General features: G+C 71.0%; 82 protein-coding genes and 2 tRNA genes. 31 read left to right on the forward strand and 53 right to left on the reverse strand.

The window, feature by feature from the left end; translation table 11 throughout:
- Window positions 1-174: 174 nt before the first annotated feature.
- Window positions 175-249 (reverse strand) — tRNA-Glu (locus tag EIM48_RS13775).
- 59 nt (window positions 250-308) lie between these two features.
- Between EIM48_RS13775 and pcnB the strand changes: the two genes are divergently transcribed.
- The 6 genes from pcnB to pgi all read left to right on the forward strand — a co-directional run bounded on the left by pcnB (window position 309) and on the right by pgi (window position 5,991).
- Window positions 309-1,688: a polynucleotide adenylyltransferase PcnB gene (gene pcnB, locus EIM48_RS13780; protein ID WP_125111908.1), complete on the forward strand. Its 1,380-nt coding sequence runs from the start codon at window positions 309-311 to the stop codon at window positions 1,686-1,688.
- Window positions 1,685-2,188 carry a 2-amino-4-hydroxy-6-hydroxymethyldihydropteridine diphosphokinase gene (gene folK, locus EIM48_RS13785; RefSeq protein WP_019397454.1) on the forward strand — a complete coding sequence of 168 codons (504 nt, stop codon included), beginning with the start codon at window positions 1,685-1,687 and terminating at the stop codon, window positions 2,186-2,188. The genes pcnB and folK overlap by 4 nt, the downstream gene beginning before the upstream one ends.
- Before the next feature lie 93 nt (window positions 2,189-2,281).
- A complete protein-coding gene (gene panB, locus EIM48_RS13790; protein ID WP_019397455.1) occupies window positions 2,282-3,097 on the forward strand; it encodes a 3-methyl-2-oxobutanoate hydroxymethyltransferase in 816 nt (271 codons plus the stop codon).
- A gap of 28 nt (window positions 3,098-3,125) precedes the next feature.
- The gene (panC, locus tag EIM48_RS13795; protein ID WP_019397456.1) at window positions 3,126-3,968 is read left to right on the forward strand and encodes a pantoate--beta-alanine ligase; all 843 of its coding nucleotides are present in this window, start codon (window positions 3,126-3,128) and stop codon (window positions 3,966-3,968) included.
- 128 nt (window positions 3,969-4,096) lie between these two features.
- Window positions 4,097-4,477 (forward strand): aspartate 1-decarboxylase, encoded by a 381-nt coding sequence (gene panD / locus EIM48_RS13800; RefSeq protein ID WP_019397457.1) that lies wholly within the window; start codon window positions 4,097-4,099, stop codon window positions 4,475-4,477.
- Entirely contained in the window at window positions 4,477-5,991 is a 1,515-nt protein-coding gene (pgi, locus tag EIM48_RS13805) for a glucose-6-phosphate isomerase (protein ID WP_125108303.1), read from the forward strand. Before panD ends, pgi begins: the two co-directional genes overlap by 1 nt.
- A gap of 108 nt (window positions 5,992-6,099) precedes the next feature.
- Here the strand turns inward: pgi and EIM48_RS13810 are convergent, their stop codons facing one another.
- The 18 genes from EIM48_RS13810 to EIM48_RS13895 form a co-directional block, all read right to left on the reverse strand.
- A complete protein-coding gene (locus EIM48_RS13810) occupies window positions 6,100-6,372 on the reverse strand; it encodes a hypothetical protein (protein ID WP_028915348.1) in 273 nt (90 codons plus the stop codon).
- Window positions 6,369-7,187: a prolyl oligopeptidase family serine peptidase gene (locus tag EIM48_RS13815; RefSeq protein ID WP_125076935.1), complete on the reverse strand. Its 819-nt coding sequence runs from the start codon at window positions 7,185-7,187 to the stop codon at window positions 6,369-6,371. The genes EIM48_RS13810 and EIM48_RS13815 overlap by 4 nt, the downstream gene beginning before the upstream one ends.
- 134 nt (window positions 7,188-7,321) lie before the next feature.
- On the reverse strand, window positions 7,322-8,269 hold the full coding sequence (locus tag EIM48_RS15380; protein WP_158675220.1) for an autotransporter outer membrane beta-barrel domain-containing protein: 948 nt from the start codon (window positions 8,267-8,269) through the stop codon (window positions 7,322-7,324).
- Window positions 8,270-8,295: 26 nt separating this feature from the next.
- Window positions 8,296-10,053: a S8 family serine peptidase gene (locus tag EIM48_RS15725; RefSeq protein ID WP_305000371.1), complete on the reverse strand. Its 1,758-nt coding sequence runs from the start codon at window positions 10,051-10,053 to the stop codon at window positions 8,296-8,298.
- Between the two features lie 543 nt (window positions 10,054-10,596).
- Entirely contained in the window at window positions 10,597-11,472 is an 876-nt protein-coding gene (locus EIM48_RS13830) for a DNA ligase (RefSeq protein ID WP_125111910.1), read from the reverse strand.
- A gap of 312 nt (window positions 11,473-11,784) precedes the next feature.
- Window positions 11,785-13,146, reverse strand: coding sequence for a magnesium transporter (mgtE, locus tag EIM48_RS13835; protein WP_019397463.1), 1,362 nt, complete (start codon window positions 13,144-13,146; stop codon window positions 11,785-11,787).
- A gap of 101 nt (window positions 13,147-13,247) precedes the next feature.
- Window positions 13,248-14,957 (reverse strand): phosphoenolpyruvate--protein phosphotransferase, encoded by a 1,710-nt coding sequence (gene ptsP / locus EIM48_RS13840; protein ID WP_125108301.1) that lies wholly within the window; start codon window positions 14,955-14,957, stop codon window positions 13,248-13,250.
- 59 nt (window positions 14,958-15,016) lie between these two features.
- On the reverse strand, window positions 15,017-15,286 hold the full coding sequence (locus EIM48_RS13845) for an HPr family phosphocarrier protein (RefSeq protein ID WP_028915345.1): 270 nt from the start codon (window positions 15,284-15,286) through the stop codon (window positions 15,017-15,019).
- Window positions 15,279-15,671, reverse strand: a complete 393-nt coding sequence (locus tag EIM48_RS13850; RefSeq protein ID WP_019397466.1) for a PTS sugar transporter subunit IIA — start codon at window positions 15,669-15,671, stop codon at window positions 15,279-15,281. The genes EIM48_RS13845 and EIM48_RS13850 overlap by 8 nt, the downstream gene beginning before the upstream one ends.
- Window positions 15,672-15,749: 78 nt before the next feature.
- Window positions 15,750-16,625, reverse strand: a complete 876-nt coding sequence (rapZ, locus tag EIM48_RS13855; protein ID WP_164514589.1) for an RNase adapter RapZ — start codon at window positions 16,623-16,625, stop codon at window positions 15,750-15,752.
- Window positions 16,622-17,575 carry an HPr(Ser) kinase/phosphatase gene (hprK, locus tag EIM48_RS13860; RefSeq protein WP_019397468.1) on the reverse strand — a complete coding sequence of 318 codons (954 nt, stop codon included), beginning with the start codon at window positions 17,573-17,575 and terminating at the stop codon, window positions 16,622-16,624. The genes rapZ and hprK overlap by 4 nt, the downstream gene beginning before the upstream one ends.
- A 96-nt stretch (window positions 17,576-17,671) precedes the next feature.
- Window positions 17,672-17,989: a ribosome-associated translation inhibitor RaiA gene (raiA, locus tag EIM48_RS13865; protein WP_019397469.1), complete on the reverse strand. Its 318-nt coding sequence runs from the start codon at window positions 17,987-17,989 to the stop codon at window positions 17,672-17,674.
- A 58-nt stretch (window positions 17,990-18,047) separates the two neighbouring features.
- Window positions 18,048-19,460 (reverse strand): RNA polymerase factor sigma-54, encoded by a 1,413-nt coding sequence (locus EIM48_RS13870; RefSeq protein WP_125111911.1) that lies wholly within the window; start codon window positions 19,458-19,460, stop codon window positions 18,048-18,050.
- A gap of 42 nt (window positions 19,461-19,502) precedes the next feature.
- Window positions 19,503-20,225 (reverse strand): LPS export ABC transporter ATP-binding protein, encoded by a 723-nt coding sequence (lptB, locus tag EIM48_RS13875; RefSeq protein WP_125111912.1) that lies wholly within the window; start codon window positions 20,223-20,225, stop codon window positions 19,503-19,505.
- On the reverse strand, window positions 20,225-20,752 hold the full coding sequence (lptA, locus tag EIM48_RS13880; protein WP_026010262.1) for a lipopolysaccharide transport periplasmic protein LptA: 528 nt from the start codon (window positions 20,750-20,752) through the stop codon (window positions 20,225-20,227). Before lptA ends, lptB begins: the two co-directional genes overlap by 1 nt.
- On the reverse strand, window positions 20,730-21,287 hold the full coding sequence (lptC, locus tag EIM48_RS13885; RefSeq protein ID WP_125111913.1) for an LPS export ABC transporter periplasmic protein LptC: 558 nt from the start codon (window positions 21,285-21,287) through the stop codon (window positions 20,730-20,732). Before lptC ends, lptA begins: the two co-directional genes overlap by 23 nt.
- Entirely contained in the window at window positions 21,284-21,850 is a 567-nt protein-coding gene (locus EIM48_RS13890) for a 3-deoxy-D-manno-octulosonate 8-phosphate phosphatase (RefSeq protein ID WP_026010263.1), read from the reverse strand. Before EIM48_RS13890 ends, lptC begins: the two co-directional genes overlap by 4 nt.
- Before the next feature lie 25 nt (window positions 21,851-21,875).
- A complete protein-coding gene (locus EIM48_RS13895; RefSeq protein WP_019397475.1) occupies window positions 21,876-22,871 on the reverse strand; it encodes a KpsF/GutQ family sugar-phosphate isomerase in 996 nt (331 codons plus the stop codon).
- A gap of 64 nt (window positions 22,872-22,935) precedes the next feature.
- Between EIM48_RS13895 and EIM48_RS13900 the strand changes: the two genes are divergently transcribed.
- From EIM48_RS13900 to EIM48_RS13910, 3 genes are read left to right on the forward strand one after another with little or no spacing between them, the layout of a single operon-like run.
- On the forward strand, window positions 22,936-23,166 hold the full coding sequence (locus EIM48_RS13900; protein WP_019397476.1) for a BolA/IbaG family iron-sulfur metabolism protein: 231 nt from the start codon (window positions 22,936-22,938) through the stop codon (window positions 23,164-23,166).
- A 51-nt stretch (window positions 23,167-23,217) separates the two neighbouring features.
- Window positions 23,218-24,501, forward strand: coding sequence for a UDP-N-acetylglucosamine 1-carboxyvinyltransferase (gene murA / locus EIM48_RS13905; RefSeq protein WP_125076928.1), 1,284 nt, complete (start codon window positions 23,218-23,220; stop codon window positions 24,499-24,501).
- Window positions 24,502-24,804 (forward strand): hypothetical protein, encoded by a 303-nt coding sequence (locus tag EIM48_RS13910; RefSeq protein ID WP_125108298.1) that lies wholly within the window; start codon window positions 24,502-24,504, stop codon window positions 24,802-24,804. It begins immediately after the preceding gene.
- 19 nt (window positions 24,805-24,823) lie between these two features.
- Here EIM48_RS13910 and EIM48_RS13915 read toward each other — a convergent pair whose 3' ends face one another.
- The 4 genes from EIM48_RS13915 to purM are packed head-to-tail and all read right to left on the reverse strand — an operon-like array spanning window position 24,824 to window position 28,039.
- Window positions 24,824-25,507, reverse strand: coding sequence for a DUF3108 domain-containing protein (locus EIM48_RS13915; RefSeq protein WP_125076927.1), 684 nt, complete (start codon window positions 25,505-25,507; stop codon window positions 24,824-24,826).
- Window position 25,508: 1 nt separating this feature from the next.
- Window positions 25,509-26,273, reverse strand: coding sequence for a DUF3108 domain-containing protein (locus EIM48_RS13920; protein ID WP_028915341.1), 765 nt, complete (start codon window positions 26,271-26,273; stop codon window positions 25,509-25,511).
- Between the two features lie 46 nt (window positions 26,274-26,319).
- Entirely contained in the window at window positions 26,320-27,003 is a 684-nt protein-coding gene (gene purN, locus EIM48_RS13925) for a phosphoribosylglycinamide formyltransferase (RefSeq protein ID WP_019397481.1), read from the reverse strand.
- A 7-nt stretch (window positions 27,004-27,010) separates the two neighbouring features.
- Entirely contained in the window at window positions 27,011-28,039 is a 1,029-nt protein-coding gene (purM, locus tag EIM48_RS13930; protein ID WP_125111940.1) for a phosphoribosylformylglycinamidine cyclo-ligase, read from the reverse strand.
- 177 nt (window positions 28,040-28,216) lie between these two features.
- Here purM and EIM48_RS13935 point away from each other — a divergent pair, with 177 nt between their 5' ends.
- Genes EIM48_RS13935 through hda form a run of 3 tightly spaced genes read left to right on the forward strand, consistent with a single transcriptional unit; the run spans window position 28,217 to window position 31,196 of the window.
- Window positions 28,217-29,299 (forward strand): DUF2066 domain-containing protein, encoded by a 1,083-nt coding sequence (locus tag EIM48_RS13935; RefSeq protein WP_233581703.1) that lies wholly within the window; start codon window positions 28,217-28,219, stop codon window positions 29,297-29,299.
- 8 nt (window positions 29,300-29,307) lie between these two features.
- On the forward strand, window positions 29,308-30,486 hold the full coding sequence (locus EIM48_RS13940; protein WP_019398142.1) for an AI-2E family transporter: 1,179 nt from the start codon (window positions 29,308-29,310) through the stop codon (window positions 30,484-30,486).
- Window positions 30,483-31,196: a DnaA regulatory inactivator Hda gene (gene hda / locus EIM48_RS13945; RefSeq protein WP_125111915.1), complete on the forward strand. Its 714-nt coding sequence runs from the start codon at window positions 30,483-30,485 to the stop codon at window positions 31,194-31,196. The genes EIM48_RS13940 and hda overlap by 4 nt, the downstream gene beginning before the upstream one ends.
- Before the next feature lie 47 nt (window positions 31,197-31,243).
- Here the strand turns inward: hda and murU are convergent, their stop codons facing one another.
- From murU to EIM48_RS13960, 3 genes are all read right to left on the reverse strand, one after another.
- Window positions 31,244-31,939 (reverse strand): N-acetylmuramate alpha-1-phosphate uridylyltransferase MurU, encoded by a 696-nt coding sequence (gene murU / locus EIM48_RS13950; protein ID WP_019398140.1) that lies wholly within the window; start codon window positions 31,937-31,939, stop codon window positions 31,244-31,246.
- Window positions 31,936-32,940: a phosphotransferase gene (locus EIM48_RS13955; RefSeq protein ID WP_125111916.1), complete on the reverse strand. Its 1,005-nt coding sequence runs from the start codon at window positions 32,938-32,940 to the stop codon at window positions 31,936-31,938. The genes murU and EIM48_RS13955 overlap by 4 nt, the downstream gene beginning before the upstream one ends.
- Window positions 32,941-33,065: 125 nt before the next feature.
- Window positions 33,066-34,571, reverse strand: coding sequence for a M20 family metallopeptidase (locus EIM48_RS13960; protein WP_019398138.1), 1,506 nt, complete (start codon window positions 34,569-34,571; stop codon window positions 33,066-33,068).
- 210 nt (window positions 34,572-34,781) lie between these two features.
- Between EIM48_RS13960 and EIM48_RS13965 the strand changes: the two genes are divergently transcribed.
- Window positions 34,782-35,162: a helix-hairpin-helix domain-containing protein gene (locus EIM48_RS13965; protein WP_125111917.1), complete on the forward strand. Its 381-nt coding sequence runs from the start codon at window positions 34,782-34,784 to the stop codon at window positions 35,160-35,162.
- 225 nt (window positions 35,163-35,387) lie between these two features.
- Window positions 35,388-35,999, forward strand: coding sequence for a HutD family protein (locus EIM48_RS13970; RefSeq protein ID WP_028915335.1), 612 nt, complete (start codon window positions 35,388-35,390; stop codon window positions 35,997-35,999).
- Here EIM48_RS13970 and EIM48_RS13975 read toward each other — a convergent pair.
- The 17 genes from EIM48_RS13975 to EIM48_RS14055 all read right to left on the reverse strand — a co-directional run bounded on the left by EIM48_RS13975 (window position 35,993) and on the right by EIM48_RS14055 (window position 54,615).
- A complete protein-coding gene (locus EIM48_RS13975; protein WP_125111918.1) occupies window positions 35,993-37,612 on the reverse strand; it encodes a sulfite reductase flavoprotein subunit alpha in 1,620 nt (539 codons plus the stop codon). The genes EIM48_RS13970 and EIM48_RS13975 overlap by 7 nt on opposite strands.
- A complete protein-coding gene (locus EIM48_RS13980; RefSeq protein WP_125111919.1) occupies window positions 37,609-38,592 on the reverse strand; it encodes an FAD:protein FMN transferase in 984 nt (327 codons plus the stop codon). Before EIM48_RS13980 ends, EIM48_RS13975 begins: the two co-directional genes overlap by 4 nt.
- Before the next feature lie 10 nt (window positions 38,593-38,602).
- Entirely contained in the window at window positions 38,603-39,466 is an 864-nt protein-coding gene (locus tag EIM48_RS13985) for a DUF4198 domain-containing protein (RefSeq protein WP_019398133.1), read from the reverse strand.
- 17 nt (window positions 39,467-39,483) lie between these two features.
- The gene (locus EIM48_RS13990) at window positions 39,484-39,996 is read right to left on the reverse strand and encodes a DUF2271 domain-containing protein (RefSeq protein WP_019398132.1); all 513 of its coding nucleotides are present in this window, start codon (window positions 39,994-39,996) and stop codon (window positions 39,484-39,486) included.
- A 13-nt stretch (window positions 39,997-40,009) separates the two neighbouring features.
- The gene (locus EIM48_RS13995; protein ID WP_232211010.1) at window positions 40,010-40,627 is read right to left on the reverse strand and encodes a PepSY-associated TM helix domain-containing protein; all 618 of its coding nucleotides are present in this window, start codon (window positions 40,625-40,627) and stop codon (window positions 40,010-40,012) included.
- A 131-nt stretch (window positions 40,628-40,758) separates the two neighbouring features.
- Window positions 40,759-43,227, reverse strand: a complete 2,469-nt coding sequence (locus EIM48_RS14000) for a TonB-dependent receptor (RefSeq protein ID WP_125111920.1) — start codon at window positions 43,225-43,227, stop codon at window positions 40,759-40,761.
- Between the two features lie 121 nt (window positions 43,228-43,348).
- Window positions 43,349-43,702 (reverse strand): hypothetical protein, encoded by a 354-nt coding sequence (locus EIM48_RS14005; RefSeq protein ID WP_028915331.1) that lies wholly within the window; start codon window positions 43,700-43,702, stop codon window positions 43,349-43,351.
- A gap of 167 nt (window positions 43,703-43,869) precedes the next feature.
- Window positions 43,870-44,547: a Fe2+-dependent dioxygenase gene (locus tag EIM48_RS14010; protein WP_019397574.1), complete on the reverse strand. Its 678-nt coding sequence runs from the start codon at window positions 44,545-44,547 to the stop codon at window positions 43,870-43,872.
- A 3-nt stretch (window positions 44,548-44,550) separates the two neighbouring features.
- The gene (locus EIM48_RS14015; RefSeq protein ID WP_125111921.1) at window positions 44,551-45,291 is read right to left on the reverse strand and encodes a tetratricopeptide repeat protein; all 741 of its coding nucleotides are present in this window, start codon (window positions 45,289-45,291) and stop codon (window positions 44,551-44,553) included.
- Between the two features lie 39 nt (window positions 45,292-45,330).
- Window positions 45,331-47,553: a TonB-dependent receptor gene (locus EIM48_RS14020; protein ID WP_233581704.1), complete on the reverse strand. Its 2,223-nt coding sequence runs from the start codon at window positions 47,551-47,553 to the stop codon at window positions 45,331-45,333.
- A gap of 688 nt (window positions 47,554-48,241) precedes the next feature.
- Window positions 48,242-48,571: a non-heme iron oxygenase ferredoxin subunit gene (locus EIM48_RS14025; protein WP_125111922.1), complete on the reverse strand. Its 330-nt coding sequence runs from the start codon at window positions 48,569-48,571 to the stop codon at window positions 48,242-48,244.
- Complete coding sequence (locus EIM48_RS14030; protein ID WP_019397569.1) at window positions 48,568-49,110, reverse strand: GNAT family N-acetyltransferase; 543 nt, start codon at window positions 49,108-49,110, stop codon at window positions 48,568-48,570. Before EIM48_RS14030 ends, EIM48_RS14025 begins: the two co-directional genes overlap by 4 nt.
- A gap of 94 nt (window positions 49,111-49,204) precedes the next feature.
- Window positions 49,205-50,470 (reverse strand): cysteine desulfurase, encoded by a 1,266-nt coding sequence (locus EIM48_RS14035; RefSeq protein ID WP_125111923.1) that lies wholly within the window; start codon window positions 50,468-50,470, stop codon window positions 49,205-49,207.
- On the reverse strand, window positions 50,467-51,774 hold the full coding sequence (sufD, locus tag EIM48_RS14040; RefSeq protein ID WP_125111924.1) for a Fe-S cluster assembly protein SufD: 1,308 nt from the start codon (window positions 51,772-51,774) through the stop codon (window positions 50,467-50,469). Before sufD ends, EIM48_RS14035 begins: the two co-directional genes overlap by 4 nt.
- A complete protein-coding gene (gene sufC, locus EIM48_RS14045) occupies window positions 51,774-52,538 on the reverse strand; it encodes a Fe-S cluster assembly ATPase SufC (RefSeq protein ID WP_019397566.1) in 765 nt (254 codons plus the stop codon). The genes sufD and sufC overlap by 1 nt, the downstream gene beginning before the upstream one ends.
- Window positions 52,539-52,663: 125 nt before the next feature.
- The gene (gene sufB / locus EIM48_RS14050; protein WP_019397565.1) at window positions 52,664-54,139 is read right to left on the reverse strand and encodes a Fe-S cluster assembly protein SufB; all 1,476 of its coding nucleotides are present in this window, start codon (window positions 54,137-54,139) and stop codon (window positions 52,664-52,666) included.
- Between the two features lie 17 nt (window positions 54,140-54,156).
- Window positions 54,157-54,615, reverse strand: a complete 459-nt coding sequence (locus EIM48_RS14055; RefSeq protein WP_028915325.1) for an SUF system Fe-S cluster assembly regulator — start codon at window positions 54,613-54,615, stop codon at window positions 54,157-54,159.
- A gap of 341 nt (window positions 54,616-54,956) precedes the next feature.
- Here EIM48_RS14055 and EIM48_RS14060 point away from each other — a divergent pair, with 341 nt between their 5' ends.
- A complete protein-coding gene (locus EIM48_RS14060; RefSeq protein ID WP_125111925.1) occupies window positions 54,957-55,424 on the forward strand; it encodes an SET domain-containing protein-lysine N-methyltransferase in 468 nt (155 codons plus the stop codon).
- 7 nt (window positions 55,425-55,431) lie between these two features.
- On the opposite strand, the gene EIM48_RS14065 is transcribed toward EIM48_RS14060, so the two are convergent.
- The 9 genes from EIM48_RS14065 to pulA all read right to left on the reverse strand — a co-directional run bounded on the left by EIM48_RS14065 (window position 55,432) and on the right by pulA (window position 66,511).
- Window positions 55,432-56,004, reverse strand: coding sequence for a DUF1439 domain-containing protein (locus tag EIM48_RS14065; RefSeq protein ID WP_164544141.1), 573 nt, complete (start codon window positions 56,002-56,004; stop codon window positions 55,432-55,434).
- 82 nt (window positions 56,005-56,086) lie between these two features.
- The gene (locus tag EIM48_RS14070) at window positions 56,087-56,392 is read right to left on the reverse strand and encodes a DUF3861 family protein (protein ID WP_028915323.1); all 306 of its coding nucleotides are present in this window, start codon (window positions 56,390-56,392) and stop codon (window positions 56,087-56,089) included.
- Window positions 56,393-56,482: 90 nt separating this feature from the next.
- On the reverse strand, window positions 56,483-57,055 hold the full coding sequence (locus EIM48_RS14075; RefSeq protein ID WP_028915322.1) for a M23 family metallopeptidase: 573 nt from the start codon (window positions 57,053-57,055) through the stop codon (window positions 56,483-56,485).
- 112 nt (window positions 57,056-57,167) lie between these two features.
- Complete coding sequence (locus EIM48_RS14080) at window positions 57,168-57,599, reverse strand: HU family DNA-binding protein (RefSeq protein ID WP_019397559.1); 432 nt, start codon at window positions 57,597-57,599, stop codon at window positions 57,168-57,170.
- Window positions 57,600-57,747: 148 nt separating this feature from the next.
- Window positions 57,748-58,554, reverse strand: coding sequence for an alpha/beta fold hydrolase (locus tag EIM48_RS14085; protein ID WP_019397558.1), 807 nt, complete (start codon window positions 58,552-58,554; stop codon window positions 57,748-57,750).
- A complete protein-coding gene (locus tag EIM48_RS14090) occupies window positions 58,538-59,662 on the reverse strand; it encodes a DUF3182 family protein (protein WP_233581701.1) in 1,125 nt (374 codons plus the stop codon). The genes EIM48_RS14085 and EIM48_RS14090 overlap by 17 nt, the downstream gene beginning before the upstream one ends.
- Window positions 59,663-59,860: 198 nt before the next feature.
- The gene (locus EIM48_RS14095; RefSeq protein ID WP_125111926.1) at window positions 59,861-61,474 is read right to left on the reverse strand and encodes an alpha-glucosidase family protein; all 1,614 of its coding nucleotides are present in this window, start codon (window positions 61,472-61,474) and stop codon (window positions 59,861-59,863) included.
- A gap of 198 nt (window positions 61,475-61,672) precedes the next feature.
- Complete coding sequence (locus EIM48_RS14100) at window positions 61,673-63,739, reverse strand: glycoside hydrolase family 97 protein (protein ID WP_125111927.1); 2,067 nt, start codon at window positions 63,737-63,739, stop codon at window positions 61,673-61,675.
- A 6-nt stretch (window positions 63,740-63,745) separates the two neighbouring features.
- Window positions 63,746-66,511: a pullulanase-type alpha-1,6-glucosidase gene (pulA, locus tag EIM48_RS14105; RefSeq protein ID WP_233581702.1), complete on the reverse strand. Its 2,766-nt coding sequence runs from the start codon at window positions 66,509-66,511 to the stop codon at window positions 63,746-63,748.
- Window positions 66,512-66,719: 208 nt separating this feature from the next.
- Between pulA and EIM48_RS14110 the strand changes: the two genes are divergently transcribed.
- Complete coding sequence (locus EIM48_RS14110) at window positions 66,720-68,198, forward strand: MFS transporter (RefSeq protein ID WP_125111944.1); 1,479 nt, start codon at window positions 66,720-66,722, stop codon at window positions 68,196-68,198.
- Window positions 68,195-69,850: an alpha-amylase family glycosyl hydrolase gene (locus tag EIM48_RS14115; protein WP_125111928.1), complete on the forward strand. Its 1,656-nt coding sequence runs from the start codon at window positions 68,195-68,197 to the stop codon at window positions 69,848-69,850. The genes EIM48_RS14110 and EIM48_RS14115 overlap by 4 nt, the downstream gene beginning before the upstream one ends.
- A 40-nt stretch (window positions 69,851-69,890) precedes the next feature.
- Here EIM48_RS14115 and EIM48_RS14120 read toward each other — a convergent pair whose 3' ends face one another.
- Complete coding sequence (locus tag EIM48_RS14120; RefSeq protein ID WP_125111929.1) at window positions 69,891-70,925, reverse strand: LacI family DNA-binding transcriptional regulator; 1,035 nt, start codon at window positions 70,923-70,925, stop codon at window positions 69,891-69,893.
- 364 nt (window positions 70,926-71,289) lie between these two features.
- On the opposite strand from EIM48_RS14120, the gene thrS reads away from it, so the two are divergent.
- The 14 genes from thrS to EIM48_RS14195 all read left to right on the forward strand — a co-directional run bounded on the left by thrS (window position 71,290) and on the right by EIM48_RS14195 (window position 85,999).
- Window positions 71,290-73,194: a threonine--tRNA ligase gene (gene thrS, locus EIM48_RS14125; RefSeq protein ID WP_028915316.1), complete on the forward strand. Its 1,905-nt coding sequence runs from the start codon at window positions 71,290-71,292 to the stop codon at window positions 73,192-73,194.
- A 61-nt stretch (window positions 73,195-73,255) separates the two neighbouring features.
- On the forward strand, window positions 73,256-73,777 hold the full coding sequence (gene infC / locus EIM48_RS14130; protein WP_125111930.1) for a translation initiation factor IF-3: 522 nt from the start codon (window positions 73,256-73,258) through the stop codon (window positions 73,775-73,777).
- A 417-nt stretch (window positions 73,778-74,194) separates the two neighbouring features.
- The gene (gene rpmI / locus EIM48_RS14135) at window positions 74,195-74,392 is read left to right on the forward strand and encodes a 50S ribosomal protein L35 (RefSeq protein ID WP_010342861.1); all 198 of its coding nucleotides are present in this window, start codon (window positions 74,195-74,197) and stop codon (window positions 74,390-74,392) included.
- A 13-nt stretch (window positions 74,393-74,405) separates the two neighbouring features.
- Window positions 74,406-74,765, forward strand: coding sequence for a 50S ribosomal protein L20 (gene rplT, locus EIM48_RS14140; RefSeq protein WP_019397548.1), 360 nt, complete (start codon window positions 74,406-74,408; stop codon window positions 74,763-74,765).
- A 109-nt stretch (window positions 74,766-74,874) separates the two neighbouring features.
- Entirely contained in the window at window positions 74,875-75,870 is a 996-nt protein-coding gene (gene pheS, locus EIM48_RS14145) for a phenylalanine--tRNA ligase subunit alpha (protein WP_125111931.1), read from the forward strand.
- 136 nt (window positions 75,871-76,006) lie between these two features.
- Window positions 76,007-78,436, forward strand: coding sequence for a phenylalanine--tRNA ligase subunit beta (gene pheT, locus EIM48_RS14150; RefSeq protein WP_125111932.1), 2,430 nt, complete (start codon window positions 76,007-76,009; stop codon window positions 78,434-78,436).
- A gap of 16 nt (window positions 78,437-78,452) precedes the next feature.
- Window positions 78,453-78,758, forward strand: a complete 306-nt coding sequence (locus EIM48_RS14155; RefSeq protein WP_019398504.1) for an integration host factor subunit alpha — start codon at window positions 78,453-78,455, stop codon at window positions 78,756-78,758.
- Window positions 78,751-79,107: a MerR family transcriptional regulator gene (locus EIM48_RS14160; RefSeq protein ID WP_013534801.1), complete on the forward strand. Its 357-nt coding sequence runs from the start codon at window positions 78,751-78,753 to the stop codon at window positions 79,105-79,107. The genes EIM48_RS14155 and EIM48_RS14160 overlap by 8 nt, the downstream gene beginning before the upstream one ends.
- A gap of 66 nt (window positions 79,108-79,173) precedes the next feature.
- Window positions 79,174-79,250: transfer RNA gene (locus EIM48_RS14165), tRNA-Pro, on the forward strand.
- Between the two features lie 142 nt (window positions 79,251-79,392).
- Window positions 79,393-81,258 carry a site-specific integrase gene (locus tag EIM48_RS14170; protein WP_125111933.1) on the forward strand — a complete coding sequence of 622 codons (1,866 nt, stop codon included), beginning with the start codon at window positions 79,393-79,395 and terminating at the stop codon, window positions 81,256-81,258.
- 781 nt (window positions 81,259-82,039) lie between these two features.
- Entirely contained in the window at window positions 82,040-82,462 is a 423-nt protein-coding gene (locus EIM48_RS14175) for a hypothetical protein (RefSeq protein WP_125111934.1), read from the forward strand.
- A 349-nt stretch (window positions 82,463-82,811) separates the two neighbouring features.
- On the forward strand, window positions 82,812-83,453 hold the full coding sequence (locus EIM48_RS14180) for a hypothetical protein (RefSeq protein WP_125111935.1): 642 nt from the start codon (window positions 82,812-82,814) through the stop codon (window positions 83,451-83,453).
- 809 nt (window positions 83,454-84,262) lie between these two features.
- Window positions 84,263-85,198: a reverse transcriptase family protein gene (locus EIM48_RS14190; RefSeq protein ID WP_125111937.1), complete on the forward strand. Its 936-nt coding sequence runs from the start codon at window positions 84,263-84,265 to the stop codon at window positions 85,196-85,198.
- Window positions 85,199-85,600: 402 nt separating this feature from the next.
- Window positions 85,601-85,999 carry a hypothetical protein gene (locus tag EIM48_RS14195; protein WP_125111938.1) on the forward strand — a complete coding sequence of 133 codons (399 nt, stop codon included), beginning with the start codon at window positions 85,601-85,603 and terminating at the stop codon, window positions 85,997-85,999.
- Window positions 86,000-86,087: the final 88 nt, after the last annotated feature.

Consider the following 86,087-nt stretch of genomic DNA (forward strand, 5'->3'; position numbering starts at 1 on the left):
CGTTGCTTGCCCGGATGGAGTGGCACCATCCGGGCATCCCGGCCCAGCCACGGGCCCCGGCCGGAAACGACGAAGCCCCGCAACGCGGGGCTTCCTCTTGCGCCGGCCACGGTGCGCGGGCAACAAAAAACCCCGCCGGGGCGGGGTCTTTCGTCTGCTTCGCTGTGGCACCGCTGGCGCTCCCTAGGGGACTCGAACCCCTGTTTTAGCCTTGAGAGGGCCACGTCCTAACCGCTAGACGAAGGGAGCGTTGTGCGGGTGTTCCCAGCGAAGGCGCGCTAGTATATTCACCCGCCAGCCGGACGGCAATGCCCCCGGCGAAAAATTTTTCCAGCCAAGTCCACGGAAGCACTCCCATCGATCCGCAAGCCATCCCGCAACCTGTCCTGCGCAGCGTTCCGCGCGACCAGCACCCGATCTCACGCAAGGACATAAGCCCCAACGCCCTGCGCGTGCTCTACCGGCTGCGCGAGGCCGGCTTTGGCGCGTTCCTGGTCGGCGGCGCGGTCCGCGACCTGCTGCTGGGCATGCACCCCAAGGACTTCGACGTGGCCACCGACGCCACGCCCGAGCAGGTCAAGCAGCTGTTCCGCAACTGCCGCCTGATCGGCCGCCGCTTCCGCCTGGCCCACGTGGTGTACGGGCGCGAGATCATCGAGGTGGCCACCTTCCGCGCCAACAGCGACGACGGCAGCGGCGACCGCGAGATCGAGGACGGGCGCCTGGTCCGCGACAACGTCTACGGCACCATCGAGGAGGACGCGGTCCGCCGCGACTTCACCTGCAACGCCCTGTACTACGCGATCGAGGATTTCTCGGTGCGCGACTACACCGGCGGCTTCGAGGACGTGCTGGCGCGGCGCATGCGCCTGATCGGCGATCCGGAAACCCGCTACCGCGAGGACCCGGTGCGCATGCTGCGCGCGGTGCGCCTGGCGGCCAAGCTGGGCTTCAGCATCGACCCGCCCACCGCCGAGCCGATCCCGCGCCTGGCCGGGCTGCTGGCCGAGGCCGCCCCGGCGCGCTTGTTCGAGGAGATGCTCAAGTTGTTCCTGTCCGGGCATGCGGTGGCCAGCTTCGAGGGCCTGGAGCGCCACGGCCTGTTGCCGGCGCTGATGCCGGAGACCGCGGCCGCGCTGCGTTCCAACCGCAGCGGCGCATTGCGGCGGATGGTCCTGCAGGGGCTGGCCGGTACCGACGCCCGCGTGGCCGCGGACGAGCCGGTCTCGCCGGCGTTCCTGTTCGCGCTGCTGCTGTGGCCGGCGTACTGCCGCGCCCTGGCCGGGCTGCAGGCGCAGGGCATGCCGGCCGAGGAGGCGCAGCGCCGCGCCGCCGACCGGGTGACCCTGCACCAGGTGCAGACCATCGCCCTGCCCAAGCGCTTCTCCCTGCCGATGCAGGAAATCTGGCTGCTGCAGTCGCGCTTCTCCACCCGCCAGCGCAAGCGCGTGTTCCGGCTGCTGGCGCACCCGCGCTTCCGCGCTGCCTACGACTTCCTGGTGCTGCGCCTGGCCGCCTCGGAGAACCACGCCGCCGACGTGGAGTTCTGGCGCGAGGCCCAGTGCAGCTCCGGCGACGCCCTGGCCGCCAGCCTCGAGGCCGGCGGCGGCGAGGAGGGCGACCTGGAAGGCGCGCCGCGCCGGCGCCGCCGCCGGCGTCGCCGCGGGACTGCCGCCGCCTCCGAATGAACACGCCGGTCCGCGCCTGCATCGGCCTGGGCGCGAACCTGGGCGAGGCCGCCGCCAGCGTGCGCGCGGCCTTCCCGGCGCTGGACGCCTTGCCCGGTACCCGCCTGCTGGCGGCCTCGCGGCTGTACCGCACCCCCGCCTGGGGGCGCACCGACCAGCCGGACTTCATCAACGCCGCGGCCGTGCTCGAGACCACGCTGCCGGCGCCGGAGCTGCTGGCCGGGTTGCTGGACATCGAGCGCCGCGCCGGCCGCGTGCGCGGCGGCGAAGCCACCCGCTGGGGCCCGCGCATGCTCGACCTGGACCTGCTGCTGTATGGCGACCAGGTATTGGACCTGCCCGGCCTGCAGGTGCCGCACCCGTACCTGCACCAGCGTGCCTTCGTGCTGGTGCCGCTGGCGGAGATCGCCCCGGAGGCGCCGATTCCCGGGCACGGCACGGTCGCCGCGGCCCTGCGTACGGTCGATGCTGGCGGGGTGGAACCGCTGGCGCCGGGCTGAAGCCACGCCCGCGGGACGCTGCGTGACCGATGGCAGCCGGGGCAGGGCGGGGTTTTGCGCGATAATGCGCGGCTTGCCGAACCGGATACCGAAATGAGCGTACATGCCGAGCAAAAGCCCTGGACCGTCCCCGCGCTGGCCGAGGCCAAGCGCCAGGGGCGTCGCCTGGCGATGCTGACCGCGTACGACGCCGGCTTCGCCCGGGTCATGGACCAGAACGGGATCGACCTGGTGCTGGTCGGCGATTCGCTGGGCATGGTGGTGCAGGGCCACGACTCGACCCTGCCGGTGACGGTGGCCGACATGGCCTACCACACCGCGGCCGTGGCCCGCGCGCTGAAGCAGGCGCTGCTGCTGAGCGACCTGCCGTTCCAGTCCGATGCGACCCCGGAGCGGGCGCTGGACGCCGCGGTGGCGCTGCTGCAGGCCGGCGCGCAGATGGTCAAGCTGGAAGGCGCCGGGCCCAAGCTGGAGGTGATCCGCTTCCTCGCCGGGCGCGACATCCCGGTGTGCGCGCACCTGGGCCTGACCCCGCAGTCGGTGCTCAAGCTCGGCGGCTTCAAGGTGCAGGGTCGCGAGGAGCAGGCCGCGGCGCGGCTGCGCGCCGACGCCCTGGCGGTGCAGGAGGCCGGCGCCTCGCTGCTGGTGCTCGAATGCGTGCCGACCCCGCTGGCGCAGCAGATCACCGCTTCGCTCGACATCCCCACCATCGGCATCGGCGCCGGCCCGCACTGCGACGGCCAGGTGCTGGTGCTGCACGACTTCCTCGGGCTGGACAGCGGCCACCGCCGCCCGCGCTTCGTCAAGGATTTCCTGGCCGAAGGCGGCTCGGTGGCCGGCGCCGTGCGCGCCTACGCCGAGGCCGTGCGCGACGGCAGCTTCCCCGACGCCGCGCACGCCTACGCCTGAGCCTTTCCCCCTCTTCCTGGCAGTACCGATGATCGAAACCATTACCGAACTGGACGCGCTGCGCGAACGCGTGCGCGGCTGGAAGCGCGAGGGCCTGCGCGTGGGCTTCGTGCCCACCATGGGCAACCTGCACGCCGGCCACTTCTCGCTGGTGCGGCTGGTCCGCCAGTACGTGGACCGCGTGGTCTCCAGCGTGTTCGTCAATCCGACCCAGTTCGGGCCCAACGAGGACTTCACCCGCTACCCGCGCACGCCCGACGCCGACACCGAAGGCCTGGAGGCCGCCGGCTGCGACGTGCTGTGGCTGCCGACGGTCGAGTCGATGTATCCGTTCGGCGTGGAGCTGGCCTCGAAGGTGCACGTGCCGGGCGTGAGCCAGGTGCTGGAGGGCGAGTGCCGCCCCGGGCACTTCGACGGCGTGTGCACCGTGGTCAGCCGCCTGTTCAACCAGGTGCAGCCGGACGTGGCCGCGTTCGGGCGCAAGGACTACCAGCAGCTGGCGGTGATCCGGCAGCTGGTGGCCGACCTGCAGTTCCCGATCGAGATCGTCGGCGGCCCGATCGTGCGCGAGGCCGACGGCCTGGCGATGAGCTCGCGCAACCAGTACCTGGGGCCGGAGGAGCGGCCGCGCGCGGCCACCATCCACCGCGTGCTGTGCGCGATGCGCGACGCCCACCTGGCCGGCACCCCGCGTGCCCGGGTGGAGGCCGATGGCCGCGCCGCCCTGGTGCAGGCCGGGTTCGAGGTCGACTACGCCGTGCTGCGCCGGCCGGACCTGTCCGAACCGGCCGAGGGCGAGGCAGGCCCACGGGTGGCGCTGGTCGCCGCGCGCCTGGGCAGCACCCGCCTGATCGACAACCTCGAGTTCTGAGCCGGCGGGCCGCCCGGCCCGCGGCCAACCTACGTTTCGCATGCAACGGCCTGTCCCGCATGCGCCGCTTGCCCGTGGTCGCACCGCCGCCGCGGGCATTGCTACCATCCAAGACCCGGAGTCCCCCCATGCACCTGACCCTGCTCAAAGCCAAGATCCACCGCGCGACCGTCACCCACTCCGAGCTCAACTACGAGGGCTCGGTGGCGATCGACGGCCTGCTGCTGGACGCCACCGGCATCCGCGAGTTCGAGCAGGTGCACGTGTGGGACGTGACCAACGGCGCGCGCTTCACCACCTACGCCATCCGCGCCGACGAGGGCAGCGGCATCATCTCGCTCAACGGCGGCGCCGCGCGCCACGTGCAGGTGGGCGACCTGGTGATCATCGCCGCGTTCGCGTCGATGGACGCCGCCGAGGCCGACGCGTTCCAGCCGAAGCTGGTGTACGTGGACGGCCAGAACCGCATCACCCATACCAACCACTCCATCCCCAAGCAGGCTGCCTGATGACGACATCCGCCCCCGGTCTCGACACCCTCCAGTCCCACGCCGCGCGTCTTTCCGGCGCCAGCATCGCCGGGCTGCTGAAAGACGAACCGGGGCGGGTGGAGGCCCACGCGCTGCAGGTCGGGCCGCTGTACGCGACCTTCGCCCGCCAGCGCTACGACGCCGCGGCCTGGGACGCGCTGCTGCAGCTGGGTCGCCAGCTCGAGCTGCCGGTCGCGTTCCGGCGCCTGTTCGACGGCGAGAAGATCAACCTGACCGAGGGCCGCTCGGTGCTGCACACCGCGCTGCGCGGCGACCTGTCGCAGGCGCCGGTGGCGCGCGAGGCGTACGAGACGGCGGCCGCGGTGCGCCAGCGCATGTACGCGCTGGTGCGCGAGCTGGAGGCCAGCGAGGTCACCGACATCGTCAGCGTCGGCATCGGCGGCTCGGACCTGGGGCCGCGCCTGGTGGCCGACGCCCTGCGCGGCGCGCTGCCGGGCCGCTTCCGCGTGCACTTCATCTCCAACGTCGACGGCGCCGCCGCGCAGCGCGTGCTGGCACCGCTGGACCCGAAGCGCACCGCGGCGGTGTTCATCTCCAAGACCTTCGGCACCCAGGAAACCCTGCTCAACGGCGCCATCGTGCGCGACTGGCTGGACGGCAGCGGGCGCATCTACGCGGTCAGCGCCAACCCCGAGCGCGCCGCCAAGGCGTTCGACATCGCCGCCGAGCGGGTGCTGCCGATGTGGGACTGGGTCGGTGGCCGCTACTCGCTGTGGTCGGCGGTCGGCTTCCCGATCGCGCTGGCGATCGGCACCGAAGCCTTCGACCAGCTGCTGGCCGGCGCGGCCGAGTTCGACCGCCACGTGCTGGAAGCGCCGCTGGAAGCCAACCTCGCCGTGCGCCACGGCCTGACCGCGGTGTGGAACCGCAATGCGCTGGGCCTGGCCTCGCACGCGGTGCTGACCTACGACCAGCGCCTGGCCCTGCTGCCGGCCTACCTGCAGCAGCTGGTGATGGAATCGCTGGGCAAGCGGGTCAAGGTCGACGGCAGCCCGGTCGATGGCGACACCGTTCCGGTGTGGTGGGGCGGCGCCGGCACCGACGTGCAGCACAGCTTCTTCCAGGCCCTGCACCAGGGCACCGGCATCGTCCCGGCCGATTTCATCGGCACCGTGCGCAACGACGACCCGTACGCGCAGAACCACGAGGCGCTGCTGTCCAACCTGCTGGCGCAGACCGAGGCCCTGGCCAACGGCCAGTCCAGCGAGGATCCGCACCGCGCCTACCCGGGCAACCGCCCCAGCACCACCATCCTGCTGGAGTCGCTGACCCCGCGTTCGCTGGGCGCGCTGCTGGCCATGTACGAGCACAGCGTGTACGTGCAGTCGGTGGCCTGGGGCATCAACGCCTTCGACCAGTTCGGCGTGGAGCTGGGCAAGCAGGTGGCCAATACCCTGCTGCCGGCGCTGCGCGGCGAGAGCCAGGCCTCCGACCCGGTGACCGCGGCGCTGATCGCGCGCCTGCGCGGCTGAGCCGGCGCGGCAGCCAGGGCTGCCGGTACGCGAGGGGCGTCCGCCGCGAGGCGGGCGCCCTTCGTCCATGTAGCCCCGGGCGTGGCCGGCACCGGGAGGCGGCCGGCTTCAGTCCCGCTGCTGCGCCAGGTATTCCTGCAGCAGCGCCAGCTGCTCCAGCGCCTCCGGGTGCCCGGCGGCGGCCGCCGCCCGCACCTGCTCCAGGTCCGGATGCCGCACCACCAGCACGATGTCCTCGCAGCGCGGGCACAGGTACTCACTGAGGTCCTCGTGCGGCTCCAGCACCATGGCGCGGCTGTCGCCCTCCCATTCGCAGGCGGCGCAGACGACCGCGCGCTCGCGCCAGCCGGGCTGGAAGTAGTCGTCGATCAGCAGGGTCACGGTGGAGTCCGGTCGGGGGGCAGGCGCTGGGCGAACAGCCAGTCCCACATCGCGGGATCGGCATAGGTCGCGTCCCAGGCATTGTGGTTGCCTTCGGGGTATTCGGTATAGCGGAAATCCGCGCCGGCCTGGCGCGCGAGCTGGTACACGCGACGGGTGTCGTGCGGCAGCACCACGTCGTCGCGCGCGCCATGGAACATCCATACCGGCAGGTGGCGCAGGCGCTGCACCAGTGCCGCATGCGGGTCGGGCTCGCCGGCCACGGGCGTGACGTAAAGGGTAGGGCGCACTGCGCGCGGCGCGAGCACGCCGGCGCACACCGGCACCAGCGCGGCGAAGCGGTCAGGTGCCAGCAGGGCGACTTCCCAGGTGCCATAGCCGCCCATCGACATGCCGGTGGCGTAGGTGCGCGCCGGGTCGCCGCCGAACTCGGCGCTGGCCGCGTCCAGCGCCGCCAGCGCCATGCGCGCGTTGGCCCCGGTCCATTCCTCGCCCCGGCGCACCTGCGGCATCACCACCAGGGCCGGGAAGGCGCCGGCATGGCGGCGCAGGTACGGGCCCAGGCCGGCCGTGGTCTGGGCCTGGCCGTCCTCGCCGCGCTCGCCGGAACCGTGCAGGAACAGCACCACCGGCAGCGGTCCGCCGCGGCGTGCCGCGGCCGGCACGAACACCGCGTAGCGGTGGACGCGTCCCTCGAACTCCAGCTCGCGCTGGACGAAGCCGCCGGTGTCCGGCAGCGATGGCGGGGTCTGGCAGGCACTCACGGGCAGGCAGGCAAGCAGGACAAGCAGCCAGAGTAAACGGTACGGATGCATCGGTGCTCCTCCGCGGCGGGCATCCATTGTGGACGCCGGCGGAGCAAGCCGCAGTGAGCGCTGCGACGCCTGCACTCCCGGAAACGGCACGGCCCCACCGGAGCGGGGCCGTGCCGGCGGCGTCGGGACCGGGCTCAGAAGGCGCGGCGGTAGCCGGCGCTGATGTACACGTCGTCGGCGTGGCCGGCACCGTGGTCGGCGCCCACGTCCAGGCTCCAGTGCGAGCGCGCCGAGCGGGCGTAGTCCAGTCCGGCGGCCGCGCGCGCGCCGTGTTCCGGCACCTGCTGCCCGCTGACCGGGACCAGCACCCCGGGGGCTTCGGCGAACCAGGCCGGGAAGCCGGCATCGGTGTCGCCGGACAGCCAGCGCCCGGCGGCCAGCCCGTGCAGCGACAGGCGGTCGCGGACCAGGCGCAGGCGCAGGCCCAGCTCGCCGTAGCGGACTTCGCTGGCATCCGCGTCGGCGCGCAGTTCCAGGCCCTGTCCGCCGGCCTCGTGCAGCGCGCCCTGGCGGTGGCGGATCCAGCCAGCAGCGACGAACGGGGTCACGCCGGCATAGACCTCGCGCCCGGCCTCCAGGCGCGCGCTGAGGGTGGTATCGGTGTGGCCGCCGGACACGGCCATGGCCTGGTCGCCGACGAGTACCGTGCGGTGGGTATCCACCGAGGCGCGCTCGTAGCCCAGGCTGGCGGACAGGTAGCCGCTTTCGGTGGCCAGGCGCGCGTACAGGTCCAGGCCGGCGGAATCGGCATCGAAGCCGCCGCCGATCGCGTCCAGGTCGGCACGGCTGCGCCCGCTGTTGAGCGCGGCGCCGGCCAGCAGCGGGCCGAAGGCGTGGTCCACGCCGGCGGTGAAGCCGGTGGCGTGCCAGTCGGCATCGGCAAAGCCGGGCCGCTCGAATGCGCCCGCCTGGGCAGTGGCGCTGCCCCAGAAGCCGGCGGCTTCCGGTTCCAGCAGGGCCACGCGGTCGGCCAGGCGCTGGGTGGCGGCCACGGCCTGCTGCACCGCCACCGCGCGCGCGGTGCCGTGCACCTCGGCGGCCAGGCTGGCCAGCGAGGCCTCGGCCTCGGCGGGCGTGGGCACGCTGGCCAGCTTGCCGACCAGGTCGATCAGGGCGTCGTTGCCGCCACCCGGCTGCAGGCCGGCGGGTGGTCGAGCAGGCCGTCGGCCATGCGCGCGCCGTCCACCACTGCCTGCGGCGCGCCCAGCGCGCTGGCGGTGCTGGCGGCGCTGGTGCGCTCCAGCCTCGCGTCCAGGCTGTTGCTGCCGTAGTCCAGCTGGGCGGTGTAGAAGAAGCCGCTGCCGTAGGTGACTGCGGAGAACGCGCCGGTATGCGAGCGGTAACCCATCAGGCGCTCGCTGCTGCCCACCGGGTAGCCCGGGGCCGGCGCCAGCAGGTGCAGGGTGCCGGCGAGGTTGGCCTGGCCCTGCACTTGCAGCGGCTCGCCGATGGCGATGGCGGTGGTGGCCTGGGGGCTGGCGGTGAAGTCGCCGCCGATCCGTCCGGCGCCCTGGAACACCGCGCCGTTGCCGACGCGCACGCTGCCGGCGGTGCCGCGGGGCATGCCCAGATGGCCGCCCTGGACGTGGGTCAGGCCGGTGTAGCTGTTCTGGCCGGTCAGCCACAGGCTGCCGGCGCCGGTCTTGGTCAGGCCGCCGCTGCCGCCGATGTCGTTGGCGAAGGCGTAGCTGCCGGAGGGGACGTGGGCGGTGAAGGTGTCGGTGAACGCGCCGGGGCCGCGCACGGCCTTGTTGGCGTTGAGCAGGCCCCAGCCGTACACCGCGTCGACGCCCGGCTGGCCCAGGTCGGTGGCCGTGGTCAGGATGGTCTGCTGCACGTTGCTGGCGCTCATCCACGGGAACGCCTGCCACACCATCGCCGCCGTGCCGGTGACCGCCGGGGCGGCCAGCGAGGTGCCCGAGGCGCGGCCCTTGAACTGGGTGCCGTCCACGCCCGGCACCGCGACCAGGCCCGGGGCCACCAGGCACCAGGAGGCGGCGCTGCCGCAGGCGTTGCTGTAGTCGGCCAGGCCGGTGGCCTTGCCGCTCTTGTCGAGGTCCACCGCTGCCACCACCAGCAGGTGCCTGTTCCATTCCTGCATGAAGCGCGGCATCAGCGAAGTGGTGGACGGCTCGGGGCTGGAGTCGTTGCCGGCCGCCGCGACCAGCAGGCCGTCCACGTCGATCACGCCGCGCAGCCACTGCGCGTAGCCCTCGGCCTGGCGGCGCAGGTTGTCCTCGTCGGTGGCGGTGGTGCCCACCGACCAGTTGTACAGGCGCACGCCGCGGCTGCCCATGTCGGCGATGGCGTCGCGCGCCATGTCCGCGGTGCACCAGTTGTTGTAGCAGGTGACGCCCCAGTACAGCTCCGCTTCCGGGGCGACGCCGCCGCCGAAGCCGCTGACCGCGCGGCCGGCGAGGGCCGCGGCCACGACCGCGCCGTGGCCGTAGCTGTCGTATTCGCTCTTGCCGGTGTAGTCGCGGTACCAGGCCACGCGGCCGTCGAGGGGGGCGTAGGCCACTTCGTGCTGGCCGTCGAGCAGGCCGACCTTGACGCCCTTGCCGGTCAGGCCGGCCTCGTGCGCGGCGAGCGCGCCGGTGGGCACCAGCAGGTTGTCCTGCACGCCCTTGTAGCGGTAGTGGCAGGACTGGGCCGAGCCCGCGCTGCTGCAGTCGGTGCCCGGCAGCGGGTCCGGCTGCGCCGGCGTGGCCGGCTGGCTGGGCTGGGACGGCTGCGACGGGGCGGGTCGTGCCGGCTCGGGGGCAGCCGGCGGGTTGGACTTGGTTCCACCGCCGCCACCGCAGGCCGACAGGGCCAGGGCCAGGGCCAGGGCCACGGTGAGCGGGGCACGCTGCAGCTTGGACACTTGCTACCTCACGCTTGCGGTTCCGGCCTGTCGCCGCCGCCGCCCGGGGGAGGAGCTGCTGCTTGCGCGAGCGGGCGGCGGCGACAGTGCAGCCGCGCGGACCGGGGGGATTGCGGGCTGCACCGCTTGGGTCGGCGCGGACCGGCGGCTCTGGAGGACGCAGTGCACAATTCCGTATTCAGGTTTCTGTCGATTGCGTGAAATGGGACAACGGCCACATTGGTGCGGGGCGCTCCGGGCGCCTCGCCGTGGGCGTCTGCGGGGCGCCACCGCCCGTGACAGCGACCGGATGCGGTGCGGCAGGTGCAGGGGCTGCCGGGGTTGGCACGCAAGGCGGAGGGGAGCCCGGCAGAAGGGAGCCCGGGGGAGGGAGCGCAGGCGGCGCCAGCAGCAAGGGGGCGGCCCGAGGGCGCGGCGGGGAAGAGCCAGGAGCGCCAACGCGCCTGGCCAGGTGCCAAGGGGGGACTGCCAGGGCACGACCGGACGGCCGGGGCGCAGGGGGGCGCCGCCGCTCCGGGTGGCGCGGCCAGCGGGCAAGGATGATCAGCGCGTGGCGGCGGCTGGCCGGCCCGGCTCCGGCGGCGGCAGTTCGTGGCGGATGCGCAGGAAGCGGGGGAAGCGAGGCAGGCCGTTGCCGGTCAGGCCGCTGTAGCGGTAGGTGACCCAGCTGCCCACCGGAGGCGGGGCCTCGCGCTGGGCGTCGCTGAAGCCACTGCCGATGCGGAACTGGCGGCCGTCGGCGGTGCGCACCAGCAGCGCGCCCATGCGGCCGTGGTGGCGGCCCTTGCCGGGGAGGTGGGCGAGGACCTGGGCCTCGGCGTCTTCGTGTGGCTTGTACTTGAACAGGGTGTCGCTGCGTCCGGATCGGTACAGGCCGTCGGCCCGATGCAGGACCAGGCCTTCGCCGCCGGCGGCGACCACCCGCGCCAGTTCCGCGTCCAGCGCCGCGGCCGAATCGAACCGGCGCTGTTCAACCAGGGCCAGGGTCGGGCTGCGCGCGGCGGCCACCAGCTCGCGCATGCGCTGCAGCCGTTGCGCGAACGGCCCGGGGTGCGCGGGCAGGTCGAACAGCATGAAGCGCACGCCCTGCCAGTCCGCGGCGGTGCCGCCGACGCGGCGGACCAGGGCGCCGAGCTCGTCGAAGCGGCCGCGGCCCAGCCACAGTTCGCCATCCATGGGCTCGGCCGGCCAGCCGCGGGTGAACCCCGCGGGCGCGGGGACTGGCGCGCCACCGCGGGTCCATAGCCGGCGCCCGTCCCAGCGCGCACGCACGCCGTCCAGCTTCTCGCTGACCAGGAAGGCGTGCACCGGCTGGTCGCCGCGCCAGGTCGAGGCCAGCATCGGCGCGGGCGTGGCCGGGGCCGCCGGCAACGTGGCGGCAGGCAGCAGGCAGAGCAGGGCGAGCAGCAGCAGGCGCATGGGCAGGGCGGTGGTCCGCGGGGACCGCAGCTTCCCGCGTTGCGCGGGCGCGCGTAATCGGGCGCTGCCGGCGCCGGCTGTAGGAAAGCCTTGTGGCGTGCTGTCGGCACGCACCGCGCGGCTGGGCGGGCGGCAAACGGTCCGCGCGGCGTGCCGTGGGGTGGCGCAGGCGGTGTTGGCCGGGCGGGAACGCGGCTGCGGCCGGGGCGCGCTGCCGCAGGCGGCACGAAGCGGGGAAGGAATGCAGAGCCGGGCCCGACCGGTACCCGGGCAACCGTGGCTTCGTGGCTGGCGCCGGCCTGGCCGGGGCGTTCAGTGCAGCAGGATCGCCGTGGCCAGGCCGAGGAAGCAGAAGAAGCCCATCACGTCGGTGACCGCGGTGACCACCACGGTGCCGGCTACCGCCGGGTCGATGTTCATCCGCCGCAGCAGCAGAGGCAGCAGCACGCCGGCACTGGCGGCGGCGCAGAAGTTGATCACCAGGGCCAGGGCGATCACCAGCGACAGCACCGGGTCGCCGAACCACAGCAGCGCGATCAGGCCGACGATGCCGCCGATCAGCACGCCGTTGATCAGGGCGACGCGGATCTCCTTCCACATCAGGATGCCGGCGTTGCTCGAGCCCACCTGGCCCAGGGCCAGGCCGCGCACCATCAGGGTCAGCACCTGCACCGCGGCGTTGCCGCCGATGCCGGCCACGATCGGCATCAGCACCGCCAGTGCCACCACCTTCTCCAGGGTGGCCTCGAACTGGCCGATCACGCCGGCGGCCATGAAGGCGGTGAACAGGTTGATGCCCAGCCACACCACGCGGCCGCGCACGGCGCGCTTGACCGGCGAGAACAGGTCCTCGTCCTCGTCCAGGCCGGCGGCGCCCAGTGCCTGGTGCTCGGCCTGCTCGCGGATGATGTCGACCACGTCGTCGATGGTGATGCGGCCGAGCAGGATGTTGTTCTCGTCCACCACCGGGGCCGAAACCCAGTCGTGGTCGGAGAAGCGGCGCGCCACTTCCTGGGCGCTCTCGCCCACGTCGATCGCCGGCTGCTCGTCGTCGATCAGGCGGTTGATCGGGGTGGAGTCCTCGTGGGTCACCAGCGCGGCCAGCGAAACCCGGCCCAGGTACTGGTGGCGGCGGCTGACCACGTACAGGTGGTCGGTGTGGTCGGGCAGCTCGCCGCGCAGGCGCAGGTAGCGCAGGACCACGTCGACGTTGACGTCGGCGCGCACGGTGACCACATCCGGGTTCATCAGGCGGCCGGCGGTGTCCTCCGGGTAGGACAGCACCTGCTCCAGCCGTTCCCGGTTCTCGCGGTCCATCGACTTGAGGACCTCGTCAATCACCGTGTCCGGCAGGTCCTCGACCAGGTCGGCCAGGTCGTCGATGTCCAGGTCCTCGACCGCCGCGACCAGCTCGTCCGGGTCCATGTCGGCGATCAGGCTCTCGCGCACCTCGTCGCCGACGTGCAGCAGCACCTCGCCGTCGTCCTCGGCGTCGACCAGGCCCCACACCACCTCGCGCTTGCCCGGCGGCAGCGATTCCAGCAGGTTGCCGATCTCGGCGGGGGAGAGGGTGTTGACCAGCCGCCGCACCGGGCCGAGCCGGCCGCTGTCCAGCGCGTCGGACAGCAGGCGCAGCTGGCGCGCGGTCTTGTCGTGGCGGACGGCTTCGGCCATGCGCGGCTCCGGGTTGGGGGCGATGCCGCAACGGGAGGCGCGCGGCAGGTCAGGCGTTCATGGCAGGCATTATCCCCCGCGCCCGTCGCGTTTGGATAGGGTCAGGCCGATTCCAGCCAGCGCTCGATGCCGCGCCGGTCGCGCGCCTGCAGCAGGCGAGGGGCGCGTTCCTGCAGCCGTGCCAGGTCGCATTCGCGGATGGTGCGGCGCAGTTCCAGCAGGCCGGCCGGATGCAGGCTGAACTCGCGCAGGCCCAGGGCCAGCAGCAGCGGTGCCAGGCGCGGGTCGCCGGCCATCTCGCCGCACACGGCCACCGGCACGCGGTGCTCGGCGCCGGCGCGCAGCACGTGCGCAAGCAGGCGCAGCACGCCCGGGTGCAGCGGCGAGTACAGGTCGCCGAGGGCGTCGTTGTTGCGGTCCACCGCCAGCAGGTACTGCACCAGGTCGTTGGTGCCCACCGAGAGGAAGTCGACCGCGTCGGCCAGGCCGTGCACGCCGATCGCCGCGGCCGGCACCTCGATCATCGCCCCCAGCGGCGGCACCTCCGCGGCGATGCCGCGGCGGCGCACCGCGGCCACCGCGCGGCGCAGGCGGCGGCGCACGATCAGCATTTCCTCGCGGCAGGAGACCATCGGCACCAGCACCCGCACCGGGCCGTAGGCCGAGGCGCGGACGATGGCGCGCAGCTGGGTGTCGAACACCGCGTCGTACAGCAGCGACAGGCGCACGCCGCGCACGCCCAGCGCCGGGTTGGCCTCGTTGGCCAGGGCCAGGCCGGCGCGGTCGGCCTTGTCCGCGCCCAGGTCCAGCGTGCGGAAGGTGACCGGGCGCCCCCCCATGGCCAGGACCGCGTCGCGGTAGGCCAGGTACTGCTCTTCCTCGCCCGGCGACTCGCGGTCCTGCAGGAACAGGAACTCGGTGCGGTACAGGCCCACGCCGGCCGCGCCGAGCGCGTGGGCGCGGGCCACGTCCTCGCGCGACTCGGCATTGGCGTACAGGGCGATGTCGACCCCGTCGCGGGTGCGGGTGGGCTTGCTGCGCAGCCGCTCCAGGTCGCGCCGCTCGCGCTGTTCGCGCTGCTGCAGCTCGCGGTAGCGGCGCAGGTCGGCGGCGTCCGGGTCCAGCACCAGCTGGCCGCTCTCGCCGTCGACCATCAGCACGTCGCCATCGTTGATCCGCGACAGCGCCTCGGCCGCGCCGACCACCAGCGGCATGTGCAGGCTGCGGGCGAGGATGGCGGTGTGCGACAGCGGGCTGCCGCCGGCGGAGACGATCGCCACCACGCCCTGGGCCTGCAGCTGGGCCAGCTCGGACGGGGCCACGTTCTCGCACACCAGGACCTCGCCGGCGGTGCCGCGCGGCAGCGGGTCGTGCTTGTGCAGGTGGGCGTTGACCCGGCCGATGATGTGGTCCAGGTCGTCCAGGCGGGCCCGCAGGTAGGGGTCGTCCATGGACTGGAACACCGCGGCCAGGCGGTCGCGCTGCACGCGCAGGGCGTAGCCGGCCGAATAGCGTTCCTGCTGGATCAGGGCCTCCAGCGCCTGCACCAGCTCCGGGTCGTCCAGCAGCAGCGCGTGCAGGTCGATGAATTCGATGGCTTCCTTCGACAGCGCGCCCTGCAGCTTCTCGCGCAGGGTGCGCATCTCGGCACGGGTGGCCTCCAGGGCCCCGTGCAGGCGCGCGGCCTCCTCCTTGACCCGCGAGGCCGGCAGCCGCTGCTCGGTCACCTCCAGCGCGTGCGGGAGGCGGACCCGGGCCCGGCCCAGGGCCAGGCCGCGGGAAGCGCCATGCCCGGCGAAGGCCAGCCTCATCCGGGCGTCCCCCTGGACGGGCGCGGCGACGCGTGCTGGCGGCCCGGCCCGCGCATGGCTCAGGCGTCCTCGTCGAACCGGTTCTCGAACAGATCGACCACGGCCTGCATCGCCTCGGCCTCGTCGACCCCGTCGGTGCGCACGGTGACCGGGGTGCCCTGGCCGGCGGCCAGCAGCATCACCCCCATGATGCTCTTGGCGTTGACCTCGCGTCCCTTCGCCTGCAGGGTCACGGCGCAGCGGAAGGGTGCCAGCGCCTGGACCAGCTTGGCGGTGGCCCGGGCATGCAGGCCCAGGCGGTTGGACACGGTGAGTTCACGTTCAAGCATCGTCGATGATCGCTCCATTGCGCGCGCCCGCCGCCGCGGTGGCGGGCAGTTCGTCCAGTCCCTGTTCCGGATAGTTCATGACCCGCAGCAGCATTGGCAGGCTCAGCGCCGAGACCCGACGGACCGGCGTGCCGAGCCTTGCCACCTGGGCGGCGAGGTTGCTGGGGCTGGCGCCGTACAGGTCGGTCAGGACCAGCACGCCGTCGCCCCCGTCGACCCGCCGCAGCGCCGCGGAGGCGGCCGGCAGGAGCTGGTCGGGGTCGGCGTCGAACGGGACCTCGAAGGCTTCCGCCTTCAACGGCAGCTTGCGCAGCAGGGCCGTGGCCACGGCCAGGAGGGCGCTACCGACGCCGGGATGGGTGATCAGGAGGATGCCACATGCCATGGCGGGAAGTTAACAGAGCACCCCGACCGCCGTCGCGCCTTTCCGCGCGGCGGTGCCGCCGGCGGCAGCGGCGGGGGCTCAGTCCTGCTCGCGGTGGTAGGTGGCGACCTCGTTCCAGCCCTGTTCGCGGGCGTGGGCGGCCAGGCGCTCGGCCAGGTACACCGAGCGGTGCTTGCCGCCGGTGCAGCCGAAGGCCACGGTCACGTAGGCGCGGGTGTCGTTGCGCAGGCGCGGCAGCCAGGTGTCCAGGAACTCCGCCACCTGGCGGGCGTAGGCGTCCACCTCCGGCTGGGCATCCAGGTAGTCGCGCACGCGCTGGTCGCGGCCGGTCAGCGGGCGCAGCTCCGGCTCCCAGTGCGGGTTGGGCAGGACCCGGGCATCGAACACGAAGTCCGCCTCCTCCGGCACCCCGCGCTTGTAGGCGAAGGACTCGAACAGCAGGGACAGGCCCGGGCTGTGCTCCAGGGCGAAGCCGGTGATGACCTGGCGCCGCAGCTGGTGCACGTTGAGGTGGCTGGTGTCGATCACCGCGTCGGCCTCGCGCCGCAGCGGGGCGATGATCTGGCGCTCGCGCGCGATCGCCTCCGGCAGCGACAGGCCCAGGCGGCTGAGCGGGTGGCGGCGGCGGGTGTCGGCGTAGCGCCGCAGCAGGATGTGGTCCTCGGCCTCGAAGAACAGCAGGCGCGCGTCCACGCCCAGCGACCCGGCCGCGGCGCGCCACTCGGCCAGGCGGCCGAGGTCGTCCTTGCGGCTGCGCACGTCGATGCCCACGGCCATGCGCTCGGGCAGGCCGTCCTCGCGCACCAGCGAGCCGACGAAGGCCGGCAGCAGCTCCAGCGGCAGGTTGTCGACGCAGTAGTAGTCCAGGTCCTCGAAGGTCTTCAGCGCCACCGACTTGCCCGAGCCGGACAGGCCGCTGACGATCACCAGGGTGGGGCGGGTGGTGGTGGTCATGAGCCGCGGCGCTCCAGCAGGTTGCTGTGCCGGGCGATGAACATCGCCGCCGGGTCGATGCCCTTGGTGCGCAGGATGTGCAGGCGGGTCGCCGCCTCGGTGAGCACGGCCAGGTTGCGGCCGGGCATCACCGGCAGGGTGATCAGCGGCACGTCCAGGTCCAGCACGTGGCGGGTGCCGGAGTCGCCGGTCAGGCGCTCGTAGCCGTGCGGCGAGGGCTCGGTCATCGGCCGGGTCAGGTGCACGATCAGGCGCAGGTACTTGTTCTTCTTGACCGCGGTGTCGCCGAACATCTCGCGCACGTTGAGCACGCCCAGGCCGCGCACCTCCAGCAGGTCCTGCAACAGCTCCGGGCAGGTGCCGTCGAGCACGTCCGGGGCGATCTGGGTGAATTCGGGGGCGTCGTCGGCGACCAGGCGGTGGCCGCGGCTGAGCAGTTCCAGCGCCAGCTCGCTCTTGCCCGAGCCGGCCTCGCCGGTGATCAGCACGCCGATGGAATAGATCTCCATGAACACCCCGTGCAGGGTCACGCGCGGGGCGAGGGTACGGGCCAGGTGGTAGGAGAGGTGGTTGAGCAGCTCGTGGCCGCGCCGCGGCGAGACCCACAGCGGGGTATCGGTCTCCTCGGCGGCCGCGCGCAGGTCCTCGGGGCAGGACTGGTTCTTGCTGATCACCAGCGCCAGCGGCCGGGCCTGGATGATCTTCTCGATGGTTTCCCAGCGCTGGCGCGAGTCCAGCGAGTCGAGCCAGGCCAGTTCCTCGCTGCCGAGGATCTGCACCTTGTTGGGGTAGATGGCATTGAGGTAGCCGGCCAGCGAGGGGCGGCGGGAATTGGTGTCGCCGGAGTCGATCTCGCGGGACCCGCCCTTCTGGCCGGCCAGCCAGCGCAGCGACAACTTGTCCTGCTGCTGCTCGAACAGTTCGCGTGCGGTGATGCTGGCATTCCTCATGCGGCCCGGGTCCTTCTGGCAGGGGTCGCGTGATTGTCGCCCAAACGGGCTCGCGCGTCCCGGCCGGGCGGGTGCCGGCCGGGCGGCGGGGGCGGGTCAGCCGACGTCCGGGAGGACGCGGGGCGCCTGGTAGTCCTGGTTCTTTTCCTTGTGCTTGAGGATCTGGCGGTCCAGCTTGTCCGCCAGCAGGTCGATGGCCGCGTACATGGTCTGGGCCTCGGCCTCGGCGTGCAGGGTACGGCCCGGGACGGAGAGGTCCGCGGCCGCGCGGTGGGAGGGCTTGCGCAGGCCGAGCTGCACGCGGGCGGCGATCGGCTGGTCGAAATGCCGGTCGAGCCGACGCAGCTTCTCCTCCACGTAATCGCGCAGGGCCGGGGTGATCTCCAGCTGCTGGCCGTACGTTTCGATGCGCATCGTGAACCTCCTTTGTGGTTGCCGCTGTGGGCGGCCCCGCACGATGCCGGTCACGCGCCTAGCCGATGCGGACCCGCTCGTGCGACGCCGGAATGTTCATGAGCTCACGATACTTCGCCACCGTGCGCCGCGCCACCGGCACGCCCGACTGCTTGAGCAGGTCGGCCAGCTTGGCGTCGGAAAGCGGCTTGCGCGGGTTCTCGTCGTCGATCAGGCGGCGGATCATGGCCTGGATCGCGGTGCTGGAGGCCTCGCCGCCGCTGTCGGTGTCGATGCCGGAGGCGAAGAACGCCTTCAGCGGCAGGGTGCCGCGCGGGGTGCGCACGTACTTGCGGGCGATGGCGCGGGAGACGGTGGATTCGTGCAGGCCCAGCTCGGCGGCGACCTCGCGCAGGGTCAGCGGACGCAGCGCCTGTTCGCCGAACTCCAGGAACCCGGCCTGCTGGCGCAGCAGGCAGCGCACGACCTTCAGCAGGGTCTCGCCGCGCGCCTCCAGGCTCTTGAGCAGCCAGCGCGCCTCCTGCAGCTGGCCGCGCAGGTAGCCGGCGTCGCTGTCGCCGCAGCGCCGGATCAGCTGTTCGTAGCCGCGGTGGATGGCGACCTTCGGTTGCGCCTGCCGCGACAGCGCCGCCTTCCACACCCCGCGCTGGCGCCAGATGATGCAGTCGGGCACGACGTAGCTGTCGTGTTCCAGTTCGGCCATGCGCTTGCCCGGGCGCGGGTCCAGCGAGCGCACCAGCTGCACCGCCTGCTCCACGTCGCACGGCGGCGCGCGCAGTTCCTGGGCCAGGCCCTCGGTGCCGATCTTCGGCAGCCGCTCCAGCGGCGCGGCGACGATGCGCAGGGCCAGGGCGCGGCCGGGGGTGCATTCGGGCAGGACTTCCAGCTGCAGGCGCAGGCACTCGCCAAGGTCGCGCGCGCCCACTCCGGGCGGATCGAAGCGCTGCAGCTGGTGCAGCACGGTGAGGATCTCCTCCTCGCTGGCGCGGGTTTCCGGCAGCAGCGCCTCGGCGATGGACGCCAGCGGTTCGCGCAGGTAGCCGTCCTCGTCCAGGGCGTCGATCAGCATGGCGCCGATGCGGCGGTCGCGCGCCGACAGCGGCGACAGGTGCAGCTGCCACAGCAGGTGGTCGGCCAGGGTCTCGGTCCCGGCCATGCGCTCGGCCGCGTCGTCGCCGTCCTCGTCGTAGCCGCCGCCGGATGCCTGCCAGGCGGGCTCGTCCGGCGCCCAGTCCTCGCCCTCGGGCGGGACATCGTCCGAGGGCGCGGCAGCCGCGCCGTCGCCGTCGCCCGCGGCGACCGGCTCCTGGTAGGCCTCGTCGGCCCACTCCAGCAGGGGATTGGTCTCGATCGCCTCGGCGACCTCGGCCTGCAGCTCCACCGTGGACATCTGCAACAGGCGGATGGCCTGGCGCAGCTGCGGCGTCATGACCAGGCTCTGTCCCAGCGATGTCTGCAGCCGTGCCTTCATGTCCCTGCCAGAAAGGAAGCCTGGGGCTGCCGGGCCAGGGGGTCAGAGGCGGAAGGTGTCCCCGAGGTAGACCCGGCGCACGTCCGGGTTGGCCAGCAGTGCGTCCGGGGCCCCCTGCGCCAGAACGCGTCCCTCGGCGAGGATATACGCACGGTCGCAGATTCCCAAGGTCTCGCGCACGTTGTGGTCGGTGATCAGCACGCCGATGCCGCGGTTCTTGAGGTGGGTGACGATGCGCTGGATCTCGCCGACCGAGATCGGGTCGACGCCGGCGAACGGCTCGTCCAGCAGCATCAGCCGCGGCCTGGCGGCCAGGGCGCGGGCGATCTCGCAGCGCCGGCGCTCGCCGCCGGACAGGCTGGCGCCGAGCTGGTCGGCGACGTGGCCGATCTGCAGCTCGTCCAGCAGCGAGGACAGCTCGGCTTCCAGCGCGTCGCCGTCCTTGAGGTCCTCGCGCAGCTCCAGCACCAGGCGGATGTTGTCGGCCACGGTGAGCTTGCGGAACACCGAGGGTTCCTGCGGCAGGTAGCCCACGCCCAGGCGGGCGCGGGTGTACATCGGCTCGGCGGTGATGTCGCGGCCATCGAGCACGATGCGCCCGGTGTCGGCGGCGACCAGGCCGACGATCATGTAGAAGCAGGTGGTCTTGCCGGCGCCGTTGGGGCCGAGCAGGCCCACCACCTCGCCGGCGTCGAGCGAGAGGCCGAACTCGCGCACCACCTCGCGCTGCTTGTACTTCTTGCGCAGGCCTTCGGCGACGAGCATCAGTTGCCTTCCTTGTTCTGCTGGGCGCGTGGCTGGATCACGGTGCGCACGCGGGTGCCGTCGCCGCCGCTCTGCATCTGGCCGCTGGCCATGTTGTAGACCATGCGCTGGCCGCTGTTGCTGCCGCGCGGGGATTCGACCGTGTAGTTGCCGGTGAGCGTCAGCAGCTCCTTCTTCGGCTCGTAGACGATGCGGTCGGCGCGGGCGTTCATGGTCGCGCCGTCGTCCATCTCCTGGCGCATCGTGGCCTGCTTGCCGGTCAGCACCACCTGCTCGATCTCGCCGCCGCGCTGCACGATCTCGGCGCGCGCGGCGGTGATGTGCAGGGTGCCCTGCACGATCTCGACGTTGCCGGTGAAGACGCAGCGCGAGTCTGCGCTGGCCTGGCTGCAGTCGGAGTTGTCCGAGTCCAGCGTCATCGGCTGGTTGCGGTCCGAGCTCTTGCCCAGGGCGGTGGAGGACAGCGTGGCCAGCGCCAGCACGGCGAGGGCGGCGGTCCGGGACTTAAGGGCGCGCGGAAGGTTCATAGCGAGTCCTGACCTGGGAAAGGAGGCGGTACTGGCGGGTCTTGAGGTTGGCTTCCATGCCGTTGCCGGTCTGCAGCAGGCCGGGGCGGGTGACGCGCACCGGGCGGTCGGTGCGCGCCAGGTCCTGCGCCGGGAGGAATTCCAGCACGTCGGTGCGGAAGCTGCTCGGGGCGGGGCTGGCCGGGTCGCTGTCGCCGGCGACGTTGCCCTCCAGGCGCAGCAGCTCGCCGTCGGCGCTGATCCAGCCACGCTCGGCCGACAGCCGCCACGGCCCGGGCTCGGCGGGGGCCAGGAACAGCGGCTGCTCCAGGTCCATGCTCTCGTCCTCGCGGCGCTGCAGCTCCGGCGACTGCACCCGCACCGACTCCAGCCCGTCCTTGCCGAGGATCACCAGTTCGAAGTCGCGCAGCACGTAGTCCGAGCGCTCGCCGGTGGCGGCCGCCGGCGCCTCGCGCCCGCGTATCTGCCAGGCAGACCAGCCGGTGGCCGCGGCGGCCGCCAGCAGCACCAGGCCCAGGAGCAGGCGCCAGTTCATGCCCGGCGTCCGTCGCGCGAGCCGTGCCCGGCGAGGATCGCCGGCACGTGGCCGTGCGCCGCCAGCAGCACGTCGCAGACCTCGCGCACCGCGCCTTCCCCGGCGCGGCCGCGGGTGCGCCAGTGGACCCGTTCGGCGATCCACGGATGGGCGTTGGCCGGCGCCACGGAGAGGCCGGCCACGCACAGGCAGTCCAGGTCCGGCAGGTCGTCGCCGACGAAGCAGGCCTGTTCGCGCGCCAGGCCGTGGCGGGCCAGCAGTTCGTCCATGCAGGCGAGCTTGTCGGCCACGCCGATGTGGGTTTCCAGGCCGAGGTCGGCGCCGCGCTTCTGCGCCACCAGGCTGGGGCGGGCGGTGATCAGCGCGACGTGGAAACCGAAGCGGCGCAGCTGCACCAGGCCCTGGCCGTCGAGCACGCTGAAGGACTTCATCTCGTTGCCGGCGGCGTCGAAGTACAGGCGGCCGTCGGTGAGGGTGCCGTCCACGTCCAGGCACACCAGCCGGACCTGGCGCGCGCGCTCGGCGATTTCCGGGGGGACGAGGGACAGCGGGTCGTAGGCCACGATCGGTTCCGGGGACATGGGGCGGTTAAACCACGCGTGCTCGCAACAGGTCGTGAACATTGAGCGCGCCCACCGGGCGCTGCTCGGCGTCGACCACGATCAGGCCGTTGATGCGGTGGCGCTCCATCAGGTGCGCGGCCTCGGTGGCCATCTGCCCGGCGTCGATCGTGCGCGGGTTGCGGGTCATGACCTCGGCGATCCGCGCCTGGCGCACGTCGATGCCGCGGTCCAGGGCGCGGCGCAGGTCGCCGTCGGTGAAGATCCCGGCCAGGCGTCCGTCGGCGGCGGCGATCGCGGTCATCCCCAGGCGCTTGCGGCTCATCTCCACCAGCGCCTCGGCCACGCTGGCGTCCTCGCCGACGCAGGGCAGTTCCTCGCCGCCGTGCATCACGTCGGTGACGTGCAGCAGCAGGCGCCGGCCGAGGCTGCCGGCCGGGTGCGAACGGGCGAAGTCGTCGGCGGTGAAGCCGCGCGCCTCCAGCAGCGCCACCGCCAGGGCGTCGCCCATGGCCAGCGAGGCGGTGGTGGAGGACGTCGGGGCCAGGTGCAGCGGGCAGGCCTCGGCCGGCACGCCCACGTCCAGGTGGATGTCGGCCTCGCGCGCCAGGGTGGACTGCGGGCGGCCGGTCATCGCGATCACCTTGTTGCCCTGGCGGCGCAGGGCCGGCAGCAGCATCAGCACCTCGTCCGACTCGCCGGAATAGGACAGCGCCAGCACGATGTCCGCGTCGGTGATCATGCCCAGGTCGCCATGCCCGGCCTCGCCGGGGTGGACGAAGAACGCCGGGGTGCCGGTGGAGGCGAGGGTGGCGGCGATCTTGCGCGCCACGTGCCCGGACTTGCCCATGCCGGTGCAGACCAGGCGCCCGCGCGAGGCCAGGATCAGCCGGCAGGCGCGGGCGAAGTCCTCGCCGACCCGCTGCCCGACCGCTTCCAGGGCCTGGGCTTCGACCTGGAACACGCGCCTGCCGGCGGCGGCCAGCTGCGCGGGTTCGGCGGATGACTCGGCGGCTGCGCTCATGTATCGGCCCGGGAGCGGCCCGGATTCGCTAGACTAGGGTGCTTCATTCTAGGCCAACAGCTTCATGGACGCCGACACCATCGCCCGCCTGATCGAGCAAGGCCTGCCCGGTGCCAAAGCCCACGTGCAGGGCGACGATGGCGTGCACTTCGAGGCGACCGTGGTCTGCGAGGCCTTCCGCGGCAAACTGCCGCTGGCCCGCCACCGGATGGTCTACGCGACCCTGGGCGACCTGATGGGCGGGGCGATCCACGCCCTGTCGCTCCGGACCGTGACCCCCGACGAAGCCGCCTGAGGCGCGCCGCATGGCGCCGTTTCCCACCGTTTCCCCCGTACCCGGGTTCCCATGCAGAAGATCGTAGTCAGCGGCGGCGCGCCGCTCCGCGGCGAAGTCGCCATCTCCGGCGCCAAGAACGCCGTCCTGCCCATCCTGTGCGCGACCCTGCTGGCCGACGCGCCGGTGGAGATTGCCAACGTCCCCCACCTGCACGACGTGATGACCACGCTCAAGCTGCTGGGCGAGCTGGGCGCGAGCGTGGACTACAAGCAGGGCGAGCTGGCGCGCAGCCTGGTGGTCGACCCGCGCACGGTGCGCAACCACGTGGCCCCCTACGACCTGGTCAAGACCATGCGCGCCTCGATCCTGGTGCTGGGCCCGCTGCTGGCGCGCCATGGCGCGGCCGAGGTGGCGCTGCCGGGCGGTTGCGCGATCGGCTCGCGCCCGGTGGACCAGCACATCCGCGGGCTGCAGGCACTGGGCGCGGAAATCAGCGTCGAGAACGGCTACATCAAGGCCCGCGCCGGGCGCCTGAAGGGCGCGCGCTTCGTGTTCGAGATGGTCACCGTCACCGGCACCGAGAACGTGATGGCCGCCGCCACCCTGGCCGAGGGCACCACGGTGCTGGAGAACGCGGCGATGGAGCCGGAGGTGGTCGACCTGGCCGATTGCCTCAACGCGCTCGGCGCGCGGATCGAGGGCGCGGGCACCGCGCGGATCACCATCCACGGCGTGGAGCGCCTGGGCGGCGGCCGCCACGTGGTGCTGCCCGACCGGATCGAGACCGGCACCTTCCTGGTGGCCGCAGCCATGACCGGCGGCCGGGTGACCGCGCGCAACGCGCGGCCGGATACCCTGGAAGCGGTGCTGGACAAGCTCCGCGAGGCCGGCGCCACGGTCGCCACCACCGCGGACAGCATCACCGTGGACATGGAGGGCCGGCGCCCGCGCGCGGTCAGCCTGACCACCGCGCCGTACCCGGCGTTCCCGACCGACATGCAGGCGCAATTCATGGCGCTCAACTGCGTGGCCGAGGGCGTGGGCGTGATCAGCGAGACGATCTTCGAGAACCGCTTCATGCACGTCAACGAACTGCTGCGGCTGGGCGCGGACATCCAGATCGACGGGCATACCGCGGTGGTGCGCGGCGTGCCGCGCCTCAGCGGCGCTCCGGTGATGGCCACCGACCTGCGCGCCTCGGCCTGCCTGGTGCTGGCCGGCCTGGTGGCGCAGGGCGAAACCACCATCGACCGCATCTACCACCTGGACCGCGGCTACGAGAACATCGAGGCCAAGCTCGGCGCGCTGGGCGCCAGCATCCGCCGCATCGACGCGCGGCAAGGGGAGGGCTGAATGCTGCTGCGAGGACGCATGACCACCCGCCGCAAGGTCCTGCTGGGCCTGCTGGCGGCGATGCTGGTGCTGATCGGCGTGGCCGGCTGGCTGGGCATGGCCGCCACCCGCGGGGTCGAGACCTCCGACATGGACTGGAACGGCGACGGCGTGGTCGACCGCGCCGAGATCCTGCAGTCGTTCTACGCGGTGACCGCCGAACGCAGCAGCGAGGGCAACCGCGAATGCACCACCTTCCGCTGGTTCCGCAGCGGCGAGGTGATCCGGGTGCAGTGCCAGACGGTGTTCAAGGCCGAGGAGTGAACCGGCCAGGGCGCCGCGCTCAGCGCAGCGCCTTGAGGGTCAGGTCGATGGTGTCCTGGCCGTTCTCGCGCTGCAGGATGCGCGCCGGCACCGGCATTTCCGCCACGATCCAGGCGATCGTCTCGCGCTTGTCGTCGCGGCGCACCACCTTGGTGGCCTGGCGCGGCTTGCCGGCGACGGTGATCTGCTCCTTGCCGGCCACCTCGTAGCGCAGCGGCTTGGCCCGGCCCTCGTCGACCAGGCGGTAGGACAGCGGCTTGCCCGCGGCCAGGTCGCGGGCCACGGCCAGGTTGATCAGCAGCGCGTCCATGTCGCCGGGCTGCAGCTTCACCGGGCCGCGGCGCTCGGGCTTGACGTCGCCGCTCCAGGTGGCCTGGCCGGCCTTCCAGTCGTAGTTGGCCTGCACCGACTTGCGCTTGATCAGCGCCACCGAGCTGTCGCTGCTGCTCAGCGGACGCAGGGTGCCCTGGTGCTCGTCGAACACGGTTACCTGGCTCAGGTCGGCGACCTGGTTGCGGATGCGCAGGCTGTACTTCCAGCGGTCGCCGGACTCGCGCGCCAGGGTCATGGTGCCGTCGGCGCGCATGCCCATGTAGCTGGCGGTGTAGTCGGCGGTGAACGGCTCCATCGCCAGCGCCGGCACGGCGGCGGCGAGCAGGCCCAGCAGCAGCGGGAGGCGGATCAGGGGGCGGGTCCGGTTCATCTCAGGCTCCTCGGTACTCGATCAGGCGCAGGTCGACCTCGTCCTCGCCGTCCTCGCGTTGCAGGATGCGGATCGGGGTGGGCACGCCGTCGGCGACCCAGACCAGGGTCTGGTCGCCGTCGCGGTCGCGGCGTTCGACCCGCAAGGCCTCGTAGCTCATGTCGCCCACGGCCAGCGTCTCCGGCGTCTGCCCGACATGATAGACGTGCCCGCGCACGCGGCCGCCGTCGACGAAGCGGTATTCCAGCACCGCGCCGGGGCGGGCGTCGCGCATCAGCGCCAGGTTGATCAGCAGGGCGCTCATGTCCCCCGGCTGCAGCGGCACCGGGCGCCGGCGCTCGCGGCTGATGTCGCCGCTCCAGCGCGCCTGCATCGCGCCCCAATCGTAGCTGCCGCTGACCTGCTTGCCGAACAGCACCGCGCGCCGCTCGGTGTTCTGGCCCAGGGGGCGGTAGTGGCCGTCGTGCTCGTCGAACAGTGTGCTCTGGTGGATGTTCAGCCGCGCCAGGCTGGCCACGCCGCGCTCGGCGCGCAGGTCCAGCTCGATCGTCCAGTGCCGCGGGTCCTGGCGCACCAGGCGCATGGTGGCGCTGCCGGCGGGGCGGCCGCGGTACCAGGCCTCGTAGGTGGCCTGGAACGGTTCCAGCACGCGTGGCGCCGGCGGCAGCGCGGGCAGGCCGGGCGGCGCCGCTTCCTGCGCACGGGCGGGTTGCGCCTGGAGGGCGCTGGCGGTCAGCAGCAGGAGGGAGGCGAGGATGGGGCGCATGCGGCTCGGGCAGGGGACGACGGGGAAGCATGCCCGCGCGCCGGTGTCAGGCGCGTGATTCCGGCTTCAGGGCGCCCGCGGAATCTAGTTGCAGCGGTTTAAACAGGCACTGACCGTCGACCCAGACCCGTGCATCGCGTTCAGCCAGGCGTCCGGCCACCGCCAGCCCGAGCACCGCGGTGACCAGCCGGTGTTCGTGCGGCAGCAGGCGCGCGGCCAGGGTGTCGGGTGTGTCGCCGGGCATCACCGGGATGCGCACCTGGGCCACCACCGCGCCGGCGTCCAGTTCCGGGACCACGAAGTGCACGCTGGCGCCGTGTTCGGCGTCGCCGGCCTCCAGCGCCCGCGCATGGGTGTGCAGGCCCTTGTACAGCGGCAGCAGCGAGGGGTGGACGTTGAGCAGGCGGCCTTCGAAGCGGCGCACGAAGGCATCGCCGAGGATGCGCATGTAGCCGGCGCAGAAGATCCAGTCCGGGCGGCAGGCGGCCACCGCCTCGGCCAGGTCGGCGTCGAACGCGGCGCGGTCGGGATAGGCGCGGGCCTTGCGGCTCCAGCGCAGCTCCGGCGCGACCTTGGCCAGCGCCGGCGCCTCCGGGCGGTCGGAGAACACCCCGACCACCTCGGCGTCGAGGCGGCCTTCGTCGATCGCGTCCAGCACCGCCTGCAGGTTGCTGCCGCGGCCGGAGACCAGTACCGCCAGCCGCGGCTGGCGCCCGCCGGTAGGGGCCATGGGTGCCTCAGGCGATGCGCACGCGCCCGTCGCCGCCGGCGCGCGCGACCACCCGGCCGATGGCGCGGTGCGCCAGGCCTTGGGCGTCGAGCGCGGCGCCGATCGCGGCCAGCGCGTCCTGCGGCACCACCAGCACGAAGCCGATGCCGCAGTTGAAGGTGCGCCACATTTCCTCGTCGGCCACCGCGCCTTCGCGCTGCAGCCAGGCGAACACCGGCGGCAGGACGATGGCCTGCGCCTCGATGTCCAGGCCCAGGCCCTCGGGGATGACGCGGATGATGTTCTCGGTCAGGCCGCCGCCGGTGATGTGGGCCATGGCGTGGATCGCCTCGCCGTGTTCGCGCAGCAGGGCCAGCACCGGCTTCACGTACAGCCGGGTCGGGGCCATCAGCGCGTCGACCAGCTTGCTGCCGTCCTCCAGGACCAGCTCGGCCGGGCGGCCGGCGCGGTCGTAGATGCGGCGGATCAGCGAATAGCCGTTGGAGTGCGGGCCGGAGGAGGCGATGCCCAGCAGCACGTCGCCCTCGCGCACGCGGGAGCCGTCCAGCAGCTGCGACTTCTCCACCGCGCCCACGGCGAAGCCGGCCAGGTCGTAGTCGCCCGGCGGGTACATGTCCGGCATCTCGGCGGTCTCGCCGCCGATCAGGGCGCAGCCGGACTCCTCGCAGCCGCGGGCGATGCCGCCGACCACCGCGACCGTGGTGTCCACGTCGAGCTTGCCGGTGGCGAAGTAGTCCAGGAAGAACAGCGGCTCGGCGCCCTGGACCAGGATGTCGTTGACGCACATCGCGACCAGGTCGATGCCGATGGTGTCGTGGCGGCCCAGCTGCTGGGCCAGCTTGAGCTTGGTGCCGACGCCGTCGGTGCCGGAGACCAGCACCGGCTCGCGGTACTTGCCGGACAGGTCGAACAGGGCGCCGAACCCGCCCAGGCCGCCCATCACCTCCGGGCGGAAGCTGCGCCGCACCAGCGGCTTGATCCGCTCCACGACCTCGTTGCCGGCGTCGATGTCCACGCCCGCGTCGCGGTAGGTCAGGGGAGTGGGCGTAGGAGTCTGGCTCACGTCAGGGCCTGCGGCAGCTGCGGGGAAGGGCCGCGATTCTAGCAGCCGCGCCGCGGCCGGGGACGCCCGGCGTCCCGCCTTCGCGCTGCGTCGATTGGCGCGGGCATGCGGTTCGGGCAACAATTCCCCGGTATTCCCCGTCCATCGAGGATCCCCATGCCCGTCCGCCGCGGCCTGACCCTGTTCCTGGCGCTGCTGCTGTGCCTGCCCTTCGCGCCGGCAGCGGCCCAGGACGGGCTGCGCACCGAAGGCGAGGTGGCGGCCGCGCAGGGCCTGTACGCGGCCGAGGTGCAGGTCGGCAGCCAGGCCGATTCGGCGCGCGCGGCCGGTTTCGCCCGTGCCCTGGTCCAGGTGCTGTCCAAGCTCTCCGGCGACCCTGCGGTGGCCAACCGCCCCGGCGTGGCGCAGGAGCTGCGCAACGCCGACGCCTACGTGGAGAGCTACGACTACCGCCAGGACCAGAGCACCTCGCCCGGCGGCGCGCCCACCTTCCGCACCATGCTGGTGGTGCGCTTCCACCCGGAACTGGTCGACGGCCTGGTCTCGGCGCTGGGCCTGCCGGTGTGGGCGCAGCCGCGGCCCAAGCCGGTGGTGTGGCTGGCGATCGACGACGGCAGCGGCCCGCGCCTGCTGGGCACCGGCCAGGTCAATGCCGCGCGTCCGCTGCTGGACCGCGCGGTCGAGCGTGGCTACCGCCTCGGCCTGCCGTCCGGCGGCGCCGCCGAGCAGGCGGTGGTCGGCGCGATCTGGCGCGGCGACACCGCCGCCGTGGCCCGCGCCTCGGCCCGCTACAGCCCGCCGATGCAGCTGATCGGCAAGATGTACCGCAGCGGTAACGGCTGGGCCACCGACTGGACCTTCGTCGACGCCGGGCGGGTGCTGGCCACCCGCACGGTCAACGAATCCGACCCGCGGCGCGCGCTGTCCAGCGGCGCCGACGTGGCCGCCGACGCGCTGATCCAGCGCTACGCCAAGGTCCCGGTGTCCGAGCCGGCCGGCACCTACCGGGTCGTGGTCACCGGGCTGCACGGGGCCGAGGACTACCTGCAGGTCTCGGCCTTGCTGCAGCGGCTGCCGGTGGTGCGCCGGATCGCGCCGGTGCGCGCCAGCGGCGACCGCGTGGAGTTCGACCTCGACCTGCTCACCGGCCTGTCCGGGTTCGACCGCATGCTCGGCCAGAACGCGCCGGTGGAGCCGGTGGAGGGCGTGCCCGGGGAGTACCGCATCCGATGAGCCGGCCGATGGACGGGCAAGCGGAGATCGCGCGCTTCCTGCAGCAGCTCAAGTGGATCGTGCTGGGGCTGGTCGGCCTGTGGGTCGTCTGGCTGCTGGCGCCGATCCTGACCCCGTTCGTGTTCGGCGCGCTGCTGGGCTGGATGGGCGACCCGCTGGTCGACCGCCTCGAGCGCGCCGGGCGCTCGCGCAACGTGGCCGTGGCCCTGGTGTTCGGGCTGATGACCCTGCTGCTGGTGCTGGCCCTGCTGATCCTGGTGCCGATGCTCGAACGCCAGGTGCGCACCCTGGTGGAGTCGCTGCCGGCCTACCGCGACTGGTTCGTGCAGACCGCGGTGCCGTGGCTGGAGGCGCGCACCGGGCTGGAACTGATGGTGTGGCTGGATCCGGAGCGGCTGGTCCAATGGGTGCGCGAGCACTGGCAGCAGGCCGGTGGCTTCGCCACCGCGGTGTTCGGCTACATCTCCCGCTCCGGCTTCGCGATGGTGGCCTGGGTGGTGAACCTGGTGCTGCTGCCGATCCTGACCTACTACTTCCTGCGCGACTGGGACCTGCTGGTGGAGCGGGTCGCGGCCCTGGTCCCGCGCGACCACCTGGATACGGTCACCCGCCTGGCGCGCGAGTCCAACGACGTGCTCGCCGCGTTCCTGCGCGGGCAGTTCGTGGTGATGCTGGCGCTGGGGGCGATCTACGCGATCGGCCTGCAGCTGTCCGGGCTCAAGCTGGGCTTGCTGATTGGCATGGTCGCCGGCCTGATCAGCTTCATTCCTTACCTGGGCGCGACCACCGGCATCGTCCTGGCGGTGGTGGCGGCGCTGGTCCAGGCCCAGGGCCTGGATACCCGGCTGTTGGTGCTGGTGGGCGTGGTGTTCACCGTCGGCCAGCTGCTGGAGAGCTATGTGCTGACCCCGCGCATCGTCGGCGACAAGATCGGCCTGCATCCGGTGGCGGTGATCTTCGCGGTGATGGCCGGCGGCCAGCTGTTCGGGTTCCTCGGCATGCTGATCGCGCTGCCGGCGGCGGCGGTGATCAACGTGCTGCTGCGCTTCGCCGCCGAGCGCTACCGCCAGAGCGGGCTGTACATGGGCGGCCAGGGCTCGCCCTCGATCGTGCTCGGTCCCTTCCCGGAACGCGCGCCGGAACCGCCGCAACAGCCGCCCGCGCGCGGCCAGGGCCCGGAGGCGTGAGCGTTCCCCCCGGCAAGGCCGGCACCCCGCAACTGCCGCTGGCGCTGCGTTACCCGCCCGAGCAGCGCCTGGAGAGCTACATCGGCGCCCCGGCCGGCGCGCTGGAACAGCTGCGCGACCTGGCGCGGCTGCCCGGCGCGGACTGGATCTACCTGGAGGGCGCCAGCGGCGCCGGCAAGACCCACCTGGGCCTGGGCGTGTGCGCCGAGGCCGAGGGTGCCGGCCGGCGCGCGGCCTACCTGCCGCTGCGCGCCGCGCGCGGCCGCCTGCGCGAGGCGCTGGAGGCGCAGGAGGCCGACGTGGTCGCGCTGGACGGGCTGGAGGCCATCGCCGGCGACCGCGAGGACGAGGTCGCGCTGTTCGATTTCCACAACCGCATGCGCGCCGCCGGTACTTCCGTGCTGTACCTGGCCACCGCCGCGCCGCAGGCGCTGCCGCTGGTGCTGCCGGACCTGCGCTCGCGCCTGGGCCAGTGCACCCGCGTCGCCCTGCATACGCTGGACGACGAGGGCCGCCGCGCGGTGCTGCGCGACCGCGCCCGCCGACGCGGGCTGGTGCTGGAGGAAGCGGCGATCGATTGGCTGCTGACCCGCACCGGGCGCGACATGGGCCACCTGCTGGGCCTGCTGGAGCGCATCGACCGGGCCTCGCTGGCGGCGCAGCGGCGGGTGACGGTGCCGTTCCTGCGCGGCCTGCTCGACGCCGGCTGAGCCGGCGCCGTCCCCGTATCCGGGTGTCCGGGGTCCTGCGGCCGCGCTCAGTCCGCGCGCAGGGCCTGGTCCAGTGCTGCCAGCCGCTCCGGAGTGCCGACATCGGTCCAGCGGCCGCGGTGGTGCTCGCCGCTGGCGCGCCCGGCGGCCATGGCCCGGCGCAGCAGCGGTGCCAGCCTGAAGCGCGGCGGGTTGCCGGGATCGCCGTCCACGGTCGCGCGCCAGCCGGCCAGCAGCGAAGGGCGGTAGACGCCGATGCCGGAGAAGGTCAGCCTGGCGCCGCCATCGGCATGCACGCGGCCGTCGTCGTCCAGCACGAAGTCGCCGCCGGGGTGGTGCCGGGGGTTGTCGACCAGCACCAGGTGGGCGTCGCCGCGCGGCTGGCGCGGCAGCCGGGCGAAGTCGTAGTCGGTCCAGATGTCGCCGTTGACCGCGATGAACGGGCCGTCGCCAAGCAGCGGCAGGGCATGCAGCATGCCGCCGCCGGTTTCCAGCGGTTCCGGGCCCTCGTAGCTGTAATGCAGGCGCAGGCCCCAGCGGCTGCCGTCGCCGAGCATCCCGGGGAACCGCTCGGCCAGCCAGGAGGTGTTGACCACCACCTCGTCCACGCCCAGCGCGGCCAGCTTCTCCAGGTGCCAGGCCAGCAGCGGCTTGCCGCCGGCCTCCAGCAGCGGCTTGGGCGTGTGCAGGGTCAGCGGGCGCATGCGTTCGCCCAGGCCCGCCGCGAAGACCAGCGCCTTCATGCGGCCACCTCCGCCATCGCCGGGCGGATGCGGGCATCGAGCAGGCGCTGCAGTGGCTGCAGCTGCGGGTGCCGCGGCAGCACCTCGTCCAGGTAGGCGATGAAGCGCGGCGCGTCGACCAGGTACCTGGTCTTGCCGTCGCGGTGGTGCAGGCGGGCGAAGATGCCGAGGATCTTCAGGTGCCGCTGCACGCCCAGCCAGTCGGCGTCGCGCAGGAACACCGGCAGCGGCGGCACCGGCAGCCCGGCCGCGGCGGCGCGCCCGTGGTAGCGCGCCAGCCAGCCATCGACCCGTTCCAGCGGCCAGGACAGGAAGGCGTCCTTGAACAGGCTCACCGGGTCGTAGGCGATCGGGCCGACCACGCAGTCCTGGAAATCCAGCACCGCCGGGCCGGGCTCGACCGGCATGAGGTTGCGCGGCATGAAGTCGCGGTGCACGACCACCCGCGCCTGGGCCAGGGCGTTGTCCATCAACCGGCGCTGCACCAGCTGCAGCTCCTCGGCCTCGCCGCAATCCAGCTCGATGCCCAGGTGGGTGCGCAGGAACCAGTCCTCGAACAGGCCCGCGTCGCGCTGCAGCAGGGCCTCGCCGAACACGCCCATCGCCGGCGGCGGGGCGATCGCCTGCAGCTTCAGCAGCTGGCCGACGGCGGCGTCGAACCAGGCATCGGCGTTGCCGTCGTCGATGACCTGGGCCAGGGTCGGGCCGCCCAGGTCCTCCAGCAGCAGGAAGCCCTGCTCGACGTCGCGCGCCAGCACCTGCGGCACGCGCACGCCGCCGGTTTCCAGCAGGTCGCGCATGGCCAGCCATGGACGCACGTCCTCCAGCCCCGGCGGCGAGTCCATCACGATCCGCGAAGCACCGGCGCCGTGGCTGCGCCAGTAGCTGCGGAAGCCGGCGTCGGTGGAGGCACGCTCGAGGGTGGCGGCCGGATCGCCGAGGGCGGCGCGCGCCCAGGCCAGGCGCTGCAGCTCGCGTTGGGAAGCGGTTTGCGGGTTCATGCGTGGGTGTCGGCGGGGATCGGCACAGGGTAATCGCCGCGCGCGTCCGCGGCGAGGCGCCGGCGCCGCAAACGCGAAGCGCCGGGGGTTGCCCGGCGCTTCGCGTCATGCAGCTTGCCTTCGGATCAGCAGCAGCCGTGGCCGCCGTGCTGCTCGCCGCCGGCCACCGCGCCGACGCCGGTGGTCTGGCCGCGCAGGCTGGCGCGGTAGTGCTCGGCGATCACGTGCGACACGCATTGGGTCACGCGCTTGCCCATCGGGATGTGCAGGAACTCGTTCGGGCCGTGGGCGTTGGAGTGCGGGCCCAGCACGCCGGTGATCATGAACTGCGCGCCGGGGAACTTCTCGCCGAGCATGCCCATGAACGGGATCGAGCCGCCTTCGCCCATGTACATGGCCGGCTTGCCGAACGCGGCCTGCGAGGCCGATTCGATCGCCTCGGTCAGCCACGGCGACTGCGCCGGGGCGTTCCAGCCGGTGGAGGCCTTCTCCAGCTCCAGCTCGACGTGGGCGCCGTTCGGCGGATCCTTCAGCAGCACATCCTTGAGCAGCTCGCCGGCCTTCTTGCCGTCCAGGGTCGGCGGCAGGCGCAGCGACAGTTTCACCGCGGTGTACGGGCGCAGCACGTTGCCGGCCGAGGCCAGCGGCGGCATGCCGTCCACGCCGGTGACCGACAGCGCCGGGCGCCAGGTGCGGTTGAGCACCAGCTCCGCCGGGTCGTCGGACATGGCGCTCATGCCCTTGAGGAAGGGGAACTTGCTGAAGACCTCGTCGCGCAGGGTCTCGGCGACCTTGCGCGCCTGCTCCACGCGCTCGGCCGGGACCTCCACGTGCAGGCCCTCGAGGATGATGCGGCCGGTGTCCTCGTCCTCGATCCGCGACAGCAGCTGGCGCAGCAGGCGGAAGCTGGACGGCACCACGCCGGAGGCGTCGCCGGAGTGCACGCCTTCGCTGAGCACCTTGACCGTCAGGTTGCCGCCGGCCAGGCCGCGCAGCGAGGTGGTGCACCACAGCTGCTCGTAGTTGCCGCAGCCCGAATCCAGGCACACCACCAGCGAGGGCTTGCCGATGCGCGCGGCCAGGTGGTCGACGTAGGCCGGCAGGTCGTAGCTGCCGGACTCCTCGCAGGCCTCGATCAGCAGCACGCAGCGCGCGTGCGGGATGTTCTGCTCGCGCAGGGCCAGGATCGCCGCCAGCGAGCCGAAGATCGCGTAGCCGTCGTCGGCGCCGCCGCGGCCGTAGAGCTTGTCGCCGCGCAGCACCGGCTTCCACGGACCCAGGTCCGGATCCCAGCCGGTCATCTCCGGCTGCTTGTCCAGGTGGCCGTACAGCAGCACGGTGTCGTCGCCCGACTCGGGGCCGGTGGCCGGCACTTCCACGTAGATCAGCGGGGTGCGGCCTTCCAGCTCGACCACTTCCACCTGCAGGCCGGGGATCGGCTGGGCGCGCGCCCAGGACTCCATCAGCTTCACCGCCGCGTCCATGTGGCCGTTGGCCTTCCAGTCCTTGTCGAACATCGGCGACTTGTTGGGGATGCGGATGTACTCGACCAGCTGCGGGACGATGTCGTCGTCCCACTTGGCGCCGATGAAACGCGCTGCGGCGGCGGGGTCGAGGCGTGCGATGTCCATGGAAACTCCGGGAAAAATTGGATGGCGCCATTCTACGCCCCGGCGTGGGGCGGGGATTTCCTACAGATGAATGCAGCATTCCCGGTCAACGCAATGCGCTGCGCGGCGATGGCGGCCGCCCACGGCCCGGTCCAGACTGCGGCTACCGGGAACCGGCCGGCAGGACGCCAGCCCCCGGGTGCCATCCAACCGCTACAAGGGAGTGTCGCCATGAAGTTCCTTTCCCATCCGCGTCCGCTGCTGCTGACGCTGCTGCTGATGGTGGCCGCGGTGTTCACCGCCTCGGCCGCCGACAAGGTCGACATCAACACCGCCTCGGCCGCGCAGCTGGAGGCCGTGCTGGTCGGCATCGGCCCGTCCAAGGCCGAGGCCATCGTCGCCCATCGCAAGGCCAATGGTCCGTTCAAGAGCGTGGACGAGCTGGCCCTGGTCAAGGGCATTGGCCTGAAGACGATCGAGCGCAACCGCGACCTGATCACCGTCGGCGCGCCGGCGAAGGCGGCCACCGCTCCGGCCAGGCCCGCCGCGGCCCCGGCTGCAGGCAAGGCACCGGAGCAGGCGTCGGCGAACCCGGCGGTGGCGCGACGCTGAGCACGCCTGCGCCGTGGCGCGGCGCAGGTGTCCGATGCCCGGGCGTCGCAGGGAGGCGCCGTCCGGAAACTGCACGCCAGGCAAGGCGTCAGTGCAGTTGGCCGTCCGCGCCGCACAGGGAGGTGCGGCCGGGCGGCATCTTTTCGCTTGCCTTGTCCGGTGGGGAAGCACCGCCGGGCTGCGATCCGCTGCCATGCGCAGCCGGTGCTGCGGCACAATCGGCGCATGCCCGATTTCGGTCCCGCCAGGCACCTGCCGGCCCACGAGTACGTCCGCGAGCGCTGGCACAACGGCGCCGGCTGGACCCGCCGCATCCTGCGCCTGCCGGCGGAGGGCAACTGGGACCTGAGCCTGTCGATTGCCGATATCGAGGAGGCAGCGGCGTATTCGTCCCTGCCGGGCGTGGAGCGCGAGCAGGTGCTGCTGTCCGGCGACGGGCTGCGCCTGGAATTCGCCGATGGCGGGCAGGCGACCCTGCTGCCGCCGCACCAGCGGTTGCGCTTTGCCGGCGACCGGGCCGTCACCGGGATCCCGCTGGATGGCCCACCCGTGCGCGCCTTCAACGCGATGTGGCGCCCGGACGTGCTGGAGGTGGACCTGCTGCACCGGCCGCTGGTGGGCGGCATGTTCTGCTTCTGCGATGCCGCCACCGCCTGGGCCGTGTACCTGCTGGGCGGGCGGGCGCGGGTGGGCGCGGACGGCGTGGAGTTCGACCTGGAAACCGGCGACAGCGCCTGGCTGGCCGCGCCCGCGCGGCAGCGCTTCCTGCTGGACGGGGCTGGCGAGGCCTTGCTGCTGCGCGTGCGCCGGGCCGGGGCCGCGGCGGCGGCTCAGTAGACGTCGCGGCGGTAGCGTCCCTGCTCGCGCAGGGCGTCGCGCCGTTCCGCGCCCAGGATCGTGGCCAGGGCCGTGTCCACGGCGGGGGCCATGGTGCCGGCACTGCCGCAGACCAGGATGGTCGCGCCCGCGTCCACCCAGGCGGCCAGTTCGGCGGCTGCGGCGCGCAGGCGGTCCTGCACATAGGCGCGGTCGCCCTCGCGGGAGAAGGCCAGGTCCATCCGTTCCAGCCAGCCCGCCTCCTGCCAGCGGCGCAGCTCGTCGCCGAAGAACAGGTCGCAGGCCGCGTTGCGTTCGCCGAACAGCAGCCAGTTGCGGCGCGCGCCGGCGGCGATGCGCGCGGCCAGGTGCGCACGCAGGCCGGCGATGCCGGTGCCATTGCCGACCAGCACCAGCGGGCGGTCCGCGGCCGGCGGGTGGAAGCCGGGGTTGCTGCGCAAGCGCAGGTCCACGGTCCCGCCCACGGGGACGTGGCGGCACAGCCAGCCGCTGCCCAGGCCGGGCGTCCCGTCCTGGCGGTACATCTCGCGCACCAGCAGCTGCAGCCGGCCCTCGGCCGGGATCGAGGCGATCGAGTATTCGCGGTGCGGGAGGCGCTGCAGGCGCGCGGCCAGGGCCTGCGGGGCCAGCCCGCGCACGCCGTCCGGATCGGGCAGCACGCTGCGCGCAAGCAGGCCGGCAAGCGGCTGCGGACCATCGCCGGCGTCCACCTGCGCGGTGCCATCCAGGCCCGTGGCCGCCAGCCACGCGGCAACCTGCTGTGGCGGATGGCCGGGGCCGATCTCGGCGATGTCGCCGGGCTGCCAGGCCGGCAGCGCGCCGGAGGCCGGCTGCAGCGACAGCGCATGCACCGGGCTGCCCTGGCTGCCGGGGTTGAGCAGCTGGCGCGCGGCCAGGCGCCACGGGTGGTAGGCCGGTGCGCTCCAGTCCGCGGCCGCGGCATCGCCGCCGATGCGCGCCACCTCGTACTGCCAGCGGCGCAGCGCGGCCTCGTCGGCGTTGTCCACCTCCACCCGGTCGAACAGCGGGAGCGCGCCGCGGTCGCGCAGCCACGCGTCCAGCTGGCGGCCGAAGCCGCAGAACGCGGCGTAGTTGCGGTCGCCCAGGGCCAGCAGCGCGTATTCCAGGTGGGCCAGGTCGCGGTCGTCCATCCGCCGCAGGAAACCCAGGGCATGGTCGGGCGGATCGCCCTCGCCGGTGGTGCTGGCCACGAACAGGGCACGGCGGGTCGCGGCCAGTCGCGTGGCGTCGACCTGGTCCAGGGGCAGCACCACCACTTCGCGACCGCCCGCGCGCAGCATCGCGGCGCTGCGCTCGGCCAGCGCGGAGGCAAAACCCGTCTGGCTGGCCCAGGCCACCAGCACCGCATCGCCGCCGGTGGAGGCCGCGCTCGCCGGCGCCGCGGACCTGCCGTTGCGCAGGCAAAGCGCGGTGGCCAGCAGCCAGGCGGCGGCGATGGCGGCCGCCAGCCAGCGGCGGTCCGCGGACGGCGCGGCCGGCCACCAGTCGTCGCCATGCAGCGGCAGCAGCAGGCACGCGGCGAGCAGCAGCAGGGCCAGCAGCGCCAGCTGGCCGAACAGCGCGGTGCGGCTGGAGCCGGAGGCGGGATTCATGCGGCCAGGTGGCGGCGGAATGCCGGGGTCATCATTTCCACCGGGCCGGCGGGGGTGCGGCTGACGAAGCGCGCGGCCAGGCCGTGCTCCCCGGCGAAGTGCAGTCCGGCCTCGGCGCCCATCACGGTCAGCGCGGTGGCCCAGGCATCGGCGTGCATGGCGTCGGCGGCCACCACGGTGACCGCGGCCGCGGCCTGGTGCACCGGCGCGCCGCTGCGCGGGTCGAAGGTGTGGGAATAGCGCTGGCCGGCGTGCTCGAAGTGGTGCCAGCGATCGCCGGAGGTGGCCACTGCCGCGTCCTCCAGCGCCAGCACCCGCGGCGGCAGCTGCGCCACCGGGGTCTCCAGGTCGGGTTCGGCTTCCACCAGCACCTGCCAGGCGTTGCCGTCGGGCTTGCGGCCGTAGGCGCGGATCTCGCCGCCGACTTCCACCAGGGCCGCGGCCACGCCGCCGGCACGCAGGCGCTCGGCCGCCAGGTCGGCACCGAAGCCCTTGGCGATGGCGGAGAAGTCCAGGGCCAGGCCGCCAGGCTGCAGCAGCTCGCGGCCGCCGGCGCGGCGTTGCAGCCGCTGCCAGCCGGTGCGCGCACGGGTTTCGGTCAGCAGCTGCGGCGGTGGCACCCGCGGCGGCCGCCCGCCGGCGCCGAAGCCCCACAGTTCCACCAGCGGGGCGACGGTGGGATCGAACGCGCCGCCGCTGGCCCGGGCCACGTCCAGGGCCGCCTCCAGCACCCGGGCGAAGGCTTCCGGCAGCGCCTGCCAGCTGCCGGCCGCGGCGCGGCGGTAGCGGCTGATGTCCGAATCCGCTTCCCAGGTGCTCATCTGCGCCACCACCTCGTCCAGCGCGCCCTGCACGATGGCGTGCAGGGCGTGCAGGTCGGTGGAGGCGCGCACGGCCACGCGCGCGCTCCAGGACGTGCCCATGGTCTGCCCGCCGAGGCTGGCCAGGCCCGCGGCGGCAGCCGGCTGCGTGGTGCCCATGGACCGGCGCTTACTGCGGCAGGACTTCCAGGGTCGCCACGTACACCAGGCGGCGCTTGCTGGCCTTCGGCACGCGGGTGTTGCCGTCCTCGGTCGACGCTTCCAGCCAGTAGCGGCCCGGCTGCGGGAAGGTGATGGCGATGCTGCCGTCCTGGCCGCTGGTCGCGCGGATCTCTTCCTGGGCGTTGCGGTAGCGGGTGTCGCCGCGCACCACCTCGACCTCCAGGCCGGCGGCCGGCTTGCCGTCGACGTGCAGGACGAACTTCGCCTCCTCGCCGGCGAACAGGTCGTTCGGATGGGTCACCGGCACCAGCTCCAGGCCCTCGCCCAGCGGCCTGATGTCGGTGGTGCGGCCGTTGGTGACGAAGGTCTCCACCCGGCCGAGGGTCTCGGTGACCTGCACGTTCTGCGCGTCGGCCGGGATCTTCGCCGCCAGCTCCTCGGGCCTGGCGTTGCGCAGGAAGCCGCCGCGCGGCGCGCCCGGGCCGGTCACCGGCTTGCCCTCGGCCCTGGCCTTCGCCTTGGCCGCCAGGCTCTCGGCGGTATCCCAGCTGGCCGACACGCCGCGGTTGACGTTGGCGATGCGGTACGTGCCTTCCTGCTGCAGGTGCAGGTCGAAGGTGCTGCGGTACTTGCCGGTGCTGGCGTTCTGCAGCGGCACCTGGCTGCCGTCCGGGGCGGTGGCGACCACGTTGTCCAGGCGCATCGGCACGTGGTCGGGGAAGAACAGCTGGTTGGAGACGGCGGCGTCGAAGGTCACCCACACGTCCTGGCCGGCGACCGTGGCCTGGGAGGGCACGAGCCACTGCTTGTGCGCGGCGGCGGAGAAGGGCAACGCCAGCGCCAGGGCGAGGACGAACGCATGTTTCTTCATCGTTGGGCTCCTTGGATTCACTTGATCGCCAGGCTGACCGCGCCGAGCTCGCTGCTGCCCTGGGCCTTGCCGGACTGGGCGCCGCGGGCCGGCCAGGTAAAGGGGATCTTCAGCAGCTCGCGGCCGCCGACTTCGCGCACCGCCTCCACCACCAGGGTGTATTCGCCGGCGGACAGCTTCTTCAGCTGCGGCGCGTTGGCGTCGACCCTGATCGTGTGCCTGCCGACCGGGCGGGTCGGGCCGGTGACGCCGTCCACCGGCAGGTCGAGGTTGCGCCCCGACTTGCGCCACCACTGGCGCAGGTCCGGCAGCCACTTGGTGCCGTGGCCCTCGGCGGTGTCCTTCAGCTGGTACCACACGGCCAGATCGGCCGCGGCCTTGCCGTCGGCGCCCTCGATCCACACCGCCACGTAGGGGCGGTGGTACTCGGCCACGTTGAGCTTGGGAATCTCCACCGAGACTTCCAGCTCCGCGGCGTAGGCCGGCAGGGTCAGCAGCCCGGTCACCGCGAACAGCAGCTTGGCGCGCATCGGTCGTACCTCGTCAATGGATGAAGATCAGGATCAGCAGCAGCGGCACCACCAGGCCCAGGCCGACCAGCGGCCAGGTCATGCGCCGCTGCCGCGCATGCAGGTGCAGCAGGAACAGGCCGGTGACGCAGAACACCAGGCAGGCGATGGCGAACACGTCGATGAACCAGCCCCAGGCCGGCCCGGCGTTGCGGCCCTTGTGCAGGTCGTTGAGGAACGAGACCAGGCCGCGCTCGGTGCGCTCGAACTCGACCTCGCCGGTGGTGCGGTCGATGCTCAGCCAGGCATCGGCACCGGGCGAGGGCATGGACAGGTAGGCCTCGTCCTGCGACCACTCCGCCGGCCGCCGCCCCGCGCCGACCGACAGTTCCTCGGCCAGCCACGCGGCCACCGCCGGAGGCAGCGGCGCGTTGCCTTCCTCCGGCGCGTCTGCCAGCGCCTGCAGCAGCGGTTCCGGCAGGCGTGCGCTGCGGTTGTCGACCTGCGGCGCGGCCTCGATGCGCGCGGCGTGGTTGAGGGTGATGCCGGTGGCGGTGAACAGCAGCATGCCCACCAGGCACACCGCCGAGCTGATCCAGTGCCACTGGTGCAGCGTGCGCAACCAGAAGCCGCGCCTGCGCTGGGCGGTCACGGGGTCGTTGCGGGTCGGAGTTGCGGGCACGTCTGCAGGGGGTCGGGGAAGGCAGGGGAGTATAGCGGTCGAGAACGATTCTCATCGGTTAACGCTCGCGGGGCCGGATGGTTGACCCAGGCCCCGCCCGCTCAGAACTGCACGTTGAGGCTCATCCAGACGCTGCGGGCCTTGTCCTTGTTGTTGTAGTCGTCCAGGTACAGCACCTCGTTGGTGCCGTCCTCGTACACGCCGTCGCCATCGAGGTCGCGGAACTCGGTAGCGTAGGTGGTGAAGTCGCGGTCCAGCAGGTTGTTGATGCGGGCATTGAGCGTCACCGCCTCGCTGATCCGCCATGCGCCGCCCAGGTGCAGCACGGTGTAGTCGCGGTAGTACAGCGGCTCCTGGGTGATGGCGTGGAGGCCGCGGTAGCGCTTGCCGCGCGATTCGGCCGCCAGGAACAGGCTGAGCGCATCGCTGACCTGCCAGTCGAAGGTGGCGTTGGCCATGTGCCTGGCGCTCTCGCCCAGCGGCAGCCCGGCCTGGGCGCCGCTGCGCTGTTCGCTGTCGGTCCAGGTGTAGTTGCCGCGCAGGGCGAAGGCCTCGCCGACCTGCCAGCGGCCGGCCAGCTCGGCGCCCTGGATCACCACCTTGTCGATGTTCACCGTGCGGGTGCTGTTGGCGTAGCCCAGGCCGGCGTATTCGCCGGTGTCCGAGCAGGCCAGGGCCAGGCCGTTGCCGCAGGGCTGCGAGGAGATCTTGTCGTCGAAGGTGTTGCGGAAGACGGTGGCGTTGAAGTCGTGGCCGTCCGGGTGCTGCCAGTAGGCGGCCAGCTCGTAGCTGGTGCTGGTTTCCGGCTGCAGCGCCGGGTTGCCGAACATCGGCGAGGTGCCCTGGCCGCCGAAGCCGACCACGCCGTCGTACAGCTGGGTGGTCTTGGGCGTCTTGAAGCCGGTGCTGGCCCCGCCCTTCAGCGTCCAGGCCGGGCTCACCGTGTACACCGCGTACAGGCGCGGGCTGACGTGGCTGCCGAACACCTCGTGGTCGTCGTAGCGGATGCCACCGGTCAGCGAAAGCCGCTCGACCGGCTTCCAGGTGTCCTCGGCGAACAGTGAGTGCATGTTGTGTTCCTGCCTGCCGCCCGGGCGTCCGGCCTCCATGCCGAAAACGCCGTCGGTCAGCTCGCCGCGCACGACCTGGGTGCCGACCACGGCCACGTGTTCGCCAGCGGCCTGGAACGGGATGTCGAGCCTGGCGTCGAGGGTGTACTGGCTGCTTTCCAGGGTGCGCGGCGGGCGCGGCAGGTAGGCCAGCAGCTGCCGGTACTGCTCCGGCGAAAGGTTGGCCTGCATGATCGCCAGCTTCTGCGCTTCGGACTGGTTGTTCCAGGCATTGGCGTTGCGGAAGCCGATCGCCGCACCCGGGGCGCAGTAGCCGCCGGCGCCGACGCTGCCGCCCAGGTTGGTGCAGGCGGCGTTCCACAGCTGCTGCAGCTGCCGGCGCTCGGCCACGGTGAAGGGCAGGGTGCGGCCCCTGTTGTCGGTCTCCACGTAGGCCAGCGAGACCAGGCTGTTGCCGAAGGACCAGCTGCCCTCGTGGGTCAGGGCCCAGCTGTCGCGGGTGAATTCCTGGGTCGGGGCGTATCCGGCGCGCGGTTCGATGCGGCCGTTGTTGCCGATGCGCAGCATCGCCCCGTGGTTGTCCACGGTGCCGACCGGGTATTCCTCCACGCCCTCGTCGTTGGTGCGGATGGCGTTGTCGTATTCCTGGCGCGAGGTGTCCACGTCCAGGGTGAGGCCCTGGCTGTCGGTCGGGGCCCAGGCCAGGCTGATGCCGCCGGCCTTGTTGGTGTTGTCCACCGCCTTGCCGCCGCCGCCGAAGCCGAGGGCGCGGCTGTGGCGCTCGCCGGACGGATCGGTCACGTCGCCGTAAACCGGGTTGGAGGCGTCGCGCCTGTACCAGCTCCCGCGCACGGACAGGTCCAGTTTGCCGGGCAGCAGCGGGCCGGTGAGGTGGAAGTCGGCGGTGGAGTCGTCGCCGTAGGCGTGGTCGGTCTCGAAGGTGCGGCCCAGGGTCAGCGAGCCAGCCCAGGTGTCCAGGCCCTTGCGGGTGATGATGTTGATCACCCCGCCCATGGCGTCGGCGCCGTAGAGGGTCGACATCGGGCCGCGGATCACCTCGATCCGCTCGATCGCGTCCAGCGGCGGGATGTGGTTGAACTGGTTGCCGCCAAAGTTGTTGGGGTAGATGTCGCCGTGGTTATTCTGGCGGCGGCCGTTGATGAGGACCAGGGTGTAGTCCGGGCCCATGCCGCGCATGGAGATCGTGCCCTGGCCGGTCTTGTCGCGGGTCTCGCCGATATCCACGCCTTCCAGGTCGCGGACCGCGTCCAGCAGGGTGATGTAGGGGCGGCGGGCCAGGTCCTCGCGGGTGATGACGCTGATGCTGGCCGGAGCGTCGACGATCTTCTGCTCGAAGCCGGTGGCGGTCACCACGACGGCGTCGAGGTCCTTGGCCGCCGGCGCGGGGGCCGGATCGGCCAGCGCCGCGGGAGCGGCCAGGATCGCGGCCATGGCCAGGGCCAGGGTGGCGGGACGGGACGGGAGCAGTCGTTTCGGCATAAGGGTGGTCTGGTATGTGCCTGGGTGGGCGCATGCCTGGGCGCGGCCGGGACGGCCCGGTGGCGCGTGGGTCTGCAGGAAATGGGGGAGGCGGCCGCCCGGGACGGGTGGCGCCGGGGCATCAGGCCGTGGGCGGGGCCTGGCCGGGGTGCAGGGCCAGCGCGGGATCCGGGTGCGCGGGTCCGGCCGTGCGGGCGGCGGCGGGGCAGGGGCCGGCGGTGCGCGCACGCGCGACGGCCAGGCCTGGCCACGGCAGGGCGGCAGCGTCGCCGGAGACGGTTTGCGCGGAGCCGGTCGGGCGCGGCTTCCTGGCCGGGGCGCGGCGGTGCTCGCCCCGGGTGTCCGGGACGTCCGGGGCGGCATCGACAGCGTGTACCGAAGGGGCGTGGTGCGGGGGAAGGCTGGCGTTGCCCGGGCGGAGAAGGAGGCCGGTGGCCAGCACCAGCATGGCCAGCAGCGCGGTCAGCACCGCCACGGCCGCCGATCCGCTGCGCGGATGCGGCGGAGCCGCCACGGACGGGCGGGCCTGGACGGAGTGCTGGAGCCTGTTCACACATTTCCCCGATGCGCGGCCCTGGGCCGACCGTGGCATCTTAAACGGGAATGGTTCTCAAATGCAACGGAAAACGGGTCCCGTCTGGCTCAGGTTTCGGCCCATTGCCGCAGCAGGTTGTGGTACACGCCGGTCAGCTGCAGTACCGCGGCCTGGTCGGCGCCGCTGCGGCGCAGGGCCTGGATCGAGCTGTCCAGCTCGAACAGCAGGCGGCGGCGGCCGTCGTCGCGGACCATGCTCTGGATCCAGAAGAACGAGGCCAGGCGTGCGCCACGGGTCACCGGGTTGACCTGGTGCAGGCTGGTGGACGGGTACAGGATCAGGTCGCCGGCCGGCAGCTTCACCTCGTGCTCGCCATAGGTATCGCTGACCAACAGCTCGCCGCCGTCGTATTCCTCCGGGTCGCTGAGGAACAGGGTGCAGGACACGTCGCTGCGCAGCTGCTCGCCCTGGCCCAGGTCCATCACCGCGCCGTCGACGTGGAAGCCGTAGGTGCCGCCGCCGGCGTAGCGGTTGAAGCGCGGCGGCAGGTACTTGAGCGGCAGCGCGGCGCTGAAGAACAGCGGATGCTTCGCCAGGGCGGTGAGGATGGCCTCGCCCAGCTCGCGTCGCAGCGGCGAGAACTCGGGCAGCTGCTCGTTGCGCTTCACCTGGGCGCCGAGGTGGCCGACGGTCTCGCGGCCGTCGGTCCAGTCGGCCTGTTCCAGCTTGCGCCGGAATCCGGCGACCTGGTCCCTGGTCAGGACTTCGGGGATATGCAGCAGCATGGCTTACTCCGGTGCATGGGCCGCGACCAGTGTGCGGATTTCGGGATGGGGCGAGGTGGCCAGCTCCGGCCGGATGCGTTCCAGGAACGCCGGGCTGCCATGGGCCAGGGCCTGGCGCAGCAGGGCCACCGCGGCGGCGACCTCGCCTTGCTGCAGCAGGATCGAGGCCAGGTTGGCCTGGCCGCGGAAATCGCCGGCCTCTGCGGCGCGGCGGTACCAGTCCAGCGCGGCCTGCGGGTCCGCCGGCACCACGCGGCCTTCCTCGAGGTAGCGGGCCACCAGGTTCATCGACTTGGCATGGCCCAGCGCGGCGGCGCGCGCGTACAGGGCGTAGGCGCCGGCTTCGTCGCGGGGCAGGCCGCGGCCGGTGGCCATCAGGTTGGCCAGGTTGTACATGCCCCAGTCCAGGCCCAGCCCGGCCGCGCGCCGGTACCAGACCGCGGCCAGGGCCGGGTTGGCGGGCGTGCCTTCGCCCAGCTCGTGGCAGCGGCCGAGCATGTTCATCGCCAGGGCGTCGCCGTTGTTGGCGGCCACCTGGTACCAGAGCACGGCCGCCTCCGGGTCGCGCGCGGTGCCGCGGCCTTCCACCAGCATCTGCGCCAGCAGGGTCTGCGCCGCCACCGTGCCGGCCCTGGCCAGGCGGGCGACCTCGGCAAAGGCCTGTTCCGGGGCGTCCTTCAGCAGCCCGGCCAGGGCCTGGGCGTCGAAGGCGGGCGGTGTGGCGCTGGCGGGAGGCGTGTCCATCGGACGGGGGGCGGCAGGTGGCCTGCCGCCCCGCGGGCATTAGAACTTCACGTTGAAGGTCAGGGTCGCCGCGCGGCCCGGCGCGATGCTGGCGTAGTGCGAGGCGTAGGCGCGGGTGAAGTACAGCTCGTCGGTCAGGTTCTGCAGGTTCAGCTGCAGGGTGTAGCGCTGGCCGAAGGCATAGCTGGCCATGGCGTCCCAGCGGGTGTAGCCGGGGATCCACTTGCTGTTGGCCGCGTCGCCGTACTGCTTGCTGGAGTAGGTGGCGCCGCCGCCGATGGTCAGGCCGGAGGCGAAGCTGTAGGTGGTCCACAGGTTGGCACTGTGCTCGGCCACGTTCGGGAACACGTTGCCGTTGTACGGCGAGGGCACGTAGACCCCGCCGGGACAGGTGCGGCCAGGCACGGCGCAGACGTAGCCGTTCTCCACCAGTTCGGCGTCCATCCAGGTGTAGCCACCGGACACGTTCCAGTTGTCGGTCAGCCTGCCGTTGAAGCCCAGCTCCACGCCGTCGACTTGCTTCTTGCCGGCGTTCTGCGTGGTGCCGCTGGCGACGGTGATGCGCGCGTTGTCCATCACCGTGTGGAACGCGGCCGCGGTAAGCGACAGGCGGTCGTCGAGCAGGTTCCACTTCAGGCCCAGCTCGATGTTCTCGCTTTCCTGGGGCTTGAGGTCCTGGATCGCGGCGCTGAGGCCGTCGGAGCCGTCGCCGCCGTCCATGCCCGGGGGCGTGGACGAAGTGCCCCAGGACAGGTAGATGCTGCCGTTGCGGGTCGGCTTGAACACCACGCCGGCCTGGTAGTTCAGGTAGTCGGATCCGTGCCGCAGCACGGTCGGCGCGGCGTTGGCCGACGGGGTGACCTGCACGGTCCGGAAGTCGTCGTAGCGCAGGCCCAGGTTGAGCAGCCAGGACGGCGAAAGCTCGATGGTGTCGAACAGGTAGAGCGAGGTAGTCTCGGTGTCCTGGCGCACGTCCAGCGCGCGGTTGCTGCGGGTCACCGTCTGCCCGGCCGACCAGGGGTCGTCCGGGTTGGGATGGCGGAAGTCGGTGCAGTTGTAGCCGGTGGCCGCGCCCGTGGTCGGGCAGCTGGTGTCGCCGGTCAGGAAGTTGTTGGTGCCCGGCGCCAGGATGTAGTTGCCGCGGCGCGTCTTCTCGTCGCTGTACTCGATGCCGGCGCTGTAGCTGTGGGCCAGCGCGCCGGTGCGGAAGCTGCCGGTCAGGCTCAGCTGGTCGGCCAGGGTGCGGGTGGTGGTGTCGCGGCTGTTGGTGCGGCGCCACAGGGTGCCGTACAGCAGCGGGTTGCCCTTGCTGTCGTCCGGCTGGGTCCACAGGTAGTCGTTGCGGGTCTCGCCGTAGCGCAGGACCTGGCGCAGCTTGTGCTCGCCCAGGGCGAAGCTGGCGTCGACCGTGGTGATGTCGGCGCGGGTGCGCTGGAAGTCGCGGTCCTTCAGGCCGTAGTAGTTGCTGCGGTCCGGGACCAGCGGGCGGCCGTCGCCGTTGAGCACGGCGTTGGCGCCGGACAGCGGGTTGGAGTACGGGAAGCCGCCGGCGTCGGGCAGGTCGTCGGTTTCCAGGTGGTAGTGCGACAGGATCAGCTGGGCGTCGCCGTTGAGGCCGAAGGCGAGCGAGGGGGCCACGCCCCAGCGCGAGACGTTGGCCGCGTCGCGGCCGGGGATGTCGGCATCGTGGCGCATCAGGTTCAGGCGCGCGGCGCTGCCTTCGCCGATCTGCACGTTGGCGTCGACCGTGCCGCGGCGGTAGCCGTCGCTGCCCACGCCCAGGCCGATGCTGGTTTCGTCCTTGAGCCTGGGGGTCTTGCTGACCAGGTTGATGCTGCCGCCGCCGGAGTCGCGGCCGCCGTAGGCCGAGCTGGGGCCCTTCACCACCTCGACCTGCTCGAGGTTGAACACCTCGCGGGTCTGCGAGCCCACGTCGCGCAGGCCGTCGATGAAGGTGTTGCTCTGCGCGTCGAAGCCGCGGATGAAGGGGCGGTCGCCGGTCGGGTTGCCGCCTTCGCCGGCGCCGAAGGTGATGCCCGGCACCAGGCGCAGGGCGTCCTGCAGGCTGGTGGCGCCGGTCTGCTCCAGCAGGCCCTGGGGAATGATCGAGACCGACTTGGGCGTGTCCACCAGGTCGGCGGTGAACTTGGACGAGGACGGGTTGAACCAGCTGCCGCGCACGTCGACGCGGTCCAGGTCGGTCGCGGCCGGTTCCGGGTTGGCATCGGCCGGGGTGGCGGCCTGCGCCGGCACGGCGAGCATGGCCAGCGAGGCGCCGGCCAGGACCGAGGCGCCGGGCAGGGCGGAGGTGGAACGTGGGACCGGGTGCTTGCGGGACTTGATGTAGGACACCGATGGATCCTTGGGGACAGGGGGTGGCAGGACGCGCATGGCGGCGGTACGCGGAACGGGTCGGTACGCACCGGCTGGCGGCGGCTGCCGGAATCGGGGAGGGAAGCGGATGGCGCCTGCCGCGGGGCGACCGGCGGTGCGGGCGCGGGCAGTGCAGGCTCAGGCCTGCTGGGGTGGCGCGCCGCCACGCGGTGGCCGGTACCACGGCCGGCTGGCGGCCGGGAACCGGGCCGCGGCCGCCGGTACGGCCCTGGCCGGGGGCGTGGGGGAGGCGGAAGGCTGAGGCAGGGCGGCCGGCTCAGCGCCGGCCGGGTCCGCCACCATGGCAACCGGGAGTGGCGGCAGCAGGCCCGGATCCCCGCCGTGCGCGGGGGCGTGCATGCAGGCGCGCACGAGCAGCGCCAGGGCATGGGCCTGCGCCTGGCCCGCGCTCGCGGCAGCCGCGGCCATGAGGATGGCGGCCAGCACGCCGGCGCGGGCCAGCGTGCGCAGGGGGCGGCAATGGGACTGGATGCGGCGCAAGAGGGCGGGACCGGGAAGGTTGTCCCGCCATCTTAATGAGATTAATTCCCATTCACAAGGTAAATCGGCGCGATCGTCAGCGGTCGTCGCGGGTCCAGATGCCGGTGGCGTCCAGCTTCACCGGGAACTTGGGGACCGGGGAGTAGGCCGGGGCGCACAGCGCGCGGCCGTCGCGCAGGTCGAAGCGGGCGCCGTGCAGCACGCACTCGATGCTGCACTCGGCCGGATCCACCGAGCCGGCGGACAGCTCGTAGTCCTCGTGGCTGCAGCGGTCCTCCAGCGCGTACAGCTCGCCGTCGAGGTTGACCACCAGGATCGGGGTATCGGTGACTTCGTCGAACACGGTGCGCATCTCGCCCGGCAGCAGCTCGCCGGGGGCGCAGACGAAGGTCCAGGTCTCGCTCATGCCGCCACCCCGGCGTGCAGCGGCTTCTCCAGCACCTCGAAGCGCAGGTCGTCGCGCAGCGGGATGCCGAAGCGCTCGTCGCCGTAGGGGAAGGGCTTGTGGATGCCGGTGCGGCGGTAGCCGCGGCGCCCGTAGTAGGCGATCAGGCTGTCGCGCACGTCGATCACGGTCATGCGCATCACCGGCAGGTCCCAGTCCTCGCGGGCGATGCGCTCGGCCTCGGCCAGCACCGCCTTGCCCAGGCCGCCGCCCTGCAGCTCCGGGCGCACCGCGAACATGCCGAAGTAGCCGGCGCCGTCCTCCTCGGCCACGTGCGCGCAGGCCAGCAGCGCGCCGCCGCGCTCGGCCAGCAGCACGATGCTGCGCGGGCGGGCGAGGTCGGTGGCGAGGACGTCCGGATCGATGCGCGGGCCGTCCAGCAGGTCGGCCTCGGTGGTCCAGCCTTTGCGGCTGCTCTCGCCGCGGTACGCGGAGGTGACCAGTTCGACGATGGCGGGGATGTCGGCGTGGGTGGCGTGGCGGAAGGTCAGTGCGTCCATCCGCGCATTCTAGGCCGGGGCGTGCCGGCCGGCAGCCCGCGGGCGGCCGTGCGCGGCGGCCCGGCGGACGGAGCAACGGGCCGGGCGCCGCCGCTCAGGCGAGCAGGCGGCGGGTCTTTTCCAGCGCGGCGACGAAACGGTCGATCTCCTCGTGCGTGTTGTAAAACGCCAGCGAGGCGCGCAGGGTCGCGGCCACGCCGTAGTACTGCAGCAGCGGATGGGCACAGTGCTGGCCCGAGCGCACGGCCACGCCTTCCAGGTCCAGCAGGGTGGCCAGGTCGTGCGCGTGCGCGCCCTCCACGAGGAACGAGATCACCGCGGCCTTGCCCGGCGCGGTGCCGAAGATGCGCAGGCCCGGGATGGCCTGCAGCGCCTCGGTGGCGTGCGCCAGCAGTTCGGCCTCGCGCGCGGCGATCGCGTCCATGCCGATCGCGTCGAGGTAGTCGATGGCCACGCCCAGGCCGACGAAGCCGGCGATGTTGGGGGTGCCGGCCTCGAACTTGTGCGGCGGGTCGTTGAACACCGTGCCGTCGAAGCTGACCTCCTTGATCATCTCGCCGCCGCCGATGAACGGCGGCATCGACTCCAGGTGCTCGCGCCGCGCCCACAGCGCGCCGGTGCCGGTGGGGCCGCACATCTTGTGGCCGGTGACGGCGTAGAAGTCGCAGCCGATGGCGGCCACGTCCAGCTTCAGGTGCGGCGCGGCCTGGGAGCCGTCGACCACGGTGACGATGCCGCGGCGGCGCGCCTCGCGGCAGATCTCGCGCACCGGGTTGAGCGTGCCCAGCACGTTGGATACGTGGGCCACGGCCAGCAGCTTCACGTCCGGGGTCATCGCGCGGTGGAGGCCGTCCAGGTCGAGGCTGCCGTCGGGCAGGATCTCGGCGACCTTGATCTTCGCCCCGGTGCGCTGCGCCACCAGCTGCCAGGGCACGATGTTGGCGTGGTGCTCCATGCGCGACACCAGGATGGTGTCGCCCTGCTTCAGCCGCGGCAGCGCCCACGAGTACGCCACCAGGTTGATGGCGAAGGTGGTGCCGCTGCACAGCACGACCTCGTCGGCGCGCACGTTGAGGAAGCGCGCCAGGCGCGCGCGCGAGGCCTCGTACGCCTCGGTGGCCTCGGTGCCAAGGGCGTGCACGGCGCGGCTGACGTTGGCGTTGTGGCGGCGGTAGAACTCGTCCTGCGAGGCAACCACCGGCAGCGGCTTCTGCGAGGTGTTGGCATTGTCCAGGTACACCAGCGGGTGGCCGTGGACCTCGCGCATCAGCAGCGGGAAGTCGGCCCGCACCCGCTCCCAGTCCACCGCGCCGGGGTGGCCGGGCAGGGCAGCGTCGTGCACGGCGGGGATCCCGTTCATGCCGCCACCCCGCCGCCCAGGGCAGTGGCCAGCGCCGCGTCGAGGCGGTCCAGCAGCAGCTGGCGCAGGCCCTCGTCCTCCAGCGCGCCCAGCGGCTCGCGGCAGAAAGCCACGGTCAGCAGGCGCTGCGCCTCGGCCAGCGGCACGCCGCGCGAGCGCAGGTAGAACACCGCGTTGGCGTCGAGCTGGCCGACGGTGGCGCCGTGCGCGGCCTTGACCTCGTCGGCGTCGATCACCAGCACCGGCTGGGTGTCGATCTCGGCGTCGGCCGACAGCAGCAGGTTCTTGTTGGACAGGCTGGCGTCGGTGCCGTCGGCGCCGGGGCGGATGTTGATCCCGCCGTGGAACACCACCCGGCTGCGGCCGTCGGCGATGCCGCGCCAGAGCAGGTCGCAGGCGGTGTCGCGGGCGATGTGCTCGATGCCCAGGCGGGTGTCGACATGGCGGCGGCCGCTGCCCAGCAGCACGCCGTTGGCGGTCAGGCGGGCGCCGTCGCCCTCCAGGCGCACGTTGAGTTCGTTGCGGCTGAGCCCGGCGCCCAGCTCCAGGTCGAAGCGGCGGTACTGCGCATCGCGCGCAAGCACCGCGTCGGTGCGGGCGAAGCGGGTGGCCCGGGCGGCGTCGGCCTGGACCCGGACGTGGCGGACCAGCACGCGCTTGCCAGCATGCAGGTGCAGCACGTCGTTGGCCAGGTGGGCGTGGTCGCCGGCGCCGAGCTGGTGCTCGACGATGTCCAGCGCCGCGTCGTCGCGCAAGTCGATGAAGTGGCGCAGGTGCCAGGCGCGGTCGCCGTCCTGCGGCACGCCCACGAACACCAGGTGCAGCGGCGCGGGCAGGCGCACCCCGGCGTCCAGCCGCACCACCGCGCCGTCCTCGGCCAGGGCGGCGTTGGCGCGGGCGAAGACCTCGTCGCGGCGCTCGTAGCGGCGCAGCAGGAAGTTGGCGTCGCGCGGCTGCCCGCGCTCCAGTACCTGCGACAGCGCCTCCACGCTGGCGCCGTCCGGCAGGCCGGACAGGTCGCTGCGGGCGGCGTCGAAGCGTCCGTTGGCGAACACCAGGCGCGGGGCGGGAATACCCTCGACCAGTGCCGGGTCGAACGCCGGCGGGGTGGTATCCGCCGGGGCGAAGCTGCGGCGCTCCAGCGCGCGCAGCGGGGTGTACTTCCAGGCTTCCTCGCGCGGGCCGGGCAGGCCGTCGGCCAGCAGCGCCTCCAGCGCGGCGCGGCGGCCCGGGCCCAGTTCCTGCGCCTCCGGCGCGCGCAGGGCATCGAAGCCCTGGCGGAACGATTCCAGCAGCGCGGCCATTACGCCACCCGTTCCGGGGCGACCCGGTCCTTGAGCCAGGCGTAGCCGTGCTTCTCCAGTTCCAGCGCCAGTTCCGGGCCGCCGGTCTGGACGATGCGGCCGTCGGCCAGCACGTGGACCACGTCCGGCTTGATGTAGTCCAGCAGGCGCTGGTAGTGGGTGATCACCAGGAACGAGCGCTCGGCGGTGCGCAGGGCGTTGACGCCGTCGGCCACGGTCTTGAGCGCGTCGATGTCCAAGCCCGAGTCGGTCTCGTCGAGGATCGCCAGCTTCGGCTCGAGCACGGCCAGCTGGAAGATCTCGTTGCGCTTCTTCTCGCCGCCGGAAAAGCCCTCGTTGACGCCGCGGTGCAGCAGTTCGTCCTTCAGGTGCAGCACGGCCAGCTTCTCGCGCACCAGCTTGAGGAACTGCATCGAGTCCAGCTCGTCCTGGCCGCGCACCTTGCGCTGGGCGTTGAGCGCGCTGCGCAGGAAGTAGGTGTTGTTCACGCCCGGGATCTCCACCGGGTACTGGAAGGCGAGGAACAGGCCGGCGGCGGCGCGCTCCTCCGGCTCCAGTTCCAGCAGGGCCTGGCCGTCGAACTCGACCGAGCCGGCGGTGACCTCGTAGCCGTCGCGGCCGGCGAGGATGTTGCCGAGCGTCGACTTGCCGGCGCCGTTGGGGCCCATGATGGCGTGCACCTGGCCCGGCTTCACCTCCAGCGAGAGGCCCTTGAGGATTTCCTTGCCGGCGACGCTGGCGTGGAGGTTTTCGATCTTGAGCATGGGATTGGGGATTCGGGATTGGGGATTCGGTATTCGGGATTGGATCCGGAAGGCGCCGGGGGCCGGAGGAAGGGGACACTCGCGCGGTCCCCGGCTCCCCGGATCGACCCCCGGAAGCGGCGGCCTCAGCCGACGCTGCCTTCGAGCGAGACTTCCAGCAGCTTCTTGGCCTCCACCGCGAACTCCATGGGCAGCTCGCGGAAGACCTGCTTGCAGAAGCCGTCGACGATCAGCGAGACCGCGTCCTCCTCGGAGATGCCGCGGCTGCGGCAGTAGAACAGCTGGTCCTCGCTGATCTTGGAGGTGGTGGCCTCGTGCTCGACCGTGGCGCCGGGATTCCTCACCTCGATGTAGGGGAAGGTGTGGGCACCGCACTGCTTGCCGATCAGCAGGCTGTCGCACTGGGTGTAGTTGCGCGCGCCGTCGGCGTTGCGGTCGACCTTCACCAGGCCGCGGTAGGTGTTCTGGCCGCGGCCGGCGCTGATGCCCTTGGACACGATCTTGGACTTGGTGCGCTTGCCGACGTGGACCATCTTGGTGCCGGTGTCGGCCTGCTGGCGGTGGTGGGTCAGGGCCACGGAGTGGAACTCGCCCACCGAGTCGTCGCCCAGCAGCACGCAGGACGGGTACTTCCAGGTGATGGCCGAGCCGGTCTCCACCTGGGTCCAGGTCACCTTGCTGCGCGCGCCGCGGCATTCGGCGCGCTTGGTCACGAAGTTGTAGATGCCGCCGCGGCCTTCCTCGTCGCCCGGGTACCAGTTCTGCACGGTCGAGTACTTGATCTCCGCGTCGTCCAGCGCGACCAGCTCGACCACCGCCGCGTGCAGCTGGTTTTCGTCGCGCATCGGCGCGGTGCAGCCCTCCAGGTAGGAGACGTAGGCGCCTTCCTCGGCCACGATCAGGGTGCGCTCGAACTGGCCGGTGTGGCCGGCGTTGATCCGGAAGTAGGTGGACAGCTCCATCGGGCAGCGCACGCCCTTCGGGATGAACACGAAGCTGCCGTCGGAGAACACCGCCGAGTTGAGCGCGGCGAAGTAGTTGTCGCCGTGCGGCACCACGCTGCCCAGGTACTTGCGCACCAGGTCCGGATGCTCGCGGATGGCCTCGGACATCGAGCAGAAGATGATGCCCTTCTCGGCCAGCTCCTTGCGGAAGGTGGTGCCCACGGAGACCGAGTCGAACACCGCGTCCACGGCCACGCCGGCCAGCTTGGCGCGCTCGTGCAGCGGCACGCCGAGCTTGTCGTAGGTCTCGATCAGCTCCGGCGGCACCTCGTCCAGCGACTTGTACTTCGGACCCTTGGGCGCGGAGTAGTAGCTGATGGACTGGAAGTCGATCGGCGCGATCTGCAGCTTGGCCCAGTTGGGCATGGGCATCTGCAGCCAGCGGCGGTAGGCCTCAAGGCGCCATTCGGTCATCCAGTCCGGCTCCTCCTTCTTGGCCGAGAGCTGGCGGATGACGTCCTCGTCCAGGCCCGGGGGCAGGGAATCGGACTCGATCGGGGTGACGAAGCCGGCGTCGTAGCGACGGCCCAGGCGCTCGAGGATCTCGGCGTTCTGCGGCGCGGCTTCGGCGGTGGGGGTCTGCATGTCGGTGGCCATGGGGCTGCCTGGGGAATTCAGCTGGCTACCTGCACGGCGATCTGCCGGCGGGTGGCGGTGGAGGGGGGAGGAAGCGGGCGCAGCATCTGCGCCAGGGTCACGCCGCGCAGGGCATCGGCGACCACGTCGTTGATCAGGCGCCAGTTGGAGCGCACGCCGCACTGGTGGGCGATGCCGCACTGGTTGCTGCCGGCCTGGCTGCACTCGGTCATCGCCAGCGGGCCTTCCATCGCCTCGACGATCTCGATCAGGGTGATGCGGTCGGCGTCGCGGGCGAGGCGGTAGCCGCCGCGAACGCCGCGCAGGCCCTCGACCAGTCCGGCCTGGGCCAGCGGCTTGAGCAGCTTGCTGACGGTGGGTTGTTCCAGGCCGGAGTGCTCGGCCAGCTCGGCCGCACTGAGCACCTCGCCGGGACGGGAGGCCATGACGGTCAGGACGACCGTGGCGTAATCAGTCAGCTTGGTGACGCGGAGCATGGCAGAGGGTCGGGTGAAAACGTACCGAAATTGTACGCTTTCGCCCGCCCCGAGGCCAAGCCGGCACGGGTGGAACGCTTCAGCGCGGGTTGTCGGCGCCTGGCGCAGGCCCGGTCCCAGGTAGGGCGGGGGCGGCGCCTTCCCCGGCGGCAGTGCATCGGGGGCCGGCACGCCGGCCGCGCCGGGGCTGCGGAGGTAGCGGTAGATCGCGCGGCGGTCCTGCCCGTCCATGGCGCGCACGGCGATGTCCGGCATCATCGGACGGGTATGCGGGTGGGCGGGCTTGGGATGCGCGGCGGCATGGGCGAGAATCGCGTTCCAGTCGCCGCCCCGGAACGTCCATGCCCTGCAAAATCGTCGCCCGCAAGTCCCCCATCCACGGCAATGGCGTGTTCGCGGTGGAGCCCATCCGCAAGGGCGAGCGCATCATCGAGTACAAGGGCCTGCGCCGGACCCACGCCGAGGTCGACGCCGACAGCGCCGGCGACGTCGAGAGCGGGCACACCTTCCTGTTCACGCTCAACGACGACTACGTGATCGACGCCAACCACAAGGGCAACGACGCGCGCTGGATCAACCACAGCTGCGACCCGAACTGCGAGGCCGTGGTGGTCGAGCACGAGGGCGACGACCGCAGCAAGGACCGCATCTTCATCGAGGCGATCCGCGACATCCGCCCCGGCGAGGAGCTGACCTACAACTACGGCATCACCCTGGCCGAGCGGCATACGCCGCGGCTGAAGAAGATCTGGGCCTGCCGCTGCGGCTCGCCCAAGTGCACCGGGACCATGCTCCAGCCCAAGCGCTGAGGCGGGGTCACTCCGACGCCGGCAGCGCCGGGTCGCGGTCCAGCAGCACGTAGAGCTGGCCGTCGCGCACGCCGGCCGCTTCCACCTGCACCCCGCCCAGCAGGGCCGCCAGCGGCGGCTCGATGCGGTACACCGGCTCGCTGCGCGCGTAGTCGGCCAGCCAGGCGTTGAGCAGGCCGCGGGTGCCCTCGTCCAGGGCCAGGCCGGCCTGCGCGGGGCGGAAGTCCTCGATCGCCGGCTGCTCCAGGAAGAACGCCTTGCGCGCCGGGTCGTAGCGCAACGCGCTGCTCAGCTGCACCCGGCCGACCGGCGTGGGGGTGCCGCCGGCAGTGGCCGCGGCCAGGTCCAGGCCCAGGCGCATGCGCGTGCCCGGCGGCAGTTCCAGGCGCGGGTTGGACACGGTCAGTTCGAGCAGGCCGCCGAGGGCGCTGTGCCGTTGCGGGAACCGGCCCTGGAGGAAGGCCTGGGCGTCGGCCGCCTGCACGCTGACCTGGCGGCCCTCGAAACGGGGCGCGGCCAGCGCCGGCGGCAAGGCCAGCAGCGCGGCCAGCAGGACGGGAAGAGGGCGGGACAGGCGCATCGCGGATTCCTCGCGGATCGGAAGCACCATCCTGGCGCGGCGCGGTGAACCGGTCGTTAGCAGCGCACCGCCGGCGCGACGCTCAGCTCTCCTCGCGCGGATCCAGTCGCGCCAGCAGGCGCGACAGCGGCGCGGGCAGGCCGTCGAGCAGGCCATCGGCCACCGCCGGGTGGCGGCGGACGATGCCGTCGAGCAGGCGGGCGCCGATCACCAGGGCGGTGCGTTCGTCGGCGCTGAGGCCGGGGAGGCGCTGGTTGGACTCGATCACGCGCATCCAGTCGTCGCAGCAGGGCTGCTCGAACTCGATCGCGCAGCGCCCCTGGCACGGCAGTCCGCCGTTCTCCACCGGGGTCACGGTGATGCGGTAGCGCTGTGGGGATGAAGCCATTGTTGCGGGGTCCTGAAAGGGGTGTGGCCACGATAGGCCTGCCGCCACCCGGGAACGAGGCCCCTGGCCACGATGGACCGTTCCACCGCCTCAGCGCGGCGCTTGCCCCGCGCGCAGCCGCGGCAGCGGGTCGACCGCCCCGCCGCGGCCGTAGATCCCGTAGTGCAGGTGCGGCGGGGTGCCGCGCGCGTTGCCGCTGTCGCCGACGCTGCCCAGCACGGTGCCGGCCTCGACCAGGTCGCCGGGTGCCAGGCCCGGCGCCCAGTCCTCGAGGTGGGCGTAGTAGTGGGATTCGTTGCCGGGCCCGCGCACCCAGACCTGGCGCCCGCCAAGGCCGCGCTCGCGCACCGCGGTGACGATGCCGCGGGTGGTGCTGGCCACCGGCGTGCCGCGCGGGGCGAAGATGTCCGCGCCTTCGTGGCGGCGGCCGGTGCCGCGCGGCGCGCCCCAGGTCGGAGCGATGCTGCCGGCGGCCACGCCCTGCACCGGGACCGGCAGCGCCTGTGGCGCCGGTTCGCGCGCCAGTTCAAGGGCCAGCCGCGCGCGCTGCACCGCCGGGTGCTGCCAGGCCCAGGCCAGCGCCAGGCCCAGCACGGCCAGCCAGAGCAGGGTCCAGGCAAGGCCGGCCAGGCGCCGGGCGCGGGTGGGGCGGTGCGATCCCATGCGCCGAGCATGGCCCGGCGCGCGTGCCCGCAATGGCAAGGCCGGCGCCAACGAAAACGGGGCGGCCTTGCGGCCACCCCGTCGGAAGAAGCTGGTAAGCCCGTCGCGCCGATCAGGCGGCAGCGTCCTTGAGCTTCTTCAGCGGGCGCACCTTGACCTTGACCGAAGCCGGCTTGGCGGCGAACCACTGCTCTTCCTTGGTGAACGGATTGATGCCCTTGCGGCGCGGCTTGGCCGGGACCTTGACCGCGGTGACCTTGAACAGGCCCGGCAGGGTGAAGCTGCCGACGCCCTTCTTGCTGATCGCGCCGGAGACCGCATCCTCGACGGCGGCCAGCACGGCCTTGACGTCCTTGGCGACGACGCCGCTGGTTTCGGACAGGTGCTTGATCAGGGCGGACTTGCCCAGGACTTCCTTCAGCGGGGCGGCCTTCTTCGGAGCAGCGGCAGCCTTCTTCGGAGCAGCAGCCTTCTTCACTGCGGTCGTCTTCGCCGCTTTGGTCGCGGCCTTCTTGGCGGCCGGCTTCTTGGTGGTCTTCGCCATAAATTTCCTGTTCCGTACGTATTGGATGGTGGGCCGAGAGCATCGGCACGGCGAATGTAGGCGATGCGCGGGGCGTCGCCAAGAGGAAAAGCGCGGAAAAGCGGCAAAAAATGCCGCCTGGCGGACGGACGGAGCGCCCCGGGGCGGGTCAGCCCCCTGCCGGCGCCCCCGCGCGGCGGGCCTGCTTGCGCTCGGCGACCTTCTGCCCGGCCTCGCGCTCGCGCGCCGCACGCACCATTTCCCCCAGCCAGCCGGCCAGGACCTCGGTATAGGCCTGCTGCTCGGGCTTGCCGGAAAAGGCGTGGTCCGCGCCGGCGATGCGGCGCTTGGTCAGGGAGCGGGCGCTGGAGAACGCGGCGGCGTAGTTCTCACCGACCATGTGCGGCACGGTCTGGTCGTGCTCGGCCTCCACCAGCAGCACGTCGCCCTGGAAGTCGTGGCAGGCGCGCAGGGCGCGGTTTTCCTGCCAGGGTACGCGGCGGCGGCGGAACGCGGGCAGGTCGGGGTCGGCGTGCAGCTGGCGCTTGGGCAGTTCCCAGCCCTCGTCCTTGTAGATCGCCGGCGAGCGCAGGGCCAGCCAGCGCACCGGGCGCAGCCCGGTCAGCAGGGTCGACAGGTAGCCGCCGTAGCTGATGCCGACCACGGCGATGGCCGACGCGTCCACGTCCGGGCGCGCGGCGAACCAGTCGTAGGCGGCGACCAGGTCGGCCAGGTTCTGCGGGCGGCTGACCGTTTCCCACTGCGCCGCGGTTTCCTCGTGGCCGCGCAGGTCGAAGGTCAGGCAGACGCAGCCGATGCCGGCGATGCGGCGGGCGCGGCCGAGGTCGTGGTCCTGGCTGCCGCCCCAGCCGTGCACGAACAGCACGCCGGGAAGCGCGGGCGGCGGCGACAGCACGGTGCCGCGGACGACCTCGTCGTCGACCCTGATGTCGACCGGGTCAAGGCGGATTTCCATGGACCACAGCGTACTTCAGCACCGGTCCACGTCTTGCGAACGGATCGTGGAAGTGGACCTGCGCATGCGGCGGCGGGCGGTGGGCCAGGTCGTGGCTCTCGTGGCAGGAGGCGGTGAGCGCGCCGCGCGGCACGCGCCCGGACAGGAACGCGTCCAGCGCCACGACTTCCGCCGGCGAGGCCCCGCCCAGGCGCCAGGACTGCTCCAGCACGCCGCAGCGCCAGCGGCCGCGGGCGTCGCGCCCGGCGATGACGTCGTAGTTGCGGCGCGAGGCGTAGAAGCCCGGGTGCACCTCCGCCACCGCGGCGTCGTAGCGGCGCGCGCAGTCCAGGGCCTCGCGCTGGAATGCGTCGCCGGCCACGGCCTCCAGCGCCTCGTAGCCGCCGGTGACCACCTGCAGGCGCGAGCCGGTGTAGACCTCAAGGCCCTCGCGGTCCGGGGCCTGCTGCTGGGTGCCCAGGTAGGACAGGACCAGGCCGGCGATGCGGACCTGGCCCACGCTGCAGGTGGTCGCCTCGACCAGGTCCTGCTCCAGCACCATGCCGTGCTGCTGCAGCTGCAGCAGGTCGAGCGCGGCCACCGCCTGTTCCAGGTGGTCGGGGTGCTCGACCCGCTGCTGCCCCTGGCCGCCGCGGGCCTGGGCCGGCTTCAGCCGGATCGCGCCGCCGCGCGCCAGCAGCTCGCGCCCGGCGCTGCCGGCCGAGTGCGGGCAGAAGGCGCTGAAGCCGTCCAGTACCACCGGGCGCAGGCGCTCACCCAGCTCCGCGCGCCAGCCCTCGGGGGCCGAGGCGCACTCGCGCGGCAGGCCGTGGGTGATCACCTTGCTGGCGATGAAGGCGTGCGGGACCACCCCGCCGAACAGGTCGTCCTCGCCAGCGATGCCCAGCCGAGCCGCCTGGGCGGCGGTAAGGGTGTCGTCGGGCACGAAGTAGGGGCGCAGCGCCGGCGGATGCGCGGGGTCGTACTCGCCGGCGTACTCCCAGCCGGCCAGTTCGGCCAGGCGCCGCGCCACCCAGGCCTGCGAGGCGCGTTCGTGGTCGCTGCGCGGCTGCCCGCCCGCGCACACCGTGACCACCGCGCGACGGCACCGGTTCGTGGGGGAAGGCATGCCGCTGGCTCTCCGCGGAAGGACGCAGGCAAGCTGCGGCCTTCGCGGTGAAACGGGCGCGAAGGATCGCCGCCCCGCTGCCACGGCGCGTGCGCGGGGTCGTGAAGCGTGCCTGTGTCCGTTTCCGGCGCTGGACCACGGGCACAAAAAAGCCGGGGCATCGTTGATGCCCCGGCCCGACCGCGGCTGAGGGAGGGATCAGCCAGCGAGTGCGAACAACACGCCCCATGCCGGCAGCGTGGCCTGGCCGCCATCGATGCCGACCGCGGCGTAGCCGGGGATGGCCTGCGGCTGCCACTGGCCGTCCGGCAGCGACAGCGTGGCGGCGTTGGCGGAAAGGTTGAACGCGGCCAGCATGCGCTGGCCCTCGTGCTCGCGCACGAACGCCAGCACCGGCTCGGCGGTGTCCAGGAAGCGGATCGAGCCGCGCACCAGGGCCGGCTGCTGCTTGCGCCAGCGCATGAAGGCGCGGAACGCGTGCAGCACCGAATCCGGGTCGGCTTCCTGGCGCTCCACCGCCAGGGCGCGGTGCTCGTCCGGCACCGGCAGCCATGGCTGCACCGGGCTGAAACCGGCGTCGGGCGCGTCCTTCCACGGCATCGGCGTGCGGCAGCCGTCGCGGCCCTTGAAGGTCGGCCAGAAGGTGATGCCGTAGGGGTCGCGCAGGGCCTCGAACGGGACGTCGGCCTCGGGCAGGCCCAGTTCCTCGCCCTGGTAGATGCAGACCGAGCCGCGCAGCGAGCAGACCATCGCTGCCAGCATGCGCGCCAGCTGCGGCGGGGCTTCGGCGCCGCCCCAGCGGGTGACCGCGCGGCGCACGTCGTGGTTGGACACCGCCCAGCACGGCCAGCCCTCGGTCATTGCCGCTTCCAGGCGCTCGACCGTGCCGCGGATGTAGCCGGCGCTGAAGTCGTCCACTAGCAGCTCGAAGCTGTAGCCCATGTCCAGGCGCTTGCCAGAGGTGTACTCGGCGGTGGTGGCCAGCGAGTCCTCCGAGGAGATCTCGCCCAGGGTCACCGCGCCGGGGTACTGGTCCATCAGCCGGCGCAGCTCCTCGAGGAAGCCGATGTTCTCCGGGCGGGTGTTGTTGTAGTAGTGGTACTGGAACGCGTACGGGTTGTCCGGGCTGAAGCCGCGGCCCACGCGCTTGTCCGCCGGCTTGGGCGGGTTGTCGCGCAGCTGCGCGTCGTGGAAGCAGAAGTTGATCGCGTCCAGGCGGAAGCCGTCGACGCCGCGGTCCAGCCAGAAGCGCACGTTGTCCAGCGTGGCCTGGCGAACTTCCGGGTTGTGGAAGTTCAGGTCCGGCTGCGAGGACAGGAAGTTGTGCAGGTAGTACTGGCAGCGGCGCGGCTCCCAGCGCCAGGCCACGCCGCCGAAGATCGACATCCAGTTGTTGGGCGGGGTGCCGTCTTCCCTGGCATCGGCCCACACGTACCAGTCGGACTTGGGATTGTCGCGGCTCTGCCGGCTTTCCAGGAACCAGGGGTGCTGGTCGGAGGTATGGCTCAGCACCTGGTCGATCATCACCTTCAGGCCCAGGCGGTGGGCCTTGGCCAGCAGGCGGTCGAAGTCGTCCAGGGTGCCGAACAGCGGGTCGACGTCGCGGTAGTCGGCGATGTCGTAGCCGTAGTCGGCCATCGGCGACTTGAAGAACGGCGAGATCCAGATCGCGTCCACGCCCAGCGAGGCCACGTAGTCCAGCCGCTCGGTGATGCCCGGGAGGTCGCCGATGCCGTCGCCGTTGGTGTCGAGGAAGCTGCGGGGGTAGATCTGGTAGATGACGGCGCCGCGCCACCACTGGGTATCGGACATACGGGAACCATTACGGATGGGAAGCCGCACCGACGGGCGCGGCGGGGATGGAGGGCCGGGGTGGGCAATCCCTTGCCCGGGCCACCGGCGGTTCCGGTCGCGGCAGGGCTTGCCCGGCGCGCTTCCATTGGCCGCGGCTATGGTAGTGGCGCCCCCTCGCGGCCGAGCGGGGGCGCATACGTATTCATCGGGAGCGCCTTACAGCGGCACGAACCGCACGGCCTGGCCACCGCCGCGGCCCAGGCGCAGCTCCAGCACGTCGCCGGCGCCGACTTCGCGGGTTTCGTGGACGAAGGCGAAGGGCTTGTGCTCCCAGTCCGCGCCGTCGCCGTCGCGATAGATCTCGGCGCGATAGCGGCGGCCGGCATCGAGGAAGGACAGTGGCGCCTGCAGCACGCGCGGGGTGTCGTCGCCGACCGCGCCGAGGAACCACTCCCCGCCGCCGCGCGCCTTGCGTGCCAGCACCGCGTACTCGCCGACCGAACCGTCGACCATGCGGCTTTCCTCCCAGTCCACCGCCACGTCGCGGATGAACTTCAGCGCCTGCGGCTGCCTGGCGTAGTGCTCGGGCAGGTCGGCGACCATCTGGATCGGGCTGTACAGGACCACGTACAGCGCCAGCTGCTTGGCCAGGGTGCTGCGCAGCTTCTGGCCGTTGCGGCCGACCAGGCTGACGATGCCCGGGGTGAAGTCCATCGGCCCGGCCAGCATGCGGGTGAACACCAGGGTGGCCTCGTGCTCCGGCGGGTTCGGCGGATCGGCCCAGGCGGCGAATTCCATGCCGCGCGCACCCTCGCGCGAGACCCAGTTCGGGTACGTGCGGCGCAGGCCGGTGTCCTTGATCGGCTCGTGGGCGTTGACCGCGATCTTCCGCTCCGCCGCGGCCTGGACCACGCGCAGGTGGTGGTTGCTCATCCACTGGCCCTCGTGCCACTCGCGCACCACCGGGCCGCCAGGCTGGTCCTGGCGCTGGATGTCACCGGCGTCGCAGACGTAGCCGGTCTTGACCACGTCCACGCCGTTGCGCGCGTACAGGTCGAAGGCCGCCTCCAGCTGGCGTTCGTAATGGCTGACCGCGCAGGCGGTTTCGTGGTGGCCGATCAGGTGCACGCCCTTGCCGGCGGCATACTTGGCCAGTTTCGGCAGGTCGAAGTCCGGGGTGGAGCGGGTGAAGTCGAAGCCCCAGCCGTTGGCGAACCAGTTGCCGTCCCAGCCCGGGTTCCAGCCTTCCACCAGCACGCCGCGGAAGCCGTTCTTCGCGGCGAAGTCGATGTAGCGGCGGGTATTGGCGGTGGTCGCGCCGTGCCTGGGGCCGGTGCCCCAGGTCTCCTTCTCCAGGTGCAGCGACCACCACACGCCCACGTACTTGGCCGGCTTGAACCAGCTGACGTCGCCGATGGCGTTGGGCTCGTTGAGGTTGAGGATCAGGCTGGACTCGACCAGGTCACCGGCACGCTCGCCGATCTGGATCGTGCGCCACGGGGTGGCGAACGGGGTGGTGCGGTTCACCGCGCCACCCTCGCTGGACGGGGTCAGCGCGGCGCGCAGCACGTTGCCGTCGCCACGGGCCAGGTTCATGCCGGCGTAGTCGACCAGCGCCGCCTCGTGGATGGAGACGTGCAGCCCGTCGCCGGTGCGCAGGGTCAGCGGCGTCTGCGCGGTGCCGATCTCGCGCAGCGGGGTGCGCGAGTACAGGTATTCCTCGCGATTCCATTCGAACGCGGGGATCCACCAGGCGGTGGTGTTGTCCGCATCGGCCAGGGCGAACTCGGTCAGCTCCTGGCGGATGCGCACCTGGCGCGGTCCCGGCTCGGCCGGGAACTCGTAGCGGAAACCGACGCCGTCGTCGTAGACGCGGAACACCACGTCGATCCGCCGTGGCGGCTGGCCCGGCTCGGCCGGACGCTCGGCGAAGCGCGCGCGCAGCTCGTTGTAGCGGTTGCGGGTCAGGCGGCGCTCGCCCCAGGGCTGCTCCCAGGTCTCGTCGAAGCTGCGGCTGGAGTGGTCGATCAGCTCCAGGTTGCGCTCCAGGCGGCCGTCGCCAAGCAGGAAGCCCAGGCGCGAGGAGGCGATCACGGGCTTGCCACGGCGTTCGACGCGGTAGGCCAGGCGGTCCTCGTGCTGGGCTTCGATGGTCACCGCCAGCACCTGGCCGGGGGACTCGATCCGTGCCAGGTCGCGGGCGTGGAGGGGCAGGGCGGCTGCTGCAAGGAGCAGCAGGGCGAGCAGGGCGCGGGGGCGGCACGGGAGACGTCGTGCGGGCATGGGGGCTTACTCCAGGACGTAGACGAGGACGGTGCGCGGCGGCACGGTGAAGCGGCCGCGCGCGGGTTCGTGGCGTGCTTCGCGCACGCGTGGATCGGCGGCGTGCGGGCCGCGCTGCAGCGGATGCAGGCGCCAGCGCTGGCCGCGCAGCTCCGGCAGTTCCAGTACCTGCGCCTGCGGCGAGGCATTGAGCAGGTAGAGGATGCCGGCGAAGCCGGCGCCCGGATGGCCGCGGCCGTCGAGCAGGCCGGCGACCACCAGCGGGTTCTGGCCCGGGCCGCTATTGGGGAAGCTGAGCCGGCGCGCGACCTCTTCGGCGGTGCGCAGCCGGAACAGGCTGGAGCTGGCGCGGATTGCCAGCAGCTCGCGCAGGGCGGCGCGGGCGAAGGCGATGTCTTCCGGGGCCGGGCGGATGGAGGGATCGGCCAGGCGCGGCGCGATCCACGGCCAGTCGGTTTCGTTGCCGCTGGCCGGCGGCAGGCCGCTGCCGAAGAAATTGTCCCCGCCGCTCCAGTCGATGCGGTTGAACCAGTCGCCGGAGTCGTAGCTGTTGCGGTCCATGGACTTGGAGCGCAGCAGGTCGATGCCGGCGTGGAAGTAGGCCACGCCCTGGCTGAGCGCGGTGGTGGCCATGCCCAGCACCTGCACCCGCGCCCGCTCGCTGGCCGGCGTGCCGGCGGGCAGGCGGTAGGCGTTGAGGTCGTAGAGGGTCTCGTTGTCGTGGTTCTCGACGTAGTTGACCACCTCGCCCGGTGCGTGGGCATAGCCGGCCGGCTGGCCGTTGTAGTCCACCTCGTGCAGCGGGCGGGGGCCGTCGACGGTATCCAGCACGTAGTCACGCAGGGTGCCGGCCAGGCCGGCACGGACCAGGTCGGCTGCGCGCAGCAAGGCGGCGCGGCTGGCCGCCGGGTCGTCGCCGGCAGTGGCCTCGTTCGGCGCGTAGCCGAGGCCGTTGAGCCAGCCCTGGCGCGCCAGCTTGTCGCGGCCGCTGTCGCCCGGGCCGCCGCCGCGCAGGGCATCGCGCGCGCGGTCGCTGAAGGTGCCGATGCCGCTGCCGCCCAGGGACAGCTGCGAGGCCTGGACGAAGCGGGCGCCATCGGCCACCTCGCCGAAGTTCCAGCCCTCGCCGATCAGCGGCACGTGGCGGCCGGCGACGGCGTCGACCCGGCGCTGCAGGGCTTCCATCGCCGCGCGCGGCTGGTGGCCCATCAGGTCGAAGCGGAACGAGTCGATCCGGTAGTGCCGCACCCACAGCCCGGCCGAGTCGATCATCAGCCGCGCCATCATCGCGTGCTCGGTGGCGGTGTTGCTGCAGCAGGTACTGGTCTCCACCGTGCCGCTGGCGTCGAGGCGGTGGTAGTAGCCGGGCACGATGCGGTCCAGCACCGAGCCGGGGTCCTGGCCGGCGGCATAGGTGTGGTTGTAGACCACGTCCATGCCCACGCGCAGGCCCAGGGCGTGCAGGGCCATGACCATGGCCCGGAACTCGCGGATGCGCACCGCGCCGTCGGACGGATCGGTGGCGTAGCTGCCCTCGGGCGCATTGAAGTGGAACGGGTCGTAGCCCCAGTTGAAGCAGTCGCGCGCGGCTTCGGCCATCACCGCGGCCTGCTGCAGCGGGCTGTCCGCCGGTGCATCGGGCACCTGCGGGGTGGTGCAGCCGGCTTCGGGCACGGAGGCGAAGTCGTACACCGGCAGCAGGTGCACGTCGGTCAGGCCGGCCCGGGCGAGGGCGCGCAGGTGGGCCATGCCGGCGCTGCCGGCGGCGGTGAACGCCAGGTAGCGGCCGCGCAGCGGTTCCGGCACGGTGGCATCACCGATGGAGAAGTCGCGCACGTGCAGTTCGTACACCGACATGTCCACCTGCGCCTGCAGCGCGGGCGGGCGCGGGGCCTGGTCCCAGCCGTCGGGCTTGAGCGCCGGGTCGTCCAGGTCGGCCACGTAGCTGCGGCGCGAATCGGTGCCGAGGCTGGCCGAGTACGGATCGGTGACGCGGTTGCGCACCAGGCCGGTGCCCGGCACGTACACGTCCACCAGCCAGGTGTAATAAGCGCCGCGCAGGTCCTGCGGCAGGCGCGCGGTCCACATGCCGGTGGCCGGATCGGCCGCGACGGCCACGCGGCGGGTGGCCGCGGCATGGTCGCCGGGGTACAGGCACAGCGAGACCTCGCGCGCGGTCGGTGCCCATACGCTGAAGCGGGTGCCGTCCGGCGCGGGGTGCGCGCCGGGCATCGGCGCATCGACCGCGGCGGCATACAGGTCGTCCAGTGCGCCGGGCAGCTGGATCCGGGTGGCGTCCAGCACGCGGCCGCGCGGGTCCTCGCGCACCAGCAGCAGGGCCTGGCGGTAAAGCGCGCGCAGGGCCTGGTCGTCCAGGTCCAGGGCCAGGGTGGCGCCGGGGGCGACATGGCGGAAGCGCCGTGCGACCGTTTCCGCCACGGTGGCGCCGGCCAGCGCTACCTGGCCCTCGGCGCCGCGCACGCGCTGGCCGGGGATGGCCTGCGGCAGCACCTTGCCGTGGTAGAGGCGGTAACGGCCAGGGTCCGGGGCGCCGGGCCAGCGCAGGGTGCGCCGGTCCAGCCAGATCGCGCGTGCGTCGGGAACGGTGCCGGCCTCGGCGGCGAGGACCACGGCCTCGCCGGCGTCGCAGGCTGCGATGGGCAGCGCCGCCGCATGCGCGGGCAGGGCGGCAAGCAGCAGGGCACAGCCGCCGGCCGCGCCAAAGGCATGGAACATGGCGCGCACGGTGCGCCGCCGCAGGCTTCGTAGCATCGCCCCTCCCAGAACGCTCCGCGTCCACGGCAGCCGGCCGCGGCGCGAGGGGCCGCACTATTCCACGGGTGCAGTGCAGCATGGGCGCGCATGCCGATGAATACGTATGCATGCGCTGTCCGCCGCGTACGGCCGCCGCCTACCATGCCCCGGTACCGCCGGCCGGCGGATCGCGACGCAACGGTTCCCGGAGGGGGGATACAGCGTGATTGAACGCAAACCACGCCTGTCGTTCTGGCAGATCTGGAACATGTGCTTCGGCTTCCTGGGCATCCAGTTCGGGTTTGCCCTGCAGAACGCCAACGTCAGCCGCATCTTCCAGACCCTGGGCGCGGACATGGAGCAGGTGCCGGGGCTGTGGATCGCCGCACCGCTGACCGGCCTGCTGGTGCAGCCGGTGGTGGGCTATCTCTCCGACCGCACCTGGACCCCGCTGGGCCGGCGCCGCCCGTACTTCCTCGCCGGCGCGGTGCTGGCGACCCTGGCCCTGTTCTTCATGCCGCACTCCCCGGCGCTGTGGATCGCCGCCGGCATGCTGTGGATCCTCGACGCCTCGATCAACATCTCGATGGAGCCGTTCCGCGCCTTCGTCGGCGACCAGCTGCCGCAGGAGCAGCGCGCCAGCGGCTATGCGATGCAGAGCTTCTTCATCGGCGCCGGCGCGATCATCGCCAGCCTGCTGCCGTGGCTGCTGGCCAAGGCCGGACTGGCCAATACCGCGGCTCCGGGCGAAGTGCCGGACACCGTGCGCTACGCGTTCTACGTCGGCGGCGTGGTGCTGCTGGGCGCGATCGGCTGGACCGTGCTGCGCACCCGCGAGTACCCGCCGGAGGACCTGGCCCGCTTCGAACAGGCCGAGTCGCCGGAGCCGGCCCCTGTCATGGCCTCCGTGCCCGGCCCGCTGCCGGCGCTGGCCTGGCTGGTGGCCGGCCTGGGCCTGGCGGCGCTGATCGCGGCCAACGGCTGGGACCGCATGCTCTACGTGCTGGCCGGCATGGCCGCGGCCTACGGCGTGCTGCTGCTGGTGGCGCGGGTGCTGCCGGCCGGGAGCATGCTGCCGGCCATCGCCGCCGACCTGCGCGCCATGCCGCGCACCATGCGCCGCCTGGCCGTGGTCCAGTTCTTCTCCTGGTTCGCCCTGTTCGCGATGTGGATCTACACCACCGCGGCGGTGGCCGGCACCCACTTCGGCAGCAACGACCCGACCTCGGCCGCCTACAACGAAGGCGCCAACTGGGTCGGCGTGCTGTTCGCCGCCTACAACGGCTTCGCCGCGGTGGCGGCCATCGCCATCCCATGGCTGGCCGCACGCATCGGCCTGCGCGGCACCCACGTGCTCAACCTGTGCCTGGGCGCGCTGGGCCTGCTGTCCTTCCTGTGGGTGCGCGATCCGCAGTGGCTGCTGCTGTCGATGGTCGGCGTGGGCTTCGCCTGGGCCTCGATCCTTTCCCTGCCGTACGCGATGCTGTCCGACAGCCTGCCGGCGGCCAAGATGGGCGTTTACATGGGCATCTTCAATTTCTTCATCGTGATCCCGCAGCTGGTCGCGGCCAGCCTGCTGGGCTTCCTGCTGCGTGCGCTGTTCGGCGGCCAGCCGCTGTGGGCCCTGGCCCTGGGTGGCGCCAGCCTGGTGCTGGCCGCGGCCTGCGTGCTGGCGGTGCCGCGCACCGCGGAGGCGCGCGCATGAATCGCTTCCTGCGCAAGGCCCTGCTGGGCACGGCCCTGGCGATCGCCGCCGCGTCGGCCTTCGCCCAGTCCATCTACGGCACCCGCGAACCGTTCGCCAGCGAGGCGGTGTACTTCGTGATGACCGATCGCTTCGTCAATGGCGACCCGGCCAACGACCACCGCGACCAGGGCGGCGAGCACCACACCTTCGACCGGCCGCTGGAGCCCTGCGACGGCGTGGTCGGCAACGTCGGCTACCTGGGCGGCGACTTCCGCGGCCTGCTGGACAACGCCGGCTACATCGCCGACATGGGTTTCACCGCGGTGTGGATCACGCCGATCGTGGACAACCCGGACCAGGCCTTCACCGGCGGCGACCCGATCACCTGCGACGGCTTCCTCACCGACCAGGGCAAGACCGGCTTCCACGGCTACTGGGGCGTCAATTTCTACCGCCTGGACGAGCACCTGCCCAGCGAGGGCCTGGACTTCGCCGGCCTGACCGCCGGCCTGCGCGGCCATGGCCTGAAGACCGTGCTGGACATCGTCGCCAACCACGGTTCGCCGGGCTGGACCATGCCGGTGCCGCAGCCGCAGTACGGCCAGATCTTCGACGCGGAAGGGCGCCTGGTGGCCGACCACCAGAACCTGCCGCCGGAGCGCCTCGATCCGGCCGGCAACCCGCTGCACGCCTTCTACAACGACAAGCCCGACCTGGCCCAGCTGGCCGACCTCAATGCCGACAACCCGGCGGTGATGGACTACCTGGTTGGCGCCTACCTGCAGTGGATCGGCCAGGGCGTGGATGCGCTGCGCATCGACACCATCCGCCACCAGCCGCTGGCGTTCTGGAAGGCCTTCACCGACCGCATCCGCGAGCGCCACCCGGGCATGTTCATGTTCGGCGAATCGTTCGACTACGAGGCGGCCAACATCGCCCAGTTCACCCGCCCGGAGAACGGCGGGGTGAGCGTGCTCGACTTCCCGATGAAGAAGGCCATGGACGAGGTGTTCTCGCGCCAGGCCAGCGCCGGGTTCGAACGCTTGGCCGAAGCGCTGTACCTGGAGGACGGCCCGTACGCCAACCCGTACGAGCTGGCCACCTTCTACGACAACCACGACATGCCGCGCATGGACGCCAGCGACGAGGGCTTCATCGACGCGCACAACTGGCTGTTCACCGCACGCGGCATCCCGGTGGTCTACTACGGCTCGGAGACCGGGTTCATGCGCGGCCAGGGCGAGCACGGCGGCAACCGCGCCTACTACGGCGTGGAGAACATCCAGGCCGCCCCCGCGCACCCGATCCACGCCAGCCTGCGGCGCATCGCCAACCTGCGCAAGGCCTCGCCGGCGCTGCAGCGCGGGGTGCAGCTGAACGTCGAACTGCAGGGCGACAGCGCGGTGTTCTACCGGGTCTACGAGGACGCCGGCCAGGCCCAGACCGCCTTGGTCCTGCTCAACAAGGGCGACCGTCCGCGCACGGCGACGGTCACCCGCATGCTCCAGCCCGGGCGCTGGCGCGACGGCTTCAGCGGCCAGGAGGTCAGTGTCGGGCGCAAGCTCCGGGTCGAGGTGCCGGCGCACGGCGTGCGCGTGTTCCTGTACGACGGCCCGGTGACCCGCGCCGACCTGCGCCAGGCCGCGCTGAAGGCCACGCCGCGGCAGTAAGCAGCAGGGGCGCCGGTTGCCGGGCGCCCTGCGGCGGTGCTCAGCCGGGCCGCCGGCTGGACTCGCGCAGCACCAGCCGCACCGGCAGCCGCTGGCTCTCCACCGGTTCGCGCTGGATCAGCCGGATCAGGCTGTCCACCAGTACTTCGCCGGCCTGCTTGGTGTCCTGCTGCACGGTCGACAGCGGCGGCTGGGCGAAGCTGGCCATGGCGATGTCGTCGAAGCCGACCACCGCCACGTCCTCGGGCATGGCCAGTCCGTCCTCGCGCAGGGCCTTCATCGCGCCCAGGGCGATCAGGTCGCTGGCCCCGAACACGCCGTCGAAGGACTGGCCGGCGTCCAGCAGGGCGCGCGCGGCCTGGTAGCCGGACTGCTCGGTGGTGATGGCATCGGCCTGCAGCTCCGGTTCCGGCTCGATCCCGGCCTCGCGTAGCGCAGCCTGGTACCCGCGCCAGCGCTCGCGGAACTCGGGGTAGTGCTCGGAGGCGTGGCCGAGGAAGGCGATCCGGCGGCAGCCGCGTTCCAGCAGGTGGGCGGTGATGTCGTGCCCGCCCTGGAAGTTGTCGCAGCCGATCGACACCCCCGGCTCCCCGGGCAGGGCCGCGCCCCAGCGCACGAAGTGGGTGCCCTGTTCGACCAGCTGCTGCAGCCGCGACTGCGATTCCAGGTAGTCGCCGTAGCCCAGCAGGATGATGCCGTCGGCCTTGTGGCTGTCGGCGAAGTCCGCGTGCCAGTTGGTCGACAGCTGCTGGAAGGAGACCAGCAGGTCGTAGCCGCGCCGCGCGCAGGCCCGGGTGATCGACCCGAGCATGGAGTGGAAGAACGGGTTGATCAGCGAGTCGTCCGGGGTCGGGTCCTCGAAGAACAGCAGGGCCAGGGTCCCGGACTGCTGGGCGCGCAGGTTGGAGGCGTTCTTGTCGACCTTGTAGTTGAGCTCGCGGGCAATGGCCAGGATCCGGCGCCGGGTCTCGGGGTTGACCGACGGGTGCCCGCGCAGGGCGCGCGAGACGGTCGGCTGGGATACCCCGGCCAGGTAGGCGATGTCGAGGGACGTGGCCTTGCCCCGGATGGTCATGCGAAACCGGCTCCTCCGAGCCCGGAACGGTGCTGCAACGGCGGGACATGATGCCACGGGGCCCGCCACTACGTCCGTCCGCCCGGCTGCGCTAGAATCGGGGGCCTCGCCGCCGGCACGGTGCCGGCGCGCCCCAGGACAAGGTGGCCCGCGGAAGACGCCGGCCGAGCGTGCGACATGAGCACTACCACCGCCTACCGCTGACCGCCCCCCAGGCTGCCACGTCTGCAGGCGCCTGGTGGCGCTTTTTTTGCGGTTCGTGATTGGTGATTCGTAGTTGGGGATTCGAAGCGGCCGCCCTGGCCCCGGTCCCGATGCCATCCCAATCACGAATCACCAATCACCAATCACGGCTTCTTCCCCAATGATCACCATCACCCTCCCCGACGGCAGCCAGCGCCAGTTCGAAGGTCCCGTCACCGTCATGCAGGTCGCGCAGTCGATCGGCGCCGGCCTGGCCAAGGCCACGGTCGCCGGCCAGGTCGACGGCAAGCTGGTCGACGCCTGCGACGTCATCGACCACGACGCCACCCTGCGCATCATCACCCCCAAGGACGAGGAGGGCGTGGAGATCATCCGCCACTCCTGCGCCCACCTGGTCGGCCACGCGGTCAAGCAGCTGTACCCGGACGTGAAGATGGTGATCGGCCCGGTGATCGCGGAAGGGTTCTACTACGACATCTATTCCGAGCGCCCGTTCACCCCCGAGGACCTGGCCGCGATCGAGCAGCGCATGCGCGAGCTGATCGCCCAGGACTACGACGTCATCAAGAAGATGACCCCGCGCGAGGAGGTCATCGAGGTGTTCAAGGCCCGCGGCGAGGACTACAAGCTGCGCCTGATCGAGGACATGGGCCCGGAAGTGACCCACATGGGCCTGTACTACCACCAGGAATACGTGGACATGTGCCGCGGCCCGCACGTGCCCAACACCCGCTTCCTGAAGGCCTTCAAGCTGACCCGCATCTCCGGCGCGTACTGGCGCGGCGACTCGAAGAACGAGCAGCTGCAGCGCATCTACGGCACCGCCTGGGCCGACGAGAAGCAGCTGAAGGCCTACATCCAGCGCATGGAGGAGGCCGAGAAGCGCGACCACCGCCGCATCGGCAAGCAGCAGGACCTGTTCCACCTGCAGGAAGAGGCCCCGGGCCTGGTGTTCTGGCACCCCAAGGGCTGGGCGGTGTGGCAGGTGGTCGAGCAGTACATGCGCCGCGTCTACCGCGAGACCGGCTACGGCGAGGTGCGCTGCCCGCAGATCCTGGACGTGACCCTGTGGAAGAAGTCCGGCCACTGGGACAACTACCAGGACAACATGTTCTTCACCGAGTCCGAGAAGCGGACCTACGCGGTGAAGCCGATGAACTGCCCCGGCCACGTGCAGATCTTCAACCAGGGCCTGCACAGCTACCGCGACCTGCCGATCCGCTACGGCGAGTTCGGCTCCTGCCACCGCAACGAGCCCTCCGGCGCGCTGCACGGCATCCTGCGCGTGCGCGGCTTCACCCAGGACGACGGCCACATCTTCTGCACCGAGGAGCAGATCGAGTCCGAGGTCCGCGCCTTCCACCAGCAGGCGCTGAAGGTCTACGGCGACTTCGGCTTCGACGACATCCAGGTCAAGATCGCCCTGCGCCCGGACAACCGCCTGGGCGACGACGCCACCTGGGACAAGGCCGAGGAGGCCCTGCGCTCGGCCCTGCGCGCCTCCGGCGTGGAGTGGCAGGAGCTGCCGGGCGAGGGCGCGTTCTACGGCCCGAAGATCGAGTACCACCTGAAGGACGCCCTGGGCCGCACCTGGCAGCTGGGCACGGTGCAGGTGGACTTCATGATGCCGGTGCGCCTGGGCGCCGAGTACGTGGACGAGCACAGCCAGCGCCGGCACCCGGTCATGCTCCACCGCGCCATCGTCGGCTCGATGGAGCGCTTCATCGGCATCCTGATCGAGCACCATGCCGGCGCCTTCCCGGCCTGGCTGGCGCCGGTCCAGGCGGTGGTGATGAACATCACCGACGCCCAGGCTGAATACGTGAACGAGGTTAGGAAAAGCCTTACAAATCAAGGCTTCCGGGTCGAGGCCGATTTGCGGAACGAAAAGATCGGCTTTAAGATCCGCGAGCACACGCTGCAGCGCGTGCCGTACCTGCTGGTGGTCGGCGACCGCGAGAAGGAGAACGGCGCCGTGGCGGTGCGCACGCGTACCGGCGAAGATTTGGGCACAATGTCCGTGTCCGCCTTTGCCGATACCTTGCGTTCGCAGCAGCTGGCGTAAAAACAGATGCGTGCCGGCCCCGCGCCGGCACGTGGCCTAGACCACCCCCGGAGACTGGAATATCAGCACCCCCGAGAAGCAAAACCGGAAGAACCACGAGATCCGTGTCCCGCGCGTGCGCGTGATCGGGTCCGATGGCGAAATGATCGGCGTCCTTTCGCGCGACGAGGCCCTGCGCCTTGCCGAAGAGGAGGGCCTGGACCTGGTCGAGATCCAGCCCAACGCGGATCCGCCGGTCTGCAAGATCATGGACTTCGGCAAGTTCAAGTTCGAACAGCAGAAGCGGGCCAGCGAGGCCAAGAAGAAGTCCAAGCAGGTCGAGATCAAGGAAGTGAAGTTCCGCCCGGTCACCGACGAGGGCGACTACCAGATCAAGCTGCGCAACATGCGCCGCTTCCTGGAGGATGGCGACAAGGTCAAGGTCAACATCCGCTTCCGCGGGCGCGAGATGAGCCACCAGGAGCTGGGCCGGCAGATGGCCGCCCGGATCGAGGCCGACCTGGGCGAGGACATCGTGATCGAGTCGCGGCCGCGCCTGGAAGGCCGGCAGATGGTCATGATGATCGCGCCGAAGAAGAAGTAAGCCGCGACGCGGCAGGGGGTCCGGCCCGGTGGCCGACCCCGGCGAAGGGCGCCCCATGGCGCCCTTCGCCGTATCCGGTCCTGGCGTTGCCACGCCGGCGGCCCCATCGTGCTCCGGTTGGCCGGGCCTGTGCTGGCCGGAAGCAAGCCGGCGGCCTGCCCGGGCGGTGCCGCCGGCCTTCCGTTGGCCTGCGCACGGCTCTTGCGCCCGCCCGGCGAAACCCGCTGATTTGCAAAAGGAAAGCCAGCCGGGGCATAATGCGCGGCTCCGGTTTTCCGGAGGGCTGGCAACAGCTACAGGACCCGTCGCGGTTTCCCCTGGGGACTCAGCGACTTACCGACCGGTATGGGCAAGGATGGAAAGCGCGGGGCAACCCGCCGCCCGTGCCAGTGACAGTTCCCATCAAGGACATTCGCAATGCCCAAGATCAAGACCAACCGGGCGGCGGCCAAGCGTTTCCGCAAGACCGCCTCCGGCAAGTACAAGGCCGGCCACGCCAACCGTAGCCACATCCTCACCAAGAAGGCCACCAAGCGGAAGCGCAACCTGCGGCAGACGAACCACGTCCGCGCCGAGGATGCCGGCCGCCTGGACCGCATGCTGCCGTATCTCTGAGGAGGACTGAACAATGGCACGAGTCAAGCGTGGCGTGCAGGCGCGCCGCCGTCACAAGAAGGTCCTGAGCCAGGCCAAGGGTTACTACAACGCCCGCCGCAAGGTCTTCCGCGTCGCCAAGCAGGCGGTCATCAAGGCGCAGCAGTACGCCTACATCGGCCGCAAGCAGAAGAAGCGCAACTTCCGTTCGCTGTGGATCACCCGCATCAACGCGGCTGCCCGCGCCAACGGCCTGAGCTACAGCCGCTTCATCAACGGCCTGCTGAAGGCCGGCATCACCCTGGACCGCAAGGTGCTGGCGGACATCGCCGTGCACGACGCGGCCGGGTTTACCGCGCTGGCGGAGAAGGCGAAGAGCGCTCTGGCGGCATAAGTTGCGAACCGCACCGGGCCCGTCCGCGGGCCTGGCGCCGGTCACCGCATGCATGCATGGGGAAGGGCGCAAGTCCTTCCCCATTTGTTTTTCCGAGGGCCCGTTTTCCATGAGCGATATCCAAACCCTGGCGGCGCAGGCGCTGGCCGACATCGCCGCGGCGCAGACTCCCGAGGCGCTGGAGGCGCTGCGCGTGGGCCTGCTGGGCAAGCAGGGCGCCATCACCGCCCAGCTCAAGCAGCTCGGCGCGTTGCCGCCGGAGCAGCGCAAGGCCGCCGGCGAGGCGATCAACCGCGTACGCGACGAAGTCTCGACCGCGCTGTCGGCGCGCCGCGCGCTGCTGGAGGAGGCCACGCTCGACGCGCGCCTGGCCGGCGAGGCGGTGGACGTGACCCTGCCGGGCCGGCTGGCCCAGCGCGGCGGGATCCACCCGATCTCCCGCACCCTGGAGCGGATCGCCACCATCTTCGGCAACCTCGGCTACGAACTGGCCGACGGTCCGGAGATCGAGGACGACTGGCACAACTTCGAGGCGCTGAACTTCCCGCCGCACCACCCGGCGCGCGCCATGCACGACACCTTCTACTTCGGCGACGGCCACCTGCTGCGCACCCATACCTCGGGCGTGCAGGTGCGCTACATGGGCGACCACCGCCCGCCGTTGCGCATGATCGCCGCCGGCAAGGTGTACCGTTCCGACTCCGACCAGACCCATTCGCCGATGTTCCACCAGGTCGAGGGCCTGCTGGTCGACGAGACCTCGACCTTCGCCGACCTCAAGGGCACGCTCTCCGAGTTCGTGCGCGCCTTCTTCGAGCGCGACTTCCAGATGCGCTTCCGCCCGAGCTACTTCCCGTTCGTGGAGCCGGGCGCGGAGGTCGACATCGCCTGGCAACAGCCGGACGGCAGCGTGCGCTGGCTGGAGGTGCTCGGTTGCGGCATGGTCCACCCGAACGTGCTGCGCAACTGCGGCATCGATCCGGAGCGCTACACCGGCTTCGCCTTCGGCCTGGGCGTGGAGCGCTTCGCGATGCTGCGCTACGGCGTCAACGACCTGCGCGCCTTCTTCGAGAACGATGTGCGGTTCCTCAGGCAGTTCGCCTGAGGGCCGTGACTGGTGATTGGCAACTGGTGATCCGGAAGAGCGTGTACGGCCAGCCGGCCACGCAGGATCAGCAACAGGGCCATCACCGTCGCGGCACTTCCAATCACGAATCACGAACCACGAATCACGGCACCCCATGAAATTTTCCGAGAACTGGCTGCGCAGCCACGTGTCGACCCTGGCCAACCGCGACGCGCTCGCGGCGACGCTGACCGCCATCGGCCTGGAGGTCGAGGAAGTCACCGCACTGGGCGACGGCCTGGCCGGCGTGGTGGTCGGCCGCATCGTGGAAGCCGTCCGCCATCCGGAGGCCGACCGCCTGCAGGTGTGCAAGGTCGACATCGGCAACGGCGAGCCGCTGCAGATCGTGTGCGGCGCGCCCAACGCGCGCGTCGGCCTGGCCGCGCCGCTGGCGACGGTCGGTTCCAACGTCGGCGGCATGTCGATCAAGCCGGCGAAGCTGCGCGGGGTGGAGTCGTTCGGCATGCTCTGCTCGGCGAAGGAGCTGGGCCTGGACGCCGACGCTTCCGGCCTGCTGGAACTGCCGGCCGACGCGCCGGTGGGCGTGCCGCTGGCCGGGTACCTGGGCCTGCCGGACGCCAGCATCGAGATCAAGCTGACCCCCAACCGCGCCGACTGCTTCAGCGTGCGCGGCATTGCCTACGACGTGGCCGCCGCGCTGGGCAGCGAGGTGGCGCCGATGGACAACGCGCCGGTGCCGGCCGCGACCGACGCCACCGTCGAGGTCGCGCTGGAGGCCGGCGAGCGCGTGCCGCGCTTCGTCGGCCGCGTGATCGAGGGCGTGGACCCGGCGGCGCCGACCCCGGTGTGGATGGCCGAGCGCCTGCGCCGTTCCGGCGTGCGCCCGATCAGCCTGCTGGTCGACGTCACCCAGTACGTGATGCTGGAGCTGGGCCAGCCGATGCACGCCTTCGACCTGGACAAGCTGGAGGCGCCGGTGGTCGTGCGCCCGGCGCGCCAGGGCGAGACCCTGCAGCTGCTGGACGGCCGCGAGGCCACCCTGGACGGGGAGTTCCTGGTCGTGTCCGACAGCCGCGGCGGCCGCGGCGCGCGCGCCGTGGCGGTGGGCGGCATCATGGGCGGCGAGGCCACCAAGGTCGGCGCCAGCACCACGCGTGTGTTCCTCGAGGCCGCGCACTGGGTGCCTTCGGCCATCATCGGCCGCAGCCGCCGCCTGGGCCTGCACACCGACGCCGGCCATCGCTTCGAGCGCGGCGTGGACCCGGAACTGCCGCGCACGGCGATCGAGTACGCCACGCGCCTGATCCTGGATATCGCCGGCGGCCGTCCCGGTCCGGTCACCGAAGCCACCGTGCCCGGCGCGCTGGCCGCGCCGCAGCCGATCGCCCTGCGCCGCGCGCGCATCGCCCGGGTGCTGGGCGCCACCATCGCCGACGCCGAGGTCGAGCGCATCCTGCGCGCGCTGGGCATGCAGGTGGTCGCCACCGGTGAGGGCTGGCAGGTCACCGCGCCCAGCCGCCGCTTCGACATCGCGATCGAGGAAGACCTGGTCGAGGAGCTGGCGCGCATCCACGGCTACGACCGCATCCCGGCGACCATTCCCGCTGGCCCGGCGCGGGTGGCCGCGCCCAGCGAGGGCGTGCTGCCGGAAGGTGACCTGCGCCGCCACCTGGTCGCGCGCGACTACCTGGAGGCGGTGTGCTTCGCCTTCGTCGACCAGAAACTGCTGCAGGCCTGGGGCTGCGAGTCCGGCACCGTGCCGCTGGCCAATCCGCTCAGCGCGGAGCTGGCGGTGATGCGCCCGCGCCTGCTGCCGGGCCTGGTCGACGCGCTGGCGCGCAACGCCGCGCGCCAGGCCGGCCGCGTGCGCCTGTTCGAGCTGGGCCGCGTGTTCGCCGAGGCCGATCCGGGCGACCGCCAGCCCGGCGCGCCCCTGCCGGCGCCGCGCGAGACGCGGCGCATCGCCGCCGTGGCCTGCGGCGAAGCGGTGGCCGAACAGTGGGGCCTGCAGGCGCGCCCGGTCGATTTCCACGACCTGAAGGGCGACCTGGAATCGCTGGCCGCCCTGGCCGGCGCGAAGCTGGCGTTCCGGCCCTCGGGCGCGCCGTTCGGCCACCCGGGCCGCAGCGCCGATGTGTACCGCACCGACCTGGAGGGCGGCGAGGTCCTGCTGGGCTGGATCGGCCAGCTGCATCCGCGCCTGGCGAAGGCGCTGGAGCTGGACGTGGACGCCTACGGCTTCGAGCTGGACCTGGAGCCCCTGCAGCAGCGCCCGCTGCCGCGCGCCCAGGCCCTGTCCCGCTACCCGGCCGTGCGCCGCGACCTGGCCTTCGTGGTCGCCGAACAGGTGGCCTGGGCGGAGCTGGCCGCCAGCGTCCGCGAGGCCGCCGGCGAGGTCCTGCGCGACCTGCAGCTGTTCGACCGCTACCAGGGCCCGGGCGTGGAATCCGGCTTCAAGAGTCTGGCTATGGGCTTGATTTTGCAGGACAACACGCGCACTCTCACGGACCAGGACGCCGATGCCGTGGTCGCGCGCGTGGTCGCCGCACTGGGCAACAACCACGGCGCGAGGATCCGCGGCTGATACGGGAACAAGGGACATGGCACTGACCAAGGCGGAGATGGCCGAGCGTCTGTTCGACGAAGTCGGCCTGAACAAGCGCGAGGCGAAGGAATTCGTCGACGCGTTCTTCGACGTGCTGCGCGAGGCGCTGCAGGGCGGGCGGCAGGTGAAGCTGTCCGGCTTCGGCAACTTCGACCTGCGCCGCAAGAACCAGCGCCCGGGCCGCAACCCCAAGACCGGCGAGGAGATCCCGATCTCCGCGCGCACCGTGGTCACCTTCCGCCCCGGCCAGAAGCTCAAGGAGCGCGTGGAAGCCTTCGCGGGAGTGGCGCCGAATGCTTGATCCGGGCAGCAACCGCGAGCTTCCGCCGATCCCCGCCAAGCGTTACTTCACCATCGGCGAGGTCAGCGAGCTGTGCGACGTCAAGCCGCACGTGCTGCGCTACTGGGAGACCGAGTTCCCCAGCCTCAGCCCGGTCAAGCGCCGCGGCAACCGCCGCTACTACCAGCGCCACGACGTGCTGATGGTCCGCCAGATCCGCAGCCTGCTGTACGAACACGGCTACACCATCGGCGGCGCGCGCCTGCGCCTGGAAGGCGAGGGCGCCAAGCAGGAGTCGGCGCTGAGCAGCCAGATCGTGCGCCAGGTGCGCATGGAGCTGGAGGAAGTGCTGCAGCTGCTGCGCCGCTGAACGCGGACTCGCGGTTGCGCCGGGCAACCGGTATAATCGCCAGCCCGCCATGGCGGGAAGCTTTCCCGGGGTATAGCGCAGCCTGGTAGCGCACTTGTCTGGGGGACAAGTGGTCGTCGGTTCGAATCCGGCTACCCCGACCAATTCAGAGCACGTAAGTGCTTGACCTGCTTGGAAATGTGAGAGCTTTCAAGCAGTTGCCGGGGGCCTCGATCTCTTACTGCTACGTCTGAGTGTTACGGGAAGCTGCTACGGCATCCCAGACGGAGAGAGAGATCGAGGCTCATGGCAGAAAACTTGGTTACGCGGAACGGGACGTACTACGTCAGGATGCAGGCGCCTAAGGCGTTGCAGGAACTCCGCAACAGTCTGGGCAAGACGGGTAGGAACGACGTCTGGAGGAGCCTGGGCACCAAGGACCGCGCCGAGGCGAAAGCACGATTCCCACTCGTGCTCCTTGAGATCCAACAAGCGTTTGAGGCCGAGAAGGCAGCGTTGCTGCACGCCGTGGCGAAGCCTCCTCTCGTGGTGCCAGACGAGCACGCGCTACAAAGCGCTGTCTTCCACTTCATTCGGGCCGAGTTGCACCAGGACGAGGTTCAGCGGATCAATAGGCCGACGTTCCGTCAGGCTGAAATGGCCCGGGCGCGTCTTGTCGCTGAGTGTGCAACTAATCCGCCATCCTCCCCGCTTGAAGCCGTCGTCCGGGTTCTCAGCATTCAGTGTCCCGATGAGATCGCCGCTTGGGAGTCTGAGAAGCGAGAGCGCCTTGCGGAGGAGCTGAAGCAGTGCTTGGCCCGGAACGAGTTCGCGCTCGTTGATTGGGCGATAGAAGAGCTCGCGCACACAAACCGTTGGGCTATTGAGCCAGATTCGCTGACCTACAAACTGCTAGGGCGCATGCTGATCAAGGGATGGCTGCAGGTTCTGTCCACCGCTAGGAAGCGGGACCAAGGCTTGTATGAGGAACCTGATAGTTCCCTGCTTGTGTCGCCTGTTCCTACCCATGCGCCGCCGGTGACTGCCGCCAACGAGAGCCGCACCATCCGGAAGCTAAAGAAGGGCGAGGGGCTGCGTGACTACTTTGAGGATTACCTGAAGGAGGCGCGCGCTGGTCTCCGATCGAACGGGCTGAAGGACAGTAGGGCGACAATTCGGCAGTTCATTGAGTGCGCTGGCGACAAGCCGGTGACCGAATACACGCGGAGCGACGTCGCTCGATTCAAGCGATTGCTGAGCCAAGCCCCGGCTCGGAGCGAGAAGCTATTCCCGGGAGTGCCGTTGCCGAAGGCTGTGGAACTGAACGGGAAGGCCGGGAAGCCGCTGATGAAGGACGCGACCGTCCGCAACAAGCTGAGCATCCTTTCGGCCTTCGGGAAATGGCTCGAGGGAAATGTTGACGGCGTCGATGCGTCGAACTTCCAGACGACCTTGCCGCCCAGGAAGAACTCAAATCGGATGAATCCCTTCACGGATGATGAGGTGCGCAGAATCCTCAATGCGCCATCATTTGTGGGCTGCGAGTCCGAAAAGAATCAGTCCAAGCCGGGTAGCCATCGCATCCGAGATTGGCGATTCTGGCTGCCCCTCGTGCAGGCGTTTACGGGCGCCAGGCTCAATGAGGTGACGCAGCTGAAGGTGGAAGACCTGTCCAAGAAGGACGGGGTCTGGGGCTTCTTCATCAGTGATGGGGATGGCCGGTCACTCAAGACGGAATCTTCTAAGCGCTGGGTCCCAATGCATTCGAAGCTTGAGGAGCTGGGGCTTCTGAACTATCGCGAAAAGACTGCGGCTGCGGGTCACTCCGACCTCTGGCCCGATATCCCGCTGACTAATGGTCGGCGGTCAGATCGGGCCGGCAAGTGGTTCCGCGGTTTCCTGACGCGGATCGGCGTGAAGGGCGAGGGCGACCTTGGGGGCAGTCATCGCTGGCGTCATACGATTGCAGACGCACTTCGCAGAGGTGGCGTAGACGAGCACGAGATCGCTCAGCTGCTCGGTCATAGCTACGACGTCGCCAAAATGACTTCTCACTATGGTTTGGAGGCGGCGATTACGCCGGCCCGGCGACGGGAGTTGATCGAGAGGGTCTGCTACCCCTCCGTAGACTTTTCGCTTCTCACGGATACGGGCGCACCAGGCGCGCCCTGATGTGATCTGAGGGCGCCATAGTAGGGGTGTACGCGAGCGCTACAGCGCGCGCCCCAAGGCGCATCTGGTGAGCTCCTGCGTGGGTGCGGTCCTATCCGCGTGCAGCAGGTTCCGGCTGCCCCGGCTTTCGAAAAGAGTCATCTGTATACTATTGAAAAATAAGGGGTTTGTGTTGCAATTGCCCCCCGAACTTTGTCATCATTTCCCCGTGCCTAGGGCCAAGTGCGCCCTCTCGTCAAAGCCCATGGGCTTCCTGAAGGTACCTGGCAGCGTTAACGGCGTCCGTATGTTCGCGCTGCCTCGCGAGCTCCATGTCAGTCGACCTCTGGAGCGGCCCCTAGAAGAGTTCAGGCATAGGGGTAGCCGCACTGTGCGAAAGCCACGCAGCGGTGCCTGATGAGCACGACGAGCTAGCTGACCCCTTCGGTTTGTCGGTGCAACAGATAGTGCGTGATGAAGCGGAGTTCCTCGCGACGCGATGTCGAGACGGGACGAGCAGCCTCCAAACCTGCATCTTGCGGGTAAGGGGACTGTTTGCTCCTCTCGACGCTCCCCTTAGAGATAGATAGTAAATAAGTAACAAAGATAAGAGCGAAATTTTAAGGGCAAGGGCAAGGGCAAGGGCAAGGGCAAGGGCAAGGGCCCTTATTGCGTCCAACTTTAGCCCCAATTAGTCGAAGTCCTAGGTTTTTCCTAGGCGACCTGTTATCAACGCTCCGGACTTGAAAGCGCTCCGGCGAATCTCCATAGAATGATTCCCTTTCAACTTTTATGGAGTTCTATGACTGACGTTGATGAAATCGCCGGGTTCAAGGCGCAGTGCGCTACCGATCCGAAACTGCGGCATGAGGTGCTTGAACTGCCTGATGGCGCTGGCACTGCAGAGTTGTTCTACAGCCTGGACGTCGAAGCCGGGGAGACGGGGGACAACATCTTCGTGGAAATCCATCGTGTCTTTTCCTCGCCGTTCAGTCGGGGGCTGGCAGAGGACGTGGCAGTGGAGTTCGTAGTCAAGAAGATTCGCTGGGCAAAGGCCCGAGTGCTCCCGTTCCCCGTCGTTCATATCGGCGCGATGCAGCAGATGGATGATCGCCTGTCTAGGAAGCTGAAGAAGGCTGTCGAGAAGTTGGCATTTGGTCCCTCGGCTCGCTTTAGGCTGCCGAGGACGGATGCGTACTTGCCGACGGCGCCGAAAACTTCGTAAAGATCGAGGAGTGGCAGCGTCAATGGTTATCCCACTGACGCTGCACTCCGACGCAGCAACGCCTCAAGCTAATGTCATGGAAAACTCATGACAATTAGTGCACTGCAGAGTTCCGGTAATCGGAAACTCTAGTAACCTCAGTCTTTATCCACCCACTATAAGAACGAACAGCTGTTCCAACCTTGGATGGCAGTCAGAATGTTTGCAATCACGGAATCCCTGAGGTCGCAGATCAAGGTGCATGCCCGGATGACAAATGCACAAATTTTTCTTTCTTCCTAAATAACCAACCCGACAGCTTTGATCGCTGCTAGTAATATATAGATATCTCTAGAAAGAAGCGGATTTCATGGAAGAAGAGATTGGTATTAAGCTGAGCTTTCGTGTTGAGTTTGGGGAGGATCCGGGACAGCCTGCGGCTTTCGTGACGGCCTTTAGCGGAAAAATTTCAGTCTGGGGATTGGAAGAAGGCGGCGGCGAGTTCACTGAGGTTGGCTCAATGACTGTCTGCGTCGCGGACTTGGCTGGGGGCCGAGAAGCTGGGTACGTGCCGGGCGAACTGTTCGACGACAGGACAAGCACGGCCTGCTTCACGGAGCTTCTGATCGGTTGCTGGGCGACCGGTGGCGGCGCAGTATGGCGGCCTCGGTTGCGCCGACTCCTTCAGGTTGGCCCCGTATCCGGACGCATCCTTCTCATTGATCGTGTGGAGATCAATGAGTCATATCGGGGTCGTAATCTCGGCCACAGCGCAATCAACGCGGCGATTAAGCATCTTGGATTCGGTTGCGATTTCGTGGCTCTCAAACCTTTCCCGCTACAGTTTGAGGCCGGGCATCCGGTCCGGCAGCGGTGGGAGGCCTCCGAGGACTTGGAAGGCCTGCGACGCGCAGAGAAAGCTGCAACTCGCCAACTTGAGCTGCACTACGGACGGATCGGCTTCAAGAAGCTGGCCGGGACTTCCTTGATGGTCCGGGGCGTCAAAAAATGAACAAAAGATGAACTTAAAGTCGCCCAGGGCGACATTCCTGTCCAGGTCAAGGTAGGATCGTCCCGTCATCAAAGCGGGGAGAACCTTCGCAAACGGCTGAGTGTGATGCACTCGAGGGGATCAGATCCCTACGACATCCGGCGGACGACCCGGCTTATGGCCGCACGGGAAACGTCTATCCGGTCAGGTGGCTGCGGCGAAGGCACGCAGCCAAAGATGGATGGAGGGGCAAAGCTGGCGCAGGACCCCGTCTCTCGTTGCAGCGAAGGGCCTAGGCATCCCGCCTGGGCGCAACGGAGACCCAGAGTAAATGAGTACCTTCTCTAGGAATGATGATACTCGCCAGCCGCTGCTCAAGACCTGGATTCAGAAGTTCCTTTCAGGTCCATGGTTGTTCCGGATTCTGATGGTCGCGTGGAAGATTTATGACTCACTTGATCGCGACTGACTCCCACCTAAGGTGCACAGGGCGACGAAACGGAAAGACCGAGTAGCACCCTCCTTCTGATCTTCTTGTTGAACCATGATGCTGAACTCTGCGCTACGCACCATTCGTGAGGTCCACCGTTTCCACCAGGCGGAGATGGCGGCCAAGCTTCAAATCTCCCGGTCTCACTTATCCGAGATCGAGAGTGGCAAGAAAGCTGTGTCCGTAGAGCTGCTCAACAGATACGCGGACGCCTTTGATGTTCCTCCGTCGACATTCCTGAGTTTTGCAGAAGCTCTTGAGGGGACGTCGCCACGTCGCCAGGAGAACGCGAAGCGTCTTTTAAGTGTGCTGGACTGGGTGACCGCGAAGGGGAGTGGGAATGGCGAAAAAGGAGCGTCTACCCCGTAGTTTGGAGAACTCGGGTCTCTATCGACTTCGAACCATGGGCGCTTTGGCCCGCCTGCTGCACTGGAAGAAGTCGCCCAGCGCGCTCCGCGCGCTGTGTTCGCGGCAGGACAACTGGGATGAGTTTGATCAGGCCAGGCCGGGCAAGAAGCCGCGAAGGATTCAGGCGCCAAAGCCAGCAATTAAAGCCCTTCAGCGACGCTTGAATGATCTTCTGCAACGGATTGACGCGCCTGAGTATCTCCATTCGGGCACTGTCGGGCGGTCTTACCTGACGAATTCCGCGCTGCATAGGGACGCCGAGGGCGCGACGGTCACGGTGGATATTTCCGACTTCTACCCGAGCGTCACCAGGAAAAGGCTCTTCGTCCTATTCCGCACCGTCTTCCAATGTTCTTCGGACGTCGCAGACGCCCTCGCTGGCTTGCTCTCCTGCGGAGGGAGCCTTGCAACAGGTTCACCCGCAAGTGCCCTCGTCGCATTCTGGGCGGCCAAGGACATGTTTGACGGGATCGCGGAACGTGCCAAGCGGCTCGGTGGGCGCTTCTCTCTATACGTTGATGACATCACTCTTACCGCGAGGACGGCGGGCAGGGGAGACGTGTCATTCATCGAAAGACACGTCGGAAGGTATGGCTTCAGGCTGGCGCGGAAGAAGTCTCGAGTCTATCGGGCCGGCCAGCCGCGCGAAATTACGGGCCGAGTGCTTCGGAATGGCCAGAGTCGAGCTCCGAACAAGCAGCACAGGTACATGCATGAGGCGCTCTCAGCCATGGGGCCGGAAACGCCGCCCGCTGAGGTCCGGTCGGCTATTGGTCGGATCCAGCATGTCGGGATCCTGGATGACGTCCGTTCACAAGAATTGATGGCCAGCGCCCGGCGGCTCCGGGAAAAACTTGCTTCAAGCTAGAAAGCGTTCGCGCGGGACGTACCTCGTTGCATCATTCGACGCCGGTTCGCCCAGAGTGCCCTCCCTCCGTCCTCGCCGCATACCGCTACCAAACGCGCCATGTACTTGGCTCCCATCCGTTGATTTGGAGCCTTCCGGGTCATGAGCGGCGGGTCCGTCTGAAGGCGCCACTGGCCGTCATCCTGCACGATCCCGATGCAGGCCCATTGTCGTCTCAGGTAAACGCTGCCTCCCGACTCAAGCCACCAATAGCACGCGTGCAGGCCGGCTTTCGCAAGGAGATCGTCGTAAGGCGTCGGCTTCATGGCCCGTGATCCTAGGCATTGCCGTCGCGCGCGCTGAGACTGGGCGGGCGGATCCTCTTAGACACTCAGCACTCATCCCCGGGTGTACCTTCGACGCATGTGCTACTCAGCCCAGATCAAGTCGGATTACCGGAAGTTCGTCCGCAACGTCGGGCCGGTCATGGACTTGGAGGCCTTCGCTCGCCTTTGGCTGCGCGAGAACGGCCTGGAGCGCGACCACATCCCCAAGGGCGTCATCGACACGGTGGGGCCGCTGCTGCCCCCGGACGTGAGACAGGTGCTCGATCAGCGCTTCGCACGGGACCAGGCGCGCTGGGAGGCCGAGCGGTTCGCCCAAGCCCGGCGCAAGGCCGACAATGAGCGGAAGCTGGCAAGCAAGCCGACGAAGGCGGCTGCTGAGCACGTCCGGATCGCGTCCAAGAAGATCGATCAGCTGATGGGCTGGATCTCGGACTTGCACCGACGTCCCCCCGCCTTCAGTAGCGGGGCGATTTAGAGTCCGGGGTGGATGGTAGCCGATGCCAGTTGCTTCGCGTAGGCGCTCGGTGTCAGCCCGCCCAATGCCTTCTTTGGCCGCTCCTCGG

The sequence above is a fragment of the Pseudoxanthomonas sp. SGNA-20 genome, assembly GCF_003931635.1.
Lineage (GTDB): Bacteria > Pseudomonadota > Gammaproteobacteria > Xanthomonadales > Xanthomonadaceae > Pseudoxanthomonas.

Bases quoted from the DNA above. Each gene is read 5' to 3' on its own strand.
- pcnB (WP_125111908.1), top strand. From the start codon at position 309: ATGCCCCCGGCGAAAAATTTTTCCAGCCAAGTCCACGGAAGCACTCCC.
- folK (WP_019397454.1), top strand. From the start codon at position 1,685: ATGAACACGCCGGTCCGCGCCTGCATCGGCCTGGGCGCGAACCTGGGC.
- panB (WP_019397455.1), top strand. From the start codon at position 2,282: ATGAGCGTACATGCCGAGCAAAAGCCCTGGACCGTCCCCGCGCTGGCC.
- panC (WP_019397456.1), top strand. From the start codon at position 3,126: ATGATCGAAACCATTACCGAACTGGACGCGCTGCGCGAACGCGTGCGC.
- panD (WP_019397457.1), top strand. From the start codon at position 4,097: ATGCACCTGACCCTGCTCAAAGCCAAGATCCACCGCGCGACCGTCACC.
- pgi (WP_125108303.1), top strand. From the start codon at position 4,477: ATGACGACATCCGCCCCCGGTCTCGACACCCTCCAGTCCCACGCCGCG.
- EIM48_RS13815 (WP_125076935.1), bottom strand. From the start codon at position 7,187: ATGCATCCGTACCGTTTACTCTGGCTGCTTGTCCTGCTTGCCTGCCTG.
- EIM48_RS13830 (WP_125111910.1), bottom strand. From the start codon at position 11,472: ATGCGCCTGCTGCTGCTCGCCCTGCTCTGCCTGCTGCCTGCCGCCACG.
- mgtE (WP_019397463.1), bottom strand. From the start codon at position 13,146: ATGGCCGAAGCCGTCCGCCACGACAAGACCGCGCGCCAGCTGCGCCTG.
- ptsP (WP_125108301.1), bottom strand. From the start codon at position 14,957: ATGAGGCTGGCCTTCGCCGGGCATGGCGCTTCCCGCGGCCTGGCCCTG.
- EIM48_RS13845 (WP_028915345.1), bottom strand. From the start codon at position 15,286: ATGCTTGAACGTGAACTCACCGTGTCCAACCGCCTGGGCCTGCATGCC.
- EIM48_RS13850 (WP_019397466.1), bottom strand. From the start codon at position 15,671: ATGGCATGTGGCATCCTCCTGATCACCCATCCCGGCGTCGGTAGCGCC.
- rapZ (WP_164514589.1), bottom strand. From the start codon at position 16,625: ATGACCACCACCACCCGCCCCACCCTGGTGATCGTCAGCGGCCTGTCC.
- hprK (WP_019397468.1), bottom strand. From the start codon at position 17,575: ATGAGGAATGCCAGCATCACCGCACGCGAACTGTTCGAGCAGCAGCAG.
- raiA (WP_019397469.1), bottom strand. From the start codon at position 17,989: ATGCGCATCGAAACGTACGGCCAGCAGCTGGAGATCACCCCGGCCCTG.
- EIM48_RS13870 (WP_125111911.1), bottom strand. From the start codon at position 19,460: ATGAAGGCACGGCTGCAGACATCGCTGGGACAGAGCCTGGTCATGACG.
- lptB (WP_125111912.1), bottom strand. From the start codon at position 20,225: ATGCTCGTCGCCGAAGGCCTGCGCAAGAAGTACAAGCAGCGCGAGGTG.
- lptA (WP_026010262.1), bottom strand. From the start codon at position 20,752: ATGAACCTTCCGCGCGCCCTTAAGTCCCGGACCGCCGCCCTCGCCGTG.
- lptC (WP_125111913.1), bottom strand. From the start codon at position 21,287: ATGAACTGGCGCCTGCTCCTGGGCCTGGTGCTGCTGGCGGCCGCCGCG.
- EIM48_RS13895 (WP_019397475.1), bottom strand. From the start codon at position 22,871: ATGAGCGCAGCCGCCGAGTCATCCGCCGAACCCGCGCAGCTGGCCGCC.
- EIM48_RS13900 (WP_019397476.1), top strand. From the start codon at position 22,936: ATGGACGCCGACACCATCGCCCGCCTGATCGAGCAAGGCCTGCCCGGT.
- murA (WP_125076928.1), top strand. From the start codon at position 23,218: ATGCAGAAGATCGTAGTCAGCGGCGGCGCGCCGCTCCGCGGCGAAGTC.
- EIM48_RS13910 (WP_125108298.1), top strand. From the start codon at position 24,502: ATGCTGCTGCGAGGACGCATGACCACCCGCCGCAAGGTCCTGCTGGGC.
- EIM48_RS13915 (WP_125076927.1), bottom strand. From the start codon at position 25,507: ATGAACCGGACCCGCCCCCTGATCCGCCTCCCGCTGCTGCTGGGCCTG.
- EIM48_RS13920 (WP_028915341.1), bottom strand. From the start codon at position 26,273: ATGCGCCCCATCCTCGCCTCCCTCCTGCTGCTGACCGCCAGCGCCCTC.
- purN (WP_019397481.1), bottom strand. From the start codon at position 27,003: ATGGCCCCTACCGGCGGGCGCCAGCCGCGGCTGGCGGTACTGGTCTCC.
- EIM48_RS13940 (WP_019398142.1), top strand. From the start codon at position 29,308: ATGGACGGGCAAGCGGAGATCGCGCGCTTCCTGCAGCAGCTCAAGTGG.
- murU (WP_019398140.1), bottom strand. From the start codon at position 31,939: ATGAAGGCGCTGGTCTTCGCGGCGGGCCTGGGCGAACGCATGCGCCCG.
- EIM48_RS13955 (WP_125111916.1), bottom strand. From the start codon at position 32,940: ATGAACCCGCAAACCGCTTCCCAACGCGAGCTGCAGCGCCTGGCCTGG.
- EIM48_RS13960 (WP_019398138.1), bottom strand. From the start codon at position 34,571: ATGGACATCGCACGCCTCGACCCCGCCGCCGCAGCGCGTTTCATCGGC.
- EIM48_RS13965 (WP_125111917.1), top strand. From the start codon at position 34,782: ATGAAGTTCCTTTCCCATCCGCGTCCGCTGCTGCTGACGCTGCTGCTG.
- EIM48_RS13970 (WP_028915335.1), top strand. From the start codon at position 35,388: ATGCCCGATTTCGGTCCCGCCAGGCACCTGCCGGCCCACGAGTACGTC.
- EIM48_RS13975 (WP_125111918.1), bottom strand. From the start codon at position 37,612: ATGAATCCCGCCTCCGGCTCCAGCCGCACCGCGCTGTTCGGCCAGCTG.
- EIM48_RS13980 (WP_125111919.1), bottom strand. From the start codon at position 38,592: ATGGGCACCACGCAGCCGGCTGCCGCCGCGGGCCTGGCCAGCCTCGGC.
- EIM48_RS13985 (WP_019398133.1), bottom strand. From the start codon at position 39,466: ATGAAGAAACATGCGTTCGTCCTCGCCCTGGCGCTGGCGTTGCCCTTC.
- EIM48_RS13990 (WP_019398132.1), bottom strand. From the start codon at position 39,996: ATGCGCGCCAAGCTGCTGTTCGCGGTGACCGGGCTGCTGACCCTGCCG.
- EIM48_RS14000 (WP_125111920.1), bottom strand. From the start codon at position 43,227: ATGCCGAAACGACTGCTCCCGTCCCGTCCCGCCACCCTGGCCCTGGCC.
- EIM48_RS14010 (WP_019397574.1), bottom strand. From the start codon at position 44,547: ATGCTGCTGCATATCCCCGAAGTCCTGACCAGGGACCAGGTCGCCGGA.
- EIM48_RS14015 (WP_125111921.1), bottom strand. From the start codon at position 45,291: ATGGACACGCCTCCCGCCAGCGCCACACCGCCCGCCTTCGACGCCCAG.
- EIM48_RS14020 (WP_233581704.1), bottom strand. From the start codon at position 47,553: ATGCTCGCCGTGCCGGCGCAGGCCGCCACCCCGGCCGATGCCAACCCG.
- EIM48_RS14025 (WP_125111922.1), bottom strand. From the start codon at position 48,571: ATGAGCGAGACCTGGACCTTCGTCTGCGCCCCCGGCGAGCTGCTGCCG.
- EIM48_RS14030 (WP_019397569.1), bottom strand. From the start codon at position 49,110: ATGGACGCACTGACCTTCCGCCACGCCACCCACGCCGACATCCCCGCC.
- EIM48_RS14035 (WP_125111923.1), bottom strand. From the start codon at position 50,470: ATGAACGGGATCCCCGCCGTGCACGACGCTGCCCTGCCCGGCCACCCC.
- sufD (WP_125111924.1), bottom strand. From the start codon at position 51,774: ATGGCCGCGCTGCTGGAATCGTTCCGCCAGGGCTTCGATGCCCTGCGC.
- sufC (WP_019397566.1), bottom strand. From the start codon at position 52,538: ATGCTCAAGATCGAAAACCTCCACGCCAGCGTCGCCGGCAAGGAAATC.
- sufB (WP_019397565.1), bottom strand. From the start codon at position 54,139: ATGGCCACCGACATGCAGACCCCCACCGCCGAAGCCGCGCCGCAGAAC.
- EIM48_RS14055 (WP_028915325.1), bottom strand. From the start codon at position 54,615: ATGCTCCGCGTCACCAAGCTGACTGATTACGCCACGGTCGTCCTGACC.
- EIM48_RS14060 (WP_125111925.1), top strand. From the start codon at position 54,957: ATGCCCTGCAAAATCGTCGCCCGCAAGTCCCCCATCCACGGCAATGGC.
- EIM48_RS14065 (WP_164544141.1), bottom strand. From the start codon at position 56,004: ATGCGCCTGTCCCGCCCTCTTCCCGTCCTGCTGGCCGCGCTGCTGGCC.
- EIM48_RS14070 (WP_028915323.1), bottom strand. From the start codon at position 56,392: ATGGCTTCATCCCCACAGCGCTACCGCATCACCGTGACCCCGGTGGAG.
- EIM48_RS14075 (WP_028915322.1), bottom strand. From the start codon at position 57,055: ATGGGATCGCACCGCCCCACCCGCGCCCGGCGCCTGGCCGGCCTTGCC.
- EIM48_RS14080 (WP_019397559.1), bottom strand. From the start codon at position 57,599: ATGGCGAAGACCACCAAGAAGCCGGCCGCCAAGAAGGCCGCGACCAAA.
- EIM48_RS14085 (WP_019397558.1), bottom strand. From the start codon at position 58,554: ATGGAAATCCGCCTTGACCCGGTCGACATCAGGGTCGACGACGAGGTC.
- EIM48_RS14090 (WP_233581701.1), bottom strand. From the start codon at position 59,662: ATGCCTTCCCCCACGAACCGGTGCCGTCGCGCGGTGGTCACGGTGTGC.
- EIM48_RS14095 (WP_125111926.1), bottom strand. From the start codon at position 61,474: ATGTCCGATACCCAGTGGTGGCGCGGCGCCGTCATCTACCAGATCTAC.
- EIM48_RS14100 (WP_125111927.1), bottom strand. From the start codon at position 63,739: ATGCCCGCACGACGTCTCCCGTGCCGCCCCCGCGCCCTGCTCGCCCTG.
- pulA (WP_233581702.1), bottom strand. From the start codon at position 66,511: ATGCTACGAAGCCTGCGGCGGCGCACCGTGCGCGCCATGTTCCATGCC.
- EIM48_RS14115 (WP_125111928.1), top strand. From the start codon at position 68,195: ATGAATCGCTTCCTGCGCAAGGCCCTGCTGGGCACGGCCCTGGCGATC.
- EIM48_RS14120 (WP_125111929.1), bottom strand. From the start codon at position 70,925: ATGACCATCCGGGGCAAGGCCACGTCCCTCGACATCGCCTACCTGGCC.
- thrS (WP_028915316.1), top strand. From the start codon at position 71,290: ATGATCACCATCACCCTCCCCGACGGCAGCCAGCGCCAGTTCGAAGGT.
- rpmI (WP_010342861.1), top strand. From the start codon at position 74,195: ATGCCCAAGATCAAGACCAACCGGGCGGCGGCCAAGCGTTTCCGCAAG.
- rplT (WP_019397548.1), top strand. From the start codon at position 74,406: ATGGCACGAGTCAAGCGTGGCGTGCAGGCGCGCCGCCGTCACAAGAAG.
- pheS (WP_125111931.1), top strand. From the start codon at position 74,875: ATGAGCGATATCCAAACCCTGGCGGCGCAGGCGCTGGCCGACATCGCC.
- pheT (WP_125111932.1), top strand. From the start codon at position 76,007: ATGAAATTTTCCGAGAACTGGCTGCGCAGCCACGTGTCGACCCTGGCC.
- EIM48_RS14155 (WP_019398504.1), top strand. From the start codon at position 78,453: ATGGCACTGACCAAGGCGGAGATGGCCGAGCGTCTGTTCGACGAAGTC.
- EIM48_RS14160 (WP_013534801.1), top strand. From the start codon at position 78,751: ATGCTTGATCCGGGCAGCAACCGCGAGCTTCCGCCGATCCCCGCCAAG.
- EIM48_RS14170 (WP_125111933.1), top strand. From the start codon at position 79,393: ATGGCAGAAAACTTGGTTACGCGGAACGGGACGTACTACGTCAGGATG.
- EIM48_RS14175 (WP_125111934.1), top strand. From the start codon at position 82,040: ATGACTGACGTTGATGAAATCGCCGGGTTCAAGGCGCAGTGCGCTACC.
- EIM48_RS14180 (WP_125111935.1), top strand. From the start codon at position 82,812: ATGGAAGAAGAGATTGGTATTAAGCTGAGCTTTCGTGTTGAGTTTGGG.
- EIM48_RS14190 (WP_125111937.1), top strand. From the start codon at position 84,263: ATGGCGAAAAAGGAGCGTCTACCCCGTAGTTTGGAGAACTCGGGTCTC.
- EIM48_RS14195 (WP_125111938.1), top strand. From the start codon at position 85,601: ATGTGCTACTCAGCCCAGATCAAGTCGGATTACCGGAAGTTCGTCCGC.